Genomic DNA, 115,343 nt, shown 5'->3' with positions numbered 1-115,343 from the left:
GCAGAATCTGCGGCAGAGGTCACGTTGCAACCGATCAAGCGTTTCGGTTTTGACGGTGCGATCCTGTTTTCCGACATTTTGATCGTGCCGCATGCGATGGGCCAGAAGCTCTGGTTTGAGGCAGGCGAAGGACCCCGGCTGGCACCAAGGTTGCTGGATGCGGCTTTGGGCTCTCTGGAGGGTGCTCCCGAGCATTTTGAGGCTATATACGCAACCGTTCGTACCGTCGCTGCACGGCTCGACAAGAAAACGACCTTCATGGGCTTCGCAGGAAGCCCGTGGACGATCGCAACTTATATGGTCAACGGGCAGGGCAGCAAGGACCAGGCTGCGACCCGTCGCTTTGCCTATCGTGATGAAGCCGCTTTCGGCGAGCTGATTGCCGCCATTGTGGAAAATACCGTTACCTATCTGCTCGGCCAGATCGAGGCTGGTGTGGATGCGGTGCAGCTTTTCGACAGCTGGGCGGGATCCCTGTCGCCCGCGCAATTTGAAAAATGGGTGATTGCGCCCAATGCCGAAATCATCGCGCGGTTAAAGGCGGTCCATCCCGATTTGCCGATCATCGGTTTTCCCAAAGGGGCAGGCGCCAAACTGGTCGCTTATGCCCGCGAAACCGGCGCCAGCGCCATTGGCCTGGATGAAACGGTTGATCCGGTCTGGGCGCACGAGAATCTGCCGAAAGATCTGCCTTTACAAGGCAATCTCGATCCACTGGCCCTTATTGCCGGTGGCGATGCGCTGATATCCGCGACGCGGCATATTTTGCAGGTATTTGAAGATAGACCGCATATTTTCAATCTGGGCCACGGGATTTTACCGGACACGCCCATTGAACATGTTGAAAAGCTGCTTACACTTGTCAGGCAATGAATGAAATTTTGTCCATGCTCTATCTCTGGTTAAAAGCGGCCCATATCATATTTGTCATCTTCTGGTTGGCAGGCCTGTTCATGATGCCGCGTTTCTTCGTCTATCATCAGGAATGCGCCGTCGGTTCCGACGAGGATGGCAAGTGGATCGAGCGCGAGGGTAAGCTGCGCAAGATCATTCTCAACCCGTCTTTGATCATTGTCTGGGTTGTCGGATTGGCGCTCGCCTATAATATCGGCGCGTTCAGCCAGGGCTGGTTTCACGCCAAATTGCTCGTCGTGCTGTTGCTGACCGGCTATCACGGCTGGATGATCGGATATGTGAAAAAGCTGGCCAGAGGCGAGCGGACGATGACTGACAAGGCTTTGCGGCTGGTCAACGAGGTCCCCGGTGTGACTGCGGCGATCATCGTGATTCTGGTGATCATCAAACCCTTTTGATCTTGTCTAGTTACTTGTTGCGACAACACTTTTCCAACGGCTAACAAATTCTAGCCCAAATCCGACGAAAGCAATTGCTAACCCGATTACAAGACAAAGAAACATGTTGCCAACCGTGCTAATTGCCGGCTCATAACCGAAATTTCCATAGATCGTCGCCAATATGAAAGCTCGGTAAAGCCCGAACGAAGCTCCTATCAATCCCAATAAAATTGAGCCTTTAGAAGCGATATTTAGATAGCTCGTCAAAAAAGCATATCGTTCCGGTTGCAATTTTATTTTCTCGCCTTTTGTTGCCATATTCTTCGCAAAAACAATCAGCATTGAGAACGAAATGATCGTCAGTGAGAATAATATGAGCCAGAAAAATGGGTCTGGGGCAGCGGAATAGCTGACTTGGCTACTATTTACACTTGGCACTACGTCAGTTGCTGTCACAGCTTTATCTCCAAAACGCTATTGCAGGGAAACTACGTTTGACATGATCCTTCGGCAAGAGTAATTAGTTCGCCAAAGCCCGTCCGGGCAACCTTTCATGTGAATTGAATACAGCGACACGCTGCGCACATGTTGATTGAATAATAACCTCCTGACATATCTGGATAAAACTCCATGCATTTAAAAGAATTGAAACAAAAATCGCCCGCCGATCTGGTCTCTATGGCCGAAGAGCTGGGCGTCGAGGGTGCCTCCACCCTGCGCAAACAGGATTTGATGTTCGCCATCCTCAAGGAACTGGCGGATAATGATGAACAGATCATGGGCGTCGGCACGATCGAAGTGCTGACCGACGGCTTTGGTTTCCTCCGCTCGGCAGATGCGAATTATCTCGCCGGTCCTGACGATATTTACGTCTCTCCCAACCAGGTTCGCAAATTTGGCCTCCGCACCGGCGATACCGTCGAAGGGGAAATCCGGGCGCCGCGCGATGGCGAGCGCTATTTTGCGCTGACCAAGCTGATTTCGATCAATTTCGACGATCCCGATGCTGTCCGTCACCGGGTCAATTTTGATAATCTGACACCGCTTTATCCGGATGAAAAACTCACGCTCGACAGTCTCGATCCAACGGAAAAAGACAAGTCGGCCCGTGTAATCGATATTATCTCGCCGCAGGGCAAGGGCCAGCGCGCCCTGATCGTGGCGCCGCCACGGACCGGTAAAACCGTACTGCTGCAGAATATTGCCAAAGCGATTACCGACAATCATCCGGAAGTCTATCTGATGGTGCTGCTGATTGACGAGCGGCCGGAAGAAGTCACCGACATGCAGCGTTCGGTAAAAGGCGAAGTGATCAGCTCGACCTTTGACGAGCCCGCTACCCGTCACGTGCAGGTTGCCGAAATGGTGATTGAAAAAGCCAAACGTCTGGTTGAGCATAAACATGATGTTGTCATCCTGCTCGACTCGATTACCCGTCTGGGCCGTGCTTACAACACTGTCGTACCGAGCTCCGGCAAGGTGCTTACCGGTGGTGTAGACGCTAACGCCCTGCAGCGCCCGAAACGCTTTTTCGGTGCTGCCCGGAATATCGAGGAAGGCGGTTCGCTGTCGATCATTGCAACCGCGCTGATCGATACCGGCAGCCGGATGGACGAAGTGATCTTTGAAGAATTCAAGGGCACCGGTAACTCTGAAATCGTGCTGGATCGCAAGGTTTCCGACAAACGTATCTTCCCGGCGCTCGATGTCGGCAAGTCCGGTACGCGTAAGGAAGAACTGCTGGTCGAGGACGAGAAGCTCAAGAAAATGTGGGTGCTTCGTCGTATTCTCATGCAGATGGGCACAATCGACGCGATGGAATTCCTGCTCGACAAGATGAAGGATTCAAAATCCAACGACGATTTCTTCGACAGTATGAACCAGTAAAAATCGCCGGACTGCCCTGATGATTTTGGAACATGCCATATTGCAGGTTCGGCCGGGGCAAGCGGAGAATTTCGAAGCGGCGATGGCGAAAGCGAGACCGCTGGTTGCCCGGCAGCCCGGTTTCCAGTCGATTGAAGTGCGACCGTCATCAGATGATCCGACCCGCTATTTGTTGCTGATCAACTGGGACCGGATTGAATCGCATCGGGAACGATTTCGGCAGTCAGATGATTATCAACAGTGGCGCATCTTGCTTCATGATTTCTACGACCCTATGCCGGTCGTGAACTATTACGGACGATCTATTTTCCATGATTGAACTTCTTCCGATTTTATCCGCTGCCGCGACCGGCCTTGGCTCTGTTTCAGATATCTGGGCAGCCATTGTCCATGATTTCTCGAATATCGGATCGCCAGCGGCTTTGGCTGCTTTCGGGCAGGTGGTTCTGATCGATCTGGTATTTGCTGCCGATAACGCGATCGTGGTTGGCGCGCTTGCTGGCGGTTTGCCGGCAGAACAGCGGCGTAAGGTCATTTTGATCGGTATTGCCGCTGCGTTGATCCTGCGGATAATATTTGCGCTGATCGTAGTGCAGCTTTTGCAGATTGTTGGTCTGGTGCTGGCCGGTGGCTTGCTTTTGCTCTGGGTCGGCTGGAGTTTTTACCGCGAGATTTTCCACGAAGGCGAATCTCCGGGCTCGGACGAGATTGAAGGCGACGAACGCAGTGGCGTGAAGGCCCAGAGAAGCTTCTGGGCGGCTGTATGGGCGGTTACCGCAGCCGACGTGTCGATGAGCCTCGACAATGTCCTCGGCGTGGCTGGAGCGGCGCGGGAGCATCCCGGCATCCTGGTGATTGGTTTGTTGCTGTCCGTCGCCCTCATGGGTCTCGCCGCCAATGTCATCGCCAAATATATCGAGCGCTACAAGTGGATCGCTTATCTGGGGCTGGCGGTTATTGTCTATGTCGCTGGCAAGATGATCTATTCCGGCTTGGTCGGTGACGAGCAGACGATCGGGGTGCTGACGCTGTTTGGATGATTGTGAAACGAAGTTTATAATTCAAATAGACTTTGGTCGTGTCTGATCAAATGATCCCGATCGCCATCATCAATTCTCGCAGTGAAACCATGGTTGTTGCGTCGCTTCTGGATGCAGCGGGAATATTGGTTCATATTGGCGGATATAATCACGCTTCAGTGTCGATCTGTCCGCTAGCTTTGGGTGGATTTCGGCTGACGGTTCCGGCATTTCAACATGTGCAAGCTAGTGCAGTCATTCTCGATACACCCGGATTTGGCGAGTTCAGCTACAGCTATGCTTTGCGACGTGCAGTGGTCAAATTCCTGCTACTGTGGGTCGGCATCATCGCCTTGCTAACCATTCCCAGGATTCTCTACGATCCGGAATTCTGGATACCAAGCCTTGCCATGATCCCGCTTTCTGTTCTGGGGATTCCGGTTAATCCGCAGGGCCACAGCGAATATTTTCTTGATGTAACCGGAGAAGCCTAACCCTTCATCTTCTCCAGCATCTTGCCCATTTCTTCCCAGACCTTGTTGATTGCCTTCAGCGGTCGCACCATCACCTTGAAATCCTGAATCTTGCCGTCGTCGTTCCAGCTGATGATATCGACGCCGTTGACCTGGATCCCGTCCAGTTCGAGTTCAAATTCCAGCATCGCCATATTCTGTGACTCGTCGACAATTTCACGGACGTAGCGAAAGCTGTCGTTGCCGAGCACGACATCCGCCGCGCTGAGATAGGCGACGACCAGCGGCTTGCCGGATTGCGGCGTATGGACAACAGGCGAATGAAAGACCGCATCGTCGGCGATCTGATCGGCCAGGCCGGTGCCATTCTTGTCTTCGAAATGGTCGTGCCAGACTTTCAGATTGTCGCGTGCGCTCATGCCAGATGCTCCTTGAAAAAGACTTCGGTGCGACTGTCGGCCAATGTTGCCGCCGCTTCGTCGCGGCGATTGCCGAATTCGGCGGCAAAGCCGTGATCAAGACCGTCATAATCGTGCAATGTCACTTTCGGATGATCATCCAGTCCGGCGTGCATCGCAGCCTGTGCATCGGCGGGAACAAATCCGTCAGCGGTGGGGATATGCAGCATCACTTCGTGGGCGATCGCGTGCTTTTCGCCGAGCAGACCGTCGATACCGACACCATAATAGCCGACGGACGCCCGGATATCGGTGCGGCAAGCGGTCATGAAGGCGAGGCGGCCGCCGAGGCAATAGCCGACGCAGCCGACCTTGTGGCTGCCGATCGCGGTCTGTGCGAAATGGATCGCTGCTTCGATATCGCGGATACCCTGATCCTGATCAAATTTGCCCATCAGGTCGAGCGCCTGCTGGAATTCCGCTTCCACGTCGGCATCAAGATCCGTGCCTTCGTTAATCCGCCAGAACAGATCGGGCGCGATGGCGAGATAGCCTAGACTGGCCCAATGGTCGCATTTCGCTCTTATGCCGTCGTTCACCCCGAATATTTCCTGAATGACGATGATCGCGGCGCCGATTTCTCCTTGTGGTCGTGCCATGTAGCAGGGGATTTCGGCGTCTCCGCTCAATGTTTTCACGTGTTCGATCGCACCCATCTTGTGGTTCCTTTGCATCATGTCTTGATTCTTTGACCACAATATCCCCATATCAGCAGCAGGCAAGGTGGAACATCAACCTGTTGGGTGAGGGGGGAACTCGCTTCGACGGTCAAACAGAGGAAGTCATAATGAAAGTCACCGTTGAACTGGATTGTACACCCGAAGAGGCGCGCCGATTGATCGGCCTGCCCGATGTTGCGAAACTGAACGAAAACTATGTTCAGGAAATGTCGAAATTTCTGCAAGGTGCCAATTCGGTCGAACAGTTGCAGAATTTCACCAAGATTATCGCTCCGATGGGCGAAGCGGGTCTGAAGATGTTCTCCTCTTTTTTGACCGGCGCAATGGGCGCGGCATCGGGTGGTGGCAAAACGTCATCGACCAAGAAAAAGTCCGATTAGCCGCCGTTTTCTGCCATAATGACCCCTGATGATACAATTTTCGCCTTGTCGAGCGGGCAGCCGCCGGCGGCGATCGGAATCCTGCGCATCAGCGGTCCGGGTGCAGGAAAGGGGCTATCTTCTCTAGCGGGCAGTTTACCAAAACCGCGTGTTTCGATGCTATCAAATATAACCGATCCGGTTAGTGGTGAACTGCTGGATTCCGCGTTGTGCCTTTGGTTTCCGGGACCCCATAGCGCTACCGGAGAAGATCTGGCCGAGATCCACTGTCATGGTGGCCGGGCGGTCATCCGCGCGATCGAAACGGCGCTGGAGCAGATCGACGGACTGCGCAAGGCCGAGCCGGGTGAATTTACTCGCCGGGCCTTCACCCATGGTAAAATGGATCTGGCCGAAGCGGAGGGCCTGTCCGATCTGCTTTTTGCCGAAACCGAGTTGCAGCGCAAAGCAGCGGTCCGCAATGCCGGTGGTGGTCTATCGCGCAAGGTGGAAGAATGGCAGCAGAGCATATTGCGATTGTCCGCACAGGTTGAAGCCGAACTGGATTTTTCCGACGAGGATGATGTCGCCCCGGCGCAGGCATCGATGTTCCAAAATGCCGCCTATTCACTGGTCGAGGAAATGCATAATCTCTTGCAGCGGCCGCGAGCGGAAAAATTACGTGATGGCATAAGGGTGGTGCTCGGAGGTCCACCGAATAGTGGTAAGTCGACGTTGCTCAATGCGCTGGTCGAACGCGAGGCGGCTATCGTTTCGGACATCGCCGGGACTACGCGTGACGTAATCGAAGTGCCGATCGCGCTGGGCGGCATTCCGTTTCTCTTTATCGACACTGCCGGTGTGCGAGAGAGCGGAGCGGAGACCATCGAGCAGATCGGCATTGATCGGGCACATCAGCAATTTGCCGCTGCTGATATTATTTTGTGGCTTGGCGAGGAGGGGCAGGGACCGGCTTCGGATAATCTCGTCGAGATCAGCTCTCGCTCCGATCATCCGGATCACAATCCAAAAGCCACGAGCGCATTCACATTATCTCCGGTCAGCGGGCAGGGCATAGATGCTCTCGTTGATTATCTCATCACCCGAGCGAAAGACATTCTTCCGGATGGAGATCAGGTCAGCGTGAACGCGCGCCAGGCAGATCGTTTGACCGCTGCTTGCAACAGTCTGTCCCAGATGATGAGCGAAGTCGATTATTTGATCGTCGCGGAACATTTGCGGATGGCCCGCAAGGCGCTCGACGAGATCACCGGTAAGGCCAGCACCGAGGACATGCTCGACGGGTTGTTCGGAAAATTCTGTATCGGCAAGTGATTGTTCCACGTGGAACAGCGACCCCGCACCGGTAGATTTTGACCTGCAAACTCGCTTGAGCTATGGGCCGCCCTATGACGCAGACATTTGACATCATTGTAGTTGGCGGCGGCCATGCCGGTTGTGAAGCAGCCGCTGTGGCCGCGCGCATGGGCGTATCGACGGCATTGGTCAGCTTCACCAAGGAAAGCATCGGCGCGATGTCATGCAACCCGGCTATTGGCGGTCTTGGGAAAGGCCATCTGGTGCGGGAAGTTGACGCCTTTGATGGACTGATCGGCCGCGCAGCCGATGCCGCCGCGATTCATTATCGGATGCTCAATCTTTCCAAGGGCACAGCGGTGCAGGGACCACGGGTCCAGGCGGATCGCAAACTCTACAAGGCCGCGATCCACCGGATGCTCGACGCGCAGGACGGTCTGACCATCGTCGAGGGTGAAGTGGCCAGTCTCGTCATGTCGGACTCGCGGGTCAGCGGTATTATCATGGCGGACGGTTCGACGATCAATGCCAAGGCCGTCATCCTGGCGACCGGAACATTTCTCAACGGAAAATTGTTCCGCGGCGAAGAGCGACTGGAAGGCGGTCGGACAGGCGAGGCCGCTTCGGTTTCGCTTGGGCAACAGATCCGCGATGCTGGCCTGCCAATCGCTCGTCTAAAAACGGGGACGCCGCCGCGCATAGATGGCCGGACGATTAACTGGGCAGCCCTGCCCGAACAGCCATCGGACGACGATCAGTGGACGATGTCGCCGCTGTCGAAAGGGCGCACGGTAGCGCAGACATTTTGCGCGGTCAGCCGGACCAATGCAGAGACGCATGAAATCATTCGCGGTTCGCTGGACCGGTCGCCGTTATTCAGCGGCGCGATCGACGTACAGGGGCCCCGCTATTGCCCTTCGATCGAAGACAAGATCCATCGCTTTGCCGATCGCGATTCCCACCAGGTGTTTCTTGAGCCCGAGGGGCTGGATACCAACCTGGTCTATCCCAACGGCATCAGCACGTCATTGCCCGCCGACGTTCAGCTGGCTTTTGTGCGGAGCATGGACGGCCTCGAGAAGGCCGACATTATCGTTCCCGGCTATGCGGTGGAATATGATCATATCGATCCGCGCGCCCTGGACCGTTCGCTCAAGGTACGTGATCTGGAAGGGCTTTATTGTGCCGGCCAGATTAATGGCACCACCGGTTATGAAGAGGCAGCAGCTCAGGGATTAATCGCCGGGATCGGTGCAGCCTGTTCGGTGCAGGGCAAGGAAGTACCAGCGCTCGATCGCGGCACCAGCTATATGGCGGTGATGATCGATGATCTGGTCCTGCAGGGCGTTACCGAGCCGTACAGAATGCTAACGGCCAGAGCGGAATATCGGCTGCGGCTTCGGGCCGACAATGCGTCAACCAGATTAACCCCGATAGCGATAGCTGTGGGCTGTGTTGCCGAGGAACGGACCGTTTGGTTCGGTGACCGGCAGACGGGCCGCAATGATATTTTCAAAGCATTGGAAGCCGTCTATTCCAGCGAAGATCTGGTAAAGCTCGGCATCAATGTTCGACGCGACGGGACCAAGCAAAGCCTGTTTCAATGGCTGCGTTTTCCCAATATCACCATCTCTTCATTGGAAGATTTGGAGGCATGTTTGAAGGCCGGAGATCCCGACCTTCTGGCAGAGATCGAAGAAGACGCTCGTTATGCGCCTTATCTCGAGCGGCAGGAATCGGAGCTACGCGATCTCCGCGCCAACGAACAAATCCGGCTTGGTGATGATATGGACTATGCCGTAATCGCAGGACTTTCCAACGAAATGGTCGAGCGGCTCGCGACGGCTCGACCGGAAACCTTGGCTGCTGCGTCGCGGATAAGGGGCATAACGCCCGCAGCGCTTGCCGCGATTCTCGTGCACGCGCGCCGCCGGGACAACAGGAATATCGCCGCATGACCGAAGAAGAAGCGCAAGCCTGGCTGCGCGCAGAATATGATGTTTCACGTGAAACATGGCAGCAACTGGAAACGTTCAGCGCCTTGCTGCGCGACGAAATGCAGCGGCAAAACCTGATTTCAAAGGCGAGCGCCGACAGTCTGTGGTCTCGGCATATCGTCGACAGTGCCCAATTGCTACGTTACGCGCCAGCGCCTGAACCAGCCAAGGTCTGGCTTGATCTGGGTACTGGCGCCGGATTTCCCGGGATAATAATTGCGATCCTGACCCCCTATCAGGTTCAGATGGTGGAATCGCGGAAGCGCCGGGCAGAATTTCTGAACGATGTGGTCGAGAAAACCGGCATAGGAGATCATGCACTGGTGATCGCTGATCGCCTGGAAAATGTCGAAAGTTTTCCAGTTGATGTCATAAGCGCCCGAGCTTTTGCGCCTTTAGAACGACTCATCGCACTTTCGCACCGTTTTTCCACAGAAAACACGGTTTGGCTCTTACCAAAGGGCAAAAATGCGGTAAGGGAGTTGAAAGGCCTGTCGCCAAAACGGCAAAAAATGTTTCACGTGGAACATAGTTTGACCGATCCGAACGCCGGTATATTGGTGGGAAAAGGCTAGAAACCTAACTTTAGGGCGGAACTGACAATGGTTCGTATCGCAATAGCCAATCAAAAAGGCGGAGTGGGCAAGACCACCACAGCAATCAATATGGCTACGGCACTGGCCGCCAGCGGCTGGAAAGTCCTGCTGATAGACCTCGATCCGCAAGGTAACGCGTCGACCGGGCTCGGATTGTCGCAGGGCGATCGCGTCAACAGCAGCTATGATCTGCTGATCAATGACGTATCGCTGGCTGACTGCATCAACCAGACCAAGGTGCCGGGACTCGAAATCGTTCCCGCTACCGTCGATCTTTCCGGTGCCGAAGTCGAACTGGTAGAATTTGAAGAGCGGACGCATCGGCTGAAAAAGGCTCTCGATGCTGCTGATAATGGACGCTGGGATATCATTCTCATCGATTGCCCGCCGTCATTGGGCCTGCTCACACTGAACGCAATGGTAGCCGTCGAATCCTTGCTGGTGCCGCTGCAGTGCGAATTTTTCGCGCTCGAAGGCCTGAGCCAGTTGCTGCAGACGGTCGAGCGCATCCGCGCTCGTTTCAATCGCCAGCTGTCGGTGATGGGTGTGGTCCTGACGATGTATGATCGCCGCAACAAATTGACCGAACAGGTTTCCGATGATGTCCGGGCCTGCCTGGGGGACGTGGTGTTTGAAACCGTGATCCCGCGTAATGTCCGTCTTTCCGAAGCGCCGAGCCATGGTCTGCCCGCGCTGATTTACGATTATCGCTGCAGCGGTTCCGTCGCCTATATCGATCTGGCCCGCGAACTGATCGGGCGTTTGCCAGATCGAAAGGTGGCCGCTTGATGGACGACGATCAGGTCTTGAATGAAACGAACAAGAAGGCACCAAAGCGCGCGACCGGTCTGGGCAGGGGACTCAATAGCCTGTTCGGCGAAATCCAGCGGGAAGAACCGATTGTAACCGGCGAACCTGCCGAAAGTGACCGGGATTCGATGACGACTGTCATCGACGGTCTCCGCTCCATCGCTATTTCGGATATCCGGCCCAACCCGGATCAGCCGCGGCAGACTTTTGATACAGATGCTCTGGACGAACTGGCCGACAGCATGCGCCAACGTGGCGTGATTCAGCCAATCGTCGTCCGGCCGCATGGCAAGACTTTCCAGATCGTTGCCGGCGAGCGGCGTTGGAGAGCCGCACAACGGGCGCGTCTGCACCAGATTCCTGCCGTCGTTCGCAATCTCAACGATGAAGAAACATTCGAGATCGCGATTGTCGAGAATGTCCAGCGCAAGGATCTGAATGTCATCGAAGAGGCTGAAGCCTATGCGCGGCTGAGCAATGACTATGGACACAGCCAGACCAGGCTGGCCGATATTGTCGGAAAATCGCGCAGTCATATCGCCAATCTGATGCGCTTGCTGGAACTACCGGCCAGTGTGAAGGCATTGGTGGTCGACGAAAAACTGACCATGGGCCACGCCCGCGCTTTGATCAACGCCCCCAATGCCGAAGAATTGGCACCGCAAATTGCCAAACAAGGTCTGTCGGTTCGTGATGTCGAACGTCTGGTCCGCAAGTCGATGGCGGTCAAAAAGCCGAAGTCGGCAAAAAAACTGGCATCCATGTCGGAGACCGATGCAGATATCCAGGCGCTGGAAGCGCATCTCGGGGATCTGCTCGGACTGAATGTCAAAATCCAGTCGAACGGGCAGGGTGGTACTATGGCAATTGAATATGCCAATCTCGATCAACTCGACCTGATTTGCCAGCGTCTCACCGGTGAGCATATTTAGAATTCAACCTCGAAGATCGTCAACTTCTGCCGAAGCAAGCAGCGCTACTCCGCTCAAACTTGTCGCATTATCCGCATATAATCGTTATATATCAGCTGCTTAACATGTTAATCTCGAATTAACTATAAGTTACAGCAAAGCCTTATTCTTTCCCTTGGATAAGAGCGGCTGAATGTTGATACAGGCGATGGTAGGCCAGTGGGTTTGGCCTGACTACACCGCATGTGTCCTTTCAATAACGTAACAAAATATAGGGACCAGTAACTATGTCGAAATTTATCAAAGCCGCTTTGGCTTCTTCCGTGCTCGTGGCTTCTGTCGTGGGTGCAAATGCAGCTGAAGCTGCCACCGCTTCCGCCGATGCACGCGCTAATATTCTGAAACAGGTAAGTGTCGATTCGAACGATATCGATCTCAACTTCGGTACGATCATAACCGGCGCTACCGCTTCAACCGTCGCGATTACGCCTGCCGGGTCGGCCACTTGCGGTACCGGCCTTGTTTGCTCGGGTTCGCCGACCGCAGCCGGCTTCACCATTAACGGTACCTCCGGTGCCACCGTAGACATTTCGGTCGACTCTTCGGTGACGCTGACCGGCCCGGGCGGAACCATGACCGCTGCGCTGACATCGAGCGCTGCAACCCTGCTTCTTGACGGAAGCGACACCTTCGCTGTTGGTGGCACATTGAATGTCGCTGCCAACCAGGCTGATGGCGCATATGCCGGTACATTCAGCGTATCCGTTGACTATCAGTAATAGCTGATCGGGTGGGCCAAGCGCCCGCTCGCGGTTTTTAACACAGAAGGCCCGTCTGCAGCCCAGGTTGCAGGCGGGTTTTCACATTTTGACGTCCCAATCCGCGTTTCAGCCTCAGGCGTCAAATATTCGCTATGGTTAGCGCTTTGGTAACCCTCTTTGCTCATAAGGAAGATGTGGGAAAAGGCTGTGAAAGCCGGCCTATCCGTATGACCAGCAAGGCGGAGATTATCATGAGCATTCAGGGTTTCAAGACGTTTAGAAAATACAGCATTGCGTTGGGCGCCATCGCGTCCGCGATATCATTGTCATCGGCACCGGCATATGCCGCGGGCGACCTACTGGTCGCTCCGACCCGTGTAGTGCTCGACGGCCAGCGCGGTACCGAAGTGATTTTGAACAATATCGGCTCCGAAACCGCGACTTACCGGATTTCACTGGAACTGCGTCGGATGACAGCCGACGGGCGCCTCGAGGATGTGCCGGAAGACCAAGTCAACGAGCTCGAAACAGCGGCGAAGGCGATGATCCGTTACGCGCCGCGCCGGGTTACCCTACCGCCGAACCAGCCGCAGGCCATTCGTCTGGGTGTGAGAGCGCCCGAAGGCCTTGCCGACGGCGAATATCGGGTGCACCTGCTTTTTCGCGCCATTCCGAAAGCCCGTTCGGTAACCGATCAGTCGGTTACGGAGGGCGGGTTAACGATCGCGCTGACGCCAATCTATGGCGTGACCATCCCGGTCATTGTTCGCTACGGAAATCTGCAGGCAACGGCCGCCATCGCCAACGGCCGCCTGGAGCAGAATCCGGACGGGCAATCCTTTGCCTTCGATCTAAGCCGGTCCGGTGATCGATCTACCTATGGTGAAATCCGTGTCACCAAAGCAGGGCTGGACGAGCCGGTCATGGTCGCCCGCGGTATCGCCGTGTATCCCGAAGTTGCGATGCGAACCGTCACCTTGCCGGTGCCGCCTGAAATAGCGGCCCAGCTGACCGGACCGATTACGGTGGAATATTACGAGAGCGCCAACGACGGTGGCGGGCTTATCGCCAAAACCGACATGGTTCTTAGATAGAAATTTTATATCAATGACTTAGTATGGCACCAAGCCTTCACCAAGTCATGATGTAACCCATGATACAGCGTTCAGAAATAATCGGCCGAGGCTTGAATGCCCTGGTCAAAGCCGCAGGGATCATCACGATCTCGGCGGCTTCGCTGTTTCTGGCGACCCCGGCCAATGCAGTCAGTGACTGGTCTGCCAGCGATGATGACGCTTTACTATTTGACCTGCGATCGGGCAGCTATCGTCTCGGCGATGGTGTCAGAGGCTATCAAACCGATGCCGGTGTGTGCGTTGATCTCGCCGATATCATCATTGCAATGGATATTCCGCTCCGTCTCGACAAGAAGTCGCGCCGCGCAACTGGCTGGATCTTCTCCGAGAGCCAGACGCTGACCATCGATCGCGATAGTGCTATAGTACAAAAGGTGAACGACAGCAAAAAATTGCTTCCCGCGCAGATCCGCGATGTACCCGAGGGCTGGTGTGTCGATGTGAAGAGTCTGTCGGACTGGTTTGCAGTCGATTTCATTCCGGATCTTTCCAACGCGCTGCTCACCGTTGAATCCGATACCCAGTTGCCGTTCCAGCGCGCGTTGGAGCGCAAGGAACAGGCCGCCAAAATCCGTCCTCGCAAGAGTTTCGACCTGTCCGGCCTGCCGCAATCATCGGAAGCCTATAAATTCTGGCGCACACCATCGGTGGATGCGGTAATATCGGCCGGCGGCCTGAGGGATAAACAGTCGGGCCAGAAGTTTGACCTGCGCTACGAGCTTTATGCGTCCGGTGAGGTCGGCAAGGCGAGCTTTGATGCACGGCTTTCCTCCGATAATGGTGGTGTGCCGGAGAGCCTGAGGGTCAGGGCGTACCGAACCGACCCCAAGGGCGAACTTCTCGGGCCGTTGCAGGCGACCCATTTTGCATTGGGCGATGTATCTACCTTCTCCACGCCACTGGTTTCCCAGTCTGTTGCAGGACGGGGGGCATTGGTGACCAACCGCCCGATCGAACGGCCCGACAGTTTTGACCGCACCAGTTTCCGGGGCGAATTGCCCAGCGGCTGGGACGCCGAACTCTATCGCAATGGCCAGCTGCTCGCTTTCGCCGAAAACCGCAGCGATGGTCGCTACGAATTTGTCGATGTGCCTTTGCTCTACGGCCAGAACCGCTTCGAGGTGGTGCTTTACGGCCCGCAGGGACAGATCAGGCGTGACGTGCAGGTCATTCCGGTGGGGATCGACTCGATTCCCCCCAGACAGACTTATTATTGGGCCGGAATCCACGAAGCCGGCGAGGATCTGATCCGACTCGGCGAGTTTTTGCCGACCCGTCAGGCGGGCTGGCGTGGCGGATTCGGGCTGGAGCGCGGAATCAATGCCAAGACATCGGTTGCGGCATCCTTGTTCAGCCTGCAAATCGACGGCAATCGCCATGATTATCTCGAGGGATCGGTTCGCCGGGCCGTGGGGCCGACATTGGTAGAGCTTTCGGCCGCCTCCAACCTTGGCAGCGGTATGGCGATACGCGGTCAGCTGCTCGGCCAGCTTGGTGACAGCTATATCACCGCCGAATCAATCTGGGCGCGCGGTGATTTCATCTCCGACCAGATCGAAAAAAATGCGAAATCGCGGCACAGTCTGGCGGTTGACCATAGTTTCAAGATTGGCAGCAAGATCGTACCGGTCCATATTGACGCGCAATATGAAACGCGCTCCGACGGCCGCGATAGCCTGGATGTAACGGGGCGCATGTCATTTAATCTCAATCGTCTGTCGCTGACCGGCGAGCTTAACTGGGAGCAGCAATATAGTGATTTCGGCCCAGATCCACCGGATCGTCTGGGCGCGCGGCTGCTCGCCAATGGCCGGATCGGCAAGGTCCGCCTGCGTGGTGAAGCGGTCTACCGCCTAGCCCCGGAAAAACGCTTCGAGCAGGTCAATTTCACAGGCGAATGGCGCGCCGGAGAGCGGTCCGACTGGCGAGCGGAACTGGGTTATGATGCCGGGCTGGATCGCGGACGCGCGGGTATCGGGATCATCCGCCGCTTTGAACGCTTTTCTCTGACTGCGACCGCCGAAGCCGCGACGGATGGCTCGATGGCGGCGGGACTCAATCTCGCTTTCAGCCTAGGCCCCGACCCGCGCAACGGCAAATTCCGTTTCTCGAGCAACAAGCTGGCGAATAATGGCCAGGCTCTGGCAATCGTATTTCACGACGAAAACGGGGACGGCATTCGCCAGCCCGGGGAATCGCTGGCGGGAAATGTCGAGCTGACCGCCGGGCAGGCGGCGGCCTTCACGGCTACCGATGCCAGGGGCCGCGCCGTCATCGACAATCTGCAGCCTTTCCGGCCGGTGTTGATCGGGATTGACAGCAGCAGTCTGCCCAACCCCTATGTGCAGCCAGCCCTGCCCGGTGTGGTGATCACGCCGCGGCCCGGTATCGCCATGACGGTCGAGCTACCGCTGGTCAGTGCCGGTGAAGTGGAGGGCACGTTGATGCGCAGGGGCGGCGGTACGATTGCCGGTGTCGGTATGGAACTGATCAATGGCGAGGGCCGCGTCGTTCGGGAAACCCAGACCGAGTTTGACGGCTTCTTCCTGTTCGATGGCGTTCCTTATGGCACCTATACGGTCCGTATCGCGAAACTCTCGGCGCAGGCGATCCAGGTGCCGATGATATTGGCGGCGCGCGCCGTGGTCGATAACGATAATCAGGTTGCAAGACTGGGCGCGGTGACGGTCGGCTCCAACGCGAATATGGCGGGCAATGACAGCGACCGGCCGGACCGGAAAATCATACCCTAGCCAGCGCGCGCTGCCGTTCTTGTAACCTCTGCGCATTCTGTTACTGATTCTGTTTTCGCGTAGATCGGGAACCGCACATGCAAGTCACTGCCAATGGCATCAATATTGAAGTAGAAGATCACGGCAACCCCGAGGATCCGGCAATTCTGCTGGTCATGGGCTATACCGCGCAGTTGATCTACTGGCCGATGGATTTTGTCAATGGACTGGTTGCAGAAGGCTTCCGGGTCATCAGGTTCGACAATCGGGATGTCGGCCTCTCGTATAAATTTGACGGCGTGCGGCCTCCGCATCCGATTCGGCAGCTGGTTGCCAAGCGCTTTTTCCCCAAACGCCAGATGGCGCCCTATAATCTGAGCGATATGGCGAGAGATGCTGTCGGTGTGCTCGACGCGCTTGAAATTGACAAAGCGCATATTGTCGGTGCTTCGATGGGCGGGATGATCGGTCAGCTGATAGCTGCCGATCACGCCGATCGGGTGCTGTCTTTCACGCCGATCATGTCGTCGACCAATGGTCCGGGCCTCCCCGGTGCCGACGCCGAAGTACGCAAGGTGTTGATGCAGACGGCCCGGGCAAAAGCGCGGACTCCGGACGAGGCTCTGGAACTGGGACTGGCTTTTTCGTCGCTTATCGCATCGGAGGAAGGCCGCAGCCGTCCCGAGGAACGACGGGCGATGATGAAACTGGCGCAGGAACGGGGTTTCTACCCGCCGGGCCCGAAACGCCAGATGGCAGCGATTATCGATACGGGCAATTTGCGTCCGGTCGCCAAGCGGATTACCGCGCCGACGATGGTGATTCACGGTGCGGAAGATCCGCTTATTCCGTCCGCATGCGGAGAGGATATCGCCGCCAATGTCAAAGATGCCCGCTTTGAGCTGGTCGAGGGGATGGGCCATGATCTGCCACCGAGCAAATTGCCGACAATGGTCGATCTGATCGCGGCCCACTGCCGCACGGCCTAGAACACCGGGATTTACGCAGGTAGCGGCAAGCAATAGGCGACCGTCCGGTCAGCCATCCTGATCTCGCGCGGTGGCTTCGGAAGCAGGTCGCCATCCACCTGAAAAGCGGCGCATCGGGACTGTTCGTCTGCCGTTGTTATCGAGAGGCGACAGGCGGGTAGCGACTGGACAAAATCGAGCCTTGCCGGATCCCGTCCAAGCACCACTGCTGCCAGAAAACGGAAAAAATCCCGGCGGCGGGCCCGCGTCAACGCGATGACGTGGAATATATCGGACGCCAGCTCTGCCGATGGCGCCAGTGTCCAGTTTCCGGCATAATGATGGGCCTTGATTACGTAGAAAGCACCGCTCGTCAGCTGTTTGGTCGTTCCGTCAGGCGATTCCACCGTCAGTAAAAAGCGTAGCTTCGGCCAGTCGCCGAGCAGCTTTATCAGCGACCAGGCATAAGCGGCTCCGCCGATGCGTTTTTTGAGTGCCGGGCTATGCCGGGCGACAGCCTGTCCATCCGGGCCCGCGCTGATACAGGCGACAAAGGGCTGACCGTCGCTGGTCACCAGCGGGGCTTCCAGCCGGGCGGTTTCCGGGGAAAGGAATCCCGCCATGATCTCTCGCGCAAATATTTCCGGATCGCTGGAATAGCCCAGTTCCTTGGCGACGAGATTGACCGTGCCGGCGGGAAATATGCATAGCGGCTTGGACAGTCCTGCCCTGACCATCGATGCAACGACCAGCCGCAAGGCACCGTCACCGCCGGATACGCAAACGAGGTCGCACTCCGGCAAAATCTCGAACCGTCCGTCTATCTCGGTCCGGCCCAGGCGCACTTGCGCCCCGCACGCCTGAAAGGCCCGGGACAGAACGTCCAGCCGGGCTTCGTCAAATGTACCCGAGGCCGGGTTGTGGATGAGTTGAACAATCATCGTCCGTCCATGCGGTGGATGGTGGTGATCCGTCAATGGTCGAGGTGGCCACGAGCCGGCCGGTTAAGGCCAGTCCGGATTTAGGCCGGCACCTGCAGTCGCGCCAGGGCGATCTCCTTCGCTGCCTTATACCCGGCTTTGCCATTGGCGGCGCGCGGGACTTCGTCAACCAGGACAATGGCGCGCGGGGCCTTGTAGGCCGCGAGTTTCGAGCGGACATGTTCATTGAGTTCCGCTTCGTCAAAGCTCGCGCCTTCCGCTATCGACAGGACCGCCGTCACCTTCTGGCCAAAGCGGTCGTCGGGCAGGCCGACAACCAGACAGTCGTAGACGCTGTCATGCGTCTTGAGCGCTTCTTCCACTTCTTCGGGAAAAATCTTCTCGCCGCCGCTGTTGATGCAAGCGGAACCGCGGCCGAGCAAAGTGATCGAGCCATCTGCCTCGACCGTCGCAAAATCGCCGGGGATCGAATAGCGCACTCCGTCGAATGTCCTGAAGGTCGCGGCGCTTTTTTCTTCGTCCTTGTAATAGGCGAGCGGCACCATCCCGCCGTTGCAGATCAGGCCCATTTCTCCGGATCCGGGCGCCACCGGCTTGCCGTCTTCGGTTAGCACCTTGGTTGTCGGATTCATTTCGAATTTGGCGGTCTGGTCGATATCGATATTTTCCACCGTTGTGATGGACGACCCCATGCTGCCTTCGGTCGAGCCCATGCTGTCGACGATCGCCATATGCGGCAAATGGCCAAGCAGGCCACGCTTCACTTCGGTCGACCACATCACACCGGAGCTTCCCATCATCTGAAGTGAAGATAAATCAAAGGCTTGTCCTGCCGTCTTGGCATCTTCCAGCGCCGCGAGCATCGGCTTGGCGAAAACGTCGCCGACGATCGTGATATCGGTGACTTTCTCGTCCTCGGCCAGTTGCCAGAGTGTTGCCGGATCAAAATGGCTGTTGTCGAACAGTATAACGCAGCCGCCCAGACTGTGCGGGATCATTGCGCCGATCCACATGCCGGTGCCGTGCATGATAGGGCAGGCCGGGATGGAGCGACTCGTTGCACCGGCGGCGTGCAGCTGCTCCACCAACGGACCGAAACTGGACGCATCGGTCGGTGGTGTCATCTCGCGCATTTCAAACCCTTTGGCGAGCAGGGCGCTGGCAAAGCTCTTGTGATCATACATCACGCCCTTGGGCATGCCGGTCGTGCCGCCGGTGTAGAGCATGTAAATGTCATCGTTCGACCGCTCGATCACCGGCATCGGCTCGGTACTCAGCAATGCCTCTTCATAGGCAACGGCACCTTCGAGATGCTCGCCCGATCCATCGTCGATTTCGAGGAATAATTTGACCTGCTCGAGCTGGTCCCGAATCGCGGCAACGCGCGGTGCGAATTGCGCCTGGAAGACAAGGGCTTCGCTGTCGCTATTGTTGATGACGTGGGTCAGTTCCGCTTCGAGATAGCGGTAGTTGACATTGACCGGGCAGACGCGCGCTTTGAAGGCACCGAACTGGGTCTCCATATATTCTGCTGAATTATAGGAATAGATCGAGAGCTTCGCTCCGGGCCGGAGGCCATGGTCGGTCAGTAGCTGAGCGACCCGGGCGGCGCGGTTTTCATATTGTGCCCAGCTATAGCGTTTGTCGCCGTCGACGATTGCGGGCTTGCCGGGAATTGCTTTTGCAATATTTTCCCAGATATCGGCCATTTGCCAAGTCATGCGATTCTCTCCTTATTTTTCTGCAGAGAATAGCCAGATCGCAGCCATACGCAACCAGATGACGGCGTCCGGCTTCCATTGAAGCGATCTATGGTTGCGGGCGTGCGGCGAGCTCGGCCAGAATGGCTTGGCTATGTTCACCCAGCGCCGGACTGGGGCCGCAGGGTGCCAGCTTGGCACCGCCAAAGCGCGCCGGTGATGTGACATGCTGAACAGCGCCGAGCAGCGGGTGTTCGGTCTGTTCAAATATCCCGATTGCCAGCGCCTGCTGGTTGGCGGGCAGGTCTTGCAGTGACAGACAGGGAGCAGCCGGCACATCATGTTCGGCGAGACCGGCGACCATCTCGGCGCTGGTCAGGTCCGGCTTCTGGCTGGCGATAATGGACGCGAGCTCCGCCATATGGACACTGCGGTTGGCCATGCCCTGATATTTTTCTTCCGTCTTCAGGTCCGGCCGACCGACGATATCGAAGATCGCCGCCCAGTGATCGTCGGTCATCGCGGCGTAGGCGATGGCACCGTCCGTGGATCGAAGCGGGAGTTGGTAATAGTCGGCGAAGGGCGCACCATGGGTAACATCGTCCGCCTGCAAGGTGAGATGCATCCCGCCGTCCGGCCAGAGAAAGGCAACGCAGCTTTCCAGCATCGACAGATCGATATGCTGACCGTTACCGGATCGTTCGCGGGCAAACAGGGCAGCGGTGATCGCCTGTGCCGCGGTATAGGCGGTAATCTTGTCGCAAATCAGGGTTTTGACATAGGCGAAACCTTCCGGGTGACCTTGCAAGGTCATGAACCCTGCCATCGCCTGCATTACATGGTCATAGGCCGGGCGACCGGATAGCGGGCCTTCATGGCCAAAGCCGGTGATCGCGCAATATACAAGGTCCGGTTTCTCCTGGCGCAGAGCGGTGCTGCCCAGTCCGAGCCGGTCCATCACACCCGGGCGGTAATTGTGGATCACGACATCGGCCGACAGACAGAGCTGACGGGCATGGGCGACACCCTCCGCTGTTTTGAGATCAAGCGTGATCGATCGCTTCGCCTGATTGCAATTGTGGAACAGACCGGAAATACCGCTCTTCTCGCTACCCAGCCAGCGCATCGGGTCGCCAATGCCGGGCGGCTCTACCTTGATCACATCCGCGCCCTGCTGGGCAAACATCATCGTCGCCAGCGAGGCGGTGACCATCGTGGAAAACTCGATGACCCTGATTCCGGCCAGTGGTTGTGTCGGTGTCATCTCTGTCATGCGATCCTCAATCCCGGCTCCGTCTCTGCAAAGCGCGCCTGACCATATGGCGCAACCGAACCTGCGACAAGCTCAGGATGAATAGGACAGCGTCATTCGCCGAGATTGGTGCTCAGTCTTTCATAAGCGGTGAGGAAATCTTCCTTGAAGCCCTGCACCACCTGACCCGCAGTCATCTGTTCGTTCATCAGCCCGACGCCCTGTCCGACCCAGTATGTAGCGAGATCCTTGGCGCCCTGATTGTCACCCTGACTGAGCTTGTCGAGCACCCGCAACGGGGGCTCTGCGACCAAAGACTGTAACGGCATGGGAAGCGGGGAGGGTGCGCCCTCAGCTTGCCAGGCATCGGTCCAGGGGGAGCGCAATTGCCTTGATGGTTTGCCGGTGCGTGACCGCGCCCGCACCGTATCACGTGATGTGGCTGCGAGCATTTTCTCTTTCACCACCGGATTGGTCTCCGCTTCAACCGTGGTCAACCAGACCGATCCGCACCAGGCGCCGCTGGCGCCCATCGCCATGGCCGCAGCCATCTGCGCACCGGTGGCAATGCCGCCCGCCGCGAGCACCGGTGTATCATCGCCAATCTGGGCCAGCGCGTTGCAGACTTCGGGGATCAGCACCATGGTCGATATGTCGCCAGTATGTCCGCCGGCTTCGCCGCCAACGGCAATGATGATATCGACACCGGCAGCGACCTGACTCATCGCATGATCTCTCGTCCCGACCAGCGCCGCGACCGGAACATTGTGCCTTTGCCCCATTTCCAGCATCACCTGCGGCGGGATTCCCAGAGCATTGGCGATCAGCTTGATCGGGTGCCGGAAAGCCACTTCCAGTATCGCTGCCGCCGTGCCGCCGCGCAGATTATCGGTGAAGGCAACCTGTTCTCGGCGCACCGCTTCGATGTCCGCCGCGCTGCGCGCGGCATCGACGCCATGACGCTGCATTATGTCATTGGTAAATTGCTTATGTTCGTCAGGAATCGAGGCCAGCACCGCTTCCGGGTCAAGCTGTTCGCCCTTTCCCTCGACCTTGTTCGGGACGATGATATCGAGACCATAAGGCTTGCCATCGACATGGGCGTCGATCCAGCTGAGTTCCTCTTCGAGCATTTCCGGCGAGCAATTGACTCCGCCAAACACGCCCATGCCGCCGGCGCGGGAAACAGCGGCCACGACATCGCGGCAATGGGAGAAAGCAACCAGCGGAAATTCGATTCCGAGCATGTCGCAAATTTTATTGTTCATCGGTGGATATCCTTATTTCTGTTCGCCCTGAGCCTATCGAAGGGCCCCTGGCGAGCACTCGTACTTTGACAAGCTCAGTACGAACGGCAGTTATCAAGTTTTGGTTTCTTCGCTTTCATCAGCGACAATCTCCAGAATGAGATCATCGGCGGCAATCTGCTTGCCCGCTATCGCGGCAATGTTTTCGACCGTCCCGTCGATCTCAGCGAGTATCTCATGCTGCATCTTCATCGCCTCGAGTACGGCCAGCTTGTCGCCCCTGGCAACCCGTGCGCCGGTCTCGACCAATATCTCGAGCAACAGTCCGTGCATCGGCGCGACGACAGTGCCGCCACCACCGGCATCCTCCATAGCGCTGAGTCCGGTCAGGTCGGTGACCGTCAGTGATCGTTTCGGCAGCGCCAAATACAGGGTGCGACGGTCGCTATAATAAATGGCTTCGATGGTGCGCCCGCCTACCCGCAATTTTGCACGATCGGCGGTCAGGCTGATCAGGTCGACCGCGACGCCCTCTTCGCCGGCACTGACACGATAATAGCCCGGCTTGTTGACATGGACATGGATGGTCTGGGCATCCTCGCCATCGGCATATTGCGCCACGGTTTCCAGTGTGCCGGTGTTCGACCAGTCGAGCATTTCCGGATTCACGTTGAGCGCCAGCCGGTGCGCCGCCTGTTGCCGCAGCTTGTGATGGATGACCGAGGCGATGGCATAAGAGGCAAAATCATGGGCGCCGAGATCGACTCCGCCTTCGCCATAATTTTCGGCGATGAACGCGGTGGTGGCCTCGCCTTTGACGAAATCGGGCCGGTCGAGCGCATCAATCAGGAAATCGCGGTTGGTCTTGGGACCGAACAGAGCGGTTTCCGACAACGCCGTAATCATCCGCCGCCGCGCTTCGTCGCGGGTAGCGCCATGGGTGATGATCTTGGCGACCATTGAATCGTAAAAGGGCGATACCTCGCCGCCGCTTTGTATGCCGCTGTCGACGCGTGACAGGGTGGAGGGTTTCCACAAATGGACCGGGCCGGTGCTCGGCAGAAAATCATCCGCCGCATCCTCGGCATAGAGCCGCACTTCCATCGCATGGCCGGTGAGCGTGATGTCCGCCTGTTCGAGCCCCAGCAGGTCGCCTGACGCGACTTTGAGTTGCAGCGCGACCAGATCAAGACCGGTGACTTCTTCAGTTACCGGATGTTCGACCTGCAGCCGCGTGTTCATTTCCAGAAAATAGAATCCGCCCGCCTGATCGAGCAGAAATTCGACCGTACCGGCGCCAATATAATCGACAGCCTTGGCCGCCTCTACCGCAGCCGCACCCATCTGCTCTCGCAGTTCTGGCGTCATGGCGGGACAGGGCGCTTCCTCGATTACCTTCTGGTGGCGCCTCTGGACCGAACAGTCGCGCTCGCCGAGATGAATGGTATTGCCCTGGCTGTCTGCAAAGACCTGGATTTCGACATGGCGCGGCTTGATAATCGCTTTCTCGAGGATCAGCTCGCCATTGCCAAAGGCATTTTCGGCCTCTGAACGCGCCAGCTTGATCGCATTGGCGACGTCTTTCAGGTCATGGACCAGCCGCATGCCGCGACCGCCACCACCAGCGGCAGCCTTGACCATCAGCGGCACACCGATCTTGCTCGCTTCGGTGACCAGCACGTCGTCCGCCTGATCATCGCCCTGATAGCCGGGCACGCAGGGCACGCCAGCGGCAATCATCGCGCGCTTCGACCGCGCCTTGTCGCCCATCACGTCGATCGCTTTTTCCGGTGGCCCGACAAAGATGATATCGGCGTCGGCGCAGGCTTTGGAAAAGGCAGCATTCTCCGAGAGAAAACCATAGCCGGGATGAATCGCATCCGCGCCGGTGTCCCTTGCCGCCTGGATGATTTTGTCGATCAGAAGATAGGATTCATTGACCGGTGCGGGACCAATGCGCACCGCATCATCCGCCATTTTGACATGGGGCGCGTCCGCGTCCGCATCGGAATAGACCGCGACCGTGCGGATGCCCTGCTCCTTGGCCGTGCGCATCACCCGGCAGGCAATTTCGCCGCGGTTGGCGACGAGGAGTGTGTTGATTCGGGTCATATATATACCTCGTCATGCTGAAATTGCTTCAGCACCCCGTGAGCTGATGAATTGGAAAGATCCTGAAACGAGTTCAGGATGACGGATATGGAATGGCACTGATGTCTCATTCCGGTTTTACCACCCAACTGGGTTTGCGTTTCTCGAAGAAGCTGGCGACGCCTTCCTTGGCCTCATCGCTGACCATGCGATCGGCGAAATTTTCAGCTGCCAGACGGATCACTTCCTCACGCGGCTGGCCGGCGATCTGTCCGAGCAATTCCTTGGTCGCGGCGACGGCACCGGGCGCAGCGCCGAGTACCTGTTTGCGCAACTGCATTTCGATCGCTTCCAGACCCGGCACATCGTCGGCGATGAAATCCGCGAATCCCAGTTTATGGGCCTCTGTTCCGTCAAACCGCGCGGCGGTCAGCATCAATCGGCGACCGGTGGCATAGCCGAGCTTCTGGATCACGAAGGGGGATATCTGCGCGGGTGACACGCCAATGGCAGTCTCGGTCATCGCGAAACGAGCGCCGCTCTCGCAGATCACAACATCCGCGCAGCAGGACAAGCCAAAGCCGCCGGCCATGGCCGCGCCCTCGATCAATACGATCACCACTTGCGGCGCTGTGTTGACCAGGTCGAAAATCTCCGCTGCGCCGCTCGACATCTTGATAATCGCCGCACGGTCGCCGCTTTGCTGGAAATTCTCTTTGAAATTCTTGAGATCCGCCCCGGCACAGAAAACGCCGCCGCGTCCCCGCAGGGTGATGCCGCGGACGCTGCGATCGTCGCGCACGCTTTTCAGCACTCCCCCCAGTTCCGCTACCAATGCATCGCTCAACGCATTGCGATTCTCCGGCTGGTTGAACCAGATGGTCAGCCAGCCCTGTTTGAGTTCGAGTTCGAGGGTTTCTGTTCCAGGAAGATTGGTCATATCCGTGCCACTCCGAATGCATTGGGATGAAGCGTCCGGTTCTGCGCTTCAAAGATCGTTTCCAGCGCGAAACCCAAAACCTTGCGGCTATCGCGGGGATCGATAACACCATTGTCGAGCACCCGGCCGGAGGTGAAGAAGGCGCTTTCCTGCGCTTCGAAAATATCCTTGATCCGCTGCTCCTGCTTGGCAATCGCTTCTTCATCCGGCTCGACGCCTTTGCGCTTGGCCTGGACCCGGGCCACGTGGCTCATCGTGTTGGCGGCCGAAGCGCCCGCCATGACGCCAGTTTTGGCATTGGGCCAGCTGAACAGGAAATCGGGTTCGAAGGCGATCCCGCTCATCCCGTAATTGCCCGCGCCAAAGCTCGCGCCGATATACAGTGCCAGTTTTGGTACCCGGACGTTGGACACAGCCTGAATCATCTTGCTGCCCAGCTTGATCATGCCCTTATGCTCGGACTCGGTACCGACAATATAGCCGGTGGTGTTGTTGAGGAAGATGATCGGCAGCTGCGACTGGTCACAAAGCTGGAAGAAATGGGTGGCCTTGGCCGCCGCTTCGGGATCGAACGGGCCGTTATTGCCGATCAGTCCGACCGCATGGCCCATGATGCTCGCCTGCATGCAGACGGTGCCGGGACCATAGCGCGGCTTGAATTCCTCGAAATCGGAACCGTCGACGATCCGGGCCACGACTTCGCGGACATCATAAGGAATGGTATAATCGGTGGGCACCACACCGGCGATCTCGTCAATGTCGTAGACCGGCTCTTCATAGTCATTGCGGCGGATCGGCGTGGTATTCTTGTTCCAGTCGAGCCGGCCCATTGTCTCGCGGGCAATGGCAATGCCGTGGGCATCGTCATCGGCGAGATATTCAACGCTACCGGTTGTCGACGCGTGCATTTCGGTTCCACCGAGTTCGCGGTCATCGGCAACTTCGCCGGTAGCCGCATGCACAAGCGCCGCGCCGCCCAGCGCAGCCATGCCATTGTCGCGGATGCCGATAACATAGTCCGACATGCCCGGCATATAGGCGCCGCCAGCGGTCGACGGACCGTGCAGCACCACCATTGTCGGGACGCCGGCCGCGCTGAGCCAAGCGAGATTGCGGAACAGCATGCCGCCATGGGCCCAAAGCTCGACCTTATATTCCATCAGGTTTGCACCAGCGCTTTCAACCAAGTGGATGAACGGCAATTTGAGATCCTGCGCGATTTTCTGCGCGCCCTTGCTGGCATCCCAACCACCCGTTGTCGCCGCCCCCGCGCGAATGCCGCTGTCATCAACCCAGATCATGCAGCGCACGCCTTTGACGAAACCGATCCCCAATATTACGCTGCCGCCGGGAATGCTGGTGTCTGGATTGCTGTCCTCGACCAGATAATTGGCCATATTATAAAGCTGCAGCCACGGCATGCCCGGATCGAGCAGGCGCTTCAGCCTTTCGTGCGGGGTCAATTGGCCGCGTTTTTCAAATGTCGGCCGGCGCTTCTCCGACGCTGCAATGGCACGATTTTCGAGGCTTCGGAGATGATCGATCAGCGTCAGCATATCTTTGCGGTTCTGCGCAAAGCTCTCCGAACCGGTGACAATCTTGGACTTAAACTGGGGCATTGGTGCAGCGCCTCTTTCCGATTTTACCCAGCGGACTATTCGCGATTTGACACAGAGAGCCCACAAAGGTTAATTGAATAGCATTCGGTATTTTCGAGTCAAGCTCAATAAAGGACAGGTTTTGGCGACTAAAGCGGTCAATCCGGAAACCCAGCGGGTCAAGCTGGAGCGCAAGGAACGGGTGATTCTCGATGCGGCACGCGCTGTATTTGTTGAACATGGTTTTGACGGCGCGCGGGTGTCGGAGATTGCGCGCCGGGCTCATATCGGCGAGGGCACGATCTACAGCTATTACGAGTCGAAAGCCGAATTGATGCTGGCGGTACTGCAGCAATTCTGGGACGGGCTTACCCGAGAGGCGGAAGCGGTCATGGCGTCAACAAGATCCGAAGGGTTTTTCGACCGGTTGCCGGCGCTGGCGCAATATCATCTGAACATCCTGATTGTGAACGCGGATTTTATCAATCTCAGTTTCGCGCTGCGTCGGAACAACAGCGAGGTCAGCGTTTCGCGTGATCATCTGCGGCATTATGTTGCGGTCTTCGACCGGCTATTCCTGCGCGGGCAGGATCGAGGCGAGCTTAGACAGGATGCGGTTCTGTGGCAGGCGCGGGATATCTTCTACGGCAGCCTGGAATATAGCGGGCGGTCGATCGAAATGACTCTGGATGCCGATCACAAGGTGCGGGAACAGGAGCCGGTCGTCGAACAGATTGTGGCGCTGTTCCGGTCGCATTATGGGGCGGTCGATGGTGCTGCCGGAACCGATAGTTCGACTTTCGACCAGTTGTCGCAAAAACTCGACCAGCTTTCCGACAAGATCGACACGCTTTCAAAACGGCTTTTGTAACAGGCAAAAAAAGAGCCCCCGAAGGAGCTCTTTCTTATATTGCTTCGATCAGGCCTAAGCGGCTTTGTAAAAGCTCTCGCCCTTGTCCGCTTTCTCGCGGAAGCTCATCGGTGGTTTGAACCGCTCGCCAAATTTCTGTGCCAGATTGTCGGCGATACGGACAAAATTGTCGACGCCCATTGTATCGATATGGCTCATCGGACCGCCGGTCCAGGGGGCAAAGCCCCAGCCGAAGATCGCGCCAAGGTCGGCGGACTGCGGATCGGAAACAACGCCTTCGTCGAAACATTGCGCGGTGGCGATCAGCTGGATGAACATCAAACGCTGTTTGACCTCTTCAACATCCGGCTGCTCTTGGGCGAGAGGGAAATGATCGGCAAGGCCGGGCCAGAGCTTTTTCGATCCATCGTCGGCATATTCGTAGAAACCACCGCCAAAGCGCCGTCCGCGACGGTCGATCTGCTTGACCATGATATCCATCAGCTCTTCGGTGCCACTCGGCACATAGGCATCGCCCAGTTCTTCCTTGGTCGAGGTCATGATGTCGTAGCCGAGTTGCAGGGTCGTTTCATCGACCACGGCGAGCGGACCAATCGGCATACCCATGGCGATGGCAGCATTTTCGATCAGCGCAGGTTTCACGCCCTCTGCCACCATCAGCATCGCTTCATTGGCATAAGGCGGGAACACGCGGTTGGTGTAGAAGCCGCGAACATCCTTGACGACAATCGGAACCTTGCGAATTTTTGCGTTATAATCGAGCGCAACCGCCAGAGCCTTGTCACCGGTTTCGGCGCCAGGGATGATTTCCAGCAGCGGCATTTTTTCAACCGGAGAGAAGAAATGCATCCCGATAAACTGGTCAGGGCGTTCGCTGTTCTTCGCCAGGCCGGTGATTGGCAGGGTCGAGGTATTGGAAGCGAAAATCACATCCTTGCCGATAACCGCTTCGGTCTTCTTGATCACATCGGCTTTGACATCGGGGCGTTCAAATACCGCTTCGATGATCAGGTCGACATCTTTCAGATCGTCGTAATTGTCGGTCGGGGTGATCCGCGCCATGAAGGCGTCGGCCTTTTCCTGGGTCATCTTGCCACGCTTCACGCCCTTGTCGACGATCTTCTGGCTGTAATCGATGGCCTTTTGCGCCTCTTCCATATTGCGATCGAGCACGATGACATTCATCCCGCCCTTGGCGGTGACATGGGTGATGCCGGAGCCCATCAGGCCTGCGCCGAGTACGCCGACCGTCTTGATGTCGGACGGTGGAACGCCTTCGGGACGGGCTGCGCCTTTTTCTGCGGCCTGTTTGTTGATGAACAGGGTGCGGATCATATTCTTGGCTTGCGGACCGGACAGCAGCTTGGTGAAATATTTGCTTTCCACCCTCAGCGCGGTGTCCATTGGCAACATTGAACCTTCGTAGAGGCAGGACAGGATCGCCTTGACCGCTTCATAATTGCCCTTGCTCTGCTTCAGCGCAATCGCCGAGGAGCCGAGATAGAGCGGCACGGCGCGGGGATCCATCGATCCGGCGCCGCCGGGGAATTTATAGCCCTTCTTGTCCCATGGTGCGGAGGCCTTGGGATTGGCCTTGACCCACTCCTTGGCTTTCGCGACGACTTCGTCCGCAGGAACGACTTCATCCACGATTTTCTGGGCGAGCGCTGCTTGCGGATTCATCGGCTGGCCCATCATGATCGCCATGCCTGCGGCCTGAAGTCCTGCGAGACGTGGCAGGCGCTGGGTTCCACCGCCGCCTGGCAGCAAGCCAACCTGTACTTCGGGCAAGCCGAGCTGAATCTTGGGATTGTCGGCGCAAACGCGATAATGGCAGGCCAACGCAAGTTCGAGACCGCCGCCAAGCGCAAGGCCGTTCAGGGCACAAGCGACCGGTTTGGCGTGGGCGGTACCTTTGAGCAGGTCCTTGGCGCTGTTTCCGCCGGTTTCCATGCGGCGCAGCATGCCGTTCAGCTCCCAGGCGCTTTCAAACGCTTCGGCCAAGCTGGCGGCTTTCGATGCGCCGAGCATGTTGAGGTCGGCACCGGCAAGGAAGCCGGACTTCTTGCCCGATGTAATCACCGCGCCCTTGATTTCGTCCTTGCTGATCAGCTCTTCGACGAAGGTTTTGAAATCAGTAATGAGGCTTTGGTTCCAGACGTTCATCGACTGGCCGGGAAGATCGATGGTGACCAGCGCAATGCCGTCGCTGTCGATATCAACCGTGAATGTTTCGTAGGTCATGTGTTCTGTCCTGTATTCGTTTTCCGGCAAAGGCCGGAATCCAGTTCAAAAAGGGAGCCTGCCCCCGGTCTTGGCGGGGGGACAGTCAATTAGTTCACCCGCTCGATAATCGTGGCGATGCCCATGCCGCCGCCGATGCAAAGCGTCGCGAGAGCGGTGGACTTGCCGGAACGTTCGAGCTCATCGAGTGCGGTACCGAGGATCATCGCGCCGGTTGCGCCGAGCGGATGGCCCATCGCAATCGCGCCGCCGTTGACGTTCATGACGCTGTGGTCGACATTCATCGCATCCATGAAGCGCAGAACGACGGCGGCAAAGGCCTCGTTCAATTCCCATAGATCGATATCATTTGCTGTCATTCCGGCACGTTCCAGTGCCTTCTTGGCGGCAAATTCCGGGCCGGTCAGCATGATCGTCGGTTCGGAGCCAATAGCGGCCATCGACACGATCCGTGCCCGCGGTTTCAGGCCGAATTTATCGGAAGCGCCTGCATTGCCGACCAGTACGGCCGCGGAACCATCGACGATGCCGGAGCTGTTACCGGCATGGTGGACGTGGTTGATCTTCTCGATCTCGGGATGCTTGAGGATCGCGACATCGTCAAAGCCGGGCATCTGTTCGCCCATCATCTTGAAAGCAGGGCCAAGCGCGCCGAGTGATTGCATATCGGTTTCGGGGCGCATCAGTTCGTCCCGATCGAGCACGACTTCGCCAATCACGTCGCGGATTGGCAGGATCGATTTGGCGAAGCGCTTCTCGTCCCACGCTTTGGCGGCGCGTTTCTGGCTTTCTACCGCATAGGCGTCGACGTCGTCGCGGCTATAGCCATATTTGGTGGCGATCAGATCGGCGGAAATGCCCTGAGGCACGAAATATTCCTGAAAGACGAGGGTCGGGTCGGCCATGCCGCCGAGACCGTCGCTGCCCATCGGGATGCGCGACATGGATTCGATGCCGCCACCGATAGCCAAATCGGTTTCACCGGAGCAGACCTTGCCCGCTGCAATGTTCACCGCTTCCAGACCGGAACCGCAGAAACGGTTGACCTGGATCGCCGATGTCGTGTCGGCATAGCCGGCTTTCAGTGCTGCCATGCGGCTGATCACTGCGCCTTGCTCGCCGACGGGAGAGACACAGCCAAAGGCGATGTCTTCGACTTCGTGGCCCTCTAACTCGTTGCGATCGTTGATCGATGCCAGCACTTGTGCGGCGAGGTCGAGAGCGGTGATTTCATGCAGGGCGCCATCGTTGCGGCCCTTGCCGCGCGGCGATCGCACTGCGTCGTAGATAAAGGCTTCGGTCATTTGGGGTTCCTCTCGCTGGAAGAATTGGAAGGATGTTGCGCAATGCTAATGGTGCAGTGCAACACAGTCAAGCAGTTTACGTAAACGTCAACCAAGCCAGGAGGCGACTCGCCCCTGACCGGCTCTATTCCGCTATAAACTATTCGAGGATCGATTGGTATTTCTGGCTGAAAACGTCGCGGCCGACGATGTAGCGCATGATTTCACTCGACCCGGCATAGATGCGGCTCATCCGGGCGTCGGTGAAGATCCGGCTGATTTCATATTCTTTCATATAGCCGGCACCACCATGCAGCTGGAGCCCGAGATCGGCCATTTCCCACTCGATTTCGCTACCCAGCATCTTGCCCTTGGCAGCGATATTGGCGGTCAGTCCGCCCTGGTTATGGATATCGACACAATGGTCGACATAGACTTGCAACATGTCGATTTTTGCGTCCATTTCCGCCATTCTGAACTGGGTATTCTGCATATCCGACAATTTCTTGCCGAAAACATCCCTATCCATGACAAATTCGCGCGTAACGTCAAAAGCGCGCCGTGCGGATGCGGCATAGCCGACCATCGCGATCAGCCGTTCCTCGGCCAGCCCCTCCATCAGATGGATGAAGCCCTTGCCGGGGGTGCCCAAAGTATTTTCCTTTGGTATCTTGACGTCATTGAAGAACAGCTCAGCTGTATCCTGCGCATGAAGGCCGATTTTCTCCAGATTCTGTCCGCGCTCGAAGCCGTCCATACCACGCTCGAGGATCAAAAGGACCATCGCATGCTTGTCTTCTACCCCGTCAATCTTCGCAGCGACGATCACGACGTCGGCGTTGATGCCGTTGGAGATATAGGTTTTGGACCCGTTGAGCAGCCAATGGTCGCCCATGTCCTTCGCCGTGCTTTTCATGCCCGAAAGATCGCTGCCCGCGCCGGATTCGGTCATCGCAACGGCAAGAATGGTTTCGCCGCTGACGCATTTCGGAAGAAAGCGCTCGCGCTGTTCTTCATTGCCGATATTCTTGAGATAGGGGCCAACCAGACGGCTGTGGAGAGTGTTATACCATTCGGCGCAGCCGGCTCGCGCGGTTTCCTCGATGATGATCTGCTCGTAGCGGAAATCATTATCGCCCATGCCGCCATATTTTTCGTCCGGCCAGATCATCAGAAAGCCCTGGTCGCCGGCTTTCTTGAATATCTCCCGGTCGACAATGCCGGCTTCGCGAAACTCGTCCATCCGGGGGGCGACTTCGTCGGCGAGGAAGCGGCGATAGGCATCGCGGAACATATGCTGTTCTTCGGTAAATTTGCGCATGGGATAATCCTTTGGTCCGAGGAGAGTAGAGCGCGCGCTCAAAGCCCGCTAATTGTCGCCGGTCTTAATGGGCCAAATTTAATCGGTCAATTAAGAAACAGGCTGGTTGCACAAGGCCGTTGCAATTGCCCGCTAATCATCGGTATGGCGTTCCGGTGGAACAGACAAAAAAACCTTTCATCCTAGGGCTTGGCGGTACGACCAGCCCCATTTCCTCAACCGAAATGGCGTTGGCGATTTCATTGCAAGCCGCTGAAGCTGCCGGAGCAGAAACCGAACTGTTCGGATCGGATCGCCTGATGGCGCTGCCGCATTACCGTTCGGACCCGGCCGGTATCAACCAGACCGGCAAGGATCTGGTAGAGCTGGTGCGCCGCGCCGATGGCATATTGATATCGAGTCCCGGCTATCACGGCACCGTCTCCGGTCTGGTCAAGAACGCCATCGACTATATCGAAGAAACATCGACCGATGATCGTACATATCTGGATGGCTTGCCCATCGGGCTGATCGTGACGGCGCATGGCTGGCAAGCGGTCGGTAGCACCTTGGCGGCTCTGCGTTCGATCGTCCATTCGCTGCGCGGCTGGCCGACTCCACTCGGCGTCGGAATCAATGCATCCGGGGGAATGTTCAGTCAGGGCATTTGCACCGACGAAGGCGTCAACGAGCAGCTGAAAATGGTTGCCGAGCAAGTGATGCTGCGCGCCGAAGCACGCTGAATCGTTCCGGCGGGTCCATGCCGTAAAAGGCCGGACGCCATATTATAATTACCTTGAATATCTAGCGGGTCACCGGCCCGTATCTGCTGCGCCTGCAGCGGACACGGTCTATCGGTCGCTGTCGGAACAGGTTACGCAATGAAAAACGGCGGCGCTTTTCAGCACCGCCGTTTTCATATTTTTGTGTGTCCGGCGAGATATTGCATCACACCGGGTTACCTAGCCTATCGGCTTAGTAGCCGAAGATCAGCGAGATGCTCGCTGCGCGGGGAGCGCCGATCTGGACGAATGGCGCGTTGCCATCCAGATCGCCGCCGAAGCCGCCGACATAGAGTTCGTCGAACAGGTTGGTAACGTTCAACTGAAGCGCAACATCATCGCCGAACGGATTCTGCGTGATCGTCCAGCGAAGGTCGAGGTCGACCAGCGTGTAGCCGCCAACAGACCGTTCATTGGTGTCATTCACCCAACGCTTGCCGGTATGTTTGACCTGGGCACCCAGTTCGAAGTCACCAAGGCGTTGCTGCACCCGGGCACCGACGGTCCAAAGCGGGGCGCCGCTTTCGTTCTTGCCGGCAGTGAAAGCGAAGATCGGATCACCGATAACCGCACATTGTGCGAGCCCATCGGCAAGGTCGTCAGCATCGCAGTTGCCGGTCTGAACGTCGTCCTTGATTTCGGACTCGTTGATCGAACCGAAGACATATACCATCGTGTCACGTGACGGTGTCCACGCGATCGAACCATCAAGGCCATATTTGTCGACGCGACCAAGGTTCCGGAAGATTGTTTCTTCGAGAAGCGGGTTATAGGCCGATGCGAGCCGGTTGTTATAGCGTGTAAACCAGCCAGCAAACTGGGCCTGGATGTTGCCGGTCCGATAGCGAAGCCCCAAATCGAGACTGTCGGTCGTTTCGGGTACTGGCTGCACGCCCGGAGCATCCTCAGGGAAGTAGAGCGAGTCATAGAGCGGATCGGTTGCCGGAACGGAAAGACCCTTGGCGTAGTTCGCAAAGACGGATGCGCTACCGAAAGCGTAGGTCAGGCCTACGTTCGGAAGGATATCATCATATTTATATTTTCGCGATGTTGGCAGGGCCGAACCGCTTGGTTCGTTGGTTACCGGATCGTAGACATAGGGGTTTGCCGCTTCATAGGCCGCGCTGGTGCCGCCGATACAGTCCAGGAAACCGCTTGCCGAAGTCGTGTAGCAATTCTGGTTCAGTTCGCGCGTGAAGAATGGCGCGCGCACCCCGACAACCGCAGTAAGGTCGCCGAAATTGCCCCGATATTCACCGGAAATCTGGTGCAATGTTGCGTAAGACTGACGGTCGCGTTTGTTGAGTTCGAACCCATCGACGGTTACCAGGCCGTCGTTAACCGGGAAAACATCAGGAATGTCGCCGTTGAGAAGCGCTACCGAGGTCTGGCCCGTCTGACGGTGGTTGGCATCGTCATAAGTATAAGCGAGACGGAAGCGATGGTCCGGATTGAGCTCGTAGGAGAGGTTGGAAATGACACCGAAGCGCCGGGTGCGGGTCTGGCTGGGATCAAAGCCGCTGACTTCGTCCAGAACATCGCCGTCACCGTTCAGGTCGCGTCCGTAATAATATCTCCCGCTGATGAAACCGGTCATTTCGACGCCGCCGACATTGCGGGTCTGCTCTAGCAGTTCTTCATTGCCGCCGCCGTTGGCCTTCACATATTGGTAGCTCGGGTCGACCGACAGGACTAGACCGTCCGCCAGGGTGAAACGCGAGGCACCGCGAATGTTGCCCGTGTTCGAAGGGTTGAAGCGACGATCAAATTCGGCACCACAACCATTGGCTTCCTGGGCCGTACCAGCTTGAGGCGCATCAACCGTACATGGATAATCAATGTCGTAGAACCGGTCTGCCCGTGTTTCCGGGAAGTCGTCCAGGGAGAAGGAGCCGAAGAAATTGTTCCGGCTTTCGTTATAGTGACCGGCGATAGCGATGAAGTCGCCATTGCTGCCAATATCCTGCCAGATGCGAGCATTATACTGCTGCTTTTCGACAGTGCCGTAGTTGTTGAATGGGTTATTATAGCGAACATAGCTGGCCGAAGCAAAAGCCTTGGTGCCGAAACCGGTAAGGTCGCCGGTGTCGATCATTCCAAAGCCGCGCATGTAAAGGCGGCTGCGGTTATCGTTATCGCCTTGAGCGAATGTGCTACCAACCGACAGCGTGCCGGTGAGCTTGAACTCGTCGCTGGGCTCGCGTGTACGAAGGTTGATCGTGCCGCCGACGGCAGAAGCGGTCGGGCTATCAACGTCGGTCACGCCGAGGTTTACATTGACCTGCTCGATGATTTCCGAGTCGACCTGCTGGCTGGTATAAAGCGCATAGTTGCCCGAATCGTTGAGCGGCAGACCGTCAAGCGTCTGGGAGATGCGATCGTCGCTGAAACCGCGGATCGTGAACGAACCGCCGGAAGAACCCCAAGGGTCGTTATTCTGGAAGCTGACACCGGGAACAAGGTTGATGATATCATTGACCGATTGGCCAGGGCGCTGGCGACGAATGATTTCTTCGTCGAGAACCTGCTTCGCCTTTGGTGTATTCGGGATTTCCACGCCGCCAACATCGTTGGTCCGGCCGCCCGTGACGATAATCACGTCTTCTTCAAAGCCGACGGTACCCGTCGATTGAGCTGCCGCTGACGTTGCCATCAGGCCGGCTGTGGAAAGGCTGACGACGCTAGTCGCCAAAAGATATTTGATTTTCATGATGTGAATTCCCCGTTCATGAACCGCATTAAAAGAAAGTCTTGTGCTGAGAGCTGGCAAAATTTGTGCACTGCCAGACCAACGCACGAGCAGCTCTAGGGGCCCTTAATGACAGTTTTGTCTCAATTGAAACGGGAAATGCCGCAGTGCAGCATTTTCTATTTATAGCGGAGCGATTCTGCTTGGCCGAATTGGTGGCAGGCTGATCGAATTCAGCGGGGTGCTTCTGATTAGCGCACTGATTTTACGGTAATATTTTTGACAAGATCAGGCGAAGCGGTTGTTCATAGTGCGATTCTGACTGTTGCGAATTTATCACGATATCGGCATGCGTCTTTGAAGGTTCGACATGCAAATCGTGCATCGGTCCGACCTGGTTGGCAAATTGTTCGTGCACCGACTGCGCCGTGCGGCCCCGTTCGCGGACGTCCCGTTCGAGTCTGCGGGCGAAGCGGGTTTCGGAATCGCATTCGACGAAGATGCTGAGGTCGAGCAGGTCGCGCAGCGGCTGGTGCTGCAGAATCAATATGCCATCGAGCAGAATGACCGGGCGCGGCTCGGTGCGCTCGGTCTCGGTTTTCGGCATATGGGTCGGGAAGTCATAGAGCGGCCGGTCGATTGCCTGGCCGCTTTTCAGTTGCGCGAGCTGATCGCACAGCATGTCAAAATCCACCGCATGGGGGTGATCGAAATTGGGTCCACCCTTCCCCTGCGGTGCATCGCCAAGGCCGTAGAAATAATCATCCTGCGGTAGGATCACGCATTGATCTGGGCCGAGCGCTTCGAACAAAAGCTGTGTCAGGGTCGATTTCCCGGAACAGCTGCCGCCGCTGATGCCAACCACTTTTGCGGTCATGCCAGGCCGATTTCGCGCAGGCGCTGCATCAGATATTCGTGCGCGGTGATCGGTTCCGGATAGAGGTCCGGGTGTTCGTCATCGACGCAGTTCGGCAATGTCTCGATAGAATAGTCGGGTCGGAAGTGGAGAAAAAAGGGCATGGAGTAGCGCGAGAAGCCGCGCCGCTCGGGTGCCGGGTTGACGACGCGGTGGGTTGTCGAGGGCAGGTGGTTGTTGGTCAGTCGTTGCAGCATATCGCCGATATTGACTGCGAGTTCCCCCGCCTTGGGGGTGACCGGCCGCCACTGGCCGTTTTTGTCGAGCAGTTCCAGGCCGGCTTCTTCAGCACCGATCAGCAGGGTGATTGTGTTGATATCCTCATGCGCTCCGGCGCGGACCGCTGGCGAGTCTTCGGGCACCGGCGGATAGTGGATCAGCCGCATCACCGAATTCCCATCGCGCACCGTGTCGACGAAGAAATCCGGGGCCAGTCCGAGAAAGCGCGCGATCGCCTCTAGAATGCGCGCGCCGGCCTTGTCGAAGGCGGCGAACATCTCGAGATATGTTTCGCGGAAACCGTCGAGTTCTTTCGGCCAGACATTGGGCGGCATGACCGGCTCGAACGGATGTCCCGCAGGCAGATCGCGGCCGATATGCCAGAATTCCTTGAGATCGCTGATGTTGCTATCCTTGGCGCTTTCGGTACCGAAAGGCGTGTAGCCGCGGGCACCACCACCGCCGGCTATGTGATAGAAGCGCTTGACCTCTTCGGGCAGGGCAAAAAAGGCGCGCGACATGGCTTCGGCGCGCTCGATCAGTTCCGCCGGGATGCCATGGTCGGCGACCACGGCGAAGCCCCAGTCGGAAAAGCTGCGGCCGATGCGTTCGGCAAATGCACTGCTGTCTTCGTCCGCCATGGCGAGCGAAACGGCGGCCAATGTGTCTGGGTTCTGGGTCATGGTCTTAAAATGCGCTCTCGTGATTCTTTGTCAATCGGGATCAATCAGCCGAGCGACAGCAGGATGCCGGCGAGCGCCGCGCTCATCAGATTGGCGAGCGACCCAGCGGCCAGCGCGCGCAGGCCTAGCCGGGCGATGACCGGGCGCTGGTTGGGTGCGAGGCCGCCGGTGACGGCAAGCTGGATGGCGATGCTGCTGAAATTGGCAAAACCGCACAGGGCGAAGATGACGATGGCATTGGTCAGCGGCGAGATACCGTCCTGGATCTTGCCCAGTTCGATGAACGCAACAAATTCGTTGAGAACGACTTTGGTCCCGAACAGGCCGCCAGCTCCGAGGGCTTCGTTCCAGGGCACACCGAGCAGGAACATGATCGGGGCAAAAATATAGCCGATGATCATCTGGAAGCTGAGATCCGGCATGCCGAACCAGCCGCCAATGCCGCCGAGCAATCCATTGGCCATCGCGACGAGAGCGACAAAGGCCAGCACCATCGCGCCGACCGCCACTGCCAGTTTGACACCGGTCTGGGCGCCCATCGCAGCGGCCATGATGATATTGGCGGGTTTTTCGTCTTCATATTCGACCGCGACAAGCAGCTCTTCCGGAGCGGGATCTTCGGGATTGTCGGGCATGATGATCTTGGCCATCAATATCCCACCGGGCGCCGACATGAAAGCGGCGGCGAGCAGATAGTCGATGCGGATACCCATCGCGGCATAGGCGGCGAGGATCGTACCCGCGACGCCGGCCATGCCGACACTCATCACGGTGAACAGCTGTGACTGGGTCAGGCTGGGGAGATAGGGGCGGATGACCAATGGCGATTCCGACTGGCCGACGAAGATATTGGCGGCGGCACAAAGCGATTCGACCTTGGAAATGCCGGTAATTTTCTGGATGCCGCCACCGACCCATTTGATGATGAACTGCATGATTCCGAGATAATAGAGAATCGAAATCAGCGCCGAGAAGAAGATGATCACGGGCAGCGCGGCAATCGCGAAACTGTTGCCGCCAATTGACGGATCGGCGAGCGGGCCAAAGATGAAATTGGTGCCGGCCGAGGCATAGCCGAGCAGATTGGATACGCCGAACGCCATTGCCTCGATGATCCGCTTCCCGGCAGGAATATAAAGTACGATCACGGCAATCCCGGCCTGCAGGGCGAAAGCGGCGCCGACCACGCGGAAACGTATATTTTTTCGCCCGGTCGACAGGCCGAAGGCGATCAGCAGGATCAATGCCATGCCGGCAAGGCTTGTCAGGATCGGTATCATCGGACTCTTCCAGTCAATTTTGCGGTTCGGATCCGACTCACCACGTAAAGCTGCCAGTCTCTGTATTGCAGGCGGCGGCGAGCCGGTCGAGGCAGTCGTCGATATTGTCGGAGACGATCAGATGTTTGCGCCGTTCGGCGGAGACGAATCCCTGTTCCGACATTTTGTCGAGAAAATCGATCAGCGAATCCCAGTAGCCGCCGATATTCAAGATGGCGAAGGGCTTGTTATGATAGCCGAGCGCGTTCCAGCTCCACGCCTCGAACAATTCGTCCATCGTGCCGACGCCGCCGGGCAAGGCGACAAAGGCATCGGTGAGATCGGTCATCTTGGCTTTGCGATCGTGCATATTCTTGACGATGTGCAGCTCCGTGACACCGGTATGCGCGACTTCCAGATCCTTCAGCATCTCCGGAATTACACCATGGACCCGGCCGCCCTCGGCGAGCACGGTGTCGGCGATAATCCCCATCAGACCGAGCCGGCCGCCGCCATAGACCAGCTCGACATTGCGCGCGGCCATGGTCTTGCCGAGCAATATTGTCGATTCGGCATAGGCCGGGTCTTGCCCGGCATTGGCGCCGCAATATACTGCCAGTCTCTGCAAATTATCCCCCGATAGCGCGACACAAGAGGCCGCGATCTGCTGCTTTTGATATTCTTTCCCCTATAGAAAAAATCACACTTGTGACTATTTCTTTTTTTTCGCCGCCGTTCGCGCTAGGCAATTGCGATGACCGAAACATCGAAAACCAACCTCATCCCGCGATCTCTATTCGTATTTGCCGTGCTCTACGGCGGAATGACCTGCATTGCCGGAATATTGGGCGCGAAACAGGTGGCGATCGGGCCCTTGGCGGTAGAATCCGGCATTTTCCCTTTCCTGCTGCTTGTGGTCCTGTCCAGCTCGGTCGCCGAGCTGCATGGCCGGGATGTCGCCAACCGGCTGGTCCGCTTCGGCTTCATTCCGCTGATCACCGCGATCATCCTAATCCAGATCGTATTGGCGCTGCCGACCGATCCGGGCATGTATGAACCGGCGAAAGAAGCCTTTCCGATCATATTGTCGCAGGGCGCTCGGCTGATGTTTGCCGGCATTATCGCTTATGGCGTGTCGCAATTTCTAAACGTCTATATTTTCTCCCGCCTCGCCAATATGAAGGGCGCGATGCTCGCATTGCGCGCCGCCATTGCCAGCGCCCTGTCGCAGATTGTCGATACGCTTATTTTTATCACCATTGCCTTTTACGGCGAACGGCCAATCGGACAATTGCTGCTCGGTCAGGGGTCGGCCAAAGTGGTATTGTCCTTCCTGCTGGTGCCCTTCCTGATCGTATTTTTCGTGAAACTGGGACGGAGACTGGATCGCGAATGAAGGCTCTTGCGGCCTGCCTTTCCACTCTCTTTATTGGTCTTACGAGCTGTGCGCCCCAGACAGTTGCATCCCCTCCCGAAGGCGCAACCATAATTTCCATCGTTGGAGCCATTCACGGCCAGCATCGCAGTAGCGAGCGTTACTCGCTAGAGGTGCTGCGACAGGTCATTGTCAAATTTGATCCGGATGTCGTGATGGTGGAACTGCCACCCGAAAGTTACGAGAAGGCTTCCGCGAACTTTGATCAATTTGGTCAAGTACAGGAAAGCAGGGCCGATGATTTTCCGGAATTGACCGATGTTGTTTTTCCGTTGCGCAAGGACTTGGGATTCGAGATGATTCCGGTCGCTGCCTGGACACCGGACATTGCTGCCGAACGGCGCGCAATGGAAAAGCGGCTTGAAAAGGATCCTGCGCGCGCAGATGACTGGTCAGAATATCAGGCGGCCATCCGGCGCTATAACAAGGCTGTCTCGGGCCGCTCGGATGACCCCGCTTTCCTCCATTCCAGCGCCTATGACGAGGCGGTCAAAGCCCGCCAGGAAACTTATGAGCGCCTGTTCGGTGACGATCTCGGGGCTGGCGGATGGCGCGCGATCAATGCTGCCCATCTGGCCCATATCAATGCCGCTCTGGATGCGGTCTCGGGGCAGGAAAAACGTATTCTGATCCTGTTTGGCGCGGCGCATAAATATAAGATCTTAAAAGGACTGGAGGCGAGAGAGGATGTCTTTCTGGCCGAGCCCGCTGCGCTTTTCGGTGAATAACTAGCCGATTTTATCGAATGTCAGATTCGCCCGAGCCAGGTCGTCCTCGGTATCAATATCCATAAGCATGTGATCATCGCCCGCCACCAGATGGGCATCCATCAGCAGCCTGCGAGCGCCAGCATCCCCTTCCAGTTCCAACAGCCTTTTCAGCGCACCGGACGGGAAAATCGCTGGCGGCATTGCTTGTCCGCCGCGGGAGGAGGCGACCGTGCTTTTATTACCCGATTGTTCAAAGGCCTCGATCAACTTGTCGAGATGGCCGCGCGTGACGAACGGCATGTCGGCCAGCATGATGCACAGCGCTGTTGCGCCGGTCTCGATGGCGTGCGCAGCGGCAAGCCGGACGGAGGTCGCCTGACCTTGGGCGGCGTTTTCATTGGTGATCACACGATATCCCAGATCACTCCATTGCGCCGCGCAGGGATGCACAGGGGAACCGATCACCAGTTTTTGCGAGAACGGGATGCCCGCGCCTGTCCCGGCTGCGTGCAGGCCGAGCATCTTGTCGCCAAGCAATGCGGCCAGCTTGTCCCGATCGCCGAATCTGCGGGATTGTCCGGCCGCCAGCAATGCCAGCATGATGCCGGAATGTTCGCTCAATTGACGTTGGCGCTTTCGATATAGGCGATGACTGCCTGGCGTTTGGCCGAGTCTGCGATTGCTCCGGCAACCATTGTCGTGCCCGGAACTTTTGCCGCCGGATTGGCGATGAAACTATCCAGCTCTGCGGCTGTCCAGGTAATGCCAGAGGCCTTCAAGGCGTCTGAATAGGCAAAACCGGGGACTGCTGCTGCCGCGGCCCCGACAATCCCGAAGAGATTGGGACCAGCGCCATTGGGCGCGCCCTGTTCCAGGCTGTGGCAGGCGGAGCAATTGGCGAAGGCAGCTTTTCCATCGGCGAGCAGCGCGCTGGCTGGAGCGTCCGCATTGGTCTCTGCGGCAGCAACGGCGACGGCTGGTGCCGCTCCGGGTTCGCGAACGATGATTTGCTCCACCGGCCCCGGTGCCGGATCCGCACCACAGGCGGCGAGAAGAAAAACGGAAAGGCAGGCAAGGGTTCGCGCTGTGGTCATGTCTTGACTCCGATCAGGCAAAGCTGTGTTTGGACAAAGGCAGTTCGCGAATTCGCGTACCGGTGGCAGCGAAAATCGCATTGGTGACAGCGGGGGCAATCGGCGGCAGGCCGGGTTCACCACCACCGCCCAGACGCTCGTGATCCCCATTGATCAATTCTACTTCGACCTCCGGCATCTCGTCGATCCGCAGCATCGGATAGTCGTGGAAATTGCTTTGCTGGACCGCGCCGTCCTTGACCGTGATCTCGCCATAGAGCGCTGCGGTCAGGCCATAGACAATCGCGCTTTCCATCTGCGCGGTAAAGCCGTCGGGATTGATGACAAAGCCGGGATCGGCGGCGACATAGACTTTTGTCACCTTCGGCTTGGGTCCGCTCATATCGACTTCGGCGACTTGCGCGACGATCGACCCGAAGGACGGCACAAAGGCAATCCCCCGACCGTGTTTTTCAGGCAGCGCGCTGCCCCAGCCGGACATTTTCGCGGCGGTCTCGAGCACCTTCAAGTGACGCGATGATTCCGCCAGCAGGTCGCGGCGGAAAGCATAGCCATCCTTGCCGGCGGCATGGGCCATTTCATCGACAAAGGATTCGATGAAGAAGCCGTGCTGGCTGTGGTCGACCGAACGCCAGGGTCCGAAGCGCAGATGCATCGGCACGTCGACCTTGCGAATCTTGTGACTGGCAATGTTGTAATAAGGGATGGTTGGCGCGTCTGCGGGATCAAACAAATGGGTGTGGATATTGTCCCAACTGACGGCTTTGCCATCCTTGTCGAGCCCGCCCCGGAAACGACTGGTTGCCGAAGGCCGGTAATGGTCCTGCGCGGTGTCTTCTTCGCGCGACCAGATCATCTTGACCGGATAGCCGGTGGCGCTGGCGATCCGCGTCGCCATGGTGATATAGTCACTCGTTGAACGGCGACCAAAGCCGCCGCCGAGATAGGCGTTGTGGTAAGTTACATCCTCGAACGCGAGCCCGGCGGCATCGGCAGCGGCCTGGCGCGCATTGACCGGCGCCTGATGGCCCGACCACACATCGCATTTGCCATCGCGGACCCATGCGGTGCAGTTCATCGGCTCCATCGTCGCATGGGCGAGGAAAGGCACTTTATATTCGGCTTCGACCTTGGTCGCCGCACCGGCAAAACCCTTGGTGACATCGCCCGCTTCGGTCTGCATATCGCCGCCGTCTTCACCGGCTTCGTCGAGATAGGTGGCGTAACGGGCGAAGATAGCGTTGTGATCAAGGCTGTCGCCTTCGGTCTTGCTATATCGGGCCTCAATCGTGTTCAGCGCCTGCTGTGCCTGCCAATAGCCATCGGCAACCACCGCAACAAAATCGCCCATGTTGAGGATCTGCAGCACACCGGGCATGGTTTTGGCGGTTGTTGCATCCATGGATTCAACCGTAGCGCCGACGACAGGAGCGGCCTTGACCGCTGCATATTTCATCCCCGGGACCTCGGCGTCAATGCCGAAAACCGCGCTGCCATCGACCTTTGCCGGAATATCGTGGCGGGCCTTTGGCTGGCCCATGATTTTGTAATCTTTCGGCGATTTGAGCTTCGGCTTGGCCGGCAGGCTTTGCTCCGCTGCGGCACGGGCGAATTTCGCAAAGGGTTCGGACTTGCCGCTCTTGGCGTGCGAAATCATGCTGTCCGCCGTAGTGATTTCGCTCGTCGGGACTTGCCATTCGCTCGCGGCTGCTTCCACCAGCATTTCGCGGGCAGCAGCGCCAGCGGTGCGCATCGCACGCTGGCCGGTGGCGCGCACCGAATAGCTGCCGCCGGTAAATTGCAGACCCATTGCTTGTGCCAGTTCCAATATGCCGCCCGCGACGGTGGGTTCGAACAGTGCCGGGACTTCGAGATCGGGAAACAGGAAATCGCGACCGATAGAATCGGATACATATTGTTTGTCGGCCGGTGCTTCGAGGATCTGCACCTTGTTCCAGTCGGCATCCATCTCGTCCGCCAGCATCTGGGCGAGCGCGGTATAGACACCCTGCCCCATTTCGACATGCGGGATGACGGCGGTGACAATATTATCGGTATCGACCTTGACCCAGGCATTGAGCAGCTGTTCATTCTCGCCATTGGTGAGTAGCGGACTCAGCTTGTCTATCGGATTGCCCTGACGGACGGCAACGCCGACAACCAGAGCGCCGCCAGCTGCCACACCGGCGCCGATGAAAGCGCGTCTTGACCATTTGCCCATGATCTAAGCCTCCACTTTCGCGGCTTGTTCGATGCCCGCGGCAGCCTTGATTGCCTTGCGTATCCGGCCATACATCCCACAGCGGCAGACATTACCGGCCATTGCGGCGTCGATCTGCGCGTCACTCGGATTGGGGTTGTTTTGCAGCAATGCTGTTGCCGACATGATCTGGCCGGACTGGCAATAGCCGCATTGCGGGACCTGTGCTTCGATCCAGGCCTGCTGGACCTTGTGCAGGGTGCCGTCTTCGCTGGCGATGCCTTCAATGGTTGTGATTGATTTGCCCTCGGCTGCGGAAACCGGCGTCGAACAACTGCGCACCGGTTGGCCATCGAGATGCACCGTGCAAGCCCCGCACTGGGCAATGCCGCAGCCAAATTTGGTGCCGGGCATTTTCAGATTCTCGCGCACGACCCACAATATCGGCGTCGCCGGGTCGGCATCGACCTCTTTGGTCTGACCGTTGACGTTCAGCTTGATCATGCAAATTTCACCCGGATGATTGAATGGCAATATGCAACCTATAGGCAGATAGGCCGCATATGCCAACACGCCTGTTGGCTGACACCACCCGATGATTGCAAGTCAGGCGAATACGTCGGCCAGTGCGTCGGTATTGCCACCCTCTTTCACTATGCGAAGATCGACATAGACTGCAGCAATCCCTGTACCCTGTATGGCGGCGGTAAGCGTATTGATGACCAGCCCGACGAGCATGATGGCTATGGGGCCGGCCAAGACGAACGGTATCATGAGCATTCCCAATATCATCGAGAGTATGATGTAAACCACGAACAGCAGCACGATCCAGCGCTTGGACCCTTTGGTCAATTCCGCACTGCGCTTCAGGGAATCGATGATCCCCTTGTCTTCGGCCATCATGACGGGCGAGGCTACAATCCACATCAGAGCCAGAATAAGGCCCGGTATTATCAGCAATATCATGCCAGCCATTATGCCCAATGTCATCACTATGCCGAGGCCGATCAAAGGCAATAATTTGCCGACAGCGTGACCGACGCATTCGCCCAGGCTGACCGGTTGTCCATTGAGGTCCTTGACCGTGGCGATAATGAACGTGGCCTGCAGCAAAACCGATAATATCATGACCAGCAGCCAGCCACCTGCGGCTGCGGCAATCATGGACGGGGAACTGAACATCGCCATCATCGCGTCCGGATCGCTGCTTGCGGTTGACGCGCCGGTGGCCAGTTGAACAAGGGCCTGTGGCAGAGCGACAATCAGGAATGACAGGCCAAGAAAAATCAGCGGATTGCGCATGATAACACCAAATGTGTTATTCAGGACCCGTCCAATATCCAGATGCTCTGCTGTGTCGGCCATCTCATATCCCCCTCTTGTCGTTGTCAGATCAAGTTGTCACAAATTGCACGGGAGGTAAAGCTTAACAAAACAACCATCTTGGCACTTGCTCGATCCGTTTGTTTCTGCGACATCTTCATTGTGGCAACGGACGCACAAGTACAGGGTGACAATAACACCGCTTCTTTCGACCTTGCCTGGGATGACGTCCGCGCCGATGCGAATGTCCAGTTCACACCGACCCCTGCACCCCAGCCGCCGGTCTGGCCACAATGGTGGCTGGATTTCCTTAAATGGCTGGGCGAAGCGCTCATGCCCGTGATGGAAGCATTTGCGGCGGCATGGCCAATATTACGGATATTGTTGCTGCTCGCGCTGGCCGCGGGCGTACTGACTTTGGTCTGGGTGATAATGGCACCCTATGTCGAGCAATGGCGCCGGCGAAAGCCCGTGGCCGAAGAAATCTGGCAGCCCGCTCAGGGGGCCGCCCGCGAGTTGCTGGCGGAGGCAGAGGCGCTGGCCGCCATCGGACAATTTGACCAGGCGGTCCGCTTGCTGCTCCACCGCAGCATTGCCGATATCGAAAAACATCGCCCGGACCTGCTGCGACCATCCAGCACGTCGCGCGAGATCGGGCGTTTTGACAGCCTGCCGGACGCCTCGCGCGCGATGTTTGCGGTGATCGCCGGCCAGGTCGAACGCGGGCTGTTCGCCGCTTTGCCGATCGACGAGAAAGGCTGGCAGGAATCGCGCGACGCCTATGCCGATTTTGCGCTCAGGGAAACCTGGCGGGTGGCGGCGAACGGATGAGCGTCCAGGCCAATCCCTTTCAGCGCACGACCATCATGGTCATGTTCGCGGTCAGCTTCACGGCTTTTATCGCCCTGTTGTACGGACTGGGCATGGGCGACCCTTTGGCATCGGGCAAGAACGGCGATGCGCACGGCGCGTCCAACAGCATTGTCGGCTACAAGGCGTTGGCCAGTCTACTCGAAAAAACCGGCGTGTCGGTGCAATATTCGCGCTCCCCGGCGGGCATGGATGACGAGGGGCTGCTTATTCTGACGCCCGGACCGTTTACACCCACCGAAGAAATTGACGCTGTGGTCCAGCAGCGTTCCTATGTCGGACCGACGATGATCATTTTGCCGAAATGGCAGGTCGGCAAAAGCGAGAAGCTGAAAAAGGGCTGGATGTTGCGCGGAGATCTGTGGGGCGGGGATCCGGGCGAGGAAATGCTGAAGGATCTGGCCGATGTCAGCATCTCGGTTGATGACAAGGCCCGTCCCGGCGACCTCCTGGTTTCGGCGGTCGGCGGGTCCGTGAAAACACCCGAACATCCGGTCACGATCAAGGGTGATTTCATCCGCACGATCGTGCGGGGGCCGTCCAAGGGCGCGCTGGTCGCCTATCTCGATGATGGCGGCGTCTATGCGCGGCTGGACAGACTCGATGAATCGCACATCACCGATGAAGACGAGATAGACGAGGACTTTTATCCGGTGGTGATCGTCGCCGATGCCGATCTGCTCAACAATGCGGGCATGGCCGACAAGTCGACCGCGCGCCATGCCGTTGCGCTGATCAAGGCGGCTTCGGCGGCCAGTGATGGTGGCGTGACATTCGATCTGACCTTCAACGGTCTGGGTAGCGCGACAAATTTGCTGACGCTGGCGTTCAAACCACCGTTTCTTTCGGCCACCCTCTGCCTGATCACAGCGGCACTGGCTGCGGCGTGGATGGTCTTCAACCGCTTCGGACCGCCGATCAGGGAGAAACGCAGTCTGGACTTCGGCAAAGCCGCGCTGGTCAACAACAGCGCCGCGTTTATCAGCCGGATGCAGCGCGAATATCTGGTGACGGACCGCTATGCCGAAATGATCCGCGCGCAATCGGCGGAGGCGGTCGGGATCAGCCCGCTGGCCAGTGAACAGGAAATCCACGACAAGCTGGATGAACTGGGGGAGAGCGAAGGCAACCGTTTCTCCGCCCTGTTCCACCAGCTCGTTCGCGCCAGCAAACCACAAGAAATTGCCGACGGGGCCGCGGCCCTCTACGCCTGGAAAAAGGAATTTATCGGATGAACATCGACGAACTGAAGATGCTGGCGGACAATATCCGCGGACAGGTGGCCAAGGCGATTATCGGGCAGGAAGAGATTGTCGATCATCTGCTCATCGCGTTATTCTCGTCCGGCCATGTGCTGCTCGAAGGACCACCGGGCACGGCCAAGACTTTCCTGGCGCAATGTTTTGCGGCTACGCTGGGTCTCGATTTCGGTCGCGTCCAGTTCACTCCCGATCTGATGCCGGGTGACATTATCGGGTCCAATCTGTTCAATTTCCAGACCAGCCAATTCACCCTGACCCGCGGCCCGATTTTCTGTGATCTGCTGCTCGCCGACGAAATCAACCGGACGCCGCCGAAGACGCAGGCAGCGATGCTCGAGGCGATGCAGGAACGGTCGGTGACGATTGATGGTCAGACTCATGCGCTCAGTTCACGCTTCATGGTGGTCGCCACCCAGAATCCGATCGAGCAGCAGGGCGTCTATCCGCTGCCCGAGGCCCAGCTCGACCGGTTCCTGTTCAAGCTGCTGATCGAATATCCCGATGTGGAGGAAGAGAAAAAGATCGTCAGCCAATATGGCGCGCGGATCGGCGCGCCGGTGGCGAAGGACTTCGGTATCGAACAACAGGTCGATAGCGCGACGCTGACGGCGGCGACGGAAGCCGTGCAGTCTGTGAAGCTGGTCGAGGATGTCGTCGACTATGTGGTGCGGCTGATCCGGGCGACCCGTGAAACGTCTGATCTGGAAAATGGCGCCAGTCCGCGCGCCGCGATCATGCTGGCCCATGCCGCCCGCGCCCGGGCGGCAATCTCCGGCCGCGACTATGTCATTCCCGATGATGTGAAGGCGCTGGCCCCTTCGGTGTTGCGCCACCGGACGATATTGTCTCCGGCCGCCGAGATTGAAGGCCGCCAGATCGATAGCATTATCTCCGGGCTGGTTGAACGGACGGAAGCGCCCCGTTGAATTTCTACCCGACCGGACGGGCTATCTGGCTCATTGTGCTGGGCGCGCCGATCGCTGCTATTCTGGCGGCGATCGTCCCGGGTTTATGGGCAATTGGTGCTGCCTGGGCACTGATGCTGTTGCTGCTGCTCCTGCTCGACGGGCTGGTCGCTGCCAAGGTCAATGATGTGCGGCTGGCGGTGGCCAATAGCGCTGAAATCGGGGCTCCGCTGCAGCTGGCGCTGGCGGCGGAATTTTCCGGCAGGATCGAGCCGCGCAACCTGTCGGGCAATCTCGGACTGGACGAGCGCCTGGCGGAAGACGGGGCGGTTGCCTTTTCACTGGAACGCAACGCTTTGGCAGATGGCGCCTTTTCCGGTCAGGCCACTATCGTTCCTGTCCGCCGCGGGACCGGTGAGATCGGCAGGCTCTGGCTGAGATGGAAGGGGCCGCTTGGTCTGGCCTGGCGCCAGATCCAGAAACAAAGCACGCAGAGCGTGGCGGTGATGCCGAATATTGCGGCGATCCGCAGTCCGACCATCCAGATGTTCCTGCGCGATTCCGTCTTCGGTCTGCTCGCCCGCAAAATCCGGGGTGAAGGCAGCGAGTTTGAAGCGCTGTCAGAATATCAGCCGGGCATGGACCGGCGCAGTATCGACTGGAAAGGATCGGCGCGGCACAGCAAATTGCTGGCCAAGGAATATGACGCCGAACGAAACAACCAGATCGTGTTCGCGCTGGATTGCGGTTCCGCCATGTGCGAGCCGATTGACGGTCTGCCGCGTATCGACCGGGCGGTGTCGGCAGCGCTGCTGACCGCCTATATCACGCTGAAGGCAGGGGACCGGACCAGCCTGTTCAGCTTTGCCGCGAAACCCGAATTGTCGACGCCCTTCCTTTCGGGCAGCCGCAATTTCTTCAGGCTGCAGCAAGAAGCCGCAACTATTGATTACCGGCATCAGGAGAGCAATTATACATTGGCGCTGTCGACCTTGCAGAGCCGGCTGCAGCGGCGCTCGCTGATCATCATTTTCACCGACTTCACCGACCCGACCGCAGCTGATCTGATGCTGGAGGCGGCGGCGCGGCTGATCGACAAGCATCTGGTGCTGTTCGTGATATTGCAGGACCGGGAACTGACCGGAATTATCGACAATCCGCCGGAAAGCGCGGAGGATGTCGCGCGGGCGGTGATGGCGCAAAATCTCCTTGATCAGAAAAATCTGGTGCTGACGAAACTCCGGCATATGGGCATTGATGTCATCGAAGGCGCGCATCAGGATATCGGAACACGGCTGATCAACGCCTATCTCAACATCAAAAGGCGGGGCAGCCTGTGAGCAGCGAACAGGCCCTGACCGCAGCGGTTCTGCGCAGCGACCGCTTCCGGCTGGAACGGGAAGCGGACTGGATCCGGCTGGAAGACATTGTCACCAAAATGGAGAAGGGCAAGGCCCGCCGCCTGTCGGATGACGATGTGCTGGCGCTGCCGACGCTCTACCGGACGCTGCTGTCCAGTCTGTCGATCGCCCGCGAAAATTCGCTCGACGCCGGCCTGATTGACTATCTCGAGGGACTCGCTCTGCGCGCCTATTTCATGGTCTATGGCACGCAGAGCAGTTTCGGGCGCTGGCTGAGCAGCTTTTTTGGCGGTGGCTGGAGCCGGGCGGTCCGGGCGATACAATTTGATATCTGGGTTGCCCTGCTGGTGATGATCGCGGGCGCGGTGATCGGCTTTATATTGGTCGCAGGCGACAGTGACTGGTTCTACGCGCTGGTACCGGGAAATTTCATGGATGCCCGGGTTCCGGGGGCGAGCGAAGAAGCCCTGCGCGGGACGCTTTTCGGCGCGCAGGATGAGGGCGGCCTCGCTGTGTTCGCCGCCTTTCTGTTCAGTAACAATGCGCAGGTCGCGCTGCTTGCCTTTGCGCTGGGTTTTGCCTTTGCCATCCCCAGCATATTGCTGCTGATCCACAATATGGCGCTGCTCGGCGCGATGCTCTGGGTATTTGCCCAGCGCGAACTGACGATTGATTTTGTCGGCTGGCTTTCGATCCACGGAACGACCGAGCTGTTTGCCATTTTGCTGGCTGGCGCCGCCGGAATTCATGTCGGCCGTTCGATCGCCTTTCCGGGTACCAAATCGCATCTAAAGGCGGCGAGCGATGCGGGCAAACGGGCCGCTCTGGTCATGGCCGGAGTGATCGTCATGCTGATCTGCGCCGGTTTGCTCGAAGGCTTCGGCCGTCAACTGATCAACAATACCGCCGCTCGCTTTGGCGTCGGCGGCGGCATGTTATTGCTGTGGCTGGTCTATTTCATCGGCTTTGGCCGGGAACGGCGGAGGCCAGACGCATGAGCGGGAGTAAAGCCGTCGAACCGTGGATTCGTCATTCCGCCAATCCGAAGCTGGACCGGATCATGATCACCCCGGAGGGTGTGGCGCTGAATGTCACGATCGCCGCAGCGGGGGCTAGGGCGGGAGCGCTGCTGCTGGATCTGGTGATAATACAACTCATCGCCATTCTGGTCGCTCTTTTATGCCAGGCCTTAGCGGTTCTATTCGTGATGGGGGGAGCGGCTTTTTCTGATTCGGATGGGCCAATGGGATTGATCACCATTGTGTATTTTATAACAAATTTTCTGCTGTTGAACGGCTATTTCATCTATTTCGAACTGGGACACAAATCGGCCACCTGGGGGAAAAGGGCTGTCGGTATCCGGGTGGCGAGCCGGGACGGCAGTCGCCTGACTGCAGAAGCGATTATCGCGCGCAATATCGTCCGCACCGTTGAACTGTTTCTGCCTCTGTCATTCCTGGGCTCGGTTGAAGCCGGTGGGTCGCTGGTTGATCTGACCGCCTGGGCGGGGCTTCTCTGGGTGCTGATGTTCATGCTCTTTCCGCTGTTCAACAAGGACCGGCTGCGCGGTGGCGACGTGATCGCCGGGACCTGGGTGATCCAGAATGTGAAAAAGAATCTCGGAGATATTGTCGCGCCCTCGGCGGCGATAGCGCCCGACGGGGCCGCGCCGACGGCACGCTATCAATTTTCCGATGCAGACCTGTCGGTCTATGGCGAATATGAATTGCAGACGCTGGAGAATGTCTTGCGCAGCGATCAGGATGACGCACTGGAAAAGGTTGCGGCGTCTATCTGTCAGAAAATCGGATGGGAACCGGGTAGCGGTGACGAGCGAATCTTTCTCGAGGCTTATTATACCGCGTTGCGCGCCCGGCTGGAGCGCAGCATGCGATTTGGCCGGCGACGCAAGGACAAATTTTCTGCCGAGGAATAGGTCGCGGGATCGCGGCGATCCGGCATTGCCGTAGCGTCAGCTTAATTGCTCGGTTAATTGCTTGTTTCCGGCGGTTTTCAGCTTATAGTCCGGCCAAATTCTTACCAAGGAGCGCTCCCATGAATCTAGAATTCAGCGAAGAAGAAAAGGCCTTTCGCGCCGAAGTGCGTGAATTTATTGAAAATAATTATCCGCAGGATATCGGGACCCGCGGTGTGCAGGACGAAATGGGCCGCGAGGATTTGCTCGCCTGGCATAAGATTCTCGGCAAGAAGGGCTGGTCGACTCCGGCCTGGCCGAAGGAATATGGCGGCACCGACTGGACGCCGACCCAGCGCTATATCTGGGGTGAGGAAAATGCGCGGAAGAACACTGTGATGCCTTTGCCGTTCGGCGTCGCGATGGTTGCACCGGTGATCTACACATTCGGCAACGAAGAACAGAAAGCCCAGCATCTGCCGGGCATCCGCTCGGGTGAAGTATGGTGGTGTCAGGGCTATTCCGAGCCTGGTGCCGGTTCTGATCTGGCCTCGCTGAAAACCACTGCGGTTCGCGATGGCGACGATTATATCCTCAACGGCCAGAAGACCTGGACCACATTGGCGCAACATGCCGACTGGGGTTTCTTCCTCTGCCGGACCGACCCGGATGCACCGAAGCCGCAAATGGGTATCAGCTTCATCCTCGTCGACATGAAGACGCCCGGCATTGAAGTGCGCCCGATCAAGCTGATCGACGGCGGCCATGAAGTCAACGAAGTGTGGCTGACCGATGTCCGTGTGCCGGCGACCAATTTGATTGGCGAAGAAAATAAGGGCTGGACCTATGCCAAGTTCCTGCTTGCGCATGAACGCTCCGGCATTGCCGGCGTCGCTCGCTCCAAGCGCGGTGTCGAACAGCTCAAGGAAATTGCCACTGCCGAGATGCTCGATGGCAAGCCGCTGATCGAGGATATGGGTTTTGCCCAGAAGATCAGCCAGCTGGAGATTGACCTTTCCGCTCTGGAAATCACCGAACTCAGAACATTGGCAGGCGAACAGGCTGGCAAGGGTCCGGGGCCGGAGAGTTCGTTGCTCAAGGTCAAGGGTACGGAAATCCAGCAGCGGCTGACCGAGCTGACACTGGAAGCGGTTGGCCATTATGGCGCGCCCGATTTCCGCAGCTTCCCGGATGACGGGTCGAACGACTTCCCGATCGGGCCGGACTATGCCCATCATGCGGCACCGACCTATTTCAACATGCGCAAGACGTCGATCTACGGCGGGTCCAACGAGATCCAGCGCAACATCATCACCAAAATGATCCTCGGCCTTTAACCGGACCGACAAAGGGGAACCAATATGGATTTCGATTTTACCGACGAACAAAATATGGTGCGCGACGGAATTTCGCGCCTGATCCGTGAACAATATGATTTTGATACACGGCGCAATGTGATCGCCAGCGAATCCGGCTGGCGGCCGGAGCTCTGGGCGCAGCTCGCCGAGCTAGGCATGCTGGCCGCGCCATTTTCGGAAGAAGACGGCGGTTTTGGCGGCGCGACCGAATCGATGATCATCATGGAAGAATTCGGCAAAGGCCTTGCGGTCGAGCCGTTCATCCCGAGCGTGGTTTGCGCAGGCGGTGCTCTGAAACATGGCGGTAACGCGGCACAGCGCGAAGAATATATCGGCGGAATCATTTCCGGCGAGATGATCTTTGCTTTTGCCTATGCCGAACCGCGCGGTCGCTATGATCTGGCCAATCTCGAAACCACGGCCAAGGCCGATGGCGGCGATTATGTCATCAATGGCCACAAGGCTGTCGTCATTGGCGCGCCTTGGGCGACGCATCTTGTCGTCACCGCGCGCACATCGGGCGGCCAGACCGACAAGGACGGCGTCTCGCTATTCATCGTCGACAAGGCAGCGCAGGGCGTCAGCACGCGCGACTACGCCACGGTCGACGGTCGCCGCGCTTCGGAAGTCTATTTCGAAAATGTCAAAGTCTCCGGCGATGCCCTGATCGGTGACGCCGGCAACGGTCTTCCGTTGATCGAGAAGGTCGTCGATGAAGCAACTGCAGCGGTTTGCGCCGAAGCGGTTGGCGCGATGAAGGTTACCAACGATACCACGCTCGACTATTCGCGCCAGCGCAAGCAGTTCGGTGTGCCGATCGGCTCCTTCCAGGTGCTTCAGCACCGGATGGCGGACATGCTTATGGAATATGAGCAGTCGGTTTCGATGTGCTATCTTGCCACGATCAAGCTTGACGAAGATGACGCGACGCGCAAGAAAAACGTCTCTGCTGCCAAGGTACGCATTGGTCAGGCAGCGCGGTTCATCGGCCAGTCGGCGATCCAGACCCATGGCGGCATGGGCATGACCGACGAACTGGCAGTGGGCAGCTATTTCAAGCGCCTGTCGATCATCGAAGGCGAGTTCGGCAGCGTCGATCACCATATGCGACGGCATATCGCTTTAACTGCAGCCTAACGGGACAAATTCCGTCATCCCGAACTTGATTCGGGACCCGGACCGGCGACGAGCAATGTGCGCGACCATGGCTCCGGGTGCTGAATCAAGTTCAGCATGACGACGACATCCTATCATTTAAGGGGATAGAGCCACGCTGGTTCTGTCCCCTTTTTCACGCTAGGCCATCATCATCCTTTGGAGAGGGTGAAGATGAACAAAAATTCCAGTCCGGCCTCTGGCGGCATCTATCGATATTATGTCCTGATCATGCTGATGCTGACCTTCATGTTCAACATCACCGACCGTCTGGTGATGTCGATCCTGATCGAGGATATCAAAGCCGAATTTGTCCTGAGCGACACGCAGATTGGTCTGCTCGCTGGCACAGCCTTCACAATATTCTATCTGCTTCTGGGTATTCCCGCCGGCCGGCTGGCCGATCGCACCAATCGCCGTACCATGATCGCCGTTGCCGTATCGCTGTGGAGCGTCATGGCAGCATTATGCGGTGCGGCGACCGGTTTCTGGACGCTGTTTCTGGCGCGCCTTGGGGTCGGCGTCGGCGAGGCCGGAGGCGCGCCGCCGTCGGTGTCGATCATCACCGATTATTTTGCCCCGCACGAGCTGTCCCGAGCCATGGGTATATTTGCGGCGGGCGCGGTACTGGGGCCGGTGCTGGGCTACTCTGCGGGCGGCTATCTTGCTGCGGAATATGGCTGGCGCTGGGCTTTCATTCTTCTGGGTCTGCCCGGCGTGATCCTTGGGATCATCATCTATCTGACGATCAGGGAGCCGGTTCGCGGACGCTATTTTCAAGGCGATCCCAAGGCATCCGGTGCCGAGAAACAGGAGCCATTCAAGACAGCCATGCTTTCGCTCTGGCGCAACTCCATTGTTGCCCGGGTGATTTCAGCCAATGCTTTCGCCAATATCCCGTCTTTTGCCTTTGCCATCTGGCTGGCGCCGATCCTGATCCGCAAATTTGAAATTACCCAGGGAGAGGCCGGACTTTATCTTGGTGCAGTTTTGTTCATTGGCGGTGTCCCCGGGATGATATTTGGCGGGTTCCTGGCCGACTATCTTGCTAAAAGAACGCCGAAATGGCGCCCGTGGTATTGCGCCCTGGCGCTGGCGCTGACCTTGCCTTTCTGGGCTTCCTGCTTGCTCGCCGAGAGTCTGCAATGGACGCTGGGACTTTATGTCGTCGGTTATATATTGCTCGTTTCGACCCAGGGCGCAGCCTATTCGATGATCCAGGCCGCAGTAAAGCCGACCGAACGGGGCACGGCTTCTGCCGTGGGCAGTCTGCTCGCCAATCTGCTGGGCTATGCGATCGGGCCGGCGTTGATCGGCGTGATGAGCGATGGTTGGGCCGATGAATATGGCTCCATGTCGCTGAGCTACGCCGTCATGGTAACCGCGGTGGTCAGTCTGATCGTCTCGGTCTGCCTGTTCTGGTGGACCAGCAAGGCGATGACCGACCAGCCCTCCGGACTTGCGTTACAGCAATAGACCCCCGTCAGCGATGATTGTCTGCCCGACAATATAGCCGGCCAATGGTGACGCGAGGAACAGCACCAGTCCCGCCATATCATCCGGATCACCGATGCGGCCGAGCGGGATCGACCGGATGGTCGCTTCCCGGCGTTTGGGATTGTCGGTGGTGACCTTGGTCATCTTGGTCGCGATCAGACCCGGTGCGATACCGTTGACCCGGATGCCGTCCGGTGCCCAGGCTTTGCCTAATGTCCGCGTCAATCCGGCAGCACCAGCCTTGGAGGCATTATAGCCGGGATTGCCGACGGTCGCGTGAAAGGCGGCGGTCGAACTGATGATGACCAGCGAACCCTTCGCGTCTTTCAGCAGATCATAAAATTGCCCGGCGCAGGTCATCAGACTGTTGAGATTGACCTGCACGACCTTGGCGAAATTTTCCGGCTCGAATTCGGCGCGTTTGTACATCACCATGCCCTGCGAGCACACAAGTATGTCGAGCTTGGCGAATTTCTGTCGCAATGCGATGATCGCGGCATCGTCACCCGCATCAAGCTGGTGATAGGTCAGGCCGGCCAGATCGGAACCTTGGTCATAATCCGCTTCGCTGGCCCGTGTTCCCGTGACATGGACCTCGGCCCCACAGCCGCGAAAGGCCTGCGCGGTGGCATTGCCGATGCCGCTCGAGCCGCCGATTATGCAAACGGTTTGGCCGGTAAAGTCGATGGACGTGTCGATCATGATCTTCTCCTATGCAATTGACTATTGGCCGAGCATTTCGGGATCGTCTAGAGCTTGTTGCACAATCTACCCCGGAGCAGAGACATTATGGATATTCCCTTTTCCCTCGCAGGCCGCACCGCGCTGATCGCCGGTGCCTCATCGGGTTTTGGCGCGCGTTTCGCCAGGCTGTTTGCCGCCGCTGGCGCCAATGTTGTTCTGGGTGCCCGGCGAACCGACCGGACCGATGCTTTGGCGAAAGAAATTATCGATGCAGGTGGTAAAGCGCTGGCGGTTCCGCTGGATGTTACCGACGAGGCTTCGATCATCGCCGCCTATGATGCGGCAGAGGCGAAATTCGGTACGGTCGATACGATCGTCGCCAATGCCGGCGTGGCCGCGACCGGGCGATCGACCGAGGTGCCGGCGGACCGGTTGCAGATGTTGCTCGATACTAATTTCAAGGGCGTTTATCTGGTAGCGCGCGAAGGGGCCAAGCGGCTGATCGCCAGCGGCAGCCGTGAAAAGGAGAACGGCCGGATCGTCATCATCGGTTCGATCACCTCGCGGCTGACCGGCGAAGGCGACAGCGCTTATGCCGCGAGCAAAGCGGGCGTGACCCATCTCGGCCGCAATCTGGCGCGTGAATGGGTGCGGATGGGGGTCAATGTGAACACCATTCATCCCGGCTATATTCCGACCGAGATCCAGGGTGACTGGTACCAGACTGCGGGTGGTGAGGCCCAAATTGCCGGTTTTCACCGTCGGCGCTTGCAGGATATCGAATCGCTCGATCCGATGATGCTCTATTTCTCTTCCGATGCATCGCGGATGGTCACGGGGTCGGATATCATCGTCGATGACGGGCAGTCTCTCTGACCAGACGGATGATCGGTCCTAGCTAAACAAAGGGTGCCGGGAGGAAAATAATCCTGTCATAGCTTGTCCATGGTAGAGGACATCCGCCCCAACGAGGGCATCGAGAATAAGGCAGATATTGAATCTGCTTCGCGGCGACGTGCAAATTATGCGCTTGCCGTCCTGTTCATTGTCACCATGCTCAATTTTCTCGACAGGCAGGTGATCTCGATTGTCGCCGAGCCGATCAAGCGCGACCTTGGCCTCTCGGACACGCAGCTTGGCCTGATGACCGGCCTGTCTTTTGCGATTTTCTATACCACGCTGGCGATTCCGCTGGCTGCCCTTGCGGATCGCTGGAACCGCAGCCGGATTATCGCCATTGCTATCGCCATATGGTCTCTGATGACGGTGCTTTGCGGACTGGCGGGCAGTTTTGTGCAGCTGTTCCTGGCGCGCGTTGGCGTCGGTATTGGCGAAGCGGGATCGGCGCCAGCGTCGCACAGTCTGATCGCCGATCTGTTCCCGCCCGAACGCCGCGCCGGAGCGCTCGGAATCATGGGCGCAGCGGTGCCGATCGGCGCGTTCATTGCTTATGCTGGCGGCGGCTATATTACGGAAATGTTCAGCTGGCGGGCCGCATTCCTGCTGGCCGGCTTGCCGGGGCTGATCATCGCACTGGTAATCTGGTTCACCGTGCCCGATCCGCGCGGCAAGGTCAGTCTGGCCAAAGCCTTTCAACCAGCGGCAGGCGAGATGACCTTGCGGGCAGCTTTGCTCGAACTGTCGCGCAAACCGGCTTATTGGCATCTGGTTGCTGCCGGGGTGCTGGTACAATTCATATCTTATGGCCTGGCCAGTTTCTACGGCGGACTGTTTGTCCGCGTGCACGGCATGAACTATGGCGAGCTTGGCTGGAAACTCGGCGTGATGGTCGGGATAACCGGTGGTTTCGGGGCCTGGTTTGGCGGCAAGACCGGCGATCTGATCGGCAAGCGGGATCCTGCGCTGCCGTTGCTGGCTAGCGGACTGGTTCTGGTGCTCGCTGCCCCCGGGATGATCGCGGCTATCTATGCCGAGAACGCCAATGTAGCGATTGCCCTGCTCGGATTTCCAACCTTTGCCGCGACCTTCTATTTCGGTCCCAGCTTCGCTGCGGTCCAGTCATTGGCCAGCGACCGGACCCGGGCCATGGCAGTGGCGATCTATCTGATGTTGGCCGGCCTGATCGGACTGGGCATCGGTCCGGTCTTTGTCGGCGGTCTGTCCGACTATTTCGCTGGCGGTAACCGCGATCTGGAAGCGAGCGCATTGCAGCAGGCGCTGATGGTATTGGCTCTTTTCAACCTCTGGGCTGGCTTCCACTATTGGCGCGTCTGGGTGTGGATGAAGCGCCAGCGGGCCTAGGGGGTCACTTGCCCCCGGTTACATAGAGACACTGGCCGGTTACCCAGCTTGACGCCGGCGAAGCCATATAGACCACCGCAGCGGCAATATCGTCTTCCCGGCCAAAGCGGGCCAGCGGGATCTGGAACTGCTTGAGCAGAGCCGCGCGTTTTTCTTCGGAGTCGATGCCCATGGACTCGTCGAAATTCTCGGTCGGGATCGGGCCGGGAGCCACTGCATTGACGCGAATGTTCGGTGCGAGCTCGAGCGACAGGCTTGCGGTCAGGCTGTTCACCGCCGCCTTGGACGCGCCATAAGGAGCATTCTTGACCTGTCCGCCGATTGCGGCGCGCGAGGAGATGTTGATGATCGCACCGCCCTTGTCGCTCATGCGATTGGCTGCGGCGACGGCGCCCATCCATACGCTCTTCAGATTGAGTTCTATCTGCGCGTCCCAGCTTTCTTCCGGGGTGCGCGTCAGATATCGGGGCATGCCATCTGGCAGACCGCCGGCATTGCTGACCCAGATCGTCAGCCGACCCAGTTCCTCGACCGCGCGGTTGGCGAGATTTTCCAGAGCGGCGCGGCTCGTCACATCCGTCGGAACCGCAATGGCGCGGCGGCCCATGGCGCGAATTTCCCCGGCAACCTTTTCCAGATCATCGGCAGAGCGCGCGGCGACCGCCACATCGGCCCCCGCTTCGGCCAGCCCGAGCGCAATCGCCCGTCCGATTCCCTTGCCGGCGCCGGTGACAACAGCGACTTCGCCGTCGAGTTTGAATTGATCCAGTATCCCCATTATTTCATCCCCTTGATCGTATCGGTTATTGATTGGCCCTTTGGGCCGCCGCACGGCCCGCAATATAGCCAAATGTCAGAGCTGGCCCCAACGTTCCGCCCGCTCCGGCATAAACGCTGCCGGTCGGCGCGCTGATAACATTGCCGGCGCCGAATAGTCCCGCAATCGGTTCGCCGTTGACATCCACTATCTGTGCCTGCGCGTTGGTTTTCGCGCCGCCATTGGTGCCGAGCGCGCCCATCCTGATTTCCACCGCGTAATAAGGCGCCTTGCCCAGACTGCCCAATGTGGCTCCCGCGCCTTCTCTGGAGCGGTCGCCGTAGAAGCGGTCATAGTCGGTTTTGCCGCGGCCGAAATCCTGATCGTCCAGTTGGTCGGCCAGCTCGTTGAAGCGGTCGACCGTGGCCGTGAGCTCTGTAGCATCGACCCCGATCTGTGCCGCGAGCTGTTCGAGCGAATCCGCCTGCGCCACCCATTCGGGCAGCGGAGTGCCGGGCATGATGGAGGACAGCGGATAGCGCTCCCGATATTGCGAATCGAAGATCAGATAGGCGGGCAGGTTGGGATGATCATAGGTCGCCGGATTGAAGGCATGAAAGGCCCCTGCGAGCGCGGAATAGTTCGCCGCTTCGTTGCAGAATCTCTTGCCGTCGCGGTTGACCATGATGCCGTGGGGCAGGGTCCGCTCGATCAGCACCGGCATGTTGCGGATCTCGCCGCTTTGCCATTGCGCTTCGGGTATCGCGAGGGTCGGAACCCACCAGGCGCTGGTCATATTGCCGAGGCCTGCGCCCGCTGCCATCGCCATTTTCAGGCCATCGCCGCGATTGGTCGGCGGCGACGCTGGTGCTTCGAGCGGCCCGCGCAGAAAGGCATGCTTCAGCGCGTCATTCCACTCGAATCCGCCGGTGGCCAATATTACGCCGTTTCGTGCTGTGATTGTTTCTTGCGCCGTGCCGCACTCGACGATGGCCCCGGTCACCCGGCCATTTTCGACGCAAAGCCGGTAACCGCCACAACCGAGAACTGGCTCTATACTACGATCCAGACAGGCCTTGAGCAGACGCCCGACGAGAGCCTGGCCCCAGCCGCGCAAATCTTCGGCATTGCGCCGTTGCAATTCTGCGGGATCAACCACTCCGCTGCCGCCACCTAGCGGCGTTTCGCGCAGCATCATTCGTGGCGATGGACCATTTTCGAACACACGGTCTCTCCATTCGCCGAGCGAAGTGAAATCAAAAAGCTCATTGTCGAGCGATCGTCCGCCATCCGCCTTGGCGCCGGGACGATCCTCGTAATAATCCGGATAGTCCGGCATCATCGTCAGCTTGATCGCATCGATGCCGGTCAGGAAGGTGAGCATCTGCCGCGCTTCGGTAACAAAGGCACCGAGCACCGCTTCATCCATCTCGCCATGATCGAGCGACAGAAAATAGGCGAGTGCCTCGGCGACACTGTCCTCTTTGCCCTGCGCCGCCATCTGGTCATGATCGGGGAGCCAGACCACGCCGCCGGATATCGCTGCGGTTCCACCGAGCCGGTCCTGCTTCTCGATCAGACGGACCGAGGCACCGGATTCGTGCGCCGCCAGCGCTGCGGTGAGACCCGCTGCCCCCGCACCGATGATCAGAACATCTGTATTGCTGTCGACGATCACACCTCTCCCGTGACTGGATTGGCTACCAGTCTAGGGGCTTGGATAAGGTGCGACAAACCGCACTTTGGATAGCGGCCAGATGCTAGGCGGCAACGGTTCCCGGTTGGACAGGTGCCGGCAGTCCGGTTTCTTCCAGACAATTGGCCCGCAGCGTTTCGATATCGGGACCAAAGTTGAACGGTCCGTCGGTCTCGACGGCATTCTCTGCCATTTCGGCGCGCAGGCTTTCCGTTGCCGGACCATCGACACTGCCGTCCCCGGCAATGACGACGCCATAGTCGCGGGCGCCTTTGACGGTCACCAGTCCCTGGCGGATTTCCAGCGCGACCAGTTCGGGATCACGTTCCAGTGGGTTGCCCCAGCCGCCGCCGCCCCAGGTGATGAAGTGAAGCAGATCGCCCTCGCGCACTTCGATGCCGTCCTGCTTGTTGCCGACAACCTCTGTTGATCCGTCGGCGCGCTCCAGTATCTTGGTGGCGCGGTCGCCCGGCTGGCCGCCGTTGACGCCCCACGGATAGGTGAACCAGCGGTCATCGTGAATCGCCACCGTTCCGGGTTCGAGGAACCGGTAGGTCATATGGATGCCATTGCCGCCGCGGAACAGTCCGGCGCCGCCGCTATCAGGCTTGGCTTCATAGCGCTCGATCCTGAGCGGGAAATATTTCTCGAGAAACTCGTTCGGGACATTGGTGAAGCCGGGCCACAGCGAGTGACCATCCGGGCCATCGCCAAAGGGACGTCCGGGAATGCCGCCAAAGCCGATCTGGAACAGCTGAAACCATTCACCGGACTTGTCGAAACCGGAATACATCAGATGCGGGCTCGAGGAGAAACCCGCGCCGTTGAGGAATTCGGGCTGGCGCTGGCCAAGCAGGCCGCCCAATATGTCGAAAATCCTCCCGAGTGCATGGGTGCGTCCGGCGAGCGCGGCGGGATATTTCGGCTTGAGCAGAGACCCTTCGGGAATCCGCACGTCGACCAGATCGTAAAAGCCGTCGTTGAACAATATCTGCGGATCGAACACCATGATCATGTAGATGCCGAAGAACATCTTGAACATATTCTCGTTGAGAAAGAAGTTGATCGAGCTTGGCGCCTGCGGATCGGTGCCTTCGAAATCGAGAATGACCTTGCCGCCCTCGCGCCACATCTTGCAGCTGATCTTGTACGGACCGAAGCCGACGCCGTCGTCACAGATATAATCGGAGAAGCTGACCGGTTCCTCGCCGATGCTGGTTTCGATCAGATGTTTCATCGCGCGATGGTTGCGCGCCAGCAGTAGATCGGTGGCGCTGGCAAATTCATCCTCGCCAAAGCGCCCGCACATTTCGTCGACTCGGCGGGCCGCCACACGGCAGGAGGCGATCAGCGCGTTGAGATCGGCAGCGCACCAGTCCGGCTTGCGGCTCTGGTGCAGGACGACCTTGACCATCTCCTCGTTATAAACGCCCTTCTGGTAGATTTTTACCGGCGGAATTCGGACGCCTTCTTCAAAGACACTCTTGCTGTCGATCGGGATCGAGCCGGCGACCTTGCCGCCAATGTCGGACTGGTGACCGAACATCGCGGTCCAGGCGACCAGCCTGCCGCCGCGATAGACCGGCAGCAAAACCAGCCAGTCATTATTGTGGCTGACGGCGCCGTCGCAGCTGTACGGATCGCTGAGGAAGATCATATCGCCTTCCTCGATCGTGCCGGGATAGGAGCGCAGGAAGCCGTCGATGAAGCTGCCGAACTGGCCGACCACCATCTTGCCGGCGCGGTCGGCGATCAGCGGAAAGGCATCGCCCTGTTCCCTGATTCCCGGCGACATCGCGGTGCGCACCAATGTGGCGTCCATCTCGATCCGGGCGTTGCGCAGGGCATTTTCCATGATGTCGAGGGTGACCGGATCGACCTCGACCTTGTTGAACGGAGCTTTGTTGGTTTCAATAATCTGTGCGGGCATATCAGGCTCCTTCCACCGGGTTGATGATCAGATTGCCATGGTCGTCGACCAGCGCATCGCAGCCGCTGTGAACGAGAGTGGTGGAGTCCATTTCGGTAATAATCGCAGGACCGGCTACGCGATTGCCGGCTTTGAGCAGAGCGCGGTCATAAATCACCGCATCCTGCATCTTGCCGTCCATATAGAGTTGATGATCACGGGTCTTGGCGCTGGATGGGTCGGCTTCGCCTTTTTCAATGACAGGCGGTGCAACATCGGCGCTCTTGCCCAGCGCGACGGCGCGCACGTTGACGATCTCGTGCGGCGTCTCGTCGAGATTGAAGGTGAATAATCGCTCATGCTCGGTATCGAAGCGGGCGATCAGGCTTTCGATCGAAAGGCCTTCCGGTTCCACCGATAGCGGAATTTCAAAGGCTTGCCCCGCATAGCGGATGTCGATTTCGTAGAGCAGCTCGATATCACCGGGCGCGACATCCTCGGCTTCCAGCTCCTGCTTTACCTGCGCGCCGAGACTGTCGAGATAGGCGGTGAGCTCTTCATCGGTCGTGTTCTGGACCATCTTGTTGAAGCTGCGCTGGGTTTCGACGCGTTGCCGTGTCGTCGCATCGCCATAGGCGCAGAGTACCCCGGGCGACGGCGGAATGATCACCGGCCAGCTGTTCATCAGCTTGCCCATCGCATTGGCGTGCAGCGGTCCCGCACCGCCAAAGCCCATCAGGGCGAAGTCGCGCGGGTCATAGCCCTGTTGAACAGAGACCAGTCGCAGCGCGCCGAACATATTTTCGTTAACAATATCGATGATGCCGGCGGCGGCGTCCATCAGCTCGATGCCAAGCGCATCGGCTATCGTCTGGACCGCTTTAGTCGCGCCCTCCCGGTCCAGCTTGAAACTGCCGCCGAGCAACGATTCGGGCAGATAGCCGAGCACGACATTGGCGTCGGTCACAGTCGGCTGTTCGCCGCCTTTGCCATAGGCAACTGGTCCTGGCTGGGCGCCGGCGCTTTCCGGGCCAACGCGTAGAGCCTTGGTCAGTTCGGGAACGAAAGCGATTGACCCGCCGCCGGCACCGACGGTTTTGACGTCGATCGACGAAGCGCGGACATTCAGGTCACCGACCGAGGTTTCCCGCTGCAGCCGTGCCTCACCATTTTCGATCAGCGCCACATCGGTCGAGGTGCCACCCATGTCGAGCGTGAGAATGTTTTTCACGTCGGCGCTTTTTGCTACCCAGACCGCGCCGGCGACACCGCCAGCCGGGCCGGACATCAGCAGGTTGACCGGAGCCTCGGCGCTTTTCTCGGCGGACATCAATCCGCCGTCGGAACGCAGCAGGTTGAGCTTCGCCTTGGTGCCCCAATCCTTCAGCTCTTTTTCCAGATTGCCGACATAGCGCGCCACGGCCGGGCGCACGGCACTGTTTGCAACCGTGGTGAGGGCACGCTCATATTCCTGCATCTCGGGCAAAATATCTGACGAGATGGAAATAGGGATATCAGGGAAGACTTCGGCGCAGATCGCAGCGACGGCTTTTTCATGCCGGCCATCAACATAGCTGTTCATCAGGCAGATGGTCAGCGCTTCTATTTCCTCGCTGGCTTTCAACTGTTCCAGCCGGGCGCGCATCTCGGATTCGTCCAGTTCGCGGACGGTTTCACCCTTGGCATCCATCCGTTCGGGCGCTTCGATCGTCCGTTCGAGAGCGGCCATCGGTTCGGGCTTGGGCCAGATGATCCAGGCGGCGAGGCCACCGGGCACAAGGCTGCGGGCAATCTGCATCACATGGCGATAGCCTTCGGTGACGACCAGGCCGACCTTGGCGATTTTCTTTTCAAGCACGGCATTGGTTGCGACCGTCGTTCCGTGCAGAAACAGGTCGATTTCACCGGGGGATATATTCTGACGCTCGCATAATCCGCGGGCGCCATTGATAACCGCTTGGGATGGATCTTCCGGGGTCGATGGCACTTTGTCCCGGAACGTCTTCCCGGTGGTTTCGTCAATCAGCAGAAGATCAGTAAAAGTTCCGCCGACGTCGACACCTAATCGATACCCCATATTTCAATCTCTCTCTTATATATTTGTCATTCAGGCGTCGGCTCTCGCAACCAGAGACGGCAACGGCCGACCGAGCTTGGTTTCAAACCACTGGTTGGTGGCTATGGCTTTGCGCAGATCAAGATCATGGCTGACGCCGGAGCGGTCGAGCAGGTTGATCAGATCTTCCGTCGCAATGTTGCCGGTCGCATTGGGCGCAAACGGACAGCCGCCCAGTCCGCCGAGGCTGGAATCCAGCGTCTCCACGCCCGCCTGAACAGCGGCCCAGGCATTGGCGATGCCGGTGTTGCGGGTGTCATGGAAATGGGCGCGCATGCCGATATGGTCGGGGAGCAATTCCCTGAGCCGTCCGAACAGGTCGGTCACTTGCGCCGGTACGCCAACGCCGATGGTATCGGCCAGCGCGATTTCCATCGGGTCTTCGGCGGCCATTTCTTCGGCGATATGGAGAACAGTCTCGGGATCCACCGCGCCTTCGAATGGGCAGCCAAAGGCCGCCGAGATGGTGACCTGCGCTTTCAGCCCTTCAGCCTTGGCAAAGCGGATCATCTCGCGATTCTCCTTTATGCCCTCCTTTATGGTCTGTCCCTGGTTCTTCTGGCCGAATGTATCGCTCGCGACCACCACACAGCCGGCTTCGTCGATGCCACGTTTATTGCCTTCCCTTGTAGCAAGGCCACGCAAGACGCCGCGCTTGTTCAGGCATAGTCCGATATAGGAAACATCGTCGCGGTCGGGCAGGCCGGCGATAACCGCTTCGGCATCTGCCATTTGCGGAACACGACCGGGATGGACAAAGCTGGCCACTTCCATGCGCTTCACGCCAGCGTCCAGCATGCGGGTTATAAGGCCCAGCTTGTCCGCCGTCGAAATGATCTCGGCTTCATTCTGTAGTCCGTCCCGTGGACCGACTTCCAATATGCTGACCGCTGTTTGAGTATCTCTGCTCATATAAATTGTATACAATCCTGTTGCTGCTTTGTATAGGAGAAAGGATGATGCGGGAGTATTTTTTATGACGCAAGGGGCGTTGACAGGTTTGCGGCTGATTGAAATGGGTCAGCTGATCGCGGGTCCGTTTTGCGGGCAACTGATGGGCGATCACGGCGCCGAAGTGATCAAGATAGAGCCGCCCAAGGTCGGTGATGCGATGCGCAGCTGGGGTCAGGGCATTCCGCTCTGGTTCTCCGTTGTCGGTCGTAACAAAAAGTCGATAACCCTCAATTTGCGCGAGAAAGAGGGGCAGGCGATCGTCAAGAAGCTGGCTGAGAAATCAGACTTTCTGCTCGAGAATTTCCGCGCCGGAACCATGGAAAAATGGGGACTGGATTACGAGACGCTCAGCGCGATCAACAAGGGGCTGATCATGATCCGCGTGTCGGGCTATGGCCAGACCGGGCCCTATTCGCACCGTGCCGGCTATGGCGGCATCGGCGAGGCGATGGGCGGCATGCGCTATATCATGGGTGAGCCCGACCGGCCGCCGAGCCGTGCGGGGCTTTCCATTGGCGATTCGCTGGCCGCAACCTATGCCTGTCTCGGCGGGCTTATGGCATTGGAGCATCGGCACAAGACCGGCGAAGGCCAAGTGGTCGATTCAGCCATTTACGAAGCGGTGCTCGCCAATATGGAATCGACCGTGGCGGAATATACGGTCGCCGGACATATCCGCGAACGGACCGGCTCGATCCTGCCGAAAATCGCGCCCTCGAACGTCTACCCGACCAGCGACGGCAGCATCTTGATCGGCGGCAATCAGGACAGCGTCTGGAAGCGGATGTCGGCGATGATGGGCCGGCCCGAGCTTGGCGAGGATCCGCGCTATGCTACTCATATCGCGCGCGGCGAAAACCAGACGGAACTGGATGACCTGATCATGGAATGGACCAGGACCATATCGAGCAAGGACCTGCTGGATATGTGCGAGGAACATGGCGTGCCTGCGGGTAACGTCTACCGGGCGCCGGAAATGCTCGAGGATCCCCATTTCAAGGCGCGGGAAGCATTGGTGGAAGTCGACCATCCGCAATATGAGCATTTCGTGATGCAGAATGTCGCGCCGAAACTGTCCAAGACGCCCGGCCATATCGACAGCGTTGGTCCGGAACTGGGATCGCACAATGAAGCGATTTATGGTGAATTGCTGGGCATGGACAGCGCCAAAATGGACGATCTGAGAGATCGCGGCATCATCTGACGATCAGTCTTCGACCGCGCTCCTCGTGGCACCGCTGAAGCTGTGAAAAGCGCGGCGGATATGGCTGGTCATTACCGCGCCGGCCCAGACCTGATCCTTGGCGGCGAAAGCGGCGATCAGTTCGTCATGATCGGTGCCTGACTGGATCAGGTCTTCCTGTGAATATTGATTGGCCGTGCGGTTGACGACCGGCTGTTCGACCAGTGCCGGCAGCAATTTGCTCAATCTTGGTGATTGCGCGCATGCGAGTATCAGATCGTGAAACTGCCGGTTGGCATCGAGAAACGTCGTGATGTCGGGCTCCGGCCGGTTCACCGAATTGGTCAGCACCTCATTTATTTCACGCAAACGGCGCAGGCTGTCCGCATCCATCCGCAGTGCTGCCCTCTCGGTAGCATGGGATTCCAGCATCGCCCTCAGGGTGAACATTTCGTCGATTTCATCATTCGACCAGTCGGCGACCGAAAGCCGTTTGGAAGCGCTGCGCACCAGCAGCATTTCATTTTCGAGCCGCTGGACGGCATCGCGCACCGGCGTTCGCGACACTCCGGAAATCTCGGAGAGCCTTTCCTCGGTCAATTGCATACCCGGCCGCACTTCTCCGGACAGAATGAAGCTGCGTATTTTTCTATAGGCGCGATCAGAAGCACGGCTCATCAACAGGCTCTTGGCGCAATAAGGGCTGGTGGGCAAGTCCTGACCACGCCGGTAATTTCCGCTTGACGGACTGCAATTGTATACAATAGAACGCCATCAGGGAGTTTATATCACCATGACCAATGCCGGCAGCGCCATGAAACGGATAAAAGTCATCGTTCCGATCCCGATGGACGAGGCTGGCGTCGCCGCTCGCGCCGAACAATTGCCCTCAGATTTTGTACGACCGGGTTTCCAGCCCGAATTTGTCGCCGTTCCCTGGGGTGCCGCTCTGGGCGACAGCTATCATGACACGTTGCTGATGGACTGGACCGTTTTCCAGGCCGGGATCAAGGCCGAGGAAGAAGGCTATGCCGGCGTCCTGATCGACACGGTCAGCGACAGCGGCCTTCGCGCACTGCGTTCCCGTCTCAATATCCCGGTGGTCGGGCCCGGCGAGGCGGCTTTTGCCGCCGCGATGATGCTGGGCAAGAAATTCACCGTGCTGACAATGTGGCCGGAATGGTTCCCGCTCTACGAAAAGACAATCACCGAATATGGCTGGTGGGAACGGGTGGCTTCGCTGCGCTCGATCGACACCCGGCCCGACGTCACCGAATTGCTCGCTGGCAAGGAAGAGGTGATCTTCGACAAGCTCAAGGCCGAAGCCATGCTGGCGATGGAAGAAGATGGTGCGGACGTTATCGTGCTCGGCTCGACCACCATGCACCAGTCAGCCAAATATCTGGACGAAAACCTGCCGATCCCGGTGCTCAACCCGGGGCAGGTCGCTTATAAATTTCTCGAAACGCTGATCGAACTCGGTCTGACCCATAGCAAGAAGGCATTCCCGACTCCAGAAGTGCCAAAAGACGAAGATATTAGAAAGGGATGGTATTGATGACTGACTGGACACCCGGAATGGCAGGCCAGGTGCCGCTGCCTTACCCCTTCTATGTAGATATTGTGACCAAGCGCTATTTTGACGGGGTCGATAACAAGAACCTGACCCAGGTGCTCAACTGTTTCGCACCCGATGCCGTGTTGTATGAGGCCACCTCTGACACTACCCATAATGGCCGCGATGCGATCCGGGCGATGTTCGAGAAGCTGTTCGCGGACTTCGAGCAGATCTGGCACGGCAATTTTGTCCATACAGCCGACCCCGGATCAAACGCGATCTGTTCGCAATTCACTGTGCTGATCACCCCCAATGGCAGTGAACAGTTGCGCTATGAAAATTGCAACCGCTTCTATTGCAAGGATCGTCTGTTCCAGGATGTCACCGTCTATATGAGCGGCGACAATCTGCTGAAAGAGGGAGACGCCTGATGCAATATGAACCCGGCCTCTCCCGTGACGAACTGATCCAGTTGGCAACCGAGACCTATTTCGGCAACGTCGATGCGAAGAATATGGAAGCGGCGCTCGACTGTTTCCACGACGGCGCACTCTTCTGCGTCCAGACCGATTTCACCCGCCATAGCGGCAAGGCAGAAATCCGGCGGATGTTCGAGGATTTCTTCGGTGCCTACGAGACCATCGTCCATCGCGATTTCACCTGCACCGTCGATGAGGCCAACGGCAGGATTGCCGCTTCCTTTGTCGCCGAGCTAACTGATGCCGACGGGGGTGTCACATTGCTTAACAACACCAATTTCTGGAGAGTCCGGGACGGTAAATTTCAGGAAGTTTACGTCTATATGAGCGGAGCCAATGTGCTCGTCTAAACTTATTTGACGGGTCAAAAGACCTGCAAATCATTCCATTCAGGGAAGGAAGAAAAATGCGTCGCACGAAAACAGCTCTTTCACTTTCAGCCGGTTTTGCCGCGCTGGTAAGTTTCAATCCGGCTCTTGCCCAAACCGGTGGCGAGCAAGATGCCAGTGAATCGCAAGACAGCAATGTGATCATCGTGACCGCCCGGCGGCAGGATGAACTGCTCGCCGAAGTGCCGGCATCGGTTACGGTGTTCACCGCCGAAATGCTCGACCGCACCGGCGTCCAGCAGGCGGATGAATTTGTCCAGCTGACCGCGGGCGTGACGATTGTCAGTGGCACCGCAGAAGCGGGCGACACCCAGATCAACATCCGCGGCATCAACGGTGCGCGCGACGCGGAAAGCTCGGTTGCGCTCGTGGTCGACGGCATTCTCAAGACCAATACCGCCCAGCTCAACCAGGATCAGGGCACTTTGCGCCAGATCGAAATTTTGAAAGGCCCGCAAGGCGCACTCTATGGCCGCAATGCTGCCGCTGGTGCGATCGTCATCCAGACACTCAAGCCGAGTGACATATTGGAAGGCGGCGTGAAGCTCAGCGCCGCAGAAGATAATACTTATAAGGCCTCCGGCTATATCTCGACACCGATTGGCGACAGCGCCGGTCTGGTACTGTCGGCTTCCTACAACACCAGTGACGGCTTTTATCGCAACAGCTTCCTCGACAACCGCAAGGTCGTCGATGACCAGGAAACCTGGTCGGTTGATGGCCGTTTCATTGCCGAACTGGGCGATGCGACCGAAATCGACGTGAAGGCGCGCTATGCCGATCTTTCGGGTGCCTCGATCAATTTCAACACTGCCTTCCATCTCCCCAATTTCGCCGGAGTCGATCCGGCCTTTTTCGAAGATGTGAACGATCATGAGTTCGGCTATTATTCAAACATTCGCCCGACCAACGACCAGACCACATTCGAGACGTCGGTCAAACTGACTCACGAATTTGAAGCGATGACGTTGACCGCCTGGGCCCTGTACAGCGACGTCGACCAGTCACTGACCGCCGATGGTACGTCGGCAGATTTTGCGCGCTACACTTTCCCTGGCGCGACCCAGGCATCAGTAGACGCATCCAATAGCTGTTTTGCGACGACCGCCCAGCTCACCGGATATCCGCTCAATGCGCCGACCTTTGTCGGTAATAACCCGATCCCGTTCATTTTTGATCCGGTCAATGGTTCAACCCTTGGCGCCTATAGTCCGACCACCTGTGACGGCACCCAATATCAAATTCGCGAACAGACCGATATCAGTGCCGAAGTCCGGCTCTCTTCCAATGGCGATGGGCCACTGGCCTGGCAGATCGGTGCCTATTATCTGAACATCGACCGCGACGTCGGAGTCAGCCTGGGGGCCGATCTAGGACAGGGCGTTATCCGGCAATTGTACAATGATGCCGATAGCAGCAATCCGACGTCGCAACTATTTTCCGACAACTTCAACACCAATGTTTATGCTGCCTTCGGTTCGCTCGACTATGAAGTGGCCGACAATTTCGACGTCAGTCTGGCGCTGCGCTATGATATCGAGCAGCGCGAAGTTTCGAGCCGGGTGCCGTTGGTGACCGATCCCATCACCGGCAGCCCGATCAATCCGGGGCAGGCTTTCGGCGCGATTCCGGACCAGAAGGAAACATTCAAGGAGCTGCAGCCAAAGCTTTCGCTGCGCTATGGTTTGACCGACGACCTGAATATTTACGCCAACTGGGGCATTGGTTTCAAATCAGGCGGTTTCAACAACCAGGGAGCTGCCGCGATCGTTGATCAGAACTTCAACCAGTTTCTCGGTACCAACGTGCTGATCAATGATGTCTACCGTAAGGAAACATCGAGCGCATTCGAGGCTGGCATCAAGGGATCGGCAGCCAATGGCGCGATCACTTTCGATCTTGCCGGCTATTATACCAAAGTCGATGACATGCAGTTCTTCGAATTTTTTGTCGGTGCATTCGGACTGCTTCGCGTGGTCTCGAATATCGACAAGGTCGATATCTACGGGGTAGAATTTAACGCCAATGCAGAGATTGTCGAAGGCTGGGATATTTTCGGTTCGGTCAATCTCACCGAAAGCGAGATCAAGGCGAACGCATCGCGTCCATATACGGTTGGCAACAAGTCGCCCCATACCGCAGATTATACGATCAACCTAGGCACCCAGATGGTTGCGCCGATCGCCAACAGTTTTGATCTGGTTATGCGTGCCGATTATCGCATCACCGGTCCGACCTGGTTCCACACCGTCCAGGAAGACACTGGCCCGACTCTGTTCAGCGGCCTTTTGCCAGGATCAGCGCTGGCGCTCCCGGCATTTGTCGGCGACGGCGATATGTCGATTACAGAGCGCGATGCATTTGGCGTTCTCGATCTGCGTTTCGGACTGGAAGGGGATAACTGGAATATCACCGCCTTTGCCGACAATCTGCTCGATAAGCGCTATCTCAACGACGTGATCACCGCAGTCGAATTTGGCGGGTCGTTTATCTCGCCCGGTGGCCTGCGTCGCCTAGGTGTCGAGGTCGGATATAAATTCTGACGGCGACGCCTAAGCGCTGAGCGGTTCGTTGCCCAGCGCCAGATGCAGGTTGATGCGGTTTTCGATGCGCGCGCGCCGGGTCTCGATCGCACGAGTCTCGGCAGCGATAGCGGTGGTCTGCGAGTTGATCAGGTCGAATATCGTCGAACGCCCGTTGATATAGCGGCTGCGCGTCAGGATCACCGCTGCGCGCGCTTCTTCGGCGGCGGTCGCGGTGGCGTCGACTTGTCTTGCGAGCGTCGCCTCAGCATCGAGCCGGTTTTCGACTTCCTGATAGGCGGTCAGCGTCGCCTGGGCATAATCGAACAAGGCCGAACGCGCTTGCTCGCCTTGCCGGTCGGCTTCGGCGAGCAGGGCGCCGCCCCGGAACAAAGGCTGTAACACACCGCCGGTGATCGCATTGATATAGGTGCCCGGGTCGAAAAGGTCTCCGAAATTGCCCGATGAGCTATCGGCGTCGAAGCGCAAATTCAGTTGCGGCAACATCGCGTGGCGGGCATCGGTCGCCCGCAGGCCAGCGGCTGCGACCCGCGCTTCGGCTGCAATCAGATCGGGACGGTTAGCGAGTAAAGAAACCGGCGCGGTGACGGCGGGAAGCGCAACGGGTGTGATCAGGTCGGATGCGCCCTCGGCTTCCCCAGCCGGATAACGGCCGGTCAGCACTTCCAGCGCCCGCGCGCTATTGGCTGATGCGCGAATTGCCGCTTCCAGCCGGTCTTCGCTGTTCGACACGGCAACCTGAGCCAGCCGGACATCGAGCCGGGAGGCGAGCCCGGCGCGGAACCGGGCGTTGGTGATGCGCAGCGTATCCCTGCGCCGTTCCAGATCGCGGGTACCAAGATCGAAGGTGAGCGCAGCGGCACTACGATCATACCATGCCTGAACAACCGCGGCTGCCAGCGCTTGTCTGGCCGCGGCAAAATCGGCAGCGGCAGCCCGGGCATCGGCATTGCCCGCTCCGGCCAGCGCCAGATTGCGGCCCCAGATATCAACTTCCCAGCTTGCCGCCAGCGCGCCATCATAGACGGTCGCGGCATTTTCGGCATCGGTGACCGAAGCTGACAGATCGACCTGCGGAAACAGACCGGCGCGCGATACCCGCATGGCCGCCCGGGCTGCGCGCAACTGCGCCAGCACCGACTGGAGATTGCGATTATCGGCAAAGGACTCGCGCACCGCCTGTTCGAGACCTTCATCCGAGAACGAACCGATCCAGCCGTCCGGATAGATCGCTGCGATGGCCGCGTCTCCTTCGTTGACCGTCGCCAGATCGGGGCGCGATGCCCAATTGTCGGGCGCATCGGGAACGACAGTCCGGTCGAGCTCCGGGCCGCCGCGAATGGCGCAGGCCGACAGAAACAGCAAAAGGGCGAAAGATGACAAATGCCGGTTCATGCGACTCTATCCTGCCGATTTTTTCGAGAAGGCGGCGGCATTTTCTTTGTCTTTGTCATCCCATGTCACCGGCTGGCCATCACGCAGCCGCTCGCCGCCGCGCACGACGATCAGATCGCCGGCGGTAATTTTGCCCGAAATGGCGACCCGGGCACCATCGGGCTCGCCGACCTGCACATCGACGCGTTTCGCGGTTTTGTCTTTGGGATTGATGACATAGACAAATATTCCGCTGTCGCGCAGCACCAGCGCGTCGCGCGGCGCGGTGAGCACCTGGCGTTCAATCCCCGTCGGCACGGTGATCGATATCGCACTGCCCATTTTCAGATTATGCGTGCCCATCGGTGCGCGTACTTCCAGAGTCCGGCTGATCTCGTCGCCGGTTTCGATGACCGACCGGATGCGCGATGTCCGGCTTTCCCCGTTGGCGATGATATTAATCTGCTGACCGGCGGCGAGCGATCCGGCGGATGCGATGGGAATGCGCACTCTGGCTTCCGATCCGGTCCTGCCGATGATGCGCGCGATTTCGCGGCCCGGCGTCGCATATTCGCCGACCTCGATCTTGCGCTCGACCAGTTGGCCATCGAACGGGCTGAGGATGCGGGTGCGGGACAGATCAAAATTGGCCGTCTCCAAGGCGACCTGTGCCGCGGCGAGTCGCGCGCGGGTCTGGTCGCGGGACGAAACGGCTTCATCCAGTGAAGCTTCCGACTCGGCTTCTTCCTTGAGCAATTGCTCCAGCCGCCCGACCAGCCGGTTCTGATAGGTCAGGTCGGCCTTGAGGCGCCGGACTTCGGCTGCTGCGGAATCGCGGGCCAGCCTTGCGCTGCGGCTGTCGATTACCGCAATGACCGTGCCTTTGCGGACCCGCGCACCGATACTGAGCGTGGATTGAATGCGTCCGGCCACTTCCGACGCGACGATCGAATCGCGGTCCGCGACAATATCGCCGGGGGCGGTGAAGTTGGGAGTCAGGGCGGTCTGCTCGATCTTGGCCAATGTCACAATCGCCGGCGGCGGCCCGGCCTGATCCGGGCTGCCCTGCTGCCCGTCGGCCGGGCTCGAGGCGAAGAACAGAAAATAGGTCAATGCGGCCAGCAACAAGGCGCTGCCTATTGCGAACAAGCGGGCATTTGTTTTGACCAGATCGGGGACAAAATCGGGAAGGGCAAGAGTCATTCGGCGGGCTCCAGTGCTGGTGTGCCGGTTAGCTTCGGCGGCAATCCTTGGTCAGTCGGACCGGTTTGTCTGGCACCGCCGAGCTGGATCAGCGCCGGCAGCAGGACCAGCGTGAACAGGGTGGAAACAAGCACGCCGCCAACGATGATGACGGCAAGCCCGCGATAAATGGCGCTGCCCGGGCCGGGCACCAGCGCCAGCGGCAACATGCCCATGACCGATGTGCCGGTGGTCATCAGGATCGGCCGCAGGCGCAGCCTGAGTGCGGCGTGAGCGGCTTCCGACCGGGTCATGCCGCCGGCTTCGCAGTCGCGGGCCTGGGCCATCAGCAGGATGGCATTGTTGACGACGATGCCTAGCAGAATAACAAAGCCGATCATCCCGAGCAGATCCAGCGGAGTCGGCTTGAACAGGTTGAGGATCTGGATTCCGATCACGCCGCCTACGGTGGCCAGCGGCAGGGCGATGACCACCAGAGCCGAATCCCGGGCGGAGCGGAACAGCGCGGCCATGATCACGAACAACAAGGCCGCCGCCAGCAGGAAATTACCGCTCAGTGTCGATATTGCCTTGAGCAGTGCATCGGCGTCGCCGCCGTAGCGCAGCGTGCCGCCGGGAGGCAGGGCATTGCGGATCGGCCCCTCGGCAAATGCCTCGATCTTTTCGAGCGCCTCGCCAAGGGCGACGCCCGGTGGCGGCGAGACGTTGATGGTCAGGGTTTTCCGGCCATCGACATGGGCGATCTGGGTCGGGCCGACGCCGCGCAACAGGGTCGCGACTTCGCCCAGCGGTACCGCCCCGCCATTCGGGGTGACGATGGGAGCGCTTTCAATCGCTTCGGGGTCGACCGCTTCAAGGCCGCGCATGATCACGCGCATCCGCTCGCCCTCCGACACATATTCGCCGAGATAGAGTCCGTCACCCATCGCCCGCACCGCGCGTCCGACCTGATCCCGGGTCATGCCCAGTTCGGCGATCCGCCGGTCATTGGGCGTGAGCCGCAATTCGGGCACCACGACATTCGGGTCGGGATTGGCCCTGACCATCGCGCCGGGAATGGCCGCGTTTATCGAGTCCGTCGCCACCAGGGCTGCCTGTCGCAGGGCTTCGTCATCTTCGGCCTGCAGATAGAGCTCGATATTGCCGTTGCCGCCAAAATTTCCGAACAGGCTGCCCTGCGCGGCAAAGGCCTGGACATCGGGGAAGCCGGAAAGAATCTCGTTGTTGACGATGCCGACCATCTCTTCGATCCGCGACTGGTCCTTGATCCTTATGCCGGTGTTCAGGCCCCACGGATTGACGAACAGATAATAGTTGAGCAGCTCCGGCTGCTTGTCGCCCTTGAGATAGGGGTCGAGCCGCTGGACAACCTCTTCGGCGATTTCCGAGCGCGCCGCTTCCAGCGTCTGGCCAGAGGGCAGGCCGACCCAGGCGTCGACGGCATCGCGTTTGACGTCCGGCAGATAGTCGGTCTGCGGCCAGAGAAAATAGGAGATCAATATCGGCGCGATAATGAGCGAGGGAATCCAGATTCTGCGTTTGCGATCGCTGTCTATCAGACTGAATATCCTGTCCGCATAGCCGTCCCACCGCCGTTCATTCTCATCCATTTCGAGATCACCGGCGAAATGGCGCGCCGCGGCTGGCAACACGGTCACGGCGACGATCAGGCTGGCGATAACCGAAATCGCGATGGTCAATGCCAAGTCGGCGAACAACTGGCCTTCGACATCCTTGATGAACATGATCGGGATGAAGATCGCCACGGTGGTGGCGGTCGATGCGAACAGCGCCGGCCAGACCTGCGAGACGGCTTCCAGCGCTGCGGGGCCGGGCTCGGCGCCCTGTTTCCTGATGCGCACGAAATTTTCCATCACCACAATCGCGGCGTCGAGCACCATGCCGGTGGCAAAGGCGAGGCCGGCAAGGGAAATGACGTTGATCGATCGCCCGGCCATGCCGAGCACGGCAAGCGTGGCGAGCAGGCAGATCGGCACGGTGGTCGCGATGATTATGGTCGCTCTGGTGCGCCGGACGAACAGCCAGAGCAGACCGACAGCGAGCAGGGTTCCGAGCAGCAGATTGCCGCCGAGAAAGGACAAGGCGCGTTTGATGAAAACCGACGGGTCGAAGCTTTTCTCGATCCTCGCTCCGATACTCTGCAGCTCGTTCTGGTTGAATGTCTCGACTTCGGCGAGCACCGCGTTGATCGCGTCGAGCGTGTTGCTGCCGGGTTCGCGGATGACCTGCATGCCGATCGCCGGATTGCCGTTTTGATAGGTCGCGCCAAAGGCTTTGTCCGGCCCGACATTGATATCAGCGACATCGCGCATCCGGATGACTGTCGTTCCGCGCTGGGCGACGGTCAGGTCACCGATCTGCTCGGCGGTGAAATTGCCCTCAAAGCGCAGCGCATAGCCGCGACGACCAACATCGACGGTTCCGCCGCCGACATCCTGAAAGCGGCCAACCGCGCCGGACAATTCTTCAATCGTCAGATTGAGCTGGGCGAGCCGCCAGGGATCAAAGCGGATGCGCAATATCCGTTCCCCGGTCGGGGCCTGCAGATCGACCCCTTGCACGCCCTCGATCATTTCCAGTTTTGGAATGACCGTGTCGCGCGCGAATCGGGCGAGTGACTCGCTGTCCATATTGCTGTCCGGCAGAGCCTGCATGAACAGATAGATCAGCGATTCTCCCTGCTGGCCATTGCCGCCGCCGACAACCGGGCGGTCGGCATCCAGCGGCCAGTTGCGCACCTGCTGCGCCCGGCTCGACACTTCGGCAAAGGCCTTGTCCATATTCGTGCCGAGGGCAAATTCGAGATTGAACCAGACATTGCCGTTGTTCGACCAGCTGTTGATCGTTTCCAGTCCGGGAATGCCACGCAGCTGTTCCTCGATCGGAATTGCTATTTCCGCTTCCATTTCCTTGGGACTGGCCGCGCGCCAGCTGGCCTGCATCGAGAGCTGTGGCCGTTCGATATTGGGGAAGAGTTGGATCGGTGTGGTAAAGGCGGAGACGATTCCGATCAGCGCGATGAGAGCCAGCCCGGCGGCGATAGCAGCCGGATAGCGCAAGGCGATATTGGTCAATGTCATCGCAGGAACCCTGCGACAAACTTGCCGTTGATATACTGCTGCTCGCTATCCCTCATTCAGGCTTCTCCCGTCCCAAAACCGGTACAATCGCTGTGAGGGAGAAGGCCTAAGGTAACAAAAGAAACCTTATGAGCCGCTTTCGACCAAATTCGACCCGCTTTCGATGAACGGCAGTATCAGCAAGAGCAGGCAGCAGGTAACACGGCGGCCTAACGGCCGGTAAATCTAGGCCCGCGAAGCTTTTGCCCGGGATGTCTGACGAGTGACGTCATCGGCGAACAGCTTTTCATAGACACTGATCGTCTGGTCGGCAATTTCTTCCCATTGCGGAAAGCGCGCGGCGTTTACGCGAAATCCATCCGGATTGGCGTTGGCCCGGACCAGTGCGCTGACCATACTCCGGATATTGCCGGGACTGAAATAATGTTTGGCATTGAGCCTCAGGTCCCGGTTTTCCGGGAGATCGCTCAACAGAAGCGGGCAGCCAAGGCTGATCGCTTCGAGCAGGGTGTTGGAATGTCCTTCCCGGATCGACGGGTTTACGAAAAAGCGCGCGCCGCGGTAGAGCGGGGCCAAGCCCGAGCGGGGCAGGCTGCCAAGCATCACGATCCGCTCGTCACCCAGGTCTTCTATCTGTTTGCGATCGGTCCTTTTGCCCCAGTCCCCAACGATCACCAACTGCATGTGCGGCTGGCTTTTGGAGAAGATGCGAAAGGCGGAGATCAGGCTGTGGATGTTCTTCTTTTGCGATATCTGGCCGACGAACAGGATATAATCTCCGCTGACCGGCGCGGGAATCTCTTCCGGATAATGTTCGGTTCGGTCGAGCGCATTGCCGATCACATGGATAGTTTTCCCTGTGCCGGCGCCATGTAGTTTTTTGGCCAATGCGGGGGTAACGGCGATGGTTATATCCGCCCAGCGCAACTGATATTGCGCCCAGTGCATAGCCCATTTCCCGGGCCCACTCGACGGGCTCGCGTGACAATTGGCGCCGTAGCGGACGATAATCTTGCAGCGGGTCAGCTTGTAGGCCCAGAGCAGCAATGCGGAATTCAGACAGGTGAAATGGACAATGTCAGGGCGGGTCCGGATCGCTTTGAACAGTGTCGCGATGGGATAAAGCGACCGGTCGATTTTAGGAAAACCCAGCGACGGAGCGCGCCAGAGGGACACGCCGCGATAGTCGTCGCTTTGCATATGCGACTTCATTCCGGCAACGCACACCTTCCAGCCCCGGCTGGCAATCAGAGGGAATAGCCGCTCTGTATTTTTTTCTACGCCGCCCTCAACATCCGGGATGCCGCGCGCGCCGACGACCAATATCGATTTCACTATCCGTGTTTCCTGCTGGAGCCACAATAGTACGCCATATCGCGCCAAGCTGGTTAACAAATTCAAGCGTGATCGAGTCAGTTGGCCGATATAGCCAAAGATCGGGCACCAAATTGAGACAACGGATCGCTTTTGCCGCGAAAAGATATTTTGCGGGAGGCTTTTGATTGGGTTATGGCCGTGACAACAAGGTTAAAGACATGTTGACCACGAATCCAGCAGGCAAGATGGAGCGAACCACGATGCTTGAAGACCAGACTGATCAATTGAGGCCGCTACCCTCTGTCATCCGGAAGATATTGACTCTCGACCCGCGTCGCGTGGAATTCAGGATTCGGGGCTTTGACCTCGCCGAAAAAAGCCATGAAGAACGGCTGGAATCGATCGGCAAGACCTTTTTGCGCGGTTATAATCTGATATTGTCGGCCCGTTCGTTGGCCGAGTTCGAACAGGCAATGGCGCAGGAACCGGCTTTGTTGCGCGGCTTTTTTATCGAAGGGGGAGCGATGGGCAGCGCGCTGGTCGATTCCCTTCCGTTTCGCCGGCCGATGCTCGGGAAGTTCCGGGCGCGGTTCGAGAAGCGCTATCCTTTGCTGGTCCATGCCGGCACCGGGCTGGCCATGTCCAAGCTTTCCTGGCGGGAAAAGGCCATTGTCGGTGCCTTGGACCCGTTTTACCGCTGGCTGGCCTATGACGGCATGGGCTATCACAATGTCTATTTCCAGCAGGAAAAGACGCTCAACAGTCCCAAGCGGATATTGGCAGGCTATGCCTCACAGGCCTATGATCAGGGTGTCGGGCGCGGCATCTGGTTTGTCAGCGGCGCCGATATCGGCAAGGCGGCGGCTCTCGTCGACGGCATGGCGGCAGATCGAAGGGCGGATATCTGGTCCGGAATCGGTCTGGCGACTTGCTATGCCGGTCCGGCGGACGAGAATATATTTCTGGAAGGCTATCAGCGGGCCGGAAAGCATGGCGAGTGGTTTGCCCAGGGCATAGCCTTCGCCTGCAGCGCGCGCATGAATGACCAGAGCATGCCAGAGACGATCAGCGAGGCAATCAAGACCCTGTGGGGCATGGAGCCCGAAGCGCTGGCAGCGCGGGTAGAGGAACTCCGGCAAAGCAATGCGGACGGACCCCGTGCGGATCATCCGCGATATGAGGCATGGCGGCATAGCGTCGCGGATGCTTTTGTCCAGAGCATCACCGAGCGCACGCGCGGCGACGGCGAGGGCATTTTCTTTCCGCAAGAGGAAGAGCAGGAATCAGTGTCTCAATCTGCCGGAGAAGAGTCCAGCGAAAGACATGGTGCGATCGGGCAGACTCGATTACCCTGATAATTCCGCCATTGTCCGTAAAGGCTTGTTCTGTAGTGTCTCTGGTTTCGAAACCGGCACAAAATTGGTGGATCCATGCCCTGGTTTTTCCGTTCGCGCAGATTGCAGTGATCGGTTAAGACGTGTTGATGGAACATTCTGACAGCAAACATTTGCGCTCTCTGTCTGCGCATATTCGCCCACAAATTGCATTGCCGAAGATAGATTGCGCGGCACCAATCGATGAAGCCCTGGCAAATTTTGCCGTTCAACGTCACCGTGTCGGGGCAATGCTTTACAAGGCCACCAGACATAAGGAGAATACAAGCGAACGGGCGGCTTCCCTGTTATCGGCAACATATCGGAAAAATATCCACACGATGCTTGCCCAGAGAGCTGTACTGCAAAAGATAACAAAATTACTGAACGACCACGATATACCCTTTTCCATGCTCAAGGGGCTGGGTATCGCAGATCAACTATATGATGAACCGCAGACTCGGGAATCCAAAGACCTCGACATCCAGATACCGCCGCACGCATCCCGAATGGCGATTCAGCTGTTAAGTGCAAATGGCTACATATACAGAACCCATTCCTTGAGAGCCAATAAACGCGTGACGCTGAAACGCCAGTTGTCGGAGATGAAGCGGTTCAAAGACCTGACCTTTGTTGATCGGCAATTTTCTACCGCAATCGAGCTCCACCAGCGCTTGTTCAAGGTCGAGCCCAAGAACCTGACTGCCGATTTTAACGCTGCAATCAATTTTCAAAAGACGCCATCTGTGCTTGACAGCTATTATTGCTTCTACATCATATTGCACGGTGCGGCTTCATTGTGGATGCGGCTCAAATGGCTGTTGGATGTGTCTCTTCTGGTTCGAAAAATGCCGGTTTCAAAACGCCAGGAGGTTATGGAACTCGCAAGGACATATGGTTGCGAAAATACGATCATCGCCAGCCTTCGGTTCGTTGAGGAGATTTTCGGCGGTAGTCTCGACGACCAATGGCAGATGATCTTGCGAGAGCAAGAGCGTAGCGGAGAAATCGAGAAGCTGATCGATATTTTTCGAGAATCGTTGATGACAACCTCTCCCGATCGGCCAGATGCGCCACTGCGCAAGCCATTTTACTTTGACAAGACGGCCGTACTATTTGGAAAACAGATCGGTCTTTTCAGTATCATCCGAACCAGAATTGCAACCTCGATTGCCTTGCGCGTTTAAGATTGTGTATTCCGAAGCAAATGCACCAGCTGGGTAAATAAAAGATCGACGGAACGGCAAGGCTCGGTCTCGATTTCACGGGTTGCAAATCCGGTTCAATCAAGGCCGAAACCAGCGAAAGGCGTCGCAGTGGAACGCCCGGAACCGCCCGCCGGAAACACGCAATTACCGGACCGTCAAAGTGATGGTTTTCCAGCGATAGCAAAGTCTTGAAAAAATAATGGTGCGGTCGAGAAGACTCGAACTTCCACGGGGTATTAACCCCACAGCGACCTCAACGCTGCGCGTCTACCAATTCCGCCACGACCGCACTGTCTCTAGCTTGGGACACTCGTGTCCCGGGTAGGCGCGAGCCTCTAGCAAAGGGGTTGAGTGGCCGCAACAGATATTCGTTGCTATGTGACTTGTCTGTTAACCGGCTTGGCGATTATGTCCCGCAAACGCACATCAGCCGGTGCTGGAGCCGTTACGTCGTCGGAAAAACCGGCAAATACGCCTGTTAACCTTCTATTGACCTTGTTCGCACTGATCGAAGTCCGCTCTACCCTGATCTATGGACAGTGTGTTTCTCTTTTTGCTCATGCTCGGTGCAACGCCGGACCGGCCCCTGACCGAGGCTTCTTCCGGCTCGACACGCGTGCAGGCAATGGCGAGCGTCAGGATTTTGCGCGCAGAAGTGATTGATTTCGGAGCACCGGTTGATCAGCGCGGCGTGCAAGTCGCCAGCGATGGTCGCCATATATTCCAGCTTGCCCCGCTCCGCTCGACGGGCGAGGTTGAAAGCGCCGATGGCCGGACGATTCGGCTGCAGGAATTTCACTAATTCGGTTGAAGGACGCGTTTATTCGCGGCTCTGGTCAGCCCATCCGACTTCCAGTTGGCTGGCGCCGCGCGGCACGTCGAGCTTGGCCTCGTTGAAATTTATCTTGGCGCCGGGCGCGAGCGATTGCGCCGGTGCCTTCATTTTCCAGCTGTAGACAATGCGGCCGCCGGCATCGCGCAGGATCACCAGCATCGGCGGGATCGCCTCGTCGTTGGTCGTGGGATTGATAATCGTCCCGCTGGCGGCAAAATATTCGGTGCCGTCGGGTAGGGTCCGGCGATCCTGTTTCTGGCTCAGTTCGATGAGCAGAGGGGTTTCTTCACTCGAAGCAAATTCATAGTTGGAAATCCACTGCGGCGGCCCGAAATAATAGAGTGCAGCACCCAAAGCCAGCACCAGGGCGGCAAAGGCAACGGCTGCCATGGTCCAGAGTTTTGCCGGATTGCGACGCGGTTTGAACGGTGGCTCGTGAGCGAAGCTGCTCTCTCCGGAGGCGTAGCCCGGGGTGACAGAAATCGGCGGCGGCGGAGCCGAACGCGAGACCGGAGAGACGGGCGGATTGGGCTCCCAGTCCTGCTCGGCTGCGGGTTCCGCTTTGGTGGCCGGCGGGGTCTGCACGGAAGCGCCTGCATCGGCCAGCTCCTTTTCCGGAACCGGCGCTTCGTCCGGAATGGCCGGCTCCTGGAACCAGCTATGGCGACAGGACGCGCAGCGTACCGAACGACCATTGGGCCCAATGGCGCTGTCGGGTACGAGATAACGGGTTTTGCAAGCCGGGCAATTCAAAATCATGACGCCCCTCTAAACACGCCATGACGATAAACTGCAAGTGGCTGCATGACCGATTTGAGACCGAATCAGGTTTTTCCGCGTTTTCCTGCTGAATCGATTGTCGTTGCCCGACAGCGGAGTTGATTTGGGGGGTGTTAACCGCCTATTGGTTGCGCGACCGGGCAATATTTCGCCGCGATATTGGAATGTAGAGCATGAAGGACGAAATTGTTCGATTTGAAAATGTCGGTCTGCGCTATGGTGCGGGCGCGGAAACTTTGGCTGATCTCAATTTCACGCTGTTTCCCGGTAGCTTCTATTTCCTTACCGGCGCATCCGGCGCAGGCAAAACCTCGCTGCTGAAACTACTCTATCTGTCGCAGCGCCCCAGCCGCGGCGTGATCCGGCTGTTTGGTGAAGATGCGGTGACCATGCCGCGCGAGCGTCTGCCGGGTTTTCGTCGCCGGATTGGCGTGGTTTTTCAGGATTTCCGTCTTGTCCCGCATCTTTCGGCCTTTGACAATATCGCGCTGCCGCTGCGGGTTGCCGGCGTCCGCGAAAAAGATCTCGAGATCCCGGTAGCGGAGATGCTTGATTGGGTCGGTCTCGGTGATCGCGCTTCGGCCCGGCCGGCGACGCTTTCGGGCGGTGAACAACAGCGCGTGGCGATTGCCCGGGCGGTGATCGGCAGGCCTGAAATATTGGTGGCAGACGAGCCGACCGGCAATGTCGATCCGGAAATGGCGATCCGCTTGCTGCAATTGTTCGAGGCGCTCAACACGCTCGGCACCACCATCGTCGTGGCGACCCATGATATCCACCTGCTCAGCAAAATTCCCGGTGCCCAGATGATGCGGCTGGAAAAAGGCATGCTCGCCGATCCGACCGGATCGCTGCGCCATCCGCCGCGTCCCAAAGACCAGTTGCAGTAGGGCGCAGGGCAGATGTTCAAATTTTTTGCGATCCCCGGTCACGACCGGCGCCTGATCCCCGAAGGCCGCCTGTCCGGTCCGATGCCCTGGGTGATTGCGATCATGATTTTCCTCACCGTATTGGCCGCCGCTGCCGGACTGGCGATGACGCGGGCGATTGGCGATGTGTCGGACGAACTGTCCAGCCGGGCAACGGTGCAGATTATCGAAGCCAATCCGGAAGTCCGCAGCCGTCAGGCGGCCGCCGCTGCCGAGCGATTGCGCGCCTTGCCGCTGATCGAAGAGGTCCGGGTGCTGCCGCCCGAGGAGATACAGGCGCTGATCGAGCCGTGGCTGGGTACACAGGATCTGGCCGATGATATTCCGCTCCCCGCGCTGATCGATCTGAAACTGGTCCGGGTTGCGACGGAGGCGGAATATGAATCGTTGCGTGGCGCCCTGCAACCGGTCGCACCGGGAGCCCGTGTGGAGCCCAGCAGCGGTTATATCGCGCCGGTCATTGCGCTGGTGCGTTCCTTGCAGTGGATTGCCTTTGGTCTGGTCTGCCTGCTGGCTCTGGCGACCGGCGCCGCCGTGATCATTTCGGCGCGATCGGCGCTCAATACGCACACCGAAACCATTGCCGTCGTCCACTTGCTCGGCGGAACCGACCAGCAGATCAGCCGGTTGTTCCAGCGGCGCATCGCTCTGGACGCTTTGCTCGGCGGCCTGATCGGACTGGTCGGCGGCACCGCGATCATCTGGCTGATCAGCATCCAGCTGACCGCGCTCGGCTCCGGGCTGGTGGAATCGGTCGGTCTCGACTGGTGGAGCTGGTTGATAATTGCCGCCATTCCGATATTGGGGATGTTCCTTGCCATGGTGACCGCCAAATTAACGGTTATCGGCGCCCTGAAAAAGATATTATAGCCCGCTGAATGATTTTGCGCCTCTTCTCTTTCCTGATCCTGCTGTGGATCATCGGCTTTGCCTGGTTCGCCATCGATTTGCCGCGTCCGGCAGACGATGATGCCCACACCGGTTCGGTCGTCGTCCTCACCGGTGGTGCTGGCCGTATCGACCGCGCGCTGGATATACTCGAGGCAAAAACCGCAGGGCGCCTGCTGATCTCCGGCGTCGACCGGGATGTAAAGCCGGCGGAACTGGCGGCTGAATATGACCGGCCGGGCGAATTGTTCGATTGCTGTATCGACCTCGGTTTCCAGGCGGTGGACACGCGGTCCAATGCCCTGGAAATAGCCCGCTGGGCCGCGCGCCGGGGCGACAAGTCGGTGCGTCTGGTTACCTCCGACTGGCATATGCGCCGGGCACGGCTGGAGCTGGAAAGGGCGATGCCTTCGGAAGTCCGCATTCTGGCTGATGCGGTGCAGACACGGCCGTCACTGGGTACGTTGTTCACCGAATATAATAAATATCTGATGCGCCGTCTGGCCGCTCTGGCGGGTGTCTGAGATGCTGGCCGTGATCCGTTCGCTGCTCTTCATGGCGGTCTTCTATGTCGGCTCGGTTCCGATCATAATCGCCACGTTTGTCGGCGCGTTTTTCTGGCCGAAGAGCATCTATTATATGGCGCAATATTGGAGCCGTTACCATTATCTGTGCGCCCGGCTGATTCTCGGCATCCGCGTCGAGGTCAAGGGTGTGATCCGCAACGAGCCTCTGCTCTACGTGTTCAAGCATGAAAGCATGTTCGAAACCATCGATTTGCTGCGGCTTTTTGACAAGCCTGTGGTCATTGCCAAGAAAGAACTTCTGGTCATTCCTTTATGGGGATGGGCCGCGACCAAACATGGCCTGCTCGGCATCGATCGCGACGGCGGTGGAGCGGCGATGCGGCAGATTATCAAACAGGCCAAGAAAGCCGTGGCGGAAGGCCGTCCGATCGTGATCTTTGCCGAAGGCAGCCGCGCCCGTCATGGCGAGAGGCCCGAGCTACAGACAGGTTTTGCGGGCATATACAAGCTGATGGGTATCCCGCTGGTGCCGGTTGCGCTGAACAGCGGTATTGTCTCGCCGCGCGATACATTCGTCCAGAAAAGCGGCGTGATCACCTATGAGGTGCAGCCGGAGATCGAACCGGGCCTCGATCGCGACGATATCCGCGACCGGGTGCACGCCGCGATCAATATGCTGAACGATTAGTCGGAGCCCGGTTCACCGATATATGGCGGCCCCGGTGGACCACAAATCTATCGCGAGAGTCACTGCCGCATTACATCTGCAGCACCTGTCATTATGGCGGCCAATGTCTAACAAGGTTAAGTTGATTAACTTTCAGCCCAACGCTCATAGGGTGAAGTCATTGTTAAGTCTTGATTATCGACTCATCAGGAGTGGGGGCTCCCGATAAAACTCATCATGCTGATGAGACAACAACCCTGAATCGTAAGGCCTTTGTAAAAAGGTTGCCAAACGTCTCAGGGGGAACCGGAATGAACTTCGGGCATAAAATTGCCGCGTCAGCCATGCTGACCTTTTTCGCGATCGCGGTCGCGGTCAACTATTTCCAGCCAGCGCCAGCCAATGCCAAAGTGGCTTATGCGACGGCAACCAGTTACGGCTGTGGATCCTGTCATGTGGCGGGCGTTCCGACAAGCCAGGCAAGCCTGAACCCGTTTGGCCAGAAATATGCTCAATGCGGCTATCAGCTGAATTGCGCACTCGGCCAGACACCACCACAAGTGGTTCAACAGGCAAATCCCTATAGCCCGCCTCCAGGCAATTATCGGCCACCCAGTGCCCCGGCCAGCTTCGACGCCGGCAAGATCTGGCTGGTACAATTGCGCGAAAGCAACGGGAAGTCGGCTGACGTGATCTGGAAGTTCAGACCCAATTCCAATGTTATCGACGCCACCATGTTCATCGACGGCCGACATCTCGACGATATCCTGACCTACGAGGGATATCGGAACGGAACTGTGAGCTTTTACAGTGCAAAACTGAACATGAGATACAGTGGCATCCCATCATCGGATGCCAATCACATCTTCAACGGAACCGTTGCTGGCGCCAATTTCGGACAAGGCGACAGCTGGACCGCTTCGATCTGGGAAGGCTGAACAATGAATAGGGAAATCGACACACAGGAACGGGGTGCGGGCATGAAGAAATCCAACCTAATTATGGCAATGGCGAAAGCAGGATCATTTCTGGCCCTTGCGGCGGGCGCGAGTTTTCTGACGCCAGCGCCTGCTGAAGCGAACATCGGTTTTGCAAGAGATTCCGGACTTTCCTGTTCGGAATGTCACTCCACGCCTTCCAACCCCACGAAGCAGGCGTTGACCAGAACAGGGAGCCGTTTCAAGCTTTGCGTATATAATCCGACGCCCGGAACGCTGGATTGCAACACCCAGGCGATTTCAGATGCGGGCAATGCCAGCCGTACGGGTAATACTTCAGTATATACACAGCCGGTCGCAGCACCTTATCCTGCTCCTGTAGCCAACCCCGGTTACGGGCCTCCGGTAACCAACCCGGGCTATCAGCAACCGCTTAATCCGGGCTATGTTCAAACACCGCCGGCGGTTTATCCCGGCGCAGTGCAGCCGGTCAGGCCGGCAGCAGTGCCGAAAAAGAAAAGCAATGGCGTTCGCGATTTTCTGCTGGGGCTGCTTGGCGCGCCAGCAACGGGTGTCCAGAATCCGTCAACGCCGGGATATGTCCCGCCGTCCAGCTATGTTCCGCCGAGGACAAATTACACTCCGCCAGTGGCGGGCTATGACCCCGGCCAAAGATGGGTGATTGTAGAGCGACTGGGCAACGGCAGGGTATTGGACGCCAATTGGACAAGACGTCCGGGCACCAATTATTTCGACGCCATTTACATGGACAGCTTCAATGGTGCACGCAGCAACGATGTTGTCATTTACGAGCAGTTTCGCAACGGCAATATCAATTTCAGACGCCAGAGCACCGGAACCATCTACAAGGGTATATTGTCACCGGATGGCAGAATGGTCCTTGGCGGCACAACCAACAAGAGCCGAGCCAATTTGACCTGGACCGGCACCCAGTTCGACCGGTAATATTGCTACCAGTCTGTAGAGTGCGGCGGGTCTGACATATGGTCAGGCTCGCTATTCAGTGAGCGATCCGTAGCCCGTTGCCACGAACGCCTGCAGACATCCGGGAAATCATCGCGATTCCGTTCCGATCCGATTTATCGCGATGGAACTTGGGTTTCGGAAATCAGTAACCGAGGATTTGATCGAGCTGATTTGACTGGCCATTTGTTGCCATATATTCGATTTTATCCTTGGCATCTTCAACGCTGCCGAGGCTCCACAGGCTTGCCAGTCTTTCCGCGTCTGAATAATCAAAGCCTGTGTCACCGAATGAGCATTTGTTCCCATCGCTGCGCGACATTGCAAGCGCGTCTGGAATGTTTCCGCCAATGCCCATGAGGATTTTTTCGCCAATACCTACCTTACCCTGCCAGATATCCACATTCCATAAATCGCCGATCAGTTTCGCATCGCAATAATAATATGGGGACCGGGCAAAGGCATCAAATGCCTGGTCTTCTGAATATTGGGCCAATGCCGGCGAGCTCGCTGCCAATGTCACGATCGAAGTGGATAGAAAGAGGCCGGCTGCAAAACTCTTCTGTCGCAAATTCTTCATGTGCATAAACATTTGAAAATCCCCCAAAATTCTATTTCTTCAGGGCTATCAGACAGATGGAGTTGTGACCAATTTATTCTGCCGGCCAAATTTGGCCTGCCAGTATCTGGTGCAATTTTCTGGCATGGGAATAGCGGTTAGAAAGGCAGCAAAAGATCCGGACAGCATATTGTCTAGATTGGTTGAACCGCAGGAAAACGTCAACAAGCCTTCAAATAGTGCCGCCGCATGCAGTATTTCGTCCGCGTCGAGGGTCGAGGGCAATATACGGATCTCGAAACTATGTTTCGCTTTGTCTTCTTTCGCAATGTTGAGCAGGTTGAAATCGCAATATTTTGAAAGTTTGACTTTGCTCAGCTCCGCTCGTGCATCAGGCCATGCCATCGCCAGAAATTCCGGGCTGTCGGTTAGTATCTGCAATTCTTTTGGCCAGGCTCCGAGACGAACGCAGTGCGGGTTTGAGCCGACCAGCTGCTTCAGATCATCGCCAAACATGGCCAGCAACCGCACCAGCCTTGCGATGGTCGAGGCCGAGCAAAGCGGGGCGGCATCAAAATGGATATGGGTTGCGCCTTCCCGGGGCAGGAGAAAACCCATTTCCCGGGCGCTTTCCAGCAAATCGGAAAGACGAGTGTGATGATCTGAAACAATCGGTGCCGTTATGATCTCACAAGGGCGTTGCCGCTCCCCGGGCAAGGGCGCGCAAATGGCTATGGACTGGCCACGATCATCGAAGACCTGGAACATTCCGGAGCCGTGACATACGATTTCCGTGTCGAACAGGCGAGCGAGCGGTTCCAGAATATCTTCGGGTGAATCATTCGGGTCACATTGCAACATGATCAAGCGCAACAACCGGCGATCGTCCGAGACGATGCGGCACCAGCCCGGCAAGGATGGCACCCGCTTGTCGAAATCCGCCTGAAGTGTCAGGTCATCGACAAAGCTGGCTACCCATTGCCCTTCGATATCTGTCAGCCGGAACCCATGTGTCAGATTCTCGAAGGTCGGCCGGCCGGGAACTTTGCTCGGCTCTGATTGCGGGTGGAAGAAGCGCTCGACCCTATCGCCAGTTTTTGCGGCAAGGGTTTTGGCCAGATCCTCGCGCGTCACATTGCGGGGCGCTGCGAGTTCAATTTCAAAACCGGTCTTCCAGTTTATTGCAATCGTCATTCATCATCACCCAGATTATCGGCTTGTACCGGACCGGTCGATTGAGCCACGCTTCGATAGCGCCCGTCATGCAGCACAATGACTGCACCACCATTGCCAGGTTTCCCTGTCCGGAAACAGTTGCATGTTTCCATGAGAAAAGCATTTATTTAAAATAGTTTGCCGGTCAATCCGGGAACCCGATCATGATTGATTATCCGGTTCGGTCTGCCCTGCATTGCGAAGCAACATCTAAGGGAAATTACGTGGTTATCTGCTGTCCATGGCAGGTTAGGGCAGTCAGACATGGTGGGGAATATACGGGCACCAGATAATATTTCCCTTTTCCCGCACTCTATATCCGGAGAAGATGATATGAACGAGCAAGTAACACCCACTGTCCGCGAAGCGGTTGGCGTCTTTCAATCCGAAAGCGCACTTCAGGCCGCGGTTGATGATCTGTTGCGCCATGGTTTCGATCAGTCAGAGCTCAGTCTGCTGGCTCCGGTGTCGTCCGTTCAAACGGAACTGGGACACAGCTTCACTTCGGTAAAAGAACTGGAAGATGATCAGGCCGTTCCTACCACCGCCTATATCTCGACCGACGTGATCGGCGATGCAGAAGGCGGCGTTTTTGGCGGGCTCATTTATGTCGGTGCGCTGGCCACGCTCACCGCAGTGGTGGCGTCTGGCGGCGCCATTGGCGCGGCGATCATAGCAGCCGCTGCCGGCGGCATCGGCGGCGGTGCCATTGGCGGGGTATTGGCCAAGCTAATCGGAAAGCATCACGCGGATTACGTCGAGGACCAGCTGGAACGCGGCGGTTTGCTCCTGTGGGTGCGGACGTGGAATGCTGCTGACGAAAAACACGCCGTGGAAATTCTGGCCAGTCATAGCGGTTCGGATGTTCACGTGCATGAACTTCCCGCTGCTCATGATGTTCTGGACGACCGTTATGGCGGCGACACATTCGCCGGCGAGCTGCAAGCCTATCGCGGCGTGCCTTATTCCTATCTGCCGGACGGGGAATATTATATCTCCGGCGAGGTTCTGCCGACTGAACGGGACGTCAAGGCAAGGATTGACCGGGATATCTATCTCGAAACATTGCGGTCCGAAGCGAAAGAGCAAGGCTGGGATATCGACGCGCTGCTGGGCAATCCCGCCGGTGTATTCCAAACGCCGGCCAAGCTGCTGGCCACCGACCTGCCGGATCCAATCAAGGCCGATATTCTCAAACGCTGGGCCTATGGCGAAAAGCAGCTCGAAATCGCGTCTGATGATGGCATGAAGCCGGCTAGAAACGGTGATCGCCTGCAGGAAATCAATCTGGCGCTTGAGCGGCTGTAGGCGGCTCGGGCATTCCGGTCCATCCCCGGTAACAGCTGGCTAGCGTTGTGCTTGCCGCTTCCCAAAAAGAATTGGCCCGGGTTTCCAGATAGGAAACCCGGGCCTTTCAACATGGAGCACCCGTATTCGCGGAATGAGGGAGGGAGGCATTCCCGGATTCCGCCCGATGTGCCGGGTTGATTACATCGCCTTTTTGAAGGCGGATTGCGTTTCATCGAGCGCTTTGTCGAATGCAGCGCGCGATGCGGATAATGCGTCACGCACGGCCGCCCAGGACGCATTGCCTGCCTTGTTCAGGTCTTTCAGCTTCGCGATGGCAATGTCCTCATTTTTCTCCAGCTTTGCAACGGCAGCATCCACTTCTGCCTTGCTACTCGCCTGCAATGTCTTCGCCGTCTTCTTGACGCGTTCCATTGTTTTTGCCCAAGCGTCTTTCAGCGCCTCGATACGGACCTGAAAATAGGCTTTGTCTTGTTCGTACATTCCCGCAGCAGCATCAAAATAGGCCATGACATTATCTTCGAATTTGGCCCATTCGGCTTCCATATCCTCGCGTGCTTCGGCTGTTACCAACTCTCCGATTTCCTGATTCTCGGCAACCCACGCCTGATAGGCGTCACGGTTGGCCTTCATCTTGGCGATCGCTGCATCCGCCTTGGCGCGGGCATCTGCCTGCACATCCTGTGCTCTTGCTTCAAAATGCGCGACGGAGGCATCGATTTCGTCGAGGCGATTCTTGGCCCGTTCAATATAGCTGTGAAGATGGCTTTGATTGGTCATTGTATTTCTCCTTGGGGTTAGCTTCGGGGGGATCGGGTTTGGCTGATCAAGCAGCGCTTTTTGCGGTCGCTGGAGTCTCGGTAGATTTGCCAATGGCTGATGCCAGCATCACCAGTGTCCAGCCGGAGATGAGGATGTTGATTCCCGCCAGCACGCCAAGTGTCCAGAGCGCCGAAAATGGCAGCTGCCACCAAAGCAATATGCCGACGGCAGCGGCAGCGATGCCATTGAACAGCATCCAGCCCCAGCCGGTCAACGGGCGCATCTTGAAGGCAAATATCGCTTTCAAGACGCCTTCGGCGAGAAAGGCCGCGGCGACAAAGATGGTCAGGACAAAAACGGCTTCCAAAGGCCGTATCATAAGCATGATACCGGCCACTAGCCAGAGAATGCCGACGAGCACGGCCAGCAGGATCCGGCTCCATTTGTGAAAGCTGAATGCTTGGATGATCTGGGCCGTTCCGGCGATCACCAGCAATATGGCAACGCATATCGCTACGCCGAGACTGGTGATCAGAGGAAAGACTATTGCACCTGTACCGGCAAGGATCATGATGATCCCGGTAGCCATTACCCAGCCGCGACTGCTGGATATCTGCTCTGCGAAAACCGAAGAATCATCTTGGGCCGTGGTGGTCATGGTCTTTCTCCAATTATGGCATCGGTCGCGTTTAAAAACTTGATCGTGGTAAATCCCGACTGTGTTGAAATCCGGATTGATCATATTCGCGGCGTCTGTTTACGAACGGATGTTATGGCCCAAAATCCGTAAATTCACCTAGACGATCGCGTGTCCTATCGTTCTGCAGATCTGCGACTTCCAGACGGCCGAAAATGCATCCGGCCCATTCCCTCCCGTGGAAATTACGTAGTTACAAATCGACGTCCATATTGTCTGGAGGCACCACCCAAGGCGATGATGAAATTTCGCCACAAACATTTTCAAGGAGCCCATGGCATGAAAAAGACAATATCGACAATTAGCACTGCACTGGCCCTTTCTCTCGCGGTTCAAGGCTGCACCCAGAAAGCAGAAAATGGCGATCAGGCAGAATGCGCCACATCCGAAGATGACGCGATGGCAGGCGCCCAGGAAAGCATGGATGCTGCAAAACATGACGCGAGCAAGGCAGCGCTGGAAGCGAATAATGCCGCAAGAATGTCGGTGACGGCGGCCAAGCTGGCGGTCTGTTCCGAAGCCCAGAAGGACAAAGAGGCCGCCGCTCAGATGGCGATCAACGCGGAGGCGGCTGTCAAACGGGCACAAGCCAAGATTTTGACGGCCAATACCAAATTGGATCTGGCGGCGAATGAAAATGCCAGAAAAGCCCAGGATCTGGTCGAACAGGCCGTGGCTGCAACGAGTGAAGCCGTTCTTGAAACCAATGCGTCGCTTATGGCGGGGCTGGAATCCGATACGGCTGCTGCAAAACAGGCAGCGGATGCGGCGCAAAAGGCTGTGATCAAGGCTGCGGCCGCGACCGCGGATGCTAGCAAAGCTGCCCAGGTTGCGGCAAAGGAAACCTGGGAAAAGGAAATGCAGGAAGGCGCGGCAGACGAATAACGGTCTGACCAAGCCAATAGCTAAGCGAACAAGAGGAAAAGCATATGCAAGGATTTGTCGACAATATCGAAGCTCTGACGGAACAGAATGATGACTTCCGCCGCGTACTGTACACCGGTCACAATCTACAACTCGTGCTGATGACCCTCCAGCCCGGCGACGAGATCGGTATGGAAGTCCATGATGACCGCGACCAGTTTTTCCGGATCGAAGAAGGAAAAGGCCAAGTCTGGATCGACGGAAAAGCCAATGAAGTAAAAGCCGATGACGGCATCATCGTGCCGCAAGGCGCCAGCCATAATGTCGTGAACACTGGCAAGGAACCACTCCGGCTTTACACGATCTATGGTCCACCCGAGCATATCGACGGAACCGTCCATGCCACCGCCGCTGATGCGCAAAACGAGCATGAGCATTTCGACGGCAAGACTACGGAATAGCTGGCAGTTCCATTTTCGGTATCAGAATCGGATGGCGAAGACTTTGCTGCACTTGGCAAATTGTCACCGTCATCCGATCCGGATATTAGCGGCCCATGTCGCGTTGAATGGTGCGGCTGGCCATGTAAAAGTGAAACACAGCCCATAGATACAGGCATTTGAACAGGATCATTGACCATTGCAGTCCGTCTGCATTGGCCGAATCACAAGCGGCCTGGGCAGCAACAGCGAGATTGCTTGCCTTGCACGCCTCCAGCGTCAGCGCCGGATCCAGCCCCGACAGGAATGTCGCGTTCAATATCGTCGACAGTCCGCCGATCAACGGTGGCCCAAGGCCATAGCCCAGCAAGTTAACGATGAACAAGGTAACGGCCACTGCGGTTGCTCTCATCCTGCTGTCGACCACGCCGCTTGGTACGGCATAAAGCGGGCAGAGATAGGTGTAGAGCAGCATCTGGCCGACCATCATCAGCGGGACAGCCAGCCACAAGGATTCCGCCAGATAGCCAACGACATGCATCGGTATCACGCCGAGCAGCGCAAACATCGGGATCAACGCCAGTGCCTTGGGAAAACGCTCCGCATATTTGTCCGCCAGAAAACCGGACATATAGGTTCCGATCGATGCCATGACCGCCAATGCCAGTGCGACTTTTATCGACGCGTCAAATATCGACAGTTCATGGGTGCGGATCAGGAAGGACACAAAAAACTGGCCGACGCCATAATTGACGAAGGAGGCGATAGTGACGCCCATGGTGATGTGCCAGTAGGCCGGTTTCTTCGACAGTATTTTCAATACTTCGCGAAACCCGACTTGCTCCTTATTCTGCATTTCCACCGGGTCGGTATAGCCGCGAGGCGGTTCCTTGATCGTCAGCTTCACGATCAACGCGACCAGGATGCCGGGTACGCCGACAACCACAAAAGCAACGCGCCAGGCTTCGATATTCTGCCAGTCCAGAGCGTTCGCTGCCCAGGTCCAGTTCCAGCTGTTGAGCATCGCCGCGACCGTGGGGCCATCAAGGCTCCCGACAATGAAACCGCCAAAAACATAGGCGACCATGCCGCCGAGCGGGATTCCCAGCGCGTAGACCGAGACGGCGGTCGAGCGTTCTTTGGGAACGAAATAGTCGGCGATGATCGAATTGGCTGGCGGCGAGCAGCCCGCTTCGCCGATGCTGACGCCAATACGGAATATGAACAGCGCGATAAAACTGGTCGCAAAGCCGCATAACACGGTCATCAGGCTCCATAAAGCGACCGACCCGGCGATGATCCAGACCCGGTGGTGCTTTTCGGAGAAGCGCGCGATCGGGATGCCGACAAATGTGTAGAGAATTGCAAAAGCCGGACCGCCGAGCAGCCCCATTTGCCAATCTTCAACCCCGAAAGATTCCTTGATCGGTTCGGTCAATATGTTGATGATCGTGCGATCAATGAAATTGAAAATATAGACGGTCAGCAAAATTCCGAGAATATAATTGCGGTAGTTTTTGCTGCCATATCCCGTTTCCGGGCTGCCACCATTGTGGGTCCCTTTGTTGGAATATGCGACACTTGTCGCTGTAGTTTCGGCCAAATCCAGACTCCTAACGCGTTGCCCAACTGATTGTTACCGCTGGGTATTTCTGCATCGTACCGACTTTTACAGCATTGTATATCCCATTGTAACAGGCGATTTTCAATCAGAGTGAAGCAAGCTGTCTGGCGCAATATCCTCTGAATGCATCATCCAGATAATGCTGTCCTACACCCCGGTTTATCGCATAATATCGCCATTGATCCTGCGACAGAAACAGGACTGGCTCTTTGATAATCTGGAAGGTTACACTAGAAAGTCGGCTGAGGAGCGATAAAGGCCGGAAATCTGCGGCTTGCGGGCAAAGGTCGCGGAAAACAAAACCGGCCGCCGCCGTAAAGTTTAGCTGAGACACAGCAATCATCACGCTCGCATCAAGGCTGGAAATAATCCCGCTACCCACTTCGCGTCTTCGTGGCCTTGTGCGAGTCCGATAGCGCCGCTGCTATTAGCGCGACAAGCGGGCCTTCAATCGTGCGTACGTCCGAAATCGGCAGCGGCGTCATCCTGGCCTTCCTCGATAATCCGGCGGCGGATGGCGCGGGTCTTGGTAAACAGGTCGAACAGTTCGTCGCCCTTGTCCCAGCGGATGGCGCGCTGCAGGGCGGAAAGATCCTCGGAGAACCGCTGCAGCATTTCCAGCACCGCATCCTTGTTGGACAGGAAGACATCGCGCCACATAGTCGGATCGGAAGCGGCAATCCGGGTGAAATCGCGGAAGCCGCCGGCGGAATATTTGATCACTTCGCCGCGGGTCACATCTTCCAGATCGGACGCGGTGCCGACGATTGTATAGGCAATCAGATGCGGCAAATGGCTGGTCACCGCGAGCACCAGGTCATGATGTTTGGCATCCATGATTTCGACATTGGCGCCGAATTTTTCCCAGAAGGCTTTCACCCGTTCGACATCGCCTTCCGCGGCGCCCTCCGGTGGCGTGAGGATGCACCAGCGATCCTGAAACAAGGTCGCGAAACCAGCGTCCGGACCGCTATTTTCTGTGCCCGCGACGGGGTGGGCAGGGATGATCCGGGCATCGGGCAACGCCTTGGCCAGAGCGGCCAGCACGCTTTCCTTGGACGATCCGACATCGCTGATGATGGCATCGTCCGGCAGGTCGGCGGCGATATCGGCGGCAACCTCTGCCATCACGCCGACCGGCACGCAGAGGATCACCAGATCGGCGTCGGTGACTGCTGCTCCGGCGCTATCGCTGACGTCGTCGCAAAAGCCCAGTTCGATGACTCGCGCCCGCACCGCGGCATCGGCATCATAGCCGGTGATCCGCGCAGTCGGCATGGTCTCGCGCACCGCATGGGCAATCGAGGAGCCGATCAGGCCGATGCCGATGATCGCGATATTGGCAAAAGGCAGCATCAGTCGGAGGCTTCCAGTATCTCGCGCAACGCCTGGGCGACCCCGCGGGTTTCTTCTTCGGTGCCGATGGTGATGCGCAGGCCGTTGACCAGTCCCTGTCCGGGCAACCAGCGTACCGCATAGCCTTTGTCCATCAGCGCGCTATTGGCCTGTTCGGCGGTTACCGTGCCTTCGAACAGCACCAGCAGGAAATTGGTGTGGCTCGGCACGACCTTGAGACCGTGATTGCCGAGCGCGCCCATTTCGTCGCTCAGCCATTGCCGCCATTTGGCATTATGCTCGCGGCTCATGGTGACGAAGTCTTCGGAGGCGAGCGCCGCGACAGCGGCTTCCTGTCCCGCAGTGGTGACATTGAACGGCAGCCGGATCCGGTTCATCGCGCCAATAATATCGGCATGGGCATAGCCCCAGCCGATCCGCTCCGCCGCCAGCCCGTGGATTTTGGAAAAGGTGCGGGTGACCAGCACATTGGCCTGGCTGCTGGCGAGTTCCATCGCGCCGTCATCCTGCCCCTCGTCCATATATTCGGCATAGGCGGCATCGAGTACCAGCAGCACATGGCCGGGCAGGGCGGAATGCAGACGGGCGATCTCGGCCCGCGGCGTAAAGGTGCCGGTCGGATTATTGGGGTTGGCGATGAAAATGACCCGGGTCTTGTCGGTGACCTTGGCGAGGATCGCATCGACATCGGTGCCATAATCCCTGTCATCGGCAACCACCGGCGTGCCGCCATAACGCCGAGCGGCGATATCATAGACGGCAAAGCCATATTTGACGTAGATGATCTCGTCGCCCGGTCCGCTGAAGGCATTGGCGGCCAGATGGAGCACATCATCGGAACCGGTGCCGCAAATGATCCGCGCCGGATCGAGCCCATGCTTGGCCGCAATCGCCTCGCGCAACTTGGTCGAACCCGGATCGGGATAGCGGTCCACCGAGCCAGAAGCGGCGTTCAGCGACTTTGCAGCCGCCGGACTGCAGCCGAGTGGATTCTCGTTGGCCGACAGCTTGACGATCTTCCGGCCATCCGCGCCGGTCGATTTTCCGGGCACATAGGGCGCAATGCCCATGATCCAGTCTTTAGGTTTTGGTCCGCTCATTGCCTTGGTCCGCTCGTCTTGAGATGTTCTGTGTCGCCGGACTAACCTTTGCGGCCTGTCAGTCAACAGCATTATCGTTTGACGCTCGGGATTTCGCCGCTTAGCTCCGGTGTTGATGACTGAAGATGCACGTTTTGGATTGGACAGAAAGGTTCGCCTGCTGGGACCGCTACCGCTGGACAGCGGAGCAGAACTCGCGCCCGTTGATCTTGCCTATGAAACCTATGGCACGCTCAATGCTGATGCCAGCAACGCGATCCTGATCTGCCATGCGCTGACCGGCGATCAATATGTCGCCTCGACCCATCCGCTGACTGGCAAGGACGGCTGGTGGGTGCGGATGGTGGGGCCGGGCAAGCCGGTGGATACGGACCGTCATTTCGTCATCTGTGCCAATGTGATCGGCAGCTGTCTGGGAAGTTCCGGTCCGGCGACGGTCAATCCGGCGACCGAAAAGCCCTGGGGCATGAATTTCCCGGTTCTGACCATCGCCGACATGGTCCGCGCGCAGGCTTTGCTGATCGACCATCTAGGTATCGACCGGCTCCATGCCGTCATCGGCGGTTCGATGGGCGGGATGCAGGCGGTCAGCTGGGCCGCGCTCTATCCGGAGCGGATCAAATCGGCGGTGATCATCGCCTCGGCTGCACGGCACAGCGCCCAGAATATCGCCTTTCACGAAGTCGGGCGGCAGGCGATCATGGCCGATCCGCGCTGGCGTGGCGGGGCCTATTATGCCGATGATGATCCGCCGAGCAGCGGCCTCGCGGTGGCCCGGATGGCCGCACATATCACCTATCTCTCGGAAGCCGGCCTGACCGAGAAATTCGGCCGGCGGCTGCAGGACCGTGACGCCAAGACCTTCGGATTCGACGCGGATTTCCAGGTCGAATCCTATCTCCGCCATCAGGGGATCAGCTTTGTCGACCGGTTCGACGCCAACAGCTATCTCTACATCACCCGGGCGATGGACTATTTCGATCTCGCCGAGGCCCATGGCGGGTCGCTGGCCAATGCGTTCAGGGGTTCGCAAACCCGCTTCTGCCTAATCAGCTTCGACACCGACTGGCTATACCCGACCAGCGAAAGCCGGGCGATTGTCCACGCGCTCAACGCCGCGGGTGCTGCGGTCAGCTTCATGGAATTGTCGAGCCCCTTCGGCCATGACAGCTTTCTGCTGGAAAACCCCGAGATGAACCGGATTGTCGACGGGTTTCTTAAGGCAGGGGAAGGGAAATGACCGCAGGTCCGATTCTATCCCGTCTTTCGCGCCATTTTGGACTCGCACAAAGCCACAAAGGCACAAAGAAAAGATCGCCTGTTCTTCTCTTCGTGTCTTCGTGTCTTCGTGCGCACAAACCTTCTGTCTTCCGCTTCGAAGAGCGCGCCGTATGACCAAACTCCGCCCAGACCTGCAAATCATCGCCGACAATATCGCGCCCGGTAGCCGGGTGCTTGATATCGGCTGCGGCGATGGCGCGCTGATGACTGCGCTGCGCGATGAGAAAGGATGCGATGCCCGCGGACTTGAAATCAACCCCGCCAATGTTTCAAAAGCCGTCGCCAAGGGACTCTCGGTGGTGCAGGGCGACGCCGACACCGATCTCAGCACTTATCCCGATGGCAGCTTCGACTATGCGATCCTCAGCCAGACTCTGCAGACCACCCACCGTCCCGACATCATGCTCGATCAGTTGTTGCGGATCGGCAAGCAGGCCTTTGTCAGCTTCCCCAATTTCGCCCATTGGCGGATTCGTGCGTCGCTGTTGCTCGGCGGCCGGATGCCGGTGACACGGCTGATCCCGCAGACCTGGTATGACACGCCCAATATTCACCATGTCACCATCGACGATTTCCGCGCTTTGGTGCAGGATGGCAAATATACTCAGGAAGGCCAGTGGTTTCTGAGCGGTGACAAGCAGACCGGGCGCGGCATGGCCAATTTGCTCGCCGAACATGCGGTGTTCCTGTTGCGGGGATAGCCTGTCCCGAGCACCGTCATCCCGGCGAAGGCCGGGATCCAACCCAATGGCACAGATGCTCGTGAGCCTGGGTTAGGCCCCAGCCTTCGCCGGGGTGACAAGAGCGATCTTGACATTGTACCACTTCAGGTACAAATGATGTCCATCATGTTGATGGAAAATTTCTCGAAGGCCCGCGCCAATCTCAAAGCGTTGATGGACCGTGTGGTAGCTGACAAGGTGCCGGTGAAAATCACTCGCCAGAATGGCGAGGCGGTGGTCATGATCTCGGAGAGTGAATGGGCCGGTATGGAAGAAACCATACATCTGCTATCTTCACCGGAAAATGCGCGACGTCTGATGGAGGCTATACGTGGTCTTGATGCTGGGGAAGGCGAAGAACACGAGCTGATTTATCCGTGAGGATAGCGTTTTGGCCGACCGCGTGGGAAGATTATTGCCATTGGCAAAACAATGATCGAAAATTGCTCGACCGCATCAACCTACTGATCGAAGAATGCCGTCGCCATCCATTCAAAGGAACAGGCAAGCCCGAACCTCTGCGCGGTCAGTTGAAAGGCTGGTGGTCCCGTCGTATCACACAAGAACACCGACTAGTTTATCGCGTGCGGGGCGAAGGTGATGCACAAGCGCTGGAAATTGCACAATGCCGCTATCATTATTGAGCAGGGCGGGTTTATGGCGGAAACCGTCATCCCGGCGAAGGCCGGGATCCAACCCAATGGCAGCGAAATTGGTGAACTTGGTTGAGGCCCCAGCCTTCGCCGGGGTGACGAATATATCGATATTGGCTATCGCCGACCGATCACCTCACAGCTGCACCTCTTCCAGTCCCCAGGCCGCCAATATCGCCAGCCCGCTCATCCCGGCCATCACCGCCAGCACAGCCTCCCCGCCGTACATATGCGCGATCAGGCTGAACAGACCGCCGGCGAGCAAGAGCAAGCCGATGATCGTGTTCGACAATGCTGTATAAGCAGCGCGGGTATCCTTGCCCGCCATGTCGACGAGATGCGTCGACCGGCCGAGGCGGACGCCCTGATAGGCGATCATCAGGCCGAACAGCAGAACTGGCAATATATAGCCGCCGCTGAGCGTCCCGGCGAAGGCTAGCCAGCTGGTTGCCGTCAATATGACCGTTGCTACGATCCCCGAGAAGATCAGCACCTTGCGGCTGGAACGGTCCGAAAGCCTTCCCCAGACGAAACTGCTGCACAGGCTAGCCAGAGCCGAAGCGAGCACCAGAAAGCCCAGCTTGTCATAGCCTTCTCCAGCCTCACTCCCCACCGCAATCATGAACGGCGGTGCCAGCGCGGTGGCGGTCAGCAGGCCGCGGGTCAGGATGAACCGGCGGAGTTGCGGATCGTCGCGCAGATAGGAAAAATTCTTCCACGCTTCCTTTAGCGCAGACTTGCCGCCTTCGGTGGCACCGGCCTCTTCCTGCAAGGTTGCGAACAATAGCCCGCTGGCGATCCATGCCAGCCCGGCCAGGAACAATCCGCCGGTGACCAGCAGCATCCGGTCGACCAGATTGAACGAAAGCGCGAGCGCATAGATGATCACGGTCACCGAGGCGATCGACCCGGCCAGCCCGGTTGCGGTGCCGCGACGGGACTTGGCGATGGTCTTGCCGAGCACATCCTTGTAGCAAACCGAACAAACGCTCCGCGCCACGGCCAGGATCGCCAGTGCCAGTACAATAGCCCAGCCCGCCGCGACGCCGGTCAGGCTAATCGCGATGAGCCCGATGGCTGCAGCAGCCAGACCCTGCACCATCGAACCTGCGGCCCAAGCCCATTTGCGGCGCGGCAGCTTGCGTAAAAAGCCCGCCGTCAATAGCTGGGGCAATAAGGCACCTGCTTCACGCACGGGGACCAGCAGACCGATCAGGGCAACCGGTGCACCCAAGGAGGTCATCAGCCAGCTCAGCACCAGTTTCGGATCGACCAGCCCGTCAGCGCTTTTGGTCAGTGCCAGCGCACCGACATGTTTGAAGAAATTACCCGGTTCCTGTTTACAGGCGCTTTCCGGAATATCGGCGCATGCGCGGCCCTCGTCATCGATGATGATCGACTGGAAGGCCTTTTCCGTCGTTGATCTGCTGGTCATGACCGGCGGTTACCGGATTAACGCTCGCGTGTCGCGCTGAACTTGATCTCGGGATTGCGCTCTTGCTGGTAATTCACGTCCCAGGCCGACTTGGCCAGAAACACCAGATTATTGTCCCGATCCTTGGCCAGCGAACTCTGGTTGATATTGGCAAAGGCGTCGACAGTCGCCTCGTCGCCGCTGATCCAGCGAGCGGTTTCGAACGGTGCCTGCTCGAGATAGGCATCGACCTTATATTCCGCCTCCAGGCGCGAGACCAGCACTTCGAGCTGCAATTGCCCGACCACACCGATGATCCAGTTGGCGCCGATTTCGGGATAGAAGACCTGGACCACGCCTTCTTCGCTTAGATCATCCAGCGCCTTGCGCAATTGCTTGGTCTTGGTCGGATCGCGGAGAATGACACGACGGAGAATTTCGGGAGCAAAATTCGGCAGGCCGGTGATCCGCACCTGATTTTTCTCGGACAATGTGTCGCCGACCCGCAATGTGCCGTGATTGGGGATGCCGATAATATCGCCCGGCTCGGCGGTGTCGGCAATTTCTCGATCCTGCGCGAAAAACAGGATCGGCGAGTGGATCGCAATCGGCTTGCCGAGCCCCGAAGGCGTCAGCTTCATGCCGCGCTTGAACTCGCCCGAGCAGAGCCGCATGAAAGCAATCCGGTCGCGGTGCTGCGGGTCCATATTCGCCTGGATCTTGAAAATAAAGCCGGTAACATCGTCGCTTGCTGGATCGATTGGAGCCGGGTCGGCGGGTTGTGGACGCGGCGAGGGGGCATAGTCGGCGATCGCTTCGATCAATTCCTCGACGCCGAACTGCTTGAGCGCAGAACCGAAGAAAACCGGGGTCAGGTCGCCACTCTGATAGGCCTCGAGATCGAAGCTGCTATAACCGCCCTGCGCCAGTTCGCCTTCACTGGTGAGCCGTTCGAGCGCAGCTTCGCTCAGCACATCGGCGAGCTTGGGATCATCAAGGCCAGTGAACTGCTGGGTCACGCCGTCATATTGTTTGCTGTCGCCGGTCGGCTGATGCAGCTGATTGTTGACCAGATCATAGACGCCCTCAAACTGTCCGCCCATGCCAGCGGGCCAGCTCATCGGGCAGACGTCGAGCGCCAATTTGTCTGCGACCTCGTCAAGCAGTTCGAACGGATCGCGGCCTTCGCGGTCGACCTTGTTGATGAAGGTGATGATCGGCACATTGCGCATCCGGCAGACCTCGAACAGCTTCAGCGTCTGCGCCTCGATGCCCGACGCAGCGTCGATCACCATGATCGCGCTGTCGACGGCGGTCAGCGTCCGATAGGTGTCCTCGGAAAAATCCTCATGGCCTGGCGTGTCGAGCAGGTTGAAGACAATGCCGTTGCGCTCGAAGGTCATCACCGAGCTGGTCACGGAAATCCCGCGCTGCTGCTCGATCTTCATCCAGTCCGACCGCGCGCGCCGGTTGTCGCCCCGCGCCTTGACCTCGCCCGCCAAGTGGATAGCGCCGCCTTTCAGCAGCAGCTTCTCGGTCAGCGTCGTCTTACCCGCATCGGGGTGAGAAATAATCGCGAATGTCCGGCGTGGTTTGGTCATTTTTCTTCACTTTTCTTTCCCGCGTAGCGGGAGTTGTATTCCAAATTTGTCACGCGAAGCCGCGAAGACACGAAGAGTTTCTGACAACCGCCAATTCTTTGTGCCTTCGCGGCTTCGCGTGAAACCAAAAGAGTTCGGGTGCAGCTAACGCTGCAATTATTTGCGAAGACTATCCTCTCAATTCAGCGCCCAATTTCGTCGCATTAGCGACAACCTTGTCCGACAGCGCCTTCAGATCCTCTTCGGTCAATGTCGCGTCGGTCGGTTGCAATGTCACTTCTACTGCCAGAGACTTCTTGCCTTCGCCTACGCTCGGTCCCTCGAACAGATCGAAAATCCGCGCATCGGTGATCAGCTTCTTGTCCGCGCCCTTGACCGCTCGCACCAGATCGCCCGCTGGCAGGTCCGCATCGACGATGAAGGCAAAATCACGGGTCACCGCTTGCAGCGCCGGTGGCGCAAAAGCATCGCGCATATGGCCCGATTTCTTCTTCAGCGGAATCGCATCGAGGAAAATCTCGGCGGCAACAGCCGTGCCCTTGAAACCCATCGCCTTGGTCGTCGACGGGTGGAGCACACCGTAAGCCGCCAGTATCTTCTTCGGTCCCAAGCGCAACGTGCCCGACTGGCCGGGATGATAATGATCGCCCGCCTCGCCAAAATCCATCAGCTTGTCGGTCGGTGCGCCAGCGGCGTCCAATATCGCAAGCACTTCGGCTTTGGCGTCATAGGCATCAAATTTACTTGCCGTGCCGGACTGCCAGCTGCGGGCGCGGTTTTCACCTGCCAGCACCAGCCCGATGGTCGGATGCTCGCTGCTTTCCAGATAGCGGCGCCCGACCTCGAACAGACGGATCGAAGATGCGCCGCGCGCGGCGTTGCGCTGGGCTGCCGCGATCAGGCCTGGCAGCAAGGATGGCCGCATGACCTTGAGATCTTCGCTGATCGGATTGGCAAGCGACCAGGTGCCGCCGCCGAACGGAGCGGCTTCTTTCTCCGAAATGAAGCTCCAGTTGACCACTTCGTTCATTCCGCGCGCCGCCGCTGCTCGCCGTGCCTTGCGTTCGGCCAACTGTTCCGGCGAGGCGGTGGGTTTGGCCACGCCCGGCTTGCGGGGAAGCGGGGTTGACGGAATCTTGTCCAACCCTTCGATGCGGATGACTTCCTCGACCAGATCCTGCCAGCCGGTGACGTCACGCCGCCATGTCGGCACTGTGATCTGCCAGTCATCACCGACGACAAAGCCCAGCGCTTTCAAAATACCCTGCTGTCGGTCTGGATCAACATCCAGCCCGCCCAGAGCGGCGCATTGTCGTGGATGATAAGCGATAACGCGCTGCTCCGTCGGCGCTTCGCCGACACGGGTGATCGCGCTGGCATTGCCGCCGCAAAGCGCCTGCACCAGCGCTGTCGCGATTTCGACGCCGTCGTCCAGAAAGGCCGGATCGACGCCGCGCTCGAACCGTTGCCGCGCATCGCTGGTCAGCATCAGCTTCTGGCCGGTGCGGGCGATATGGGCCGGATCGAAATAAGCGCATTCAATCAGCACATCGGTTGTATTTTCGTCGGTGCCATTGGCTGCGCCGCCCATGATGCCGCCAATGCCATGTGCGCCCGCCTGATCGGCAATCACGGTCATGGTCTCGTCGAGCGTATATTCCTTGTCGTTGAGCGCGACCAGCTTTTCGCCGGCACGGGCTTTGCGCGCAACCAGACCGCCGTTCAGCTTGGCAATGTCATAGACGTGCAGCGGGCGGCCCTGATCGAGCGTGACATAATTGGTGATATCAACCAGCGCCGAGATCGGTTTCTGGCCAGCGGATTTCAGGCGCGCCTGCATCCAGGCGGGAGACGCGCCATTGGTCACGCCGCTCACCGTGCAGCCGTAAAAGGCGGGACAGCCTTCCGGATCGTCAATCGCGATATCGGGTCCAGCACCGCTGCGGGCGATGTTGGCGACATCCAGCGGCTTCAGAGTGCCGAGGCCGGCAGCTGCCAGATCGCGCGCTATGCCGCGTACGCCCATACAATCCTGACGATTGGGGGTTATCGCTACATCGATGACCGGATCATCCAGCTTGGCATAGTCAGCATAACTGGCCCCAACTTCACTGGCCGCACTTTCCGGCAATTCGATGATTCCGTCATGGTCCTCACCCAGCTCCAGCTCGCGCGCCGAGCACATCATACCGAAACTCTCGACATCCCGGATTTTCGCGGGTTTTAGCGTAAAATCGCTACCCGGAATATAGGTGCCCGGCGGCCCGAATACACCGATCATCCCGGCTTTCGCATTCGGCGCACCGCACACCACCTGCCAAGGTTCCGCCGCACCATCGTCAACTTTAAGCAATTGCAACTTGTCGGCATTGGGATGCGGCCCGGCTTCGATCACTTTGGCAACACGAAATGGGCGCAAGGCATCGGCGGGGTTTTCCACGCCTTCCAGTTCAAGACCGATGTCGGTCAATTTGTCGGTGATTTCCGTGAGGCTTGCGTCGGTATCGAGATGGGCCTTGAGCCAGCTTAAGGAAAATTTCATGCGCCGACTCCTCCGCTCAATGTGGGGACGTCGAGTGCGTCAAAGCCGAAGTGATCGGCCCAGCGCAGGTCGCCGTCGAAGAAAGCGCGCAGATCGTCCATGCCATATTTCAGCATCGCCAGCCGGTCGATGCCGCAGCCAAAGGCGAAGCCCTGCCAGACATCGGGATCAAGCCCGCAATTGCGGATGACATTGGGGTGGACCATGCCGCTGCCCAATATTTCCATCCAGCCGCCATTGTCGCCGCGCGGGTCTCCGCCGATGATCCTGCGGCCTTTTTCGACCGAGAAACCGACATCGACTTCGGCTGATGGTTCGGTGAACGGGAAATAGCTCGGGCGCAGGCGCAATTCGATATCGTCGCGCTCGAAAAAGGCGCGGACGAAGGTTTCTAGCGTCCATTTGAGATGGCCCATATGAATGCCCTTGTCGATCACCAGGCCTTCGACCTGATGGAACATCGGCGTATGGGTGGCATCGCTGTCGCTGCGATAGGTACGGCCGGGTGCGATGAGGTAAATCGGTTCGCCAGCACCGCCAGTTTGCTTGGCAACATCCATCATCGTGCGGATCTGCACCGGTGAAGTATGGGTGCGCAGCAATTTCGGCATGCCGCTGTCGTCGGTCTGCGGGAAGTAGAATGTGTCGTGCATCGCACGGGCCGGGTGGGTCTCGGGAATGTTGAGCGCGGTAAAATTGTGCCAGTCGTCCTCGATTTCGGGACCGGTAGCGACCGAGAAGCCGAGATCGGCGAATATTTCCGCCAGTTCGTCCATGACTTGTGAAACGGGATGGATGCTGCCTTTCGGAGCAGCGGGTGGCGGCAATGTCAGGTCAAGTTTTTCAGTGGCAAGCTTCGCATCCAGAGCGGCGGTCTCCATCGCTTCCTTGCGGGCCGCCAGGGCATCGGCAACAGCCTGTCGCGTGCCGTTGATCTTCGGACCCTGTTCCTGACGCTCTTCCGGCGTCATCTTGCCAAGCGTTTTTAGCAGCAGCGAAATTTCGCCCTTTTTGCCGAGCGCAGCCACGCGGATTTCCTCCAGCGCATCGCCATCAGCTGCCGCGCCAATCTGCTCCAGATATTTGTCCCTGACCGCTTCGATGTCGCTCATCATATTGTCCCGTTTTTTCTCGTTGCCCGTCTAGCAACCCCTGCGAAAAACCCAATAAAAAAGCGCCGCGAGATTGCTCCCCGGCGCTTCTTTGAAATTATGAAAATGCTTAGGCTTTCGCTAGAGCATCCTGCGCCTGTTTGATGATGCCGCCAAATACTGCCGGTTCATTCATCGCCAGGTCGGCCATCACTTTACGGTCGAGTTCAATACCAGCGAGCTTGGTGCCGTGGATGAATACGCCATAGGTCATGCCTTCAGCGCGAACCGCAGCATTGATACGCTGGATCCAGAGTGCGCGGAAAGCCCGCTTCTTAACTTTACGATCGCGGTAAGCATATTGACCGGCTTTTTCGACAGCCTGCCGCGCGATGCGGATGGTATTTTTGCGACGGCCATAATAGCCCTTCGCCTGTACCAATAATCTTTTATGTTTTGTACGAGTGGTCGTACCCCGTTTGACACGTGCCATATTCTATATCCTGTAAGTTAGAGAGTCGCTGCGGCGGGGTTAACCCAGACCGTATGGCGCCCATTTCTTGACTGTCCGAGCATCCGCATCACACAATTTCTTGGTGCCGCGGTTCTGGCGGATATATTTGCTGTTATGGCTCATCAAACGGTGGCGTTTGCCGGCTACGCCGTGCTTGACCTTACCGGTTGCGGTGATTTTGAAGCGCTTCTTCACACCACTTTTGGTCTTCAACTTGGGCATTTTGGTCTCCTCTAGATGGTACCGTTACGGACACTTGTGGCAGCCCAACACTGGCCAGAGCGTCACTTCGGAAGGGCGTCTTTAGCTAGATTCGCCTGAATTGCAAGCGATATCGCGACGGAAACGCCATCAATGATGGCAAGCAATAGCCTCCAGCACATCATCGACCCGCGCATGATCGCCAATTGCCAGCACATGCCCGTCCGATTCCGCGTGGAGCGGCTCGCCGTTCCAGTCGCACATCATCCCGCCGGCGCCATCGATGATCGGGGCGAGGGCGGCAAAATCGTGGAGCTTCAGTCCCGCTTCGCAGACGACATCGACATGGCCGCTGGCGACCAGGCCGTAATTATAGCAATCGCCGCCATAGATGATCTTGCGCGGCGCAACTTTACTGGCCAGACCCATGAAATGCTCGGCATCATGCTCGTCGAAAAGATGCGGCGACGTGGTGGCGAGGACCGCGTCCTTGAGCTCCCGACAGCGCGCGGATTTTGCCGGCTGTCCGTTGAATAGGGTCTTGCGGCCGATAACGCCGACCCAGCGTTCTCTTGAAATCGGCTGGTCAATGATCCCGATCAGCGGAAAACCATCCTGCATCAGCGCAATCAGCGTCCCGAATATCGGGCGTCCCGCGATGAAGCTGGTCGTGCCGTCAATCGGATCCAGCACCCACTGCCGAGACGCGCCTTCATTGCGCGGGCCATATTCCTCGCCAATAATGCCATCATCGGGCCGTTCGGCCTCGATAATCGCCCGCATCGCCGCTTCGGCTGCGCGGTCGGCTTCGGTTACCGGGGATGAATCATCCTTGGTTTCCTGATCAAATTTGGCGCGGTAAAACGGACGAATCGCTTCGCCAGCGGCTTCAGCCAGCTTTTGCGCGAGATCGATGTCTTTTGGTGTCATTGGTGATCCATTGCGGCCGGAGCGGGGCGCCAGGCCCATAAGTAGAGAATTAGCCCGGTGATGATGAACAGGGCACATCCGGATAACACCCAGGCATTGGCGTACCAGTAGTCGCCCCAAGTAAATTCGCCGGCCATTATCTTTTTCCAGCCGTTGAAATGCTGCATCCCGGCGACAATCAGACCCAGAACGGCGAGAGTCGAGGCTATCCATCGGTTGAGCCAGTGCAGGGGATTGGCGAGCAAGAGCAGGCCGAGGAGCCCGATGACCGTTCTTTGTGCGCGGCAATAAGGACAGACATAGACCCAGTCGACCCATTCGGTAAACCAGGCGAACAGGGAGATGAAAATCGCTAATATTGCGATGTGAACTCGATATTTCATTAGCAGTTCGAAACGTGGCATTGGCGTCTCCCGATATTGGAATTCCCGGTCGGGATTAGTCCCAAAGGCTGCTGACCGAGCTTTCGTCCGCGATCCGCTTGATCGCTTCGCCGAGTAGCGGGGCAATGGGCAGGACGCGGATTCTATCGGAATCGAGCGCCGATTGCGGGGTCCGGATGGTGTCGGTGATGATCAGCTTGCGCAGCGAGGAGGCGTTGACCCGCTCCACCGCTTTGCCGGAGAGAACGCCGTGGGTGATATAAGCGGCGACATCGGTTGCACCTGCCGCGATCAGGGCGTCGGCTGCGTTGCAAAGCGTGCCGGCGCTGTCGGCGATATCGTCGATCATTACACAGAAACGGCCCTTCACGTCGCCGATGATGTTCATGACTTCGGAAACGCCGGCCTGCTCGCGGCGTTTGTCGACGATCGCGAGTGGCGCGTTGTCGAGACGCTTTGCCAATGCCCGGGCGCGAACCACGCCGCCGACATCAGGCGAGACGACCATGATATCCTTGTCGCTATGACGCTTGAGGATATCTTCGCTGATCACCGGCGCGCCGTAGAGGTTGTCGGTCGGGATATCGAAAAAGCCCTGGATCTGTCCGGCGTGAAGATCGACGGTCAAGACGCGGTCGGCACCGGCTTCGGTGATGAGGTTGGCGACCAGCTTGGCGGAAATCGGTGTCCGTGGGCCGGGCTTCCGGTCCTGCCGGGCATAGCCGAAATAAGGAATGACTGCCGTGATCCGCTTGGCCGAAGCGCGGCGCAGGGCGTCGATGCTGATTAGCAATTCCATCAGATTGTCATTGGCCGGGTGGCTGGTCGACTGGACGACAAAGACATCTTCGCCGCGGACATTTTCGTGTATTTCTATGAAAATCTCGTCATCGGCAAAGCGCTTCACGCTTGCGTCGGTAAGCGGGATGCCCAGATATTCAGCGATCTCTGTAGCTAGCGGCAAATTGCTGTTGCCCGACATGAGTTTCATAATTGCGTTCCCCCGATTCAATGGCCCGCAAGAATCGTCAGCGGAACCTCATGACAATTTCGTGACCCTGTTAGACAGATGGCCGGCGAATCAAAAGTCCGTATTTGCGTTAATTTCGATTGCTCCGCACAGTGGCCCTTCCTATCAGGGCGCGATGACGGAAAAGCTAACCATTACCATGGCGCAATTGACGCAGAGCGTTGGCGATTTGCGCGGCAATGCGGACGCGATGATTGCGGCGCACGGCGCGCGACCGGATAGCGATCTGATTGTGTTCCCGGAGTTGCAGTTGATCGGCTATCCACCGGAAGACTTGGTGCTGAAGCCATCCTTGTGGGAGCGCGCGGAAGCAGAGCTCAATCGGCTGGCAGCGGCGACCGCAGGGCCGGGGCCGGCGATGCTAGTCGGATCGGTGTTTCGCGAAGATGGCGAACTCTATAACGGCATAGCGCTGCTCGAAGACGGGCATATCAAGGATATCCGTTATAAGGTCGAGCTGCCTAACTATGGTACGTTCGACGAAAAGCGGCTCTTTTCCTCCGGCCCATTGCCGGAACCAATCATCTTCAAGGGATGCAAAATTGGCCTGCCGATTTGTGAGGACGTCTGGTTCCCGACCGTCTGCGAACATCTGAAAGCGCAGGGGGCGGAGCTGTTCATTTCGGTCCACGGCAGTCCCTATGAAATAGAGAAGGACGATAAGCGCCTCGGCCAGGTGGCGACGCAACGGGTGCGGGAAACCGGAATTCCGCTGCTGTTCCTGAACCGGGTTGGCGGACAGGACGAGATTGTATTTGATGGGGCCAGCTTCGTGCTTAACGGTGACGCCAGCCTCATGCATCAGCTGCCCGACTGGGACGAGACGATCGTTGATACGCATTGGTCTGGTGAACTCGGTGCATGGACTTGCGCGCCGGGGGATATCCACCAGCTCGATGACCATCCTGCCGATATCTATAATGCGATGATTGTTGGCTTGCGCGACTATGTGAACCGCAATCGCTTTCCGGGGGTTCTGCTCGGTCTGTCGGGCGGGATCGACAGCGCTTTGTCGGCGGCCGTGGCAGTCGATGCATTGGGCGCGGACCGGGTGTGGAACGTGATGATGCCGTCGCGGTTTACCTCGCAGGAAAGTCTCGACGATGCCAAGGGCTGTGCAGACATGCTCGGCACCAGGCTGGACACGATCCCGATTGGCCCGGCGATCGAAGGCTTTGACACGATGCTCGAAGATAGTTTCTCCGACAGCAACGTCGATATCACCGAAGAGAACATCCAGTCGCGGATTCGCGGCGTGACGCTGATGGCGCTGTCGAACAAGTTCGGTCATATGTTGCTGACCACCGGCAATAAAAGCGAGATGAGCGTCGGCTATGCGACAATCTATGGCGATATGGCGGGCGGCTATTCGGTGTTGAAAGACGCCTATAAGCTGACCGTTTTCAAGCTCAGCTCATGGCGCAACCGCAACAAGCCGAGCCTGGGCCTTGGCCCCGACGGCCCGGTAATGCCGGAAACGGTGATTACCAAACCGCCGAGCGCCGAATTGCGCGAGGACCAGAAAGACAGCGACAGCCTGCCGGACTACGAGATTCTCGATCCGCTGCTGCACGGGCTGATCGAGGAAGAATTGTCGGTCAATGATCTGGTCGCGCGTGGTTTCGACCGGGAAACGGTGGTGCGGATCGAGCGGCTGCTCTATATCGCCGAATATAAACGCCGACAGGCCCCGCCGGGCGTCAAGCTCGGCACAAGAAATTTCGGCCGCGACCGGCGCTATCCCATCACAAACGCATTCAGGACCGTATGACCATAAAAACCCGCTTTGCTCCGTCTCCGACGGGCCACCTTCATGTCGGTAATATCCGGACCGCGCTGCACAACTGGATGTTCGCGCAGAAAGAGGGCGGCACATTTCTGCTGCGGCTCGATGATACCGACGCCGAGCGGTCGAAGGAAGAATATGTCGACGCGATCCGGGCCGATCTGGCCTGGCTCGGCCTGGCTTCCGACGAAGAGCAACGGCAGTCTGCGCGCTTTGACCGCTATCAAGAACATCTGGCGAAGCTGAAGGCCGATGGCCGGGTCTATCCCGCCTATGAGACGGCGCAGGAACTGGACCTGAAGCGCAAGATCCAACTCGGTCGCGGAAAGCCGCCGATTTATGATCGCGCGGCACTCGATCTGACCACAGAGCAGGTCGCTGCCTATGAAGCGGAAGGGCGGAAACCGCACTGGCGTTTCAAGCTGGATCACGAAAAGCCGATCACCTGGACCGACCTGATCAGGGGCGATCAGAATTTTGATCCCGCTTTGCTGTCCGACCCGGTCATCCTGCGCGAAGACGGCAGCTGGCTCTATATGCTGCCCTCGGCAATCGACGATATCGAGATGGGGATTACCCATGTCGTGCGCGGCGAGGATCATGTGGCCAATACCGCGGTGCAGATCCAGATGTTCCAGGCGCTTGGCGCGAGGCCGCCCCAATTTGCCCATGAAGCGTTGCTCGTCGGCACCGAAGGCAAGCTTTCCAAGCGGCTCGGCTCGCTTGGTGTCAGCAGCTTCCGCGAGAAGAATATCGAACCGCAGGCGATTGTTGCCTTGCTCGCCCGCATCGGCACCAGCGATCCGGTGGAACCGATTGCCGATATAGCGCAACTGATTGAGACATTCGACTTTGCCCGCTTCGGTCGCGCACCGGCGCGTTTTGACGACGAAGAGCTGGCGCAGCTCAACCAGAAGATCGTGCACCTGCTCGACTATCCGGATGTGAAGGATCGACTGCCGGAAGCCATGGATGCCGAGGCCTGGGCGGTGATCCGGCCGAACCTGCATGATATGGGTGATGTCGACCAGTGGTGGCAGGTGGTGACGGGGCCAATTTCCCTTCCCGAATTTTCGCCGGAAGACCGGGAATTTCTGGCCGTTGCGCATGGTAAACTGGAGGAATTGGAAGCATCCTCCGACCTCTGGAAGGATCTCACCGGCGCGCTCAAGGAGGCGACGGGCCGCAAGGGCAAACCTCTGTTCATGCCGCTGCGGCAGGCACTGACCGGGCTGGATCACGGGCCCGATATGAACGCTTTGCTGCCGCTGATCGGCCGCGAAGTCGCGCTGGAAAGACTCTTAAAAACAACTAGTTAGATCGTTTCTGACGGTTGAAATTCAGCTAGCGCACGCCCGTGTTTGCAATTCATAATGTAATAGTATAACATTACAAATGGCGCTGGGGCGAGATAGTCAAACAGGCACGAAGCCGCTCCGCCGTTGTTGAGGATGGTTGAGAGGATATGAACATGAGCTATGTATCTGTTTACGAAAACAAAACCCCGCGTTCAAAAGGCCTGATGATGACGGGCGCCGTTCATGCGGTGATTATCGGTGCCGTGATAGCGATGCCCGCAATCGTAGTGCCCGAGAGGTTTGAAGGCACGCTTATCGCCCTTTCGGAGGAGGCCGAGACGCCACCCGAGCCGATGATCGAAAAGATCCAGCCGGAAGTTAAGGCCGCACCGCGAACGCAGCAAATCGCGCCGGACGTCCCGATCGTCAAATTGCCTCCCGTTCCGAAAATCCAATATGCCAAGATCGAGCTGGGTAGTGATTCAGAAGGAACAGGCGTCGAAATACCGCTGGAACCGATTACAATCATGCCTGACCCGGTGATCATCGGCGCACGGCTGAACAGGCGTTATGCGGACCAGTTCCAGCCCGCATATCCGACCGGCCAGTTGCGACTGGAGCGTGAAGCGGAGGTCAGCGTCCGGGTTCTGGTCGGGACAAACGGCCGCGTGAAGCAGATCGAACTGATCGATTCGCCACACGTGGATTTCTGGTCGGCGACCCGCAAACAGGCGCTGAATAAATGGCGATTCACTCCGGCAACAAAGGACGGCAAGCCGTATGAGAGCTGGATGTCGCTGAAAGTTCGCTTTGAAATCA

At 58.0% G+C, this 115,343-nt stretch carries 107 protein-coding genes and 1 tRNA gene (2 of these 108 only partly in view); 55 read left to right on the top strand and 53 right to left on the bottom strand.

Translation table 11 applies throughout. The features are described from left to right. Together hemE and ACWFTY_RS01905 are read left to right on the top strand one after the other, a co-directional pair. Positions 1–873, top strand: partial view of a uroporphyrinogen decarboxylase gene (hemE, locus tag ACWFTY_RS01910; protein WP_447525718.1) — the 3' portion only. Its footprint begins 162 nt before the window's first position; the window shows 873 of its 1,035 coding nt (coding positions 163–1,035); the start codon falls outside the window, past its left edge; it ends in the stop codon at positions 871–873. Next, positions 870–1,313 carry a CopD family protein gene (locus ACWFTY_RS01905; protein WP_447525717.1) on the top strand — a complete coding sequence of 148 codons (444 nt, stop codon included), beginning with the start codon at positions 870–872 and terminating at the stop codon, positions 1,311–1,313. The genes hemE and ACWFTY_RS01905 overlap by 4 nt, the downstream gene beginning before the upstream one ends. A gap of 6 nt (positions 1,314–1,319) precedes the next feature. Here ACWFTY_RS01905 and ACWFTY_RS01900 read toward each other — a convergent pair whose 3' ends face one another. After that, the gene (locus ACWFTY_RS01900; RefSeq protein WP_447525716.1) at positions 1,320–1,751 is read right to left on the bottom strand and encodes a hypothetical protein; all 432 of its coding nucleotides are present in this window, start codon (positions 1,749–1,751) and stop codon (positions 1,320–1,322) included. A 174-nt stretch (positions 1,752–1,925) separates the two neighbouring features. On the opposite strand from ACWFTY_RS01900, the gene rho reads away from it, so the two are divergent. From rho to ACWFTY_RS01880, 4 genes are read left to right on the top strand one after another with little or no spacing between them, the layout of a single operon-like run. Beyond that, on the top strand, positions 1,926–3,182 hold the full coding sequence (gene rho, locus ACWFTY_RS01895) for a transcription termination factor Rho (protein ID WP_447525715.1): 1,257 nt from the start codon (positions 1,926–1,928) through the stop codon (positions 3,180–3,182). Between the two features lie 19 nt (positions 3,183–3,201). Next, positions 3,202–3,501, top strand: a complete 300-nt coding sequence (locus ACWFTY_RS01890; protein WP_447525714.1) for an antibiotic biosynthesis monooxygenase family protein — start codon at positions 3,202–3,204, stop codon at positions 3,499–3,501. After that, the gene (locus tag ACWFTY_RS01885; protein ID WP_447525713.1) at positions 3,494–4,222 is read left to right on the top strand and encodes a YjbE family putative metal transport protein; all 729 of its coding nucleotides are present in this window, start codon (positions 3,494–3,496) and stop codon (positions 4,220–4,222) included. The genes ACWFTY_RS01890 and ACWFTY_RS01885 overlap by 8 nt, the downstream gene beginning before the upstream one ends. Before the next feature lie 38 nt (positions 4,223–4,260). After that, positions 4,261–4,695, top strand: a complete 435-nt coding sequence (locus tag ACWFTY_RS01880; RefSeq protein ID WP_447525712.1) for a hypothetical protein — start codon at positions 4,261–4,263, stop codon at positions 4,693–4,695. Here the strand turns inward: ACWFTY_RS01880 and ACWFTY_RS01875 are convergent. Together ACWFTY_RS01875 and ACWFTY_RS01870 are read right to left on the bottom strand one after the other, a co-directional pair. Beyond that, entirely contained in the window at positions 4,692–5,093 is a 402-nt protein-coding gene (locus ACWFTY_RS01875) for a nuclear transport factor 2 family protein (RefSeq protein ID WP_447525711.1), read from the bottom strand. The genes ACWFTY_RS01880 and ACWFTY_RS01875 overlap by 4 nt on opposite strands. Further along, positions 5,090–5,788, bottom strand: coding sequence for a dienelactone hydrolase family protein (locus ACWFTY_RS01870; RefSeq protein ID WP_447525710.1), 699 nt, complete (start codon positions 5,786–5,788; stop codon positions 5,090–5,092). The genes ACWFTY_RS01875 and ACWFTY_RS01870 overlap by 4 nt, the downstream gene beginning before the upstream one ends. Before the next feature lie 131 nt (positions 5,789–5,919). On the opposite strand from ACWFTY_RS01870, the gene ACWFTY_RS01865 reads away from it, so the two are divergent. The 10 genes from ACWFTY_RS01865 (at position 5,920) to ACWFTY_RS01820 (ending at position 17,420) form a co-directional block, all read left to right on the top strand. Then, positions 5,920–6,192: a DUF6489 family protein gene (locus ACWFTY_RS01865; RefSeq protein WP_447525709.1), complete on the top strand. Its 273-nt coding sequence runs from the start codon at positions 5,920–5,922 to the stop codon at positions 6,190–6,192. Positions 6,193–6,210: 18 nt separating this feature from the next. Continuing rightward, complete coding sequence (gene mnmE, locus ACWFTY_RS01860) at positions 6,211–7,506, top strand: tRNA uridine-5-carboxymethylaminomethyl(34) synthesis GTPase MnmE (protein ID WP_447525708.1); 1,296 nt, start codon at positions 6,211–6,213, stop codon at positions 7,504–7,506. A 74-nt stretch (positions 7,507–7,580) separates the two neighbouring features. Then, positions 7,581–9,446, top strand: coding sequence for a tRNA uridine-5-carboxymethylaminomethyl(34) synthesis enzyme MnmG (mnmG, locus tag ACWFTY_RS01855; RefSeq protein WP_447525707.1), 1,866 nt, complete (start codon positions 7,581–7,583; stop codon positions 9,444–9,446). After that, positions 9,443–10,060 (top strand): 16S rRNA (guanine(527)-N(7))-methyltransferase RsmG, encoded by a 618-nt coding sequence (gene rsmG, locus ACWFTY_RS01850; protein WP_447525706.1) that lies wholly within the window; start codon positions 9,443–9,445, stop codon positions 10,058–10,060. Before mnmG ends, rsmG begins: the two co-directional genes overlap by 4 nt. Positions 10,061–10,087: 27 nt before the next feature. Beyond that, complete coding sequence (locus tag ACWFTY_RS01845) at positions 10,088–10,870, top strand: ParA family protein (RefSeq protein WP_447525705.1); 783 nt, start codon at positions 10,088–10,090, stop codon at positions 10,868–10,870. Next, positions 10,870–11,823 carry a ParB/RepB/Spo0J family partition protein gene (locus tag ACWFTY_RS01840; RefSeq protein WP_447525704.1) on the top strand — a complete coding sequence of 318 codons (954 nt, stop codon included), beginning with the start codon at positions 10,870–10,872 and terminating at the stop codon, positions 11,821–11,823. Before ACWFTY_RS01845 ends, ACWFTY_RS01840 begins: the two co-directional genes overlap by 1 nt. Before the next feature lie 266 nt (positions 11,824–12,089). Next, a complete protein-coding gene (locus tag ACWFTY_RS01835) occupies positions 12,090–12,581 on the top strand; it encodes a DUF4402 domain-containing protein (protein ID WP_447525703.1) in 492 nt (163 codons plus the stop codon). A 233-nt stretch (positions 12,582–12,814) separates the two neighbouring features. Beyond that, positions 12,815–13,657, top strand: coding sequence for a fimbrial biogenesis chaperone (locus ACWFTY_RS01830; RefSeq protein WP_447525702.1), 843 nt, complete (start codon positions 12,815–12,817; stop codon positions 13,655–13,657). 59 nt (positions 13,658–13,716) lie between these two features. After that, complete coding sequence (locus ACWFTY_RS01825; protein ID WP_447525701.1) at positions 13,717–16,452, top strand: MSCRAMM family protein; 2,736 nt, start codon at positions 13,717–13,719, stop codon at positions 16,450–16,452. A 77-nt stretch (positions 16,453–16,529) separates the two neighbouring features. After that, the gene (locus ACWFTY_RS01820; protein ID WP_447525700.1) at positions 16,530–17,420 is read left to right on the top strand and encodes an alpha/beta fold hydrolase; all 891 of its coding nucleotides are present in this window, start codon (positions 16,530–16,532) and stop codon (positions 17,418–17,420) included. A gap of 11 nt (positions 17,421–17,431) precedes the next feature. Here the strand turns inward: ACWFTY_RS01820 and ACWFTY_RS01815 are convergent, their stop codons facing one another. From ACWFTY_RS01815 to ACWFTY_RS01785, 7 genes are all read right to left on the bottom strand, one after another. Continuing rightward, a complete protein-coding gene (locus tag ACWFTY_RS01815) occupies positions 17,432–18,340 on the bottom strand; it encodes a diacylglycerol/lipid kinase family protein (protein WP_447525699.1) in 909 nt (302 codons plus the stop codon). An 80-nt stretch (positions 18,341–18,420) separates the two neighbouring features. After that, positions 18,421–20,061: an acyl-CoA synthetase gene (locus tag ACWFTY_RS01810; RefSeq protein ID WP_447525698.1), complete on the bottom strand. Its 1,641-nt coding sequence runs from the start codon at positions 20,059–20,061 to the stop codon at positions 18,421–18,423. Between the two features lie 88 nt (positions 20,062–20,149). Next, entirely contained in the window at positions 20,150–21,313 is a 1,164-nt protein-coding gene (locus ACWFTY_RS01805) for a CaiB/BaiF CoA transferase family protein (protein WP_447525697.1), read from the bottom strand. Between the two features lie 92 nt (positions 21,314–21,405). Then, on the bottom strand, positions 21,406–22,560 hold the full coding sequence (locus ACWFTY_RS01800; protein WP_447525696.1) for an NAD(P)H-dependent flavin oxidoreductase: 1,155 nt from the start codon (positions 22,558–22,560) through the stop codon (positions 21,406–21,408). 93 nt (positions 22,561–22,653) lie between these two features. Beyond that, positions 22,654–24,651, bottom strand: a complete 1,998-nt coding sequence (locus tag ACWFTY_RS01795) for an acetyl/propionyl/methylcrotonyl-CoA carboxylase subunit alpha (protein WP_447525695.1) — start codon at positions 24,649–24,651, stop codon at positions 22,654–22,656. Between the two features lie 106 nt (positions 24,652–24,757). Then, positions 24,758–25,570 carry an enoyl-CoA hydratase/isomerase family protein gene (locus ACWFTY_RS01790; RefSeq protein ID WP_447525694.1) on the bottom strand — a complete coding sequence of 271 codons (813 nt, stop codon included), beginning with the start codon at positions 25,568–25,570 and terminating at the stop codon, positions 24,758–24,760. Beyond that, positions 25,567–27,189: an acyl-CoA carboxylase subunit beta gene (locus ACWFTY_RS01785; RefSeq protein WP_447525693.1), complete on the bottom strand. Its 1,623-nt coding sequence runs from the start codon at positions 27,187–27,189 to the stop codon at positions 25,567–25,569. Before ACWFTY_RS01785 ends, ACWFTY_RS01790 begins: the two co-directional genes overlap by 4 nt. 121 nt (positions 27,190–27,310) lie before the next feature. Between ACWFTY_RS01785 and ACWFTY_RS01780 the strand changes: the two genes are divergently transcribed. Then, positions 27,311–28,039, top strand: coding sequence for a TetR/AcrR family transcriptional regulator (locus tag ACWFTY_RS01780; RefSeq protein ID WP_447525692.1), 729 nt, complete (start codon positions 27,311–27,313; stop codon positions 28,037–28,039). Positions 28,040–28,093: 54 nt separating this feature from the next. Here ACWFTY_RS01780 and ACWFTY_RS01775 read toward each other — a convergent pair whose 3' ends face one another. The 3 genes from ACWFTY_RS01775 to ACWFTY_RS01765 form a co-directional block, all read right to left on the bottom strand. Beyond that, entirely contained in the window at positions 28,094–30,283 is a 2,190-nt protein-coding gene (locus ACWFTY_RS01775; protein ID WP_447525691.1) for a 3-hydroxyacyl-CoA dehydrogenase NAD-binding domain-containing protein, read from the bottom strand. 89 nt (positions 30,284–30,372) lie between these two features. Then, entirely contained in the window at positions 30,373–31,587 is a 1,215-nt protein-coding gene (locus ACWFTY_RS01770; RefSeq protein WP_447525690.1) for an acetyl-CoA C-acetyltransferase, read from the bottom strand. A gap of 139 nt (positions 31,588–31,726) precedes the next feature. After that, entirely contained in the window at positions 31,727–32,887 is a 1,161-nt protein-coding gene (locus ACWFTY_RS01765) for an acyl-CoA dehydrogenase family protein (protein WP_447525689.1), read from the bottom strand. A gap of 155 nt (positions 32,888–33,042) precedes the next feature. Here ACWFTY_RS01765 and ACWFTY_RS01760 point away from each other — a divergent pair, with 155 nt between their 5' ends. Then, entirely contained in the window at positions 33,043–33,609 is a 567-nt protein-coding gene (locus tag ACWFTY_RS01760; protein ID WP_447525688.1) for an NADPH-dependent FMN reductase, read from the top strand. Positions 33,610–33,841: 232 nt separating this feature from the next. Here the strand turns inward: ACWFTY_RS01760 and ACWFTY_RS01755 are convergent, their stop codons facing one another. The 5 genes from ACWFTY_RS01755 to ACWFTY_RS01735 all read right to left on the bottom strand — a co-directional run bounded on the left by ACWFTY_RS01755 (position 33,842) and on the right by ACWFTY_RS01735 (position 40,042). Beyond that, positions 33,842–36,358, bottom strand: coding sequence for a TonB-dependent receptor (locus ACWFTY_RS01755; RefSeq protein WP_447525687.1), 2,517 nt, complete (start codon positions 36,356–36,358; stop codon positions 33,842–33,844). A gap of 244 nt (positions 36,359–36,602) precedes the next feature. Then, complete coding sequence (gene udk / locus ACWFTY_RS01750) at positions 36,603–37,214, bottom strand: uridine kinase (RefSeq protein ID WP_447525686.1); 612 nt, start codon at positions 37,212–37,214, stop codon at positions 36,603–36,605. Further along, positions 37,211–38,155 carry an isopenicillin N synthase family dioxygenase gene (locus ACWFTY_RS01745; protein ID WP_447525685.1) on the bottom strand — a complete coding sequence of 315 codons (945 nt, stop codon included), beginning with the start codon at positions 38,153–38,155 and terminating at the stop codon, positions 37,211–37,213. Before ACWFTY_RS01745 ends, udk begins: the two co-directional genes overlap by 4 nt. A gap of 44 nt (positions 38,156–38,199) precedes the next feature. Further along, on the bottom strand, positions 38,200–39,435 hold the full coding sequence (locus ACWFTY_RS01740; protein WP_447525684.1) for a NupC/NupG family nucleoside CNT transporter: 1,236 nt from the start codon (positions 39,433–39,435) through the stop codon (positions 38,200–38,202). 37 nt (positions 39,436–39,472) lie between these two features. Beyond that, positions 39,473–40,042 carry an LOG family protein gene (locus ACWFTY_RS01735; RefSeq protein ID WP_447525683.1) on the bottom strand — a complete coding sequence of 190 codons (570 nt, stop codon included), beginning with the start codon at positions 40,040–40,042 and terminating at the stop codon, positions 39,473–39,475. Between the two features lie 126 nt (positions 40,043–40,168). On the opposite strand from ACWFTY_RS01735, the gene ACWFTY_RS01730 reads away from it, so the two are divergent. Both ACWFTY_RS01730 and ACWFTY_RS01725 read left to right on the top strand, forming a co-directional pair. After that, positions 40,169–40,810, top strand: a complete 642-nt coding sequence (locus tag ACWFTY_RS01730; protein WP_447525682.1) for a queuosine precursor transporter — start codon at positions 40,169–40,171, stop codon at positions 40,808–40,810. Beyond that, the gene (locus ACWFTY_RS01725; protein ID WP_447525681.1) at positions 40,807–41,577 is read left to right on the top strand and encodes a hypothetical protein; all 771 of its coding nucleotides are present in this window, start codon (positions 40,807–40,809) and stop codon (positions 41,575–41,577) included. Before ACWFTY_RS01730 ends, ACWFTY_RS01725 begins: the two co-directional genes overlap by 4 nt. Here ACWFTY_RS01725 and ACWFTY_RS01720 read toward each other — a convergent pair whose 3' ends face one another. From ACWFTY_RS01720 to ACWFTY_RS01700, 5 genes are all read right to left on the bottom strand, one after another. After that, complete coding sequence (locus tag ACWFTY_RS01720; RefSeq protein ID WP_447525680.1) at positions 41,578–42,180, bottom strand: nucleotidyltransferase family protein; 603 nt, start codon at positions 42,178–42,180, stop codon at positions 41,578–41,580. After that, positions 42,177–42,653, bottom strand: a complete 477-nt coding sequence (locus ACWFTY_RS01715) for a c-type cytochrome (RefSeq protein ID WP_447525679.1) — start codon at positions 42,651–42,653, stop codon at positions 42,177–42,179. The genes ACWFTY_RS01720 and ACWFTY_RS01715 overlap by 4 nt, the downstream gene beginning before the upstream one ends. 13 nt (positions 42,654–42,666) lie before the next feature. Beyond that, positions 42,667–44,874 (bottom strand): molybdopterin cofactor-binding domain-containing protein, encoded by a 2,208-nt coding sequence (locus ACWFTY_RS01710; RefSeq protein WP_447525678.1) that lies wholly within the window; start codon positions 44,872–44,874, stop codon positions 42,667–42,669. Positions 44,875–44,877: 3 nt separating this feature from the next. Next, positions 44,878–45,357: a (2Fe-2S)-binding protein gene (locus ACWFTY_RS01705; RefSeq protein ID WP_447525677.1), complete on the bottom strand. Its 480-nt coding sequence runs from the start codon at positions 45,355–45,357 to the stop codon at positions 44,878–44,880. Between the two features lie 102 nt (positions 45,358–45,459). Continuing rightward, positions 45,460–46,218 (bottom strand): hypothetical protein, encoded by a 759-nt coding sequence (locus ACWFTY_RS01700; protein ID WP_447525676.1) that lies wholly within the window; start codon positions 46,216–46,218, stop codon positions 45,460–45,462. 120 nt (positions 46,219–46,338) lie between these two features. Between ACWFTY_RS01700 and ACWFTY_RS01695 the strand changes: the two genes are divergently transcribed. The 9 genes from ACWFTY_RS01695 to ACWFTY_RS01655 all read left to right on the top strand — a co-directional run bounded on the left by ACWFTY_RS01695 (position 46,339) and on the right by ACWFTY_RS01655 (position 56,478). Continuing rightward, on the top strand, positions 46,339–47,007 hold the full coding sequence (locus tag ACWFTY_RS01695) for a hypothetical protein (RefSeq protein ID WP_447525675.1): 669 nt from the start codon (positions 46,339–46,341) through the stop codon (positions 47,005–47,007). After that, a complete protein-coding gene (locus tag ACWFTY_RS01690) occupies positions 47,004–48,281 on the top strand; it encodes a DUF4350 domain-containing protein (RefSeq protein ID WP_447525674.1) in 1,278 nt (425 codons plus the stop codon). Before ACWFTY_RS01695 ends, ACWFTY_RS01690 begins: the two co-directional genes overlap by 4 nt. Further along, positions 48,278–49,234, top strand: coding sequence for an AAA family ATPase (locus ACWFTY_RS01685; protein WP_447525673.1), 957 nt, complete (start codon positions 48,278–48,280; stop codon positions 49,232–49,234). Before ACWFTY_RS01690 ends, ACWFTY_RS01685 begins: the two co-directional genes overlap by 4 nt. Beyond that, positions 49,231–50,553 carry a DUF58 domain-containing protein gene (locus ACWFTY_RS01680; RefSeq protein ID WP_447525672.1) on the top strand — a complete coding sequence of 441 codons (1,323 nt, stop codon included), beginning with the start codon at positions 49,231–49,233 and terminating at the stop codon, positions 50,551–50,553. The genes ACWFTY_RS01685 and ACWFTY_RS01680 overlap by 4 nt, the downstream gene beginning before the upstream one ends. Continuing rightward, positions 50,550–51,572: a stage II sporulation protein M gene (locus ACWFTY_RS01675; RefSeq protein ID WP_447525671.1), complete on the top strand. Its 1,023-nt coding sequence runs from the start codon at positions 50,550–50,552 to the stop codon at positions 51,570–51,572. Before ACWFTY_RS01680 ends, ACWFTY_RS01675 begins: the two co-directional genes overlap by 4 nt. Beyond that, complete coding sequence (locus tag ACWFTY_RS01670; RefSeq protein ID WP_447525670.1) at positions 51,569–52,510, top strand: RDD family protein; 942 nt, start codon at positions 51,569–51,571, stop codon at positions 52,508–52,510. Before ACWFTY_RS01675 ends, ACWFTY_RS01670 begins: the two co-directional genes overlap by 4 nt. 119 nt (positions 52,511–52,629) lie before the next feature. Continuing rightward, positions 52,630–53,826, top strand: coding sequence for an acyl-CoA dehydrogenase family protein (locus ACWFTY_RS01665; RefSeq protein WP_447525669.1), 1,197 nt, complete (start codon positions 52,630–52,632; stop codon positions 53,824–53,826). Between the two features lie 24 nt (positions 53,827–53,850). Continuing rightward, complete coding sequence (locus ACWFTY_RS01660) at positions 53,851–54,984, top strand: acyl-CoA dehydrogenase family protein (protein ID WP_447525668.1); 1,134 nt, start codon at positions 53,851–53,853, stop codon at positions 54,982–54,984. 192 nt (positions 54,985–55,176) lie between these two features. Continuing rightward, complete coding sequence (locus ACWFTY_RS01655; RefSeq protein ID WP_447525667.1) at positions 55,177–56,478, top strand: spinster family MFS transporter; 1,302 nt, start codon at positions 55,177–55,179, stop codon at positions 56,476–56,478. Here ACWFTY_RS01655 and ACWFTY_RS01650 read toward each other — a convergent pair. Beyond that, entirely contained in the window at positions 56,467–57,201 is a 735-nt protein-coding gene (locus ACWFTY_RS01650) for an SDR family NAD(P)-dependent oxidoreductase (RefSeq protein ID WP_447525666.1), read from the bottom strand. The two genes, ACWFTY_RS01655 and ACWFTY_RS01650, sit on opposite strands and share 12 nt — an antisense overlap. 87 nt (positions 57,202–57,288) lie before the next feature. Between ACWFTY_RS01650 and ACWFTY_RS01645 the strand changes: the two genes are divergently transcribed. Beyond that, positions 57,289–58,059 (top strand): SDR family NAD(P)-dependent oxidoreductase, encoded by a 771-nt coding sequence (locus ACWFTY_RS01645; RefSeq protein ID WP_447525665.1) that lies wholly within the window; start codon positions 57,289–57,291, stop codon positions 58,057–58,059. 69 nt (positions 58,060–58,128) lie between these two features. Continuing rightward, positions 58,129–59,445 (top strand): spinster family MFS transporter, encoded by a 1,317-nt coding sequence (locus ACWFTY_RS01640; protein ID WP_447525664.1) that lies wholly within the window; start codon positions 58,129–58,131, stop codon positions 59,443–59,445. 4 nt (positions 59,446–59,449) lie between these two features. On the opposite strand, the gene ACWFTY_RS01635 is transcribed toward ACWFTY_RS01640, so the two are convergent. The 5 genes from ACWFTY_RS01635 to ACWFTY_RS01615 all read right to left on the bottom strand — a co-directional run bounded on the left by ACWFTY_RS01635 (position 59,450) and on the right by ACWFTY_RS01615 (position 66,835). Beyond that, positions 59,450–60,223: an SDR family NAD(P)-dependent oxidoreductase gene (locus ACWFTY_RS01635; protein ID WP_447525663.1), complete on the bottom strand. Its 774-nt coding sequence runs from the start codon at positions 60,221–60,223 to the stop codon at positions 59,450–59,452. A gap of 25 nt (positions 60,224–60,248) precedes the next feature. Beyond that, positions 60,249–61,880 (bottom strand): FAD-dependent oxidoreductase, encoded by a 1,632-nt coding sequence (locus ACWFTY_RS01630; protein WP_447525662.1) that lies wholly within the window; start codon positions 61,878–61,880, stop codon positions 60,249–60,251. Between the two features lie 82 nt (positions 61,881–61,962). Then, entirely contained in the window at positions 61,963–63,828 is a 1,866-nt protein-coding gene (locus ACWFTY_RS01625) for a hydantoinase B/oxoprolinase family protein (protein WP_447525661.1), read from the bottom strand. Between the two features lies 1 nt (position 63,829). Then, a complete protein-coding gene (locus ACWFTY_RS01620; protein WP_447525660.1) occupies positions 63,830–65,884 on the bottom strand; it encodes a hydantoinase/oxoprolinase family protein in 2,055 nt (684 codons plus the stop codon). Between the two features lie 30 nt (positions 65,885–65,914). After that, positions 65,915–66,835 (bottom strand): hydroxymethylglutaryl-CoA lyase, encoded by a 921-nt coding sequence (locus ACWFTY_RS01615; RefSeq protein WP_447525659.1) that lies wholly within the window; start codon positions 66,833–66,835, stop codon positions 65,915–65,917. Between the two features lie 64 nt (positions 66,836–66,899). Between ACWFTY_RS01615 and ACWFTY_RS01610 the strand changes: the two genes are divergently transcribed. Beyond that, the gene (locus ACWFTY_RS01610) at positions 66,900–68,081 is read left to right on the top strand and encodes a CaiB/BaiF CoA transferase family protein (RefSeq protein WP_447525658.1); all 1,182 of its coding nucleotides are present in this window, start codon (positions 66,900–66,902) and stop codon (positions 68,079–68,081) included. 3 nt (positions 68,082–68,084) lie between these two features. Here ACWFTY_RS01610 and ACWFTY_RS01605 read toward each other — a convergent pair whose 3' ends face one another. Continuing rightward, positions 68,085–68,738, bottom strand: coding sequence for a GntR family transcriptional regulator (locus tag ACWFTY_RS01605; RefSeq protein WP_447525657.1), 654 nt, complete (start codon positions 68,736–68,738; stop codon positions 68,085–68,087). A 115-nt stretch (positions 68,739–68,853) separates the two neighbouring features. Here ACWFTY_RS01605 and ACWFTY_RS01600 point away from each other — a divergent pair, with 115 nt between their 5' ends. The 4 genes from ACWFTY_RS01600 to ACWFTY_RS01585 are packed head-to-tail and all read left to right on the top strand — an operon-like array spanning position 68,854 to position 73,029. Next, the gene (locus ACWFTY_RS01600; protein ID WP_447525656.1) at positions 68,854–69,618 is read left to right on the top strand and encodes an aspartate/glutamate racemase family protein; all 765 of its coding nucleotides are present in this window, start codon (positions 68,854–68,856) and stop codon (positions 69,616–69,618) included. Next, the gene (locus tag ACWFTY_RS01595) at positions 69,618–70,049 is read left to right on the top strand and encodes a nuclear transport factor 2 family protein (RefSeq protein ID WP_447525655.1); all 432 of its coding nucleotides are present in this window, start codon (positions 69,618–69,620) and stop codon (positions 70,047–70,049) included. Before ACWFTY_RS01600 ends, ACWFTY_RS01595 begins: the two co-directional genes overlap by 1 nt. Next, a complete protein-coding gene (locus ACWFTY_RS01590) occupies positions 70,049–70,447 on the top strand; it encodes a nuclear transport factor 2 family protein (RefSeq protein WP_447525654.1) in 399 nt (132 codons plus the stop codon). The genes ACWFTY_RS01595 and ACWFTY_RS01590 overlap by 1 nt, the downstream gene beginning before the upstream one ends. A 56-nt stretch (positions 70,448–70,503) precedes the next feature. Beyond that, positions 70,504–73,029: a TonB-dependent receptor gene (locus tag ACWFTY_RS01585; RefSeq protein ID WP_447525653.1), complete on the top strand. Its 2,526-nt coding sequence runs from the start codon at positions 70,504–70,506 to the stop codon at positions 73,027–73,029. Between the two features lie 9 nt (positions 73,030–73,038). Here the strand turns inward: ACWFTY_RS01585 and ACWFTY_RS01580 are convergent, their stop codons facing one another. From ACWFTY_RS01580 to ACWFTY_RS01565, 4 genes are all read right to left on the bottom strand, one after another. Next, positions 73,039–74,424 carry an efflux transporter outer membrane subunit gene (locus tag ACWFTY_RS01580; RefSeq protein ID WP_447525652.1) on the bottom strand — a complete coding sequence of 462 codons (1,386 nt, stop codon included), beginning with the start codon at positions 74,422–74,424 and terminating at the stop codon, positions 73,039–73,041. Between the two features lie 6 nt (positions 74,425–74,430). Then, positions 74,431–75,606, bottom strand: a complete 1,176-nt coding sequence (locus ACWFTY_RS01575; RefSeq protein ID WP_447525651.1) for an efflux RND transporter periplasmic adaptor subunit — start codon at positions 75,604–75,606, stop codon at positions 74,431–74,433. Continuing rightward, entirely contained in the window at positions 75,603–78,707 is a 3,105-nt protein-coding gene (locus ACWFTY_RS01570; RefSeq protein WP_447525650.1) for an efflux RND transporter permease subunit, read from the bottom strand. The genes ACWFTY_RS01575 and ACWFTY_RS01570 overlap by 4 nt, the downstream gene beginning before the upstream one ends. 225 nt (positions 78,708–78,932) lie before the next feature. Further along, on the bottom strand, positions 78,933–80,042 hold the full coding sequence (locus ACWFTY_RS01565; protein WP_447525649.1) for a glycosyltransferase family 4 protein: 1,110 nt from the start codon (positions 80,040–80,042) through the stop codon (positions 78,933–78,935). 200 nt (positions 80,043–80,242) lie between these two features. Between ACWFTY_RS01565 and ACWFTY_RS01560 the strand changes: the two genes are divergently transcribed. Next, positions 80,243–81,379, top strand: coding sequence for a DUF1702 family protein (locus ACWFTY_RS01560; protein WP_447525648.1), 1,137 nt, complete (start codon positions 80,243–80,245; stop codon positions 81,377–81,379). Between the two features lie 128 nt (positions 81,380–81,507). Beyond that, on the top strand, positions 81,508–82,584 hold the full coding sequence (locus tag ACWFTY_RS01555; protein WP_447525647.1) for a nucleotidyltransferase family protein: 1,077 nt from the start codon (positions 81,508–81,510) through the stop codon (positions 82,582–82,584). A gap of 221 nt (positions 82,585–82,805) precedes the next feature. On the opposite strand, the gene ACWFTY_RS01550 is transcribed toward ACWFTY_RS01555, so the two are convergent. After that, positions 82,806–82,894 (bottom strand) — tRNA-Leu (locus ACWFTY_RS01550). Between the two features lie 243 nt (positions 82,895–83,137). On the opposite strand from ACWFTY_RS01550, the gene ACWFTY_RS01545 reads away from it, so the two are divergent. Beyond that, the gene (locus ACWFTY_RS01545; RefSeq protein ID WP_447525646.1) at positions 83,138–83,407 is read left to right on the top strand and encodes a hypothetical protein; all 270 of its coding nucleotides are present in this window, start codon (positions 83,138–83,140) and stop codon (positions 83,405–83,407) included. Positions 83,408–83,425: 18 nt separating this feature from the next. On the opposite strand, the gene ACWFTY_RS01540 is transcribed toward ACWFTY_RS01545, so the two are convergent. Next, positions 83,426–84,199, bottom strand: a complete 774-nt coding sequence (locus ACWFTY_RS01540; RefSeq protein WP_447525645.1) for an MJ0042-type zinc finger domain-containing protein — start codon at positions 84,197–84,199, stop codon at positions 83,426–83,428. A gap of 194 nt (positions 84,200–84,393) precedes the next feature. On the opposite strand from ACWFTY_RS01540, the gene ftsE reads away from it, so the two are divergent. The 6 genes from ftsE (at position 84,394) to ACWFTY_RS01510 (ending at position 89,135) form a co-directional block, all read left to right on the top strand. Beyond that, positions 84,394–85,110 (top strand): cell division ATP-binding protein FtsE, encoded by a 717-nt coding sequence (ftsE, locus tag ACWFTY_RS01535; protein WP_447525644.1) that lies wholly within the window; start codon positions 84,394–84,396, stop codon positions 85,108–85,110. A gap of 12 nt (positions 85,111–85,122) precedes the next feature. Beyond that, positions 85,123–86,019, top strand: coding sequence for a cell division protein FtsX (locus ACWFTY_RS01530; RefSeq protein ID WP_447525643.1), 897 nt, complete (start codon positions 85,123–85,125; stop codon positions 86,017–86,019). A gap of 8 nt (positions 86,020–86,027) precedes the next feature. Then, complete coding sequence (locus ACWFTY_RS01525) at positions 86,028–86,561, top strand: YdcF family protein (protein WP_447525642.1); 534 nt, start codon at positions 86,028–86,030, stop codon at positions 86,559–86,561. Position 86,562: 1 nt separating this feature from the next. After that, complete coding sequence (locus ACWFTY_RS01520) at positions 86,563–87,252, top strand: lysophospholipid acyltransferase family protein (protein WP_447525641.1); 690 nt, start codon at positions 86,563–86,565, stop codon at positions 87,250–87,252. A gap of 290 nt (positions 87,253–87,542) precedes the next feature. Next, complete coding sequence (locus ACWFTY_RS01515) at positions 87,543–88,169, top strand: hypothetical protein (protein ID WP_447525640.1); 627 nt, start codon at positions 87,543–87,545, stop codon at positions 88,167–88,169. A 3-nt stretch (positions 88,170–88,172) separates the two neighbouring features. Next, the gene (locus ACWFTY_RS01510) at positions 88,173–89,135 is read left to right on the top strand and encodes a hypothetical protein (RefSeq protein ID WP_447525639.1); all 963 of its coding nucleotides are present in this window, start codon (positions 88,173–88,175) and stop codon (positions 89,133–89,135) included. A gap of 163 nt (positions 89,136–89,298) precedes the next feature. Here ACWFTY_RS01510 and ACWFTY_RS01505 read toward each other — a convergent pair whose 3' ends face one another. Both ACWFTY_RS01505 and ACWFTY_RS01500 read right to left on the bottom strand, forming a co-directional pair. Beyond that, a complete protein-coding gene (locus tag ACWFTY_RS01505; RefSeq protein ID WP_447525638.1) occupies positions 89,299–89,556 on the bottom strand; it encodes a hypothetical protein in 258 nt (85 codons plus the stop codon). Between the two features lie 225 nt (positions 89,557–89,781). Further along, positions 89,782–90,906, bottom strand: coding sequence for an amidoligase family protein (locus ACWFTY_RS01500; protein ID WP_447525637.1), 1,125 nt, complete (start codon positions 90,904–90,906; stop codon positions 89,782–89,784). 354 nt (positions 90,907–91,260) lie between these two features. On the opposite strand from ACWFTY_RS01500, the gene ACWFTY_RS01495 reads away from it, so the two are divergent. Next, positions 91,261–92,235 carry a hypothetical protein gene (locus tag ACWFTY_RS01495; protein ID WP_447525636.1) on the top strand — a complete coding sequence of 325 codons (975 nt, stop codon included), beginning with the start codon at positions 91,261–91,263 and terminating at the stop codon, positions 92,233–92,235. A 180-nt stretch (positions 92,236–92,415) separates the two neighbouring features. Here the strand turns inward: ACWFTY_RS01495 and ACWFTY_RS01490 are convergent, their stop codons facing one another. Continuing rightward, positions 92,416–93,015, bottom strand: coding sequence for a hypothetical protein (locus tag ACWFTY_RS01490; RefSeq protein WP_447525635.1), 600 nt, complete (start codon positions 93,013–93,015; stop codon positions 92,416–92,418). Positions 93,016–93,061: 46 nt separating this feature from the next. Next, positions 93,062–93,655 carry an HdeD family acid-resistance protein gene (locus tag ACWFTY_RS01485; protein ID WP_447525634.1) on the bottom strand — a complete coding sequence of 198 codons (594 nt, stop codon included), beginning with the start codon at positions 93,653–93,655 and terminating at the stop codon, positions 93,062–93,064. 318 nt (positions 93,656–93,973) lie between these two features. Between ACWFTY_RS01485 and ACWFTY_RS01480 the strand changes: the two genes are divergently transcribed. Together ACWFTY_RS01480 and ACWFTY_RS01475 are read left to right on the top strand one after the other, a co-directional pair. After that, a complete protein-coding gene (locus tag ACWFTY_RS01480; protein ID WP_447525633.1) occupies positions 93,974–94,579 on the top strand; it encodes a hypothetical protein in 606 nt (201 codons plus the stop codon). A 44-nt stretch (positions 94,580–94,623) separates the two neighbouring features. Next, a complete protein-coding gene (locus ACWFTY_RS01475) occupies positions 94,624–95,019 on the top strand; it encodes a cupin domain-containing protein (protein WP_447525632.1) in 396 nt (131 codons plus the stop codon). Positions 95,020–95,104: 85 nt separating this feature from the next. Here ACWFTY_RS01475 and ACWFTY_RS01470 read toward each other — a convergent pair whose 3' ends face one another. The 4 genes from ACWFTY_RS01470 to hisC form a co-directional block, all read right to left on the bottom strand. Beyond that, positions 95,105–96,601 carry a spinster family MFS transporter gene (locus tag ACWFTY_RS01470; protein WP_447525631.1) on the bottom strand — a complete coding sequence of 499 codons (1,497 nt, stop codon included), beginning with the start codon at positions 96,599–96,601 and terminating at the stop codon, positions 95,105–95,107. A gap of 106 nt (positions 96,602–96,707) precedes the next feature. Beyond that, positions 96,708–97,004, bottom strand: a complete 297-nt coding sequence (locus ACWFTY_RS01465; RefSeq protein ID WP_447525630.1) for a hypothetical protein — start codon at positions 97,002–97,004, stop codon at positions 96,708–96,710. Between the two features lie 65 nt (positions 97,005–97,069). Beyond that, complete coding sequence (locus ACWFTY_RS01460; protein ID WP_447525629.1) at positions 97,070–97,978, bottom strand: prephenate/arogenate dehydrogenase family protein; 909 nt, start codon at positions 97,976–97,978, stop codon at positions 97,070–97,072. Next, positions 97,978–99,078, bottom strand: coding sequence for a histidinol-phosphate transaminase (hisC, locus tag ACWFTY_RS01455; RefSeq protein WP_447525628.1), 1,101 nt, complete (start codon positions 99,076–99,078; stop codon positions 97,978–97,980). The genes ACWFTY_RS01460 and hisC overlap by 1 nt, the downstream gene beginning before the upstream one ends. 115 nt (positions 99,079–99,193) lie before the next feature. Here hisC and metX point away from each other — a divergent pair, with 115 nt between their 5' ends. The 4 genes from metX to ACWFTY_RS01435 all read left to right on the top strand — a co-directional run bounded on the left by metX (position 99,194) and on the right by ACWFTY_RS01435 (position 101,725). Then, complete coding sequence (gene metX, locus ACWFTY_RS01450; RefSeq protein ID WP_447525627.1) at positions 99,194–100,318, top strand: homoserine O-acetyltransferase MetX; 1,125 nt, start codon at positions 99,194–99,196, stop codon at positions 100,316–100,318. Positions 100,319–100,469: 151 nt separating this feature from the next. Then, positions 100,470–101,060 carry a methionine biosynthesis protein MetW gene (gene metW / locus ACWFTY_RS01445; RefSeq protein ID WP_447525626.1) on the top strand — a complete coding sequence of 197 codons (591 nt, stop codon included), beginning with the start codon at positions 100,470–100,472 and terminating at the stop codon, positions 101,058–101,060. A gap of 147 nt (positions 101,061–101,207) precedes the next feature. After that, the gene (locus ACWFTY_RS01440) at positions 101,208–101,462 is read left to right on the top strand and encodes a type II toxin-antitoxin system Phd/YefM family antitoxin (RefSeq protein WP_447525625.1); all 255 of its coding nucleotides are present in this window, start codon (positions 101,208–101,210) and stop codon (positions 101,460–101,462) included. After that, positions 101,459–101,725: a Txe/YoeB family addiction module toxin gene (locus ACWFTY_RS01435; protein ID WP_447525624.1), complete on the top strand. Its 267-nt coding sequence runs from the start codon at positions 101,459–101,461 to the stop codon at positions 101,723–101,725. Before ACWFTY_RS01440 ends, ACWFTY_RS01435 begins: the two co-directional genes overlap by 4 nt. 145 nt (positions 101,726–101,870) lie before the next feature. On the opposite strand, the gene ACWFTY_RS01430 is transcribed toward ACWFTY_RS01435, so the two are convergent. The 9 genes from ACWFTY_RS01430 to ACWFTY_RS01390 form a co-directional block, all read right to left on the bottom strand. Then, positions 101,871–103,169: an MFS transporter gene (locus ACWFTY_RS01430; protein ID WP_447525623.1), complete on the bottom strand. Its 1,299-nt coding sequence runs from the start codon at positions 103,167–103,169 to the stop codon at positions 101,871–101,873. A 17-nt stretch (positions 103,170–103,186) separates the two neighbouring features. Continuing rightward, positions 103,187–104,749, bottom strand: a complete 1,563-nt coding sequence (locus ACWFTY_RS01425) for a peptide chain release factor 3 (RefSeq protein WP_447525622.1) — start codon at positions 104,747–104,749, stop codon at positions 103,187–103,189. A gap of 169 nt (positions 104,750–104,918) precedes the next feature. Then, the gene (pheT, locus tag ACWFTY_RS01420; RefSeq protein ID WP_447525621.1) at positions 104,919–107,291 is read right to left on the bottom strand and encodes a phenylalanine--tRNA ligase subunit beta; all 2,373 of its coding nucleotides are present in this window, start codon (positions 107,289–107,291) and stop codon (positions 104,919–104,921) included. After that, the gene (gene pheS, locus ACWFTY_RS01415; protein WP_447525620.1) at positions 107,288–108,406 is read right to left on the bottom strand and encodes a phenylalanine--tRNA ligase subunit alpha; all 1,119 of its coding nucleotides are present in this window, start codon (positions 108,404–108,406) and stop codon (positions 107,288–107,290) included. Before pheS ends, pheT begins: the two co-directional genes overlap by 4 nt. Before the next feature lie 106 nt (positions 108,407–108,512). Further along, positions 108,513–108,875, bottom strand: a complete 363-nt coding sequence (gene rplT, locus ACWFTY_RS01410; RefSeq protein WP_340166623.1) for a 50S ribosomal protein L20 — start codon at positions 108,873–108,875, stop codon at positions 108,513–108,515. A 39-nt stretch (positions 108,876–108,914) separates the two neighbouring features. Beyond that, positions 108,915–109,118: a 50S ribosomal protein L35 gene (gene rpmI, locus ACWFTY_RS01405; RefSeq protein WP_066741203.1), complete on the bottom strand. Its 204-nt coding sequence runs from the start codon at positions 109,116–109,118 to the stop codon at positions 108,915–108,917. Between the two features lie 129 nt (positions 109,119–109,247). After that, positions 109,248–110,027: a histidinol-phosphatase gene (hisN, locus tag ACWFTY_RS01400; RefSeq protein WP_447525619.1), complete on the bottom strand. Its 780-nt coding sequence runs from the start codon at positions 110,025–110,027 to the stop codon at positions 109,248–109,250. Further along, positions 110,024–110,431 (bottom strand): hypothetical protein, encoded by a 408-nt coding sequence (locus ACWFTY_RS01395; protein WP_447525618.1) that lies wholly within the window; start codon positions 110,429–110,431, stop codon positions 110,024–110,026. Before ACWFTY_RS01395 ends, hisN begins: the two co-directional genes overlap by 4 nt. Before the next feature lie 34 nt (positions 110,432–110,465). Continuing rightward, on the bottom strand, positions 110,466–111,401 hold the full coding sequence (locus ACWFTY_RS01390; RefSeq protein WP_447525617.1) for a ribose-phosphate pyrophosphokinase: 936 nt from the start codon (positions 111,399–111,401) through the stop codon (positions 110,466–110,468). 154 nt (positions 111,402–111,555) lie between these two features. Between ACWFTY_RS01390 and ACWFTY_RS01385 the strand changes: the two genes are divergently transcribed. The 3 genes from ACWFTY_RS01385 to ACWFTY_RS01375 all read left to right on the top strand — a co-directional run. Then, positions 111,556–113,211, top strand: coding sequence for an NAD+ synthase (locus tag ACWFTY_RS01385; protein ID WP_447525616.1), 1,656 nt, complete (start codon positions 111,556–111,558; stop codon positions 113,209–113,211). Then, the gene (gene gltX, locus ACWFTY_RS01380) at positions 113,208–114,545 is read left to right on the top strand and encodes a glutamate--tRNA ligase (RefSeq protein WP_447525615.1); all 1,338 of its coding nucleotides are present in this window, start codon (positions 113,208–113,210) and stop codon (positions 114,543–114,545) included. The genes ACWFTY_RS01385 and gltX overlap by 4 nt, the downstream gene beginning before the upstream one ends. Positions 114,546–114,697: 152 nt before the next feature. After that, positions 114,698–115,343, top strand: partial view of an energy transducer TonB gene (locus ACWFTY_RS01375; RefSeq protein WP_447525614.1) — the 5' portion only. Its footprint extends 8 nt past the window's final position; 646 of the gene's 654 nt are visible here — the first part of the coding sequence; it begins with the start codon at positions 114,698–114,700; the stop codon falls past the right edge of the window.

It is taken from the genome of Parasphingorhabdus sp. NYA22 (assembly GCF_976973735.1).
This window is presented reverse-complemented; position numbering and strand designations above follow the sequence as displayed.

Coding starts and splice junctions, on each gene's coding strand:
- ACWFTY_RS01625 (WP_447525661.1), bottom strand. CDS start 63,828: ATGCCCGCACAGATTATTGAAACCAACAAAGCTCCGTTCAACAAGGTC.
- ACWFTY_RS01655 (WP_447525667.1), top strand. CDS start 55,177: ATGAACAAAAATTCCAGTCCGGCCTCTGGCGGCATCTATCGATATTAT.
- ACWFTY_RS01635 (WP_447525663.1), bottom strand. CDS start 60,223: ATGGGGATACTGGATCAATTCAAACTCGACGGCGAAGTCGCTGTTGTC.
- rpmI (WP_066741203.1), bottom strand. CDS start 109,118: ATGCCCAAGTTGAAGACCAAAAGTGGTGTGAAGAAGCGCTTCAAAATC.
- ACWFTY_RS01580 (WP_447525652.1), bottom strand. CDS start 74,424: ATGAACCGGCATTTGTCATCTTTCGCCCTTTTGCTGTTTCTGTCGGCC.
- ACWFTY_RS01480 (WP_447525633.1), top strand. CDS start 93,974: ATGAAAAAGACAATATCGACAATTAGCACTGCACTGGCCCTTTCTCTC.
- ACWFTY_RS01690 (WP_447525674.1), top strand. CDS start 47,004: ATGAGCGTCCAGGCCAATCCCTTTCAGCGCACGACCATCATGGTCATG.
- ACWFTY_RS01575 (WP_447525651.1), bottom strand. CDS start 75,606: ATGACTCTTGCCCTTCCCGATTTTGTCCCCGATCTGGTCAAAACAAAT.
- ACWFTY_RS01875 (WP_447525711.1), bottom strand. CDS start 5,093: ATGAGCGCACGCGACAATCTGAAAGTCTGGCACGACCATTTCGAAGAC.
- ACWFTY_RS01710 (WP_447525678.1), bottom strand. CDS start 44,874: ATGGGCAAATGGTCAAGACGCGCTTTCATCGGCGCCGGTGTGGCAGCT.
- ACWFTY_RS01545 (WP_447525646.1), top strand. CDS start 83,138: ATGGACAGTGTGTTTCTCTTTTTGCTCATGCTCGGTGCAACGCCGGAC.
- ACWFTY_RS01605 (WP_447525657.1), bottom strand. CDS start 68,738: ATGAGCCGTGCTTCTGATCGCGCCTATAGAAAAATACGCAGCTTCATT.
- ACWFTY_RS01770 (WP_447525690.1), bottom strand. CDS start 31,587: ATGACCGAAGCCTTTATCTACGACGCAGTGCGATCGCCGCGCGGCAAG.
- ACWFTY_RS01795 (WP_447525695.1), bottom strand. CDS start 24,651: ATGACCCGAATCAACACACTCCTCGTCGCCAACCGCGGCGAAATTGCC.
- ACWFTY_RS01530 (WP_447525643.1), top strand. CDS start 85,123: ATGTTCAAATTTTTTGCGATCCCCGGTCACGACCGGCGCCTGATCCCC.
- ACWFTY_RS01640 (WP_447525664.1), top strand. CDS start 58,129: ATGGTAGAGGACATCCGCCCCAACGAGGGCATCGAGAATAAGGCAGAT.
- ACWFTY_RS01730 (WP_447525682.1), top strand. CDS start 40,169: ATGACCGAAACATCGAAAACCAACCTCATCCCGCGATCTCTATTCGTA.
- ACWFTY_RS01515 (WP_447525640.1), top strand. CDS start 87,543: ATGAACTTCGGGCATAAAATTGCCGCGTCAGCCATGCTGACCTTTTTC.
- ACWFTY_RS01395 (WP_447525618.1), bottom strand. CDS start 110,431: ATGCCACGTTTCGAACTGCTAATGAAATATCGAGTTCACATCGCAATA.
- ACWFTY_RS01815 (WP_447525699.1), bottom strand. CDS start 18,340: ATGATTGTTCAACTCATCCACAACCCGGCCTCGGGTACATTTGACGAA.
- ACWFTY_RS01810 (WP_447525698.1), bottom strand. CDS start 20,061: ATGACTTGGCAAATGGCCGATATCTGGGAAAATATTGCAAAAGCAATT.
- gltX (WP_447525615.1), top strand. CDS start 113,208: ATGACCATAAAAACCCGCTTTGCTCCGTCTCCGACGGGCCACCTTCAT.
- ACWFTY_RS01390 (WP_447525617.1), bottom strand. CDS start 111,401: ATGAAACTCATGTCGGGCAACAGCAATTTGCCGCTAGCTACAGAGATC.
- rsmG (WP_447525706.1), top strand. CDS start 9,443: ATGACCGAAGAAGAAGCGCAAGCCTGGCTGCGCGCAGAATATGATGTT.
- pheS (WP_447525620.1), bottom strand. CDS start 108,406: ATGATGAGCGACATCGAAGCGGTCAGGGACAAATATCTGGAGCAGATT.
- ACWFTY_RS01765 (WP_447525689.1), bottom strand. CDS start 32,887: ATGCGCAAATTTACCGAAGAACAGCATATGTTCCGCGATGCCTATCGC.
- ACWFTY_RS01600 (WP_447525656.1), top strand. CDS start 68,854: ATGACCAATGCCGGCAGCGCCATGAAACGGATAAAAGTCATCGTTCCG.
- ACWFTY_RS01700 (WP_447525676.1), bottom strand. CDS start 46,218: ATGGCCGACACAGCAGAGCATCTGGATATTGGACGGGTCCTGAATAAC.
- ACWFTY_RS01830 (WP_447525702.1), top strand. CDS start 12,815: ATGAGCATTCAGGGTTTCAAGACGTTTAGAAAATACAGCATTGCGTTG.
- udk (WP_447525686.1), bottom strand. CDS start 37,214: ATGACCGCAAAAGTGGTTGGCATCAGCGGCGGCAGCTGTTCCGGGAAA.
- ACWFTY_RS01570 (WP_447525650.1), bottom strand. CDS start 78,707: ATGACATTGACCAATATCGCCTTGCGCTATCCGGCTGCTATCGCCGCC.
- ACWFTY_RS01475 (WP_447525632.1), top strand. CDS start 94,624: ATGCAAGGATTTGTCGACAATATCGAAGCTCTGACGGAACAGAATGAT.
- ACWFTY_RS01485 (WP_447525634.1), bottom strand. CDS start 93,655: ATGACCACCACGGCCCAAGATGATTCTTCGGTTTTCGCAGAGCAGATA.
- ACWFTY_RS01620 (WP_447525660.1), bottom strand. CDS start 65,884: ATGGGGTATCGATTAGGTGTCGACGTCGGCGGAACTTTTACTGATCTT.
- ACWFTY_RS01820 (WP_447525700.1), top strand. CDS start 16,530: ATGCAAGTCACTGCCAATGGCATCAATATTGAAGTAGAAGATCACGGC.
- rplT (WP_340166623.1), bottom strand. CDS start 108,875: ATGGCACGTGTCAAACGGGGTACGACCACTCGTACAAAACATAAAAGA.
- ACWFTY_RS01665 (WP_447525669.1), top strand. CDS start 52,630: ATGAATCTAGAATTCAGCGAAGAAGAAAAGGCCTTTCGCGCCGAAGTG.
- ACWFTY_RS01890 (WP_447525714.1), top strand. CDS start 3,202: ATGATTTTGGAACATGCCATATTGCAGGTTCGGCCGGGGCAAGCGGAG.
- ACWFTY_RS01785 (WP_447525693.1), bottom strand. CDS start 27,189: ATGCCCCAGTTTAAGTCCAAGATTGTCACCGGTTCGGAGAGCTTTGCG.
- ACWFTY_RS01715 (WP_447525679.1), bottom strand. CDS start 42,653: ATGACCACAGCGCGAACCCTTGCCTGCCTTTCCGTTTTTCTTCTCGCC.
- ACWFTY_RS01425 (WP_447525622.1), bottom strand. CDS start 104,749: ATGACCAAACCACGCCGGACATTCGCGATTATTTCTCACCCCGATGCG.
- ACWFTY_RS01650 (WP_447525666.1), bottom strand. CDS start 57,201: ATGATCGACACGTCCATCGACTTTACCGGCCAAACCGTTTGCATAATC.
- ACWFTY_RS01705 (WP_447525677.1), bottom strand. CDS start 45,357: ATGATCAAGCTGAACGTCAACGGTCAGACCAAAGAGGTCGATGCCGAC.
- ACWFTY_RS01905 (WP_447525717.1), top strand. CDS start 870: ATGAATGAAATTTTGTCCATGCTCTATCTCTGGTTAAAAGCGGCCCAT.
- ACWFTY_RS01805 (WP_447525697.1), bottom strand. CDS start 21,313: ATGACAGAGATGACACCGACACAACCACTGGCCGGAATCAGGGTCATC.
- mnmE (WP_447525708.1), top strand. CDS start 6,211: ATGACCCCTGATGATACAATTTTCGCCTTGTCGAGCGGGCAGCCGCCG.
- ACWFTY_RS01825 (WP_447525701.1), top strand. CDS start 13,717: ATGATACAGCGTTCAGAAATAATCGGCCGAGGCTTGAATGCCCTGGTC.
- ACWFTY_RS01460 (WP_447525629.1), bottom strand. CDS start 97,978: ATGCTGCCTTTTGCCAATATCGCGATCATCGGCATCGGCCTGATCGGC.
- ACWFTY_RS01725 (WP_447525681.1), top strand. CDS start 40,807: ATGAAGGCTCTTGCGGCCTGCCTTTCCACTCTCTTTATTGGTCTTACG.
- ftsE (WP_447525644.1), top strand. CDS start 84,394: ATGAAGGACGAAATTGTTCGATTTGAAAATGTCGGTCTGCGCTATGGT.
- ACWFTY_RS01495 (WP_447525636.1), top strand. CDS start 91,261: ATGAACGAGCAAGTAACACCCACTGTCCGCGAAGCGGTTGGCGTCTTT.
- ACWFTY_RS01755 (WP_447525687.1), bottom strand. CDS start 36,358: ATGAAAATCAAATATCTTTTGGCGACTAGCGTCGTCAGCCTTTCCACA.
- ACWFTY_RS01555 (WP_447525647.1), top strand. CDS start 81,508: ATGGAACATTCTGACAGCAAACATTTGCGCTCTCTGTCTGCGCATATT.
- metX (WP_447525627.1), top strand. CDS start 99,194: ATGACTGAAGATGCACGTTTTGGATTGGACAGAAAGGTTCGCCTGCTG.
- ACWFTY_RS01775 (WP_447525691.1), bottom strand. CDS start 30,283: ATGACCTACGAAACATTCACGGTTGATATCGACAGCGACGGCATTGCG.
- pheT (WP_447525621.1), bottom strand. CDS start 107,291: ATGAAATTTTCCTTAAGCTGGCTCAAGGCCCATCTCGATACCGACGCA.
- mnmG (WP_447525707.1), top strand. CDS start 7,581: ATGACGCAGACATTTGACATCATTGTAGTTGGCGGCGGCCATGCCGGT.
- ACWFTY_RS01660 (WP_447525668.1), top strand. CDS start 53,851: ATGGATTTCGATTTTACCGACGAACAAAATATGGTGCGCGACGGAATT.
- ACWFTY_RS01560 (WP_447525648.1), top strand. CDS start 80,243: ATGTTGACCACGAATCCAGCAGGCAAGATGGAGCGAACCACGATGCTT.
- ACWFTY_RS01590 (WP_447525654.1), top strand. CDS start 70,049: ATGCAATATGAACCCGGCCTCTCCCGTGACGAACTGATCCAGTTGGCA.
- ACWFTY_RS01525 (WP_447525642.1), top strand. CDS start 86,028: ATGATTTTGCGCCTCTTCTCTTTCCTGATCCTGCTGTGGATCATCGGC.
- ACWFTY_RS01510 (WP_447525639.1), top strand. CDS start 88,173: ATGAATAGGGAAATCGACACACAGGAACGGGGTGCGGGCATGAAGAAA.
- ACWFTY_RS01800 (WP_447525696.1), bottom strand. CDS start 22,560: ATGAACAATAAAATTTGCGACATGCTCGGAATCGAATTTCCGCTGGTT.
- ACWFTY_RS01440 (WP_447525625.1), top strand. CDS start 101,208: ATGTTGATGGAAAATTTCTCGAAGGCCCGCGCCAATCTCAAAGCGTTG.
- ACWFTY_RS01500 (WP_447525637.1), bottom strand. CDS start 90,906: ATGACGATTGCAATAAACTGGAAGACCGGTTTTGAAATTGAACTCGCA.
- ACWFTY_RS01840 (WP_447525704.1), top strand. CDS start 10,870: ATGGACGACGATCAGGTCTTGAATGAAACGAACAAGAAGGCACCAAAG.
- ACWFTY_RS01430 (WP_447525623.1), bottom strand. CDS start 103,169: ATGACCAGCAGATCAACGACGGAAAAGGCCTTCCAGTCGATCATCATC.
- ACWFTY_RS01645 (WP_447525665.1), top strand. CDS start 57,289: ATGGATATTCCCTTTTCCCTCGCAGGCCGCACCGCGCTGATCGCCGGT.
- hisN (WP_447525619.1), bottom strand. CDS start 110,027: ATGACACCAAAAGACATCGATCTCGCGCAAAAGCTGGCTGAAGCCGCT.
- ACWFTY_RS01835 (WP_447525703.1), top strand. CDS start 12,090: ATGTCGAAATTTATCAAAGCCGCTTTGGCTTCTTCCGTGCTCGTGGCT.
- ACWFTY_RS01685 (WP_447525673.1), top strand. CDS start 48,278: ATGAACATCGACGAACTGAAGATGCTGGCGGACAATATCCGCGGACAG.
- ACWFTY_RS01520 (WP_447525641.1), top strand. CDS start 86,563: ATGCTGGCCGTGATCCGTTCGCTGCTCTTCATGGCGGTCTTCTATGTC.
- ACWFTY_RS01585 (WP_447525653.1), top strand. CDS start 70,504: ATGCGTCGCACGAAAACAGCTCTTTCACTTTCAGCCGGTTTTGCCGCG.
- ACWFTY_RS01610 (WP_447525658.1), top strand. CDS start 66,900: ATGACGCAAGGGGCGTTGACAGGTTTGCGGCTGATTGAAATGGGTCAG.
- ACWFTY_RS01595 (WP_447525655.1), top strand. CDS start 69,618: ATGACTGACTGGACACCCGGAATGGCAGGCCAGGTGCCGCTGCCTTAC.
- ACWFTY_RS01845 (WP_447525705.1), top strand. CDS start 10,088: ATGGTTCGTATCGCAATAGCCAATCAAAAAGGCGGAGTGGGCAAGACC.
- ACWFTY_RS01490 (WP_447525635.1), bottom strand. CDS start 93,015: ATGACCAATCAAAGCCATCTTCACAGCTATATTGAACGGGCCAAGAAT.
- ACWFTY_RS01615 (WP_447525659.1), bottom strand. CDS start 66,835: ATGAGCAGAGATACTCAAACAGCGGTCAGCATATTGGAAGTCGGTCCA.
- ACWFTY_RS01385 (WP_447525616.1), top strand. CDS start 111,556: ATGACGGAAAAGCTAACCATTACCATGGCGCAATTGACGCAGAGCGTT.
- hisC (WP_447525628.1), bottom strand. CDS start 99,078: ATGAGCGGACCAAAACCTAAAGACTGGATCATGGGCATTGCGCCCTAT.
- ACWFTY_RS01870 (WP_447525710.1), bottom strand. CDS start 5,788: ATGGGTGCGATCGAACACGTGAAAACATTGAGCGGAGACGCCGAAATC.
- ACWFTY_RS01790 (WP_447525694.1), bottom strand. CDS start 25,570: ATGACCAATCTTCCTGGAACAGAAACCCTCGAACTCGAACTCAAACAG.
- ACWFTY_RS01885 (WP_447525713.1), top strand. CDS start 3,494: ATGATTGAACTTCTTCCGATTTTATCCGCTGCCGCGACCGGCCTTGGC.
- ACWFTY_RS01670 (WP_447525670.1), top strand. CDS start 51,569: ATGAGCGGGAGTAAAGCCGTCGAACCGTGGATTCGTCATTCCGCCAAT.
- rho (WP_447525715.1), top strand. CDS start 1,926: ATGCATTTAAAAGAATTGAAACAAAAATCGCCCGCCGATCTGGTCTCT.
- ACWFTY_RS01745 (WP_447525685.1), bottom strand. CDS start 38,155: ATGACCCAGAACCCAGACACATTGGCCGCCGTTTCGCTCGCCATGGCG.
- ACWFTY_RS01540 (WP_447525645.1), bottom strand. CDS start 84,199: ATGATTTTGAATTGCCCGGCTTGCAAAACCCGTTATCTCGTACCCGAC.
- ACWFTY_RS01740 (WP_447525684.1), bottom strand. CDS start 39,435: ATGATACCGATCCTGACAAGCCTTGCCGGCATGGCATTGATCCTGCTG.
- metW (WP_447525626.1), top strand. CDS start 100,470: ATGACCAAACTCCGCCCAGACCTGCAAATCATCGCCGACAATATCGCG.
- ACWFTY_RS01865 (WP_447525709.1), top strand. CDS start 5,920: ATGAAAGTCACCGTTGAACTGGATTGTACACCCGAAGAGGCGCGCCGA.